Annotated in this window: 106 protein-coding genes and 1 pseudogene (1 of these 107 running past the window's edge); 44 read left to right on the top strand and 63 right to left on the bottom strand. The window is 68.4% G+C overall.

Annotation, left to right across the window (positions count from 1 at the left end; genetic code table 11):
• From IT779_RS26205 to IT779_RS26150, 12 genes are all read right to left on the bottom strand, one after another.
• Window positions 1-697: the 5' portion of an enoyl-CoA hydratase/isomerase family protein gene (locus tag IT779_RS26205; protein ID WP_196152088.1), read on the bottom strand. 101 nt of this gene lie to the left of the window's left edge; 697 of the gene's 798 nt are visible here — the first part of the coding sequence; it begins with the start codon at window positions 695-697; its stop codon lies beyond the left edge, outside the window.
• Between the two features lie 50 nt (window positions 698-747).
• The gene (locus IT779_RS26200) at window positions 748-1,119 is read right to left on the bottom strand and encodes an ArsR/SmtB family transcription factor (RefSeq protein ID WP_196152087.1); all 372 of its coding nucleotides are present in this window, start codon (window positions 1,117-1,119) and stop codon (window positions 748-750) included.
• Between the two features lie 193 nt (window positions 1,120-1,312).
• Window positions 1,313-2,524, bottom strand: coding sequence for an acetyl-CoA C-acetyltransferase (locus IT779_RS26195; protein WP_196152086.1), 1,212 nt, complete (start codon window positions 2,522-2,524; stop codon window positions 1,313-1,315).
• A gap of 170 nt (window positions 2,525-2,694) precedes the next feature.
• Window positions 2,695-3,324 carry a TetR/AcrR family transcriptional regulator gene (locus tag IT779_RS26190; RefSeq protein WP_196152085.1) on the bottom strand — a complete coding sequence of 210 codons (630 nt, stop codon included), beginning with the start codon at window positions 3,322-3,324 and terminating at the stop codon, window positions 2,695-2,697.
• A gap of 64 nt (window positions 3,325-3,388) precedes the next feature.
• The gene (gene fabG, locus IT779_RS26185) at window positions 3,389-4,147 is read right to left on the bottom strand and encodes a 3-oxoacyl-ACP reductase FabG (RefSeq protein ID WP_196152084.1); all 759 of its coding nucleotides are present in this window, start codon (window positions 4,145-4,147) and stop codon (window positions 3,389-3,391) included.
• Between the two features lie 16 nt (window positions 4,148-4,163).
• On the bottom strand, window positions 4,164-5,327 hold the full coding sequence (locus IT779_RS26180; protein ID WP_196152083.1) for an acyl-CoA dehydrogenase family protein: 1,164 nt from the start codon (window positions 5,325-5,327) through the stop codon (window positions 4,164-4,166).
• 78 nt (window positions 5,328-5,405) lie between these two features.
• Window positions 5,406-6,605, bottom strand: a complete 1,200-nt coding sequence (locus IT779_RS26175; RefSeq protein WP_196152082.1) for an acyl-CoA dehydrogenase family protein — start codon at window positions 6,603-6,605, stop codon at window positions 5,406-5,408.
• Window positions 6,606-6,634: 29 nt separating this feature from the next.
• On the bottom strand, window positions 6,635-7,870 hold the full coding sequence (locus IT779_RS26170; protein ID WP_232542105.1) for a CaiB/BaiF CoA transferase family protein: 1,236 nt from the start codon (window positions 7,868-7,870) through the stop codon (window positions 6,635-6,637).
• 66 nt (window positions 7,871-7,936) lie between these two features.
• Window positions 7,937-8,953, bottom strand: coding sequence for an LLM class F420-dependent oxidoreductase (locus IT779_RS26165; RefSeq protein WP_196152230.1), 1,017 nt, complete (start codon window positions 8,951-8,953; stop codon window positions 7,937-7,939).
• A 105-nt stretch (window positions 8,954-9,058) separates the two neighbouring features.
• Window positions 9,059-11,170, bottom strand: a complete 2,112-nt coding sequence (locus tag IT779_RS26160) for an acyl-CoA dehydrogenase family protein (protein ID WP_196152081.1) — start codon at window positions 11,168-11,170, stop codon at window positions 9,059-9,061.
• A gap of 38 nt (window positions 11,171-11,208) precedes the next feature.
• Entirely contained in the window at window positions 11,209-12,354 is a 1,146-nt protein-coding gene (locus IT779_RS26155; RefSeq protein ID WP_196152080.1) for a thiolase family protein, read from the bottom strand.
• The gene (locus tag IT779_RS26150) at window positions 12,347-12,793 is read right to left on the bottom strand and encodes a Zn-ribbon domain-containing OB-fold protein (RefSeq protein ID WP_196152079.1); all 447 of its coding nucleotides are present in this window, start codon (window positions 12,791-12,793) and stop codon (window positions 12,347-12,349) included. The genes IT779_RS26155 and IT779_RS26150 overlap by 8 nt, the downstream gene beginning before the upstream one ends.
• Window positions 12,794-12,956: 163 nt before the next feature.
• Between IT779_RS26150 and IT779_RS26145 the strand changes: the two genes are divergently transcribed.
• The 8 genes from IT779_RS26145 to IT779_RS26110 all read left to right on the top strand — a co-directional run bounded on the left by IT779_RS26145 (window position 12,957) and on the right by IT779_RS26110 (window position 21,689).
• Window positions 12,957-14,120 carry an acyl-CoA dehydrogenase family protein gene (locus IT779_RS26145; protein WP_196152078.1) on the top strand — a complete coding sequence of 388 codons (1,164 nt, stop codon included), beginning with the start codon at window positions 12,957-12,959 and terminating at the stop codon, window positions 14,118-14,120.
• On the top strand, window positions 14,110-15,075 hold the full coding sequence (locus tag IT779_RS26140) for an acyl-CoA dehydrogenase family protein (protein ID WP_196152077.1): 966 nt from the start codon (window positions 14,110-14,112) through the stop codon (window positions 15,073-15,075). The genes IT779_RS26145 and IT779_RS26140 overlap by 11 nt, the downstream gene beginning before the upstream one ends.
• 437 nt (window positions 15,076-15,512) lie before the next feature.
• Window positions 15,513-16,397 (top strand): acyl-CoA thioesterase, encoded by an 885-nt coding sequence (locus IT779_RS26135; RefSeq protein ID WP_196152076.1) that lies wholly within the window; start codon window positions 15,513-15,515, stop codon window positions 16,395-16,397.
• Window positions 16,398-16,509: 112 nt separating this feature from the next.
• A complete protein-coding gene (locus IT779_RS26130; protein WP_196152075.1) occupies window positions 16,510-17,190 on the top strand; it encodes a DUF427 domain-containing protein in 681 nt (226 codons plus the stop codon).
• An 81-nt stretch (window positions 17,191-17,271) separates the two neighbouring features.
• Complete coding sequence (locus IT779_RS26125) at window positions 17,272-18,084, top strand: enoyl-CoA hydratase-related protein (protein WP_196152074.1); 813 nt, start codon at window positions 17,272-17,274, stop codon at window positions 18,082-18,084.
• Window positions 18,085-18,445: 361 nt separating this feature from the next.
• The gene (locus tag IT779_RS38890; RefSeq protein ID WP_196152073.1) at window positions 18,446-19,540 is read left to right on the top strand and encodes a helix-turn-helix domain-containing protein; all 1,095 of its coding nucleotides are present in this window, start codon (window positions 18,446-18,448) and stop codon (window positions 19,538-19,540) included.
• Window positions 19,541-19,807: 267 nt separating this feature from the next.
• Window positions 19,808-21,466, top strand: coding sequence for a flavin-containing monooxygenase (locus IT779_RS26115; protein ID WP_196152072.1), 1,659 nt, complete (start codon window positions 19,808-19,810; stop codon window positions 21,464-21,466).
• A gap of 13 nt (window positions 21,467-21,479) precedes the next feature.
• Window positions 21,480-21,689, top strand: a complete 210-nt coding sequence (locus IT779_RS26110) for a hypothetical protein (RefSeq protein WP_196152071.1) — start codon at window positions 21,480-21,482, stop codon at window positions 21,687-21,689.
• Between the two features lie 33 nt (window positions 21,690-21,722).
• Here the strand turns inward: IT779_RS26110 and IT779_RS26105 are convergent, their stop codons facing one another.
• The 8 genes and pseudogenes from IT779_RS26105 to IT779_RS26075 form a co-directional block, all read right to left on the bottom strand.
• Window positions 21,723-24,539, bottom strand: coding sequence for an FAD-binding and (Fe-S)-binding domain-containing protein (locus tag IT779_RS26105; RefSeq protein ID WP_196152229.1), 2,817 nt, complete (start codon window positions 24,537-24,539; stop codon window positions 21,723-21,725).
• A 107-nt stretch (window positions 24,540-24,646) separates the two neighbouring features.
• Entirely contained in the window at window positions 24,647-25,918 is a 1,272-nt protein-coding gene (locus tag IT779_RS26100) for an NAD(P)/FAD-dependent oxidoreductase (RefSeq protein ID WP_196152070.1), read from the bottom strand.
• Window positions 25,915-26,895 (bottom strand): phosphotriesterase family protein, encoded by a 981-nt coding sequence (locus IT779_RS26095; RefSeq protein WP_196152069.1) that lies wholly within the window; start codon window positions 26,893-26,895, stop codon window positions 25,915-25,917. Before IT779_RS26095 ends, IT779_RS26100 begins: the two co-directional genes overlap by 4 nt.
• Before the next feature lie 201 nt (window positions 26,896-27,096).
• Window positions 27,097-27,239: pseudogene (locus IT779_RS38055) on the bottom strand (cytochrome P450); the annotation flags it as partial.
• Between the two features lie 207 nt (window positions 27,240-27,446).
• The gene (locus IT779_RS26090; protein WP_232542104.1) at window positions 27,447-28,676 is read right to left on the bottom strand and encodes a CaiB/BaiF CoA transferase family protein; all 1,230 of its coding nucleotides are present in this window, start codon (window positions 28,674-28,676) and stop codon (window positions 27,447-27,449) included.
• 188 nt (window positions 28,677-28,864) lie between these two features.
• Complete coding sequence (locus IT779_RS26085; protein ID WP_196152068.1) at window positions 28,865-29,629, bottom strand: TetR/AcrR family transcriptional regulator; 765 nt, start codon at window positions 29,627-29,629, stop codon at window positions 28,865-28,867.
• Window positions 29,630-29,796: 167 nt separating this feature from the next.
• Window positions 29,797-31,467, bottom strand: coding sequence for a thiolase C-terminal domain-containing protein (locus IT779_RS26080; protein ID WP_196152227.1), 1,671 nt, complete (start codon window positions 31,465-31,467; stop codon window positions 29,797-29,799).
• Window positions 31,468-31,496: 29 nt separating this feature from the next.
• A complete protein-coding gene (locus IT779_RS26075) occupies window positions 31,497-32,966 on the bottom strand; it encodes a class I adenylate-forming enzyme family protein (RefSeq protein ID WP_332838968.1) in 1,470 nt (489 codons plus the stop codon).
• Window positions 32,967-33,194: 228 nt separating this feature from the next.
• On the opposite strand from IT779_RS26075, the gene IT779_RS26070 reads away from it, so the two are divergent.
• Window positions 33,195-34,361, top strand: coding sequence for a thiolase family protein (locus IT779_RS26070; RefSeq protein WP_196152067.1), 1,167 nt, complete (start codon window positions 33,195-33,197; stop codon window positions 34,359-34,361).
• Window positions 34,362-34,406: 45 nt separating this feature from the next.
• Window positions 34,407-35,174 (top strand): SDR family NAD(P)-dependent oxidoreductase, encoded by a 768-nt coding sequence (locus tag IT779_RS26065; RefSeq protein ID WP_196152066.1) that lies wholly within the window; start codon window positions 34,407-34,409, stop codon window positions 35,172-35,174.
• Between the two features lie 280 nt (window positions 35,175-35,454).
• Here IT779_RS26065 and IT779_RS26060 read toward each other — a convergent pair whose 3' ends face one another.
• Window positions 35,455-36,264, bottom strand: a complete 810-nt coding sequence (locus IT779_RS26060; RefSeq protein WP_196152065.1) for a phytanoyl-CoA dioxygenase family protein — start codon at window positions 36,262-36,264, stop codon at window positions 35,455-35,457.
• A 496-nt stretch (window positions 36,265-36,760) separates the two neighbouring features.
• Between IT779_RS26060 and IT779_RS26055 the strand changes: the two genes are divergently transcribed.
• The 5 genes from IT779_RS26055 to IT779_RS26035 all read left to right on the top strand — a co-directional run bounded on the left by IT779_RS26055 (window position 36,761) and on the right by IT779_RS26035 (window position 42,809).
• Window positions 36,761-37,498, top strand: coding sequence for a TetR/AcrR family transcriptional regulator (locus tag IT779_RS26055; protein ID WP_332838967.1), 738 nt, complete (start codon window positions 36,761-36,763; stop codon window positions 37,496-37,498).
• 276 nt (window positions 37,499-37,774) lie between these two features.
• Window positions 37,775-38,563, top strand: a complete 789-nt coding sequence (locus IT779_RS26050; RefSeq protein ID WP_196152063.1) for a coniferyl-alcohol dehydrogenase — start codon at window positions 37,775-37,777, stop codon at window positions 38,561-38,563.
• A 31-nt stretch (window positions 38,564-38,594) separates the two neighbouring features.
• Window positions 38,595-40,322 (top strand): thiamine pyrophosphate-binding protein, encoded by a 1,728-nt coding sequence (locus IT779_RS26045; protein WP_196152062.1) that lies wholly within the window; start codon window positions 38,595-38,597, stop codon window positions 40,320-40,322.
• 52 nt (window positions 40,323-40,374) lie between these two features.
• Entirely contained in the window at window positions 40,375-40,803 is a 429-nt protein-coding gene (locus IT779_RS26040) for a nuclear transport factor 2 family protein (RefSeq protein WP_196152061.1), read from the top strand.
• 53 nt (window positions 40,804-40,856) lie between these two features.
• Window positions 40,857-42,809 carry an MFS transporter gene (locus IT779_RS26035; protein WP_196152060.1) on the top strand — a complete coding sequence of 651 codons (1,953 nt, stop codon included), beginning with the start codon at window positions 40,857-40,859 and terminating at the stop codon, window positions 42,807-42,809.
• 99 nt (window positions 42,810-42,908) lie between these two features.
• On the opposite strand, the gene IT779_RS26030 is transcribed toward IT779_RS26035, so the two are convergent.
• A complete protein-coding gene (locus tag IT779_RS26030) occupies window positions 42,909-43,703 on the bottom strand; it encodes a thioesterase family protein (protein ID WP_196152059.1) in 795 nt (264 codons plus the stop codon).
• Between the two features lie 229 nt (window positions 43,704-43,932).
• A complete protein-coding gene (locus IT779_RS26025; protein WP_196152058.1) occupies window positions 43,933-44,694 on the bottom strand; it encodes a TetR family transcriptional regulator in 762 nt (253 codons plus the stop codon).
• Between the two features lie 85 nt (window positions 44,695-44,779).
• Here IT779_RS26025 and IT779_RS26020 point away from each other — a divergent pair, with 85 nt between their 5' ends.
• Window positions 44,780-45,967, top strand: coding sequence for an FAD-dependent monooxygenase (locus tag IT779_RS26020; protein ID WP_196152057.1), 1,188 nt, complete (start codon window positions 44,780-44,782; stop codon window positions 45,965-45,967).
• 185 nt (window positions 45,968-46,152) lie between these two features.
• On the opposite strand, the gene IT779_RS26015 is transcribed toward IT779_RS26020, so the two are convergent.
• From IT779_RS26015 to IT779_RS25965, 11 genes are all read right to left on the bottom strand, one after another.
• Entirely contained in the window at window positions 46,153-47,322 is a 1,170-nt protein-coding gene (locus tag IT779_RS26015; protein WP_196152056.1) for an acyl-CoA dehydrogenase family protein, read from the bottom strand.
• Window positions 47,319-48,821: an aldehyde dehydrogenase gene (locus IT779_RS26010; RefSeq protein ID WP_196152055.1), complete on the bottom strand. Its 1,503-nt coding sequence runs from the start codon at window positions 48,819-48,821 to the stop codon at window positions 47,319-47,321. The genes IT779_RS26015 and IT779_RS26010 overlap by 4 nt, the downstream gene beginning before the upstream one ends.
• 29 nt (window positions 48,822-48,850) lie before the next feature.
• Window positions 48,851-49,171 (bottom strand): hypothetical protein, encoded by a 321-nt coding sequence (locus IT779_RS26005; RefSeq protein ID WP_196152054.1) that lies wholly within the window; start codon window positions 49,169-49,171, stop codon window positions 48,851-48,853.
• Between the two features lie 50 nt (window positions 49,172-49,221).
• Window positions 49,222-50,469 carry a metal-dependent hydrolase family protein gene (locus IT779_RS26000; protein WP_332838966.1) on the bottom strand — a complete coding sequence of 416 codons (1,248 nt, stop codon included), beginning with the start codon at window positions 50,467-50,469 and terminating at the stop codon, window positions 49,222-49,224.
• Window positions 50,466-50,801: a hypothetical protein gene (locus IT779_RS25995; RefSeq protein WP_196152053.1), complete on the bottom strand. Its 336-nt coding sequence runs from the start codon at window positions 50,799-50,801 to the stop codon at window positions 50,466-50,468. Before IT779_RS25995 ends, IT779_RS26000 begins: the two co-directional genes overlap by 4 nt.
• Entirely contained in the window at window positions 50,798-52,072 is a 1,275-nt protein-coding gene (locus tag IT779_RS25990) for an aromatic ring-hydroxylating oxygenase subunit alpha (protein ID WP_196152052.1), read from the bottom strand. Before IT779_RS25990 ends, IT779_RS25995 begins: the two co-directional genes overlap by 4 nt.
• A 30-nt stretch (window positions 52,073-52,102) precedes the next feature.
• Entirely contained in the window at window positions 52,103-52,942 is an 840-nt protein-coding gene (locus IT779_RS25985; protein WP_196152051.1) for a TauD/TfdA dioxygenase family protein, read from the bottom strand.
• 108 nt (window positions 52,943-53,050) lie between these two features.
• Window positions 53,051-53,386: a hypothetical protein gene (locus IT779_RS25980; RefSeq protein ID WP_196152050.1), complete on the bottom strand. Its 336-nt coding sequence runs from the start codon at window positions 53,384-53,386 to the stop codon at window positions 53,051-53,053.
• Window positions 53,383-54,672, bottom strand: coding sequence for an aromatic ring-hydroxylating oxygenase subunit alpha (locus tag IT779_RS25975; RefSeq protein ID WP_332838965.1), 1,290 nt, complete (start codon window positions 54,670-54,672; stop codon window positions 53,383-53,385). The genes IT779_RS25980 and IT779_RS25975 overlap by 4 nt, the downstream gene beginning before the upstream one ends.
• Window positions 54,669-55,280 (bottom strand): carboxymuconolactone decarboxylase family protein, encoded by a 612-nt coding sequence (locus IT779_RS25970; RefSeq protein ID WP_196152049.1) that lies wholly within the window; start codon window positions 55,278-55,280, stop codon window positions 54,669-54,671. Before IT779_RS25970 ends, IT779_RS25975 begins: the two co-directional genes overlap by 4 nt.
• On the bottom strand, window positions 55,277-56,050 hold the full coding sequence (locus IT779_RS25965; RefSeq protein WP_196152048.1) for an SDR family NAD(P)-dependent oxidoreductase: 774 nt from the start codon (window positions 56,048-56,050) through the stop codon (window positions 55,277-55,279). Before IT779_RS25965 ends, IT779_RS25970 begins: the two co-directional genes overlap by 4 nt.
• 382 nt (window positions 56,051-56,432) lie before the next feature.
• Here IT779_RS25965 and IT779_RS25960 point away from each other — a divergent pair, with 382 nt between their 5' ends.
• Entirely contained in the window at window positions 56,433-57,035 is a 603-nt protein-coding gene (locus IT779_RS25960; RefSeq protein WP_196152047.1) for a TetR/AcrR family transcriptional regulator, read from the top strand.
• Window positions 57,036-57,072: 37 nt separating this feature from the next.
• Here IT779_RS25960 and IT779_RS25955 read toward each other — a convergent pair whose 3' ends face one another.
• Complete coding sequence (locus tag IT779_RS25955) at window positions 57,073-57,675, bottom strand: TetR/AcrR family transcriptional regulator (protein WP_196152046.1); 603 nt, start codon at window positions 57,673-57,675, stop codon at window positions 57,073-57,075.
• Window positions 57,676-57,881: 206 nt separating this feature from the next.
• Between IT779_RS25955 and IT779_RS25950 the strand changes: the two genes are divergently transcribed.
• The 11 genes from IT779_RS25950 (at window position 57,882) to IT779_RS25900 (ending at window position 70,293) form a co-directional block, all read left to right on the top strand.
• The gene (locus tag IT779_RS25950; RefSeq protein ID WP_196152045.1) at window positions 57,882-59,051 is read left to right on the top strand and encodes a spirocyclase AveC family protein; all 1,170 of its coding nucleotides are present in this window, start codon (window positions 57,882-57,884) and stop codon (window positions 59,049-59,051) included.
• 1 nt (window position 59,052) lies between these two features.
• Window positions 59,053-59,871 (top strand): CbbQ/NirQ/NorQ/GpvN family protein, encoded by an 819-nt coding sequence (locus IT779_RS25945; RefSeq protein ID WP_196152044.1) that lies wholly within the window; start codon window positions 59,053-59,055, stop codon window positions 59,869-59,871.
• Window positions 59,868-61,568 (top strand): nitric oxide reductase activation protein NorD, encoded by a 1,701-nt coding sequence (locus tag IT779_RS25940; RefSeq protein WP_196152043.1) that lies wholly within the window; start codon window positions 59,868-59,870, stop codon window positions 61,566-61,568. Before IT779_RS25945 ends, IT779_RS25940 begins: the two co-directional genes overlap by 4 nt.
• 145 nt (window positions 61,569-61,713) lie before the next feature.
• Window positions 61,714-62,577, top strand: coding sequence for an MlaE family ABC transporter permease (locus tag IT779_RS25935; RefSeq protein WP_196152042.1), 864 nt, complete (start codon window positions 61,714-61,716; stop codon window positions 62,575-62,577).
• Window positions 62,577-63,431, top strand: coding sequence for an ABC transporter permease (locus tag IT779_RS25930; protein WP_196152041.1), 855 nt, complete (start codon window positions 62,577-62,579; stop codon window positions 63,429-63,431). Before IT779_RS25935 ends, IT779_RS25930 begins: the two co-directional genes overlap by 1 nt.
• Window positions 63,432-63,435: 4 nt before the next feature.
• The gene (locus IT779_RS25925; RefSeq protein WP_196152040.1) at window positions 63,436-64,716 is read left to right on the top strand and encodes an MlaD family protein; all 1,281 of its coding nucleotides are present in this window, start codon (window positions 63,436-63,438) and stop codon (window positions 64,714-64,716) included.
• Window positions 64,713-65,750, top strand: a complete 1,038-nt coding sequence (locus tag IT779_RS25920; protein WP_196152039.1) for an MCE family protein — start codon at window positions 64,713-64,715, stop codon at window positions 65,748-65,750. The genes IT779_RS25925 and IT779_RS25920 overlap by 4 nt, the downstream gene beginning before the upstream one ends.
• 7 nt (window positions 65,751-65,757) lie before the next feature.
• Window positions 65,758-66,813 carry an MCE family protein gene (locus IT779_RS25915; RefSeq protein WP_196152038.1) on the top strand — a complete coding sequence of 352 codons (1,056 nt, stop codon included), beginning with the start codon at window positions 65,758-65,760 and terminating at the stop codon, window positions 66,811-66,813.
• On the top strand, window positions 66,810-67,916 hold the full coding sequence (locus IT779_RS25910; RefSeq protein ID WP_196152037.1) for an MCE family protein: 1,107 nt from the start codon (window positions 66,810-66,812) through the stop codon (window positions 67,914-67,916). The genes IT779_RS25915 and IT779_RS25910 overlap by 4 nt, the downstream gene beginning before the upstream one ends.
• On the top strand, window positions 67,913-69,016 hold the full coding sequence (locus tag IT779_RS25905) for an MlaD family protein (protein WP_196152036.1): 1,104 nt from the start codon (window positions 67,913-67,915) through the stop codon (window positions 69,014-69,016). Before IT779_RS25910 ends, IT779_RS25905 begins: the two co-directional genes overlap by 4 nt.
• Complete coding sequence (locus IT779_RS25900) at window positions 68,941-70,293, top strand: MlaD family protein (RefSeq protein ID WP_408637796.1); 1,353 nt, start codon at window positions 68,941-68,943, stop codon at window positions 70,291-70,293. The genes IT779_RS25905 and IT779_RS25900 overlap by 76 nt, the downstream gene beginning before the upstream one ends.
• 104 nt (window positions 70,294-70,397) lie before the next feature.
• Here IT779_RS25900 and ddaH read toward each other — a convergent pair whose 3' ends face one another.
• Window positions 70,398-71,243, bottom strand: coding sequence for a dimethylargininase (gene ddaH / locus IT779_RS25895; RefSeq protein ID WP_408637795.1), 846 nt, complete (start codon window positions 71,241-71,243; stop codon window positions 70,398-70,400).
• A 137-nt stretch (window positions 71,244-71,380) separates the two neighbouring features.
• On the opposite strand from ddaH, the gene IT779_RS25890 reads away from it, so the two are divergent.
• From IT779_RS25890 to IT779_RS25875, 4 genes are read left to right on the top strand one after another with little or no spacing between them, the layout of a single operon-like run.
• On the top strand, window positions 71,381-71,818 hold the full coding sequence (locus tag IT779_RS25890) for an Lrp/AsnC family transcriptional regulator (RefSeq protein ID WP_196152033.1): 438 nt from the start codon (window positions 71,381-71,383) through the stop codon (window positions 71,816-71,818).
• A gap of 53 nt (window positions 71,819-71,871) precedes the next feature.
• Window positions 71,872-72,507, top strand: a complete 636-nt coding sequence (locus tag IT779_RS25885; RefSeq protein WP_196152032.1) for a precorrin-8X methylmutase — start codon at window positions 71,872-71,874, stop codon at window positions 72,505-72,507.
• The gene (locus IT779_RS25880) at window positions 72,504-74,225 is read left to right on the top strand and encodes a precorrin-3B C(17)-methyltransferase (protein WP_196152031.1); all 1,722 of its coding nucleotides are present in this window, start codon (window positions 72,504-72,506) and stop codon (window positions 74,223-74,225) included. The genes IT779_RS25885 and IT779_RS25880 overlap by 4 nt, the downstream gene beginning before the upstream one ends.
• A 42-nt stretch (window positions 74,226-74,267) precedes the next feature.
• On the top strand, window positions 74,268-74,843 hold the full coding sequence (locus tag IT779_RS25875; protein ID WP_196152030.1) for a PadR family transcriptional regulator: 576 nt from the start codon (window positions 74,268-74,270) through the stop codon (window positions 74,841-74,843).
• On the opposite strand, the gene IT779_RS25870 is transcribed toward IT779_RS25875, so the two are convergent.
• The 4 genes from IT779_RS25870 to IT779_RS25855 form a co-directional block, all read right to left on the bottom strand.
• Window positions 74,786-75,571 carry a cobalt-precorrin-6A reductase gene (locus IT779_RS25870; protein WP_196152223.1) on the bottom strand — a complete coding sequence of 262 codons (786 nt, stop codon included), beginning with the start codon at window positions 75,569-75,571 and terminating at the stop codon, window positions 74,786-74,788. The genes IT779_RS25875 and IT779_RS25870 overlap by 58 nt on opposite strands.
• Entirely contained in the window at window positions 75,568-76,158 is a 591-nt protein-coding gene (locus IT779_RS25865; RefSeq protein WP_196152029.1) for a hypothetical protein, read from the bottom strand. Before IT779_RS25865 ends, IT779_RS25870 begins: the two co-directional genes overlap by 4 nt.
• A 101-nt stretch (window positions 76,159-76,259) precedes the next feature.
• Entirely contained in the window at window positions 76,260-77,501 is a 1,242-nt protein-coding gene (gene cbiE / locus IT779_RS25860) for a precorrin-6y C5,15-methyltransferase (decarboxylating) subunit CbiE (protein ID WP_196152028.1), read from the bottom strand.
• 85 nt (window positions 77,502-77,586) lie between these two features.
• Entirely contained in the window at window positions 77,587-78,351 is a 765-nt protein-coding gene (locus tag IT779_RS25855) for an SDR family NAD(P)-dependent oxidoreductase (protein WP_196152027.1), read from the bottom strand.
• Between the two features lie 83 nt (window positions 78,352-78,434).
• On the opposite strand from IT779_RS25855, the gene IT779_RS25850 reads away from it, so the two are divergent.
• Complete coding sequence (locus IT779_RS25850) at window positions 78,435-78,833, top strand: PPOX class F420-dependent oxidoreductase (protein ID WP_196152026.1); 399 nt, start codon at window positions 78,435-78,437, stop codon at window positions 78,831-78,833.
• A 464-nt stretch (window positions 78,834-79,297) separates the two neighbouring features.
• Here the strand turns inward: IT779_RS25850 and IT779_RS25845 are convergent, their stop codons facing one another.
• Window positions 79,298-80,425 carry a M24 family metallopeptidase gene (locus tag IT779_RS25845; protein ID WP_196152025.1) on the bottom strand — a complete coding sequence of 376 codons (1,128 nt, stop codon included), beginning with the start codon at window positions 80,423-80,425 and terminating at the stop codon, window positions 79,298-79,300.
• A gap of 360 nt (window positions 80,426-80,785) precedes the next feature.
• Between IT779_RS25845 and IT779_RS25840 the strand changes: the two genes are divergently transcribed.
• Window positions 80,786-81,748: a 5'-3' exonuclease gene (locus IT779_RS25840; RefSeq protein WP_196152024.1), complete on the top strand. Its 963-nt coding sequence runs from the start codon at window positions 80,786-80,788 to the stop codon at window positions 81,746-81,748.
• Between the two features lie 195 nt (window positions 81,749-81,943).
• On the opposite strand, the gene IT779_RS25835 is transcribed toward IT779_RS25840, so the two are convergent.
• The 13 genes from IT779_RS25835 to dop all read right to left on the bottom strand — a co-directional run bounded on the left by IT779_RS25835 (window position 81,944) and on the right by dop (window position 95,961).
• The gene (locus IT779_RS25835; protein WP_196152023.1) at window positions 81,944-82,651 is read right to left on the bottom strand and encodes a DUF4333 domain-containing protein; all 708 of its coding nucleotides are present in this window, start codon (window positions 82,649-82,651) and stop codon (window positions 81,944-81,946) included.
• Between the two features lie 194 nt (window positions 82,652-82,845).
• Window positions 82,846-85,548 carry a DEAD/DEAH box helicase gene (locus IT779_RS25830; RefSeq protein ID WP_196152022.1) on the bottom strand — a complete coding sequence of 901 codons (2,703 nt, stop codon included), beginning with the start codon at window positions 85,546-85,548 and terminating at the stop codon, window positions 82,846-82,848.
• Window positions 85,549-85,551: 3 nt separating this feature from the next.
• Window positions 85,552-86,502, bottom strand: a complete 951-nt coding sequence (gene tatC, locus IT779_RS25825; protein ID WP_196152021.1) for a twin-arginine translocase subunit TatC — start codon at window positions 86,500-86,502, stop codon at window positions 85,552-85,554.
• Between the two features lie 149 nt (window positions 86,503-86,651).
• Complete coding sequence (gene tatA / locus IT779_RS25820) at window positions 86,652-86,909, bottom strand: Sec-independent protein translocase subunit TatA (RefSeq protein WP_196152020.1); 258 nt, start codon at window positions 86,907-86,909, stop codon at window positions 86,652-86,654.
• An 86-nt stretch (window positions 86,910-86,995) separates the two neighbouring features.
• Window positions 86,996-88,006: a 2-dehydropantoate 2-reductase gene (locus IT779_RS25815; protein WP_196152019.1), complete on the bottom strand. Its 1,011-nt coding sequence runs from the start codon at window positions 88,004-88,006 to the stop codon at window positions 86,996-86,998.
• The gene (locus IT779_RS38045; RefSeq protein ID WP_332838964.1) at window positions 88,003-89,169 is read right to left on the bottom strand and encodes a helix-turn-helix transcriptional regulator; all 1,167 of its coding nucleotides are present in this window, start codon (window positions 89,167-89,169) and stop codon (window positions 88,003-88,005) included. The genes IT779_RS25815 and IT779_RS38045 overlap by 4 nt, the downstream gene beginning before the upstream one ends.
• A gap of 43 nt (window positions 89,170-89,212) precedes the next feature.
• Window positions 89,213-90,208 (bottom strand): helix-turn-helix transcriptional regulator, encoded by a 996-nt coding sequence (locus IT779_RS25800; protein WP_196152018.1) that lies wholly within the window; start codon window positions 90,206-90,208, stop codon window positions 89,213-89,215.
• A gap of 81 nt (window positions 90,209-90,289) precedes the next feature.
• Window positions 90,290-90,664 (bottom strand): nuclear transport factor 2 family protein, encoded by a 375-nt coding sequence (locus IT779_RS25795; RefSeq protein WP_196152017.1) that lies wholly within the window; start codon window positions 90,662-90,664, stop codon window positions 90,290-90,292.
• Window positions 90,665-90,774: 110 nt separating this feature from the next.
• A complete protein-coding gene (pafA, locus tag IT779_RS25790) occupies window positions 90,775-92,133 on the bottom strand; it encodes a Pup--protein ligase (protein WP_196152016.1) in 1,359 nt (452 codons plus the stop codon).
• 242 nt (window positions 92,134-92,375) lie between these two features.
• Window positions 92,376-93,146, bottom strand: a complete 771-nt coding sequence (gene prcA / locus IT779_RS25785) for a proteasome subunit alpha (protein ID WP_196152015.1) — start codon at window positions 93,144-93,146, stop codon at window positions 92,376-92,378.
• Window positions 93,143-93,991 (bottom strand): proteasome subunit beta, encoded by an 849-nt coding sequence (gene prcB / locus IT779_RS25780; protein ID WP_196152014.1) that lies wholly within the window; start codon window positions 93,989-93,991, stop codon window positions 93,143-93,145. The genes prcA and prcB overlap by 4 nt, the downstream gene beginning before the upstream one ends.
• A 14-nt stretch (window positions 93,992-94,005) precedes the next feature.
• On the bottom strand, window positions 94,006-94,200 hold the full coding sequence (locus IT779_RS25775; RefSeq protein WP_196152013.1) for a ubiquitin-like protein Pup: 195 nt from the start codon (window positions 94,198-94,200) through the stop codon (window positions 94,006-94,008).
• 261 nt (window positions 94,201-94,461) lie between these two features.
• Entirely contained in the window at window positions 94,462-95,961 is a 1,500-nt protein-coding gene (dop, locus tag IT779_RS25770) for a depupylase/deamidase Dop (protein ID WP_196152012.1), read from the bottom strand.
• A gap of 93 nt (window positions 95,962-96,054) precedes the next feature.
• Between dop and IT779_RS25765 the strand changes: the two genes are divergently transcribed.
• The 7 genes from IT779_RS25765 to IT779_RS25735 all read left to right on the top strand — a co-directional run bounded on the left by IT779_RS25765 (window position 96,055) and on the right by IT779_RS25735 (window position 102,466).
• A complete protein-coding gene (locus IT779_RS25765; RefSeq protein WP_196152011.1) occupies window positions 96,055-97,275 on the top strand; it encodes a DUF418 domain-containing protein in 1,221 nt (406 codons plus the stop codon).
• A gap of 146 nt (window positions 97,276-97,421) precedes the next feature.
• Window positions 97,422-98,120: a hypothetical protein gene (locus IT779_RS25760; protein ID WP_196152010.1), complete on the top strand. Its 699-nt coding sequence runs from the start codon at window positions 97,422-97,424 to the stop codon at window positions 98,118-98,120.
• 365 nt (window positions 98,121-98,485) lie between these two features.
• Window positions 98,486-99,631 (top strand): PucR family transcriptional regulator, encoded by a 1,146-nt coding sequence (locus IT779_RS25755; RefSeq protein WP_196152009.1) that lies wholly within the window; start codon window positions 98,486-98,488, stop codon window positions 99,629-99,631.
• A gap of 140 nt (window positions 99,632-99,771) precedes the next feature.
• Window positions 99,772-100,608, top strand: a complete 837-nt coding sequence (locus IT779_RS25750) for a helix-turn-helix transcriptional regulator (RefSeq protein ID WP_196152008.1) — start codon at window positions 99,772-99,774, stop codon at window positions 100,606-100,608.
• 29 nt (window positions 100,609-100,637) lie between these two features.
• Window positions 100,638-100,934: a DUF6412 domain-containing protein gene (locus tag IT779_RS25745; RefSeq protein WP_196152007.1), complete on the top strand. Its 297-nt coding sequence runs from the start codon at window positions 100,638-100,640 to the stop codon at window positions 100,932-100,934.
• A gap of 86 nt (window positions 100,935-101,020) precedes the next feature.
• Complete coding sequence (gene yidC / locus IT779_RS25740) at window positions 101,021-101,917, top strand: membrane protein insertase YidC (RefSeq protein ID WP_196152006.1); 897 nt, start codon at window positions 101,021-101,023, stop codon at window positions 101,915-101,917.
• A gap of 18 nt (window positions 101,918-101,935) precedes the next feature.
• Complete coding sequence (locus IT779_RS25735; protein ID WP_196152005.1) at window positions 101,936-102,466, top strand: NUDIX hydrolase; 531 nt, start codon at window positions 101,936-101,938, stop codon at window positions 102,464-102,466.
• A 236-nt stretch (window positions 102,467-102,702) separates the two neighbouring features.
• Here IT779_RS25735 and IT779_RS25730 read toward each other — a convergent pair whose 3' ends face one another.
• The 7 genes from IT779_RS25730 to IT779_RS25700 all read right to left on the bottom strand — a co-directional run bounded on the left by IT779_RS25730 (window position 102,703) and on the right by IT779_RS25700 (window position 110,065).
• Window positions 102,703-103,383, bottom strand: coding sequence for a TIGR00266 family protein (locus tag IT779_RS25730; protein WP_196152004.1), 681 nt, complete (start codon window positions 103,381-103,383; stop codon window positions 102,703-102,705).
• 64 nt (window positions 103,384-103,447) lie between these two features.
• Complete coding sequence (locus IT779_RS25725; RefSeq protein WP_196152003.1) at window positions 103,448-103,813, bottom strand: arsenate reductase family protein; 366 nt, start codon at window positions 103,811-103,813, stop codon at window positions 103,448-103,450.
• A gap of 9 nt (window positions 103,814-103,822) precedes the next feature.
• Window positions 103,823-105,388, bottom strand: coding sequence for an ArnT family glycosyltransferase (locus IT779_RS25720; protein WP_196152002.1), 1,566 nt, complete (start codon window positions 105,386-105,388; stop codon window positions 103,823-103,825).
• Complete coding sequence (locus IT779_RS25715; RefSeq protein WP_196152001.1) at window positions 105,375-106,739, bottom strand: aspartate aminotransferase family protein; 1,365 nt, start codon at window positions 106,737-106,739, stop codon at window positions 105,375-105,377. Before IT779_RS25715 ends, IT779_RS25720 begins: the two co-directional genes overlap by 14 nt.
• A gap of 9 nt (window positions 106,740-106,748) precedes the next feature.
• A complete protein-coding gene (locus IT779_RS25710; RefSeq protein ID WP_196152000.1) occupies window positions 106,749-107,786 on the bottom strand; it encodes a TIGR03842 family LLM class F420-dependent oxidoreductase in 1,038 nt (345 codons plus the stop codon).
• Window positions 107,787-107,813: 27 nt separating this feature from the next.
• Window positions 107,814-109,229 carry a dihydropyrimidinase gene (hydA, locus tag IT779_RS25705; protein ID WP_196151999.1) on the bottom strand — a complete coding sequence of 472 codons (1,416 nt, stop codon included), beginning with the start codon at window positions 109,227-109,229 and terminating at the stop codon, window positions 107,814-107,816.
• A complete protein-coding gene (locus IT779_RS25700) occupies window positions 109,226-110,065 on the bottom strand; it encodes a nitrilase-related carbon-nitrogen hydrolase (RefSeq protein WP_196151998.1) in 840 nt (279 codons plus the stop codon). Before IT779_RS25700 ends, hydA begins: the two co-directional genes overlap by 4 nt.
• 273 nt (window positions 110,066-110,338) lie before the next feature.
• On the opposite strand from IT779_RS25700, the gene IT779_RS25695 reads away from it, so the two are divergent.
• Complete coding sequence (locus IT779_RS25695; RefSeq protein ID WP_332838962.1) at window positions 110,339-111,073, top strand: peptidylprolyl isomerase; 735 nt, start codon at window positions 110,339-110,341, stop codon at window positions 111,071-111,073.
• 233 nt (window positions 111,074-111,306) lie between these two features.
• Here IT779_RS25695 and IT779_RS25690 read toward each other — a convergent pair whose 3' ends face one another.
• Window positions 111,307-112,440, bottom strand: coding sequence for an NAD(P)/FAD-dependent oxidoreductase (locus IT779_RS25690; RefSeq protein WP_196151997.1), 1,134 nt, complete (start codon window positions 112,438-112,440; stop codon window positions 111,307-111,309).
• A 135-nt stretch (window positions 112,441-112,575) separates the two neighbouring features.
• Window positions 112,576-113,121, bottom strand: coding sequence for a DUF3592 domain-containing protein (locus IT779_RS25685; RefSeq protein ID WP_196151996.1), 546 nt, complete (start codon window positions 113,119-113,121; stop codon window positions 112,576-112,578).
• A 358-nt stretch (window positions 113,122-113,479) separates the two neighbouring features.
• Here IT779_RS25685 and IT779_RS25680 point away from each other — a divergent pair, with 358 nt between their 5' ends.
• Both IT779_RS25680 and IT779_RS25675 read left to right on the top strand, forming a co-directional pair.
• Entirely contained in the window at window positions 113,480-114,694 is a 1,215-nt protein-coding gene (locus IT779_RS25680; protein ID WP_196151995.1) for a GAF domain-containing protein, read from the top strand.
• A 109-nt stretch (window positions 114,695-114,803) separates the two neighbouring features.
• A partial coding sequence (locus IT779_RS25675; protein ID WP_196151994.1) for an aldehyde dehydrogenase family protein occupies window positions 114,804-115,343 on the top strand: 540 nt, incomplete at its 3' end.

Here is a 115,343-nt window from a genome sequence, read left to right as displayed (position 1 = left end):
ACTGCAATGCCTGCTCGAGACCCGTGAACGACTGTGCCAAGCCCGCTTTGGTCAAGCGCAGCGCGATCGGCCCCGCCTCGGCGATCTCGGTGGCCACCGCGAGCGCGCGGTCGAGCACGTTCGTGGCGACCTCGGTGACCAGCCCCCAGGTCAGTGCCTGGTCCGCAGGCACCTCACGGCCGGTGTAGAGCATGTCGCGCGCGCGGGTCACGCCGATCGCCTCCGGCAGCAGCCACGTTGCCCCCATGCCGCTGTGGGTGCCCCGGTGCGCGAACGGCGTGCTGAATCGCGCGGACGGACCGGCGAACCGGACATCACAGGCCAACGCCAGACAGACGCCTGCCCCGATGACGGGGCCGTTGACCGCGGCCAGGACCGGTATCGACAGTGCTCGCGGGCGTAGCCAGCTCCGGTAGAAAGGCAGCATCCGCGCGCGCAGGCGGTCGATCGTGGCGTCCTCGGACGGGCCGCCGTCCAGCCACGACATGTCGGCGCCGGAACAGAAGCACTCCCCCGCTCCGGTCACCACGAGGACACGGGCCTCGGCATCGGCCGCGACATCGTCGAGCGCTCCGTCCCAAGCCGCGGTGAGCTCCTCGGTCATCGCGTTGCGCACGCGGGGACGGTTCAGCGTCAGCAGGCGCACTCCCGCCGCCGGACGCGTCAGCAGCACGGGGCCGGACGAACTGGCCGACATGGGAACCCCTTCCGATCCGAGTCGCACCGCGACTCCGCTCAGCCGCATTCCTACCAGGTCAGAAGCCGGCTCACGGACTCGATCTCCGCGCGATCCGCCGCTTCGGCGCCGTCGGGATCGGCGTCCGTCGCCACCATCCGCATTCCGGGCAGCAGGGCGGCCAGATCCTCCAGCAGGTCGGCCAGCGTGTCGGGGCGCAACGCGTACGAGTGGTGGCGTCCCCGCTTGCGCACTTCGATCAGACCCGCCTGCGCGAGGATCTTGAGGTGATAGGAGATGGTCGGCTTCGCCACCGGCAGGCGGTCTTCGAGCACGGCGGCGGCGACCTCGACGCCACCGACCATCTGCCGGACGATATCCCATCGGATCGGGTCACCCAACGCCTTGAAGGCGTCGGCGATCACGATCGCGTCGCGCGCCATTCCACATCCTCCTCCGCTACGCCGCCACTTCCCGCCGCGGGCATCCCGGCGCGGCGAAGCGGACGCATCCCCGACGCCCGCTCGACTCGGACGACGGCGGCAACGATGGATCGCAGTCGAATGTACAGCCCACCCACGCGATATTTCGATATTTTCGCAAATATTAGTACCAGGCGGCGCGTGTCCGCCCCCTTCAGCCGATCCGCTCGAAGATGGCGGACAAGCCCTGGCCTCCCCCGATACACATCGTCTCGAGCGCGTAGCGTTGCTCTCGGCGGTCCAGCTCGCGCAGCGCCGTCGCCAGTATCCGCACTCCGGTCGCGCCGACCGGATGGCCGAGTGAGATGCCCGAGCCGTTCACGTTGAGGCGGTCGAAATCGCCGTCCCCGAATTTCCACGCCGCGGTGCACGCGAGGACCTGCGCGGCGAACGCCTCGTTGAGTTCGATCAGGTCCATGTCCGCCAGTTCCAGATCCGCGCGGGCGAGAGCGGCGGCGGTCGCGGGGACCGGGCCGATGCCCATGCGCGCGGGCTCGACACCGGCGGCGGCCCAGGTCACCAGGCGGGCCAGCGGACGAAGCCCGAGCTCGTCGGCCTTCTCGCGGGTGGTGACGACGCAGGCCGCTGCCCCGTCGTTCTGACCGCTGGAATTGCCCGCGGTGACGGTGGAGAGCGGGTCGGCCTTCGAGCGCACCGGCTTCAGGGCGGACAACGATTCCGGGGATACGTCCGGTCGGGGATGCTCATCGTGGTCGAGCACCACCTCGCCCTCGCGGGTACTCACCGTGATCGGCACGATCTCCTCGGCGAACCGGCCGTCCCGCTGGGCGGCCACCGCACGCCGATGCGAGAGCAGCGCGAGTTCGTCCTGCGCCGCTCGGGTCACCGAGTACTCCGCGCGCAGGTTCTCCGCCGTCTCCAGCATTCCTCCCGGCACCGGGTAGTGCTTGCCGCCCGCGGTGACCCGGCCCCGGCCGATGCGATCGGCGAGTTGAGCGGACTCCCCCCGCAAACCGAAGCGCAGGCCGAGGGCGTAGTGCTCGGCCTGGCTCATGCTTTCCGCACCGCCCGCGACGACCAGATCGCACACGCCGGTCTGAACACGCATCGCGGCATCGATCACCGCCTGCAGGCCCGAACCGCACCGGCGGTCGAGTTGCAGACCGGGGACCGTCACCGGCAGACCCGCGTCCAGCGCCGCCACCCGCCCGATACCGGGCGCCTCGCCGTTCGGATAGCACTGCCCGAACAGCACATCGTCGACATCGGCGCCGTCTATTCCGGTGCGCCGCACCAGTTCTCGCAGTACGGCGCTGGCCAGATCGGCTGCGGGCACATCCTTGAACATGCCTCCGTATCGACCCACCGGACTACGGAGGGGCTCACAGATCACCGCGTCACGCATTGTTCGTCTCTTTCGGTAGCCACCGTGGGGTCAGGACTCGGAGGGCGAGTCGCGCCTCAGGCACGGCGCGACATCGCGGCGAGATCGGCACGGAAGGCGGGCTCGCCGAAGGACTCCTAGCACCGTTCGTCAGCCTGCCAGAAATTATTGGTCGACGTCAATAATGAAAATCAGCCGTCGCTCCGCGCATTGCCCGTGTCCAACCCGAGCGAATTGGCCCAGAGCAGGGTCAGCTGCTCCACCGCGCGGTCGAAGTCGTAGGACCAGCCGCCGATGAACATCGTCTCGGCGAATCGGGCGACCATGCCACCGAGGGCCATCGCCGCGTAACGCTTGTCGATGCGCGGGTCCGCGAGACCGTCGGCTTGTAACCGAGCGATCGCCGACTCGAGGCGGATGCCGAGGTAGTCGTCTCGTTTCGTCCGGACCGCACGCACGTCCTGGTCGTAGCGGCTGACCTCTTCGATGACCCGCATGATCTTGGCTTCGCGCCGGTAGGCCAGCAGATAGGAGCGGTTCGCGGCGCGGATCCGAGCCATCGCGTCGCCCTTGCGGTCGCTGTCGTGCGCGATGTCGTCCATGGACACCAAGCGCACCTCGACCTCTTCGGCGATCTCCCGGAACAGAGCTTCCTTGGATTCGAAATAGTGGTAGAACGACCCGTGCGAGACCTCCGCCCGACTTGCGATGTCGGTGATCCTCGCCTGTAGGAATCCATCGCGCTCGAATACCGCTTTACCCGCCTCGAGCAGGCGAGCGCGGGTACGGCGCCCCTTCGGGGAACGCGGACCGGAATCCATCGAAACCTTCTCCTCTCCGGAGCGAGCCGACCGGCTCGGCTCGGACGCGAGACACACCTGCGAATCACATGAAACGGCCGCCGGTGACCTCGAGCACGGTCCCCGTCATATACGAGGACAGGTCCGAGGCCAGAAACAGTGCGACGGAAGCGATTTCGGAGGGCTCCCCGGCTCGCTGCATGGGGATGCCCGCGAGCTTCTCGGCGAAGATCCGCTCCGGCATCGCCTCGGTCATCGCCGTGCGGATCAGTCCGGGCTGGATCGCGTTGACCCGAACGCCGTGGTGCGCCATCTCCTTGGCCGCCGCCTTGGTCATCCCGACGATGCCCGCCTTGGCGGCGGAGTAGTTGGTCTGGCCCGCCATGCCGACCTTGCCCGAGATGGAGGACACGTTGACGATCGCGCCCGCCTCGGCCTCGCGCATGATCGCCGCCGCTTTGCGGGTACCGTTCCAGGTTCCCTTCAGGTGCACGGCGATCACCTGGTCGAACTGGTCCTCGGTCATCGTGCGCATCGTCGCGTCGCGCGTGATCCCCGCGTTGTTCACGACCACATCGAGCGTCCCGAATGCGTCGATCGCGGCCGACAGCAGCGCGTCGACATCACCGGACTGTGTGACGTCGCAGCGGACCCCGACCGCTGCGGCCTGGCCGCCGAGTTTCTCCGCGGCCACGGCGGCGAGGTCGGCATCCAGGTCGCCGATGACCACGCGGGCGCCCTCGCTGACGAACAATTCGGCTATCGCATAGCCGATGCCCTGCGCCGCGCCGGTGATCACGGCGGTCTTGTCCGCCAGAAGTGGTCGGGTCACATCGAACTCCATTCGAGAAGAGGTACGGTCACTGGGATTTCTGCTCGGTACGCACGAGTCCGCCGCCGATGATCAGCCTTTGGATTTCGCTGGTGCCTTCGTAGAGGCGGAGCAGGCGGACCTCGCGGTAGATCCGCTCTACCGGCACATCACGCATATAGCCGGTGCCGCCGTGCACCTGCACCGCGAGATCGGCGACCTTGCCGACCATTTCGGTGCAGAAGAGTTTCGCGACCGACGGTGCGATGCGGCGGTCGGCGCCGCTGACATACTGCGCGGCGGCATCGCGAACCAGGGCGCGTCCGGCCATGACGCCGGTCTGCTGATCGGCGATCATCGCCTGCACCAACTGGAAGTCGCCGATCGCGGTCCCGCCCTGCCGAGCCGATGCCGCATAGGCCACCGTCTCGTCGAGTGCGCGTTGCGCCGAGCCGACGGCGAGCGCGGCGATGTGTACGCGCCCGCGTGCCAAGGAAGTCATCGCCGCGCGGTACCCGACATCCTCGCTGCCGCCGACGAGGGCTGAGGCGGGCACGCGCACGCCGGTGAACGTGACGTCCGCGGTCAAGGCGCCTTCCTGTCCCATCTTCTTGTCTTTCGGGCCGACGTACAGCCCCTCGCTGTCGGCGGGTACCAGGAAGACCGCGATACCCGGCCCGGAATCGTCGGCGGGCCTGGTACGGGCGAACACGACGAACAGGTCGGCCGACGGCGCGTTGGTGATGAAGCGTTTCTGGCCGTCGATCACCCAGTCGTCCCCGTCGCGCACCGCCTTGGTGCGCAGTCCCGCCGGGTTGGATCCCGCGCCGGGCTCGGTGAGCGCGAAGGAGGCCACCACAGCACCGGAGGCGATCGCCGCGAGCCAACGTTGCTTCTGTTCCTCGGTGCCGTAATTGACCAGCACTTGGCCGGCGATGCCGTTGTTGGTGCCGAACATCGACCGCAACGCCAAAGAGGTGTAACCGAATTCCATGGCGAGTTCGACGTCTTGGACCAGATCGAGGCCGAGACCGCCCCATTCCTGTGGTATCGCGTAGCCGAACAGGCCCATCTCCGCGGTCTGCTTGCGGATATCGGCGGGCACGGCGTCGCTGTCGAGGATTTCCTGTTCGCGCGGAACCACTCTGGTCCTGACGAACCGACGGACCTGCGCGAGGATCGGCGCGAAGTCTTCGGGGCTCACTTCCGACATGTGATGTCGTCACTTTCTTTGTACGGAGGACGGTCCGGGGCCGGTGTCACGACCGTGGACAGGACTGACTCGCGCACCTCAGCCGGGCAGCGCGTAGTCCTCGAGCAGGCGCCGACCGATGATCATGCGCTGAATATCCGCGGTGCCCTCGCCGATCAACAGCATCGGTGCTTCGCGGTAGAGGCGCTCGATCTCGAATTCCTTGGCGAATCCGTATCCGCCGTGGATACGGAACGATTCCTCGACCACATCGCGGCAGTATTCGGACGCGAGGTACTTCGCCATGCCCGCCTCGAGGTCGTTGCGACTGCCCGCGTCCTTGACACGGGCGGCGCGCACCACCATCTGGTGTGCGGCTTCGACTTTCGTTCCCATCTCCGCGAGTCGGAACAGGATGGCTTGATGGTCGGCGATCTTCTTGCCGAACGTGCGGCGCTGCTGGGCGTAGGAGATGCCGAGTTCGAACGCGCGGGTGGCGACGCCGACCGCGCGGGCCGCGACATTCACGCGCCCGACTTCGACGCCGTCCATCATCTGATAGAAGCCGCGCCCCGGCGTGCCACCGAGGATCTGCCCGGCGTCGATTCGGTGGTCGTCGAACAAGAGCTCGGTGGTGTCGACGCCCTTGTAGCCCATTTTCTCGATCTTGCCGGGAACGGTGACGCCCTGCGCGGTCTGCCCGAAACCCGATTCCTTCTCGACCAGGAAGGTGGTCAGGTTGCGGTGCGGTTTGTCGTGGCCTTCGGGCGTGCGCACGAGCAGCGCGACCAGATTGGCCGAGCCGCCGTTGGTCACCCACATCTTCTGCCCGGTGATGCTGTATCCGCCGTCCTCGCGCGGGGTCGCGCTGGTCTTGATCGCGCTCACGTCCGAGCCGAGCGCCGGTTCCGACATCGAGAACGCGCCGCGCACCTCACCGGTCGCCATCCGGGGCAGGTAATTGCGCTTCTGCTCCTCGGTGCCGTGCTGCGACAGCAGATAGGCGACGATGAAATGGGTGTTGATGATGCCGCTCACGCTCATCCAGCCACGCGAGATCTCTTCCACGGCAAGCGCATAGGTCAGCAGCGACTCCCCCAGCCCGCCGAATTCCTCCGGAATCGTCAGTCCGAAGATCCCGAGTTTCTTCATCTGCTCGACGATCTCGGTCGGGTATTCGTCGGCGTGCTCGAGTTCGGTGGCGACCGGCAGGATCTGCTCGTCCACGAAAGTCCGCACAGCCGCGAGGATGTCGCGCTGGGTCTCGGTCAGCCCCGCTGTCGCGCAGAGTTTCGGCATATTTCCTCCAGTATCGGCTGTGGGATGCGCTAGGCGTCCGCGGCGGATGCGGCCGAGCCCGATTCGCTCAGTCCGAGTTCGGCGCGGATCGCCGCGGTGTGCTCGCCGAGTCCGGGCACCGGGTTCAACAGATCGGGCCATCCGGCGCCGATGAAGGCCGGGAGCAGTGAGCGCACCGGTCCCACCGGCGAATCCACCTCGCGCCACCGGCCGCGTTCGACGAGCTGCGGATGGTCGACCACCTCGCGCACCCGGTGGAACTCCGCGTTGCCGATACCGGCCGCGTCGGCGCGGGCACAGATCTCCGCGAGGTCGAGGGTTCGTGTCCAGGCGCCGATGTGCGCGTCCAGGGTCGGGCGGTGTTCGCACCGCTGCGGGTTGGACGCGTAGCGCAGATCGGCCGCGAGGTCGGGACGGCCGAGCAGGATCTTCGAGAGTCGTTGCCATTCCGCGTCATTGGTGGTTCCGAGGACCACCGTGCGGCCGTCACGGGTCGGATAGGCGCCGTAGGGCGAGACGACCGGTGAGCTCAGACCGTTCGGCGGCCGCTCGGCGCCGGTGTAGGCGGCGTGCAGCAGACCGAAGCCGAGCAGGTCGGCGACGGAGTCGAACAGGCTCGTCCGGATCGCGACGCCTCTGCCCGAACCGTGCCTACCGTTGAGGGCGGCGAGGACCGCGACCGCCGCCTGCAGGCCCGCGCCGACATCGGCGATCGGGATACCCGGTTTCGCAGGCGCGTCGGCGGTTCCGGTCATGGCGCAGGAACCGGCCTCCGCTTGGACGAGCAGATCGTAGGCACGCCGGTCATCGAGGGGTCCGCCGGTGCCGTAGCCGGAGATGTCGACCGCGACCACCGAGGGTCGTCGCCGCACCACGGTCGCCGCGTCGATGCCGAGTCCGCTCGCCACACCCGGCGCCAGATTCTGCACCACGACGTCGGCCCGATCCAGGAGCGCCTCGAGTACCGCGTCGGACCCCGGCGCCTTGAAGTCGACCACCATCGACTCCTTGTTGCGATTCAGCCACACGAAGTGCGTGGCCATTCCGTTGACCTCGGTGTCGTAGTCACGGGCGAAATCGCCGGTGTGAGGCCGCTCGACCTTGATGACCCGCGCGCCGAGGTCGGCGAGCAGGCGCGTGCAGTACGGCGCCGCGACGGCCTGTTCGAACGAGACGACGACCAGACCTGCCAGCGGGGCCGCGCCGCCGGGCGCACCGTCCTCCGCGTTCGCGGGCATACCGAACCTCCAGGTGTCGACCACCATCGTGGCAAATTATAAACTTGACGTCAATATCGAAAACTATCGTTCGAACAGTCCGTTGGACACCGGCTAACAGTTGTCGAGGACTTCACGGAACAGACGCAGGTCCCGGATCGGATCGTCACCGACGGGCTGCACCTGCACGACCGTCACCCCGCGCTCGCGGTAGGCGGCCAGCCGGTCCTTCAGATAGCTCGTGTCCCCGATCAGCGAAGTGCCCTCGAGCAGCGCGGCGGGCAGCTTCGCCGCCGCTTCCGCGCGGCGCCCCGCCAGATACAGGTCCTGCACCTGCTCGGCCTCGGCCTCGAAGCCGTACTTGCGGACGACGGTGTTGTAGAAGTTCTTTCCGCGCGCGCCCATACCGCCCACGTACATCGTCAGATGATCCCGATCGAGTTCGCGCTTGTGGGTGACATCGTCGCCGATGGCCATCGGCCCGCCCGCCATGATCTCGAGCGGTCCGAGTTCGGCGGGACGTTCCTCGGTCCCCCGCGCCAACGCCTCCCCCCACACCACGTCCGCGCGTTCGGGGATGTACAGGAACGGCACCCAGCCGTCGGCCAGTTGCGCGGTCAGCCGGGTGTTGGCCGGGCCGAGCGCCGCCACATAGACCGGAATCCGGGAACGCAGCGGCTTGTCGACGATCTTGAGCGGCTTGCCGAGACCGGTGCCGCCCGTCAGGGGAATGCGGTAGTGCGCGCCCTCGTGCTCGAGCCGTTCCCGGCGCCAGACCTTACGACAGATCTCGATCACGTCGCGGGTCCGGCCGAGCGGGGCGTCGTAGGTCACGCCGTGCCAACCCTCCACGACCTGCGGTCCACTCACCCCGAGACCGAGGGCGAACCGCCCTTTGGACACCCGATCGATACCCGCCGCGGTCATGGCCGTGAGCGCGGGAGTCCGGGAGTAGATCGGCAGCACCTGGGCCATCAACTGCACGCGATCGGTCACCGACGCGAGATAGCCGAGCCAACTGACGGCATCCACGCCGTATGCCTCGGGCACCGCGAGTACATCGACGCCCGCGTCCTCGTACGCGCGAGCCAGCGCGGCGTCTCGGTCGACGTCGGCGCTCGGCGCGAGCATGACGGCCAATCGGAGTGCGGACACGATAGTTCACCTCGGTACTGAGTCGGAGCCGACGGCATCGCGCCGTTCGGCGTGGTCGAAAAGAGGCTGCGCGGAAGGAGATCAGCGACCGCTCGGCAGCCGCAACCGGCGTTTGGCGATGATGTTGCGCATCACTTCCGAACTGCCGCCCGAGATCGTCAGCGCCCGCGACCACAACCACGCGTCCTGCAACCGCCGCGCCGCCGCGACGGCCGACTCGGGCACCGGCTGATGCGCGGTCGCCAGTTCGACGCCGAAGCGGGCGATGCTGTTGTAGGTCTCGCTGTAGAGGATCTTCGCGATCGGCGCCTCCGCCTCCCCTTCCGCACCGCTGAGCGCCCGAGCCACGTGGGCGTCGAGGAAACACTTGGCGGCGGCGAACCGGGAGACCAGATCGGTGATGCCCGCGGCCACGTCCGCCCGCTCGAGCAGGGGCGCCGCGTCCACCGTGACCTGCTCGGCGAGGGTGACGACATCGGCCAGCAGCAGTTCGAGGAGCACGACATTGGCCCCCACGGTGAAACGCTCCAGGTTCAGGCCCGACATCGCCACGGCCCAGCCGCGGCCCACCGCACCGACGACCTGCTCGGGAGCCAGGACCACGCCGTCGAGGAACACATCGTTGAACTCATCCGCGCCGCCGATGGTCGGCTTGGGACGGACCTCGAGACCGGGCGAATCCATCGGCACGATGAACGCGGTGATCCCGTCGTGTCGTTTCGTCTCGTTCGACGTCCGCAGCAGCGCGAGGCCGTACTGCGCCCAATGCCCGTCGGTCGTCCAGGTCTTCTGACCCGCGAGCACCCAGCTGCCGTCCTCGCGCCGGGTGGCGCGCGCCGTGATCCCCGCCAGGTCGCTGCCCGCGCCGGGCTCGCTGAACAGCTGGCACCAGATGTCGCGGGCTTCGCGGATGGCAGGCAGGTGGCGCCGCTTCTGCTCCTCGGTGCCGAACTCGAGCAGCACGTGTGTCGCCAGGCCGACCTGGTCGATGGGCCTCGGTGCGCGCGCCCTGATCAGTTCCTCGGTCAGGATCAGATCCTGCCGTGGTTCCCAGTCGGCTCGCCCGCCCCGTTCCGGTGGCCACGAGGCGCCGAGCAGGCCATCGGCGTACAGCGTGCGGTACCAATCCCGCAGCGCGCGTTCCTGTTCGGCTGACTCCGGCGCGCGATGGCCCTCGCGTGCCTCGTACGGACGGTGTTCCGCGATGACCTGCCGCACGCGGCGACGGAAAGCCGCCGAGTCCGCGTCGGCGTCGGCGGGCGCGGTCAGGGCGCCGAGCAGCGCCGCGGCGTCGGTGTCGACCGGATGCAGCGAAGCGTTGACGAGCACCCGGCGCATCGCGTGGTGCAGCCGCCATTCCCAGGTGAATCCGATGCCGCCCGCGAGCTGGATGCAGTCGTCGAGCGCGGCCACGCTACGCCGCGCGAGATACGCGTGGACCAGTTCCACCAGTTTCTCGGCGTGCGGCCGCCGCGCCGCCAGCGCCGCCGCCGCACTGTCGATCAGCGCGTTCGCGGCCTCGACGAGCACAGCGAGGTCGGCCAGCCGGTGCGCGATGACCTGGAAACCGGCGAGCGGCTGACCGAACGCGTCGCGCCCGACCAGATATTCGGTGAGAAGTTCCACGCTGCCCGCGAGGGCGCCCGCGCTGTCGGCGCACAGCAGCAGCACGAGAGCCGCGCGCAGGCCGGAATCGCTTGTGGCCTCGGGTGACCCGACTTCCACGAGGATCAGATCGCGCGTGGTGTCGAGACCGTCCGACACCTCGGCCGTACCGAGACCCGAGGCATCGGGCACGACGGCGAGTCCGGAGCCGCTCGACACGAGCAGCACGTCGGGTTCGGCGCTCCCGACCGCCACCCTTTGCCCGCCCGACGCGTTGGCGCCTGCGAGCGCGACCGTGCTGCGCCCGGCGAGCAGGCCGCCGATCGCCGCGCTGTCGTCGGACGCGGCGGCCGCCACGGTCGCCGCGATCCATGGCGCGCGGCTCAACGCGCGTCCGCATTCGCGCGCGATCGACGAGGCTTCGACGACACGCCAGCCGTCGCCGCCGTTCGCCTCGGACGTCAGCAGGCCGAGCAGGCCGAGCTCCCCGAATTCCGCGAGTCCGTCGGTCGATTCGAAGACCTTTCGCGCCGTGGTCTCCAGGAGTCGGAGTTCATCGCGATCAAGGGCGTTCGCGGTATCGCTCATGGGTTTTCGTGGTCCTTCTGTCTGACTGGTCGCGAGGGCTATCGGCTCAGGATCGAGACGGCGGCCACTCCCGGCGCGCCGTAGAGCTGGGCCAGACCCACCGATGGCGTGCCGTCGACCTGCCGGTCACCGGCCCGGCCGCGCATCTGGGTCACCAACTCGTATACCTGCCGCAGACCGGACGCGCCGACCGGCTCGCCGTTGGCGATCAAGCCGCCGTCGGTGTTGACCGGAAGTTCACCGTGGAGGTCGGTGACCCCGCGGGCGATGAGATCGTTCTGCTCGCCGTCCGCGCACAGCCCGACCTCGGCCATGTGGATGACCTCCGCGCCCGCGTCGGTGTCCTGCAACTGCGCGATCCGCACGTCCTCTGGACCGATGCCCGCGATCTCGAACGCCGCGCGCGCCGCGTCGACGGTCGGCGCGGGAATATTGTCGGTGGAGGTCGCGGGCGTGTGGACCTCGTAGGCGCCGTAGCGTCGGGTCCTGGTCACCACGCTGCGCAGGTAGATCGGGTTGTCGGTGTACTTGTGCGCGACCGAGGCATCGCAGACGACCGCGGCCGCCGCGCCCTCGTCGGGACTACAGAACATGTACTGGGTCAGCGGGTGGTTGATCATGCGCGATCCGAGGATCTCCTCGACGCTGAGCGGCTTGCGCCGGTGCGCGTTCGGGTTGAGGACCCCGTTCCGGTAGTTCTTGGCCGCGACCGCCGCGAGGGTTTCCGGCGTGATCGCGTGATCGTGCATGTAGCGGTTGATCTTCATGCCGAAGAATTTGGTGGTCAGGAACAGACCCAATTCGCCGTACCAGGCCGGGCAGCCGTAGTCGGTGGGGTCCGAGGTGAACGCGCCGCCCTCGTGCTTGTCCAGTCCGACAACCAGCCCGAGCCGCTGCTCACCCAGTTTGATCGTCTGGCTCGCGACCGCGAGCGCGCTGCCCGCGGTGGCGCAGCCGTTGTACACGTTCGTGAACGGCACGCCGGTGACGCCGAGTTGCGCGACGACGGCGTCTGGTTGGTCGACCTCGAAACTGCCGCCCACCGCGAACTCGACGTCCGGCCACGAGACGCCCGCGTCGGCCAGCGCCATGCGGGCCGCGTAAGCGCCCATCTCCAGGGCGGGCTTGCCGGGAAAGCGGCCGAAAGGATGCAGGCCGACACCGATGATCGCCACGTCAGACATCAGCACTCTCCGAGGTCGCGGCGGGCTCGAACGCGAACGCGGCGATCGTGTCACCCGCGTCGTCGGTGTGGAACGGGATCACCGTCAAGCGCAACGGCATCCCGAACTCGAGCTCCGCTTCGGTGACACCGGTGAGCAAGCTCTCGATCCTGATCTCGCCGCCGATCTCGACCAGGCCCACGTACCAGAGATCACCGCCCGCGCCGAGCAGGTTCCCGGTGAACGGCGCCTTGGGGCGGAAGCCTTGCGAAGTCCACGACCACAGCACGCCTTCGCGCTCGAGCAGTTCCCGGCGAATCTCGGTGCCGCCGCACCTCGGGCAGCCCGCGCGTAGCGGGAAGGCCATCGCCGCGCAGTCCGAGCAGCGCCCCGCGATGAGCGAGGGTTGTTCGGCGGGCCATGTGAACAAGTCCTCCGCGACTGGTTTCCAGCTCTGCATGAGCACCCTTTCTCACCGATACATGTCCGTCGCGGCGAACCGCGATCTTCGTTCGTTGCGGCCGGGAAGCGGCCGTGCTCGCACGCCTTGTGCAAGCTTCGCCCAAGATTCTACACTGACGTCAAAATCAAAGTAAGTGGCAGCGTCACCGACTGGAGGATTCTTGGGTACCGACGGGCACGGCGCGCACGCGCACGAATCGAACCTCCGAGACTTCGTCGAACGGTTCCGCGGTTGGATAGCCGACAATCGCACCGAACTGGACCCGCTGCTGCCCGCACGCGCGGACTACGACGCACGGGTGGCGACCGCGAGACAGCTCCGTCGGTTGCTCTTCGACGCGGAATGGGGCCGCTGGGGGTGGCCGGAGGAACTCGGCGGCGCGGGCGGCACCATCGCGCACCGCGCGGCCGTGCACGATGAACTCTTCCGGGTGGGCTGGGGCGGCCCGGTCGTCTTCGAGCACCTGGAGATCGTGGCCCCGACCCTGGTGCGCTACGCCGATCCGGAATTCGCCCGCACGGTGCTCCCCCGCTTCCTCGACGGAAGCCAGTCGTGGGCTCAAGGCTTCTCCGAACCCGAGGCGGGTTCGGATCTCGCCGCACTGCGCACCCGCGCCGAATTCGACGGTACGGATTGGGTGGTCGACGGCGCCAAGATCTGGACGAGCTGGGCCAAGTACGCGCGCTGGTGCTTGGCGCTGGTCCGCACCGGGACCGCGCAGCAGCGCCACCGCGGCCTGACGATGATCGCCATCGACCTCGAGTCGCCGGGGGTCACGATGCGCCCGATCCGCCAGGCCAACGGCACCGACGAACTGGCCGAGGTGACCTTCGACGCCGTGCGCGTTCCGGCGAACCGGATCATCGGCGAAGTCGGCGGCGGGTGGCGCGCGGCGATGTATCTGCTGGCGCGGGAGCGCGGCACGCTGTCCTGGGTCAGGCACTGCGGGTTCCGCGAGAACTTGCGGTCGGCCTCGAAGTCCATGAGCGAGAACACCGATCGTCAGGTGGGCGAGGCGGCGCTGCACCTGCTCGGGGTGCGGTCCGCCGCGATCAACCTCATGGCCCGCGAGGCCGAAGGCCGCGAGCTCGGCCCGGACGCGGCTCTCAACAAACTGCTCACCACCCGCACGGAGCAAACTCTGTACAACGCGCTCCGTGACATCGACAGCTCGCGCGTCGCGTTGCCCGACGGCTCCGACGACGCCGGAGTACTCCAGCAGGAGTACCTGTTCTCGCGGATCGTCACGATCTACGGAGGATCCCAACAGATGCAATTGATGACCATCGCCCGCCACATCCTCGGACTCGGCAATGCTGGATAACCTCCGCCCCTCGGAATACACCGACCTGCGCGCAGCCGCGCTGCCGATCTTCGGCCGCCTCGACGGCGAGGCCGCCGTCGAGGCGTTCGGACTCACCGAACTGCTCGAGCCGCACTGCGACCTCGAGGACCCACGGCCGGTTCTGGCCTTCCTCGAGGCCCAGGGTTACCACGGCGGCCGTACCGATGTGCTCGGTCGATTCGCGCTGACCGGCCCCCGTCCGGACTGGAGCCCGCTACCCGAGCGACGCCGCGTCGTCGCGGGCTACCCCGTGGACGCGAAGCGGTGCGTCGTGGCGGGTCTTGCGGAGTCCACCGATGTCGTCGTCGACGTTCCCGGCATCGGAGCGTTACTGCTGCCCGATCCTTTCGAGGCGGGCCTGCCCGCGGATCCGGCCGACCCGTATCTGACCCAGCTCGAGTTCACCGCCGAGTCCGCCGTGCCGCTCGTCTCGACACCGCAGGCCACGGAATTCTCCGACGATGTGATCGCCAGGACGCGTCTCGGCATCGCGGCGGAGATCCTCGGCGTGTGCGACCGACTGCTCGACGACGTGATCGCCTACGTGCGCACCCGGCACCAGTTCGGTCAGTCCATCGGCAGCTTCCAGGCGATCCAGCACATCCTGGCCTGGGCGGCCGCCGACCGCTATCAACTCGCCTGCCTGCTCGATCACGCCGTGATGAAAGCCGTTGCCGGGCACAATGACCCGGCAACGGCGCGCGCGGTGAAGGCGATGGCGGGGCGCGTCGGCCACGCGGTCGTCCAAGCGGTCACCCAGGCGACCGGCGCGATCAGTTTCACCTGGGAGTACTCGGTGAACGAGCGGCACCGGCGCATCCTGACCCTCGACGCGATCGCGGGGTCGTCGGCGGATCTGGTCGCCGCGATCGGGCGTGAGATCCGCTCCGGCGACACCTACCCGGAACTGCTCGAACTGGCGGATCTGGTTTGAGGTCCCCGGAACAGTCGTTCGCACGGCAGCCGGGGCAGAAAGCGCAGGTCGTCGACGGTCGAGTCGATCAGTTCGGCGACGCACCAGCAGCTCGTCGCGCAGTCCGCGATCAGGTTACGAGCCGCCTCGGCCGTCGCGGCGAAGTCGAAAACCGTGCCGGCCAACGATATTCGTAGATGTACGTCGATCTCGGCGGGTAACGCCATCTCCGACCACCTTCGCACACTACTGGCGCCGAGCAACCCGCGAAAGGCCGAGCGGCGACGCACCGGTCGGACACACACGGAGATTGTCGTGACCGCCGCCGGAAACGTCACCAAATTCTACACCGACGTCGAAATTAAGTATAGGATCGGCGGCAACTGCCGGATTATGATCCGGTACCTACAACCGTATCTATTACTACAACTGTGCGGGACGAACGGGAGAGCGGGAACATGGCAACCGAGCCGGAGACGACACAGTGGTCGGTGACCGAGATGCTGAAACTTTTCGACGTGTCCACGGGGTCCGATACGCACCTGTATGTCGGTGAGACCGGTCTCGTGGACGACGACGATCGCCAGGTGGTCGAGGGAACCCAGGTACTCGCGCAGGCGATCGTCGCGGCGGCCAAGCGCTTCGAGGGCAAGTCGATCCGCTCGGCGCACGCGGTGTTCGTCCGCGCGGTGCTGGTCGGCGCACCGGTGGAATTCGAACTCGATGTCGTCCACGAGGGCCGGTCGGTGGCGACCGCGGTGATCGCGGCGAAGCAGAACGGCAAACGATGCGTGACGGTGACGGTCCTGGCCGACGTACCGTCCGAGGACGTGATCCGCCATCACGCCGCGCGTCCCGCGGTGGGCTCCCCCGCCGACGCGAACCCCGCGACGATGCCCATGACCGGTCGTGAACTGCGGCTCGTCGGCGTGGCCGATGTCGACAGCCCCGACGAGGTCGGACCGCCGGAATTGCACGCGTGGCTGCACTACGATCCCGTACCGACCCGCGACGATCTGGCCAAGGCGCTGCTCGCGCACTTCACCGGGCATCTCGGCATCTCGACGACCATGCGCGCGCACGCGGGCATCGGCACCGCACAGGCCCATCACACCGTCTCCACCGCGCCCATGACCGTGACCGTCAGCTTCCACGAACCCGTGTCGTGGGACGGATGGCTGCTCTACACCCACGAGAGCACCCAGGTCGGAGCCGGCATGTCCTATGTCCGCGGGACCGTGCACACCGAGGGCGGCGAACTGATCGCCTCCTTCACCCAGGAGGGGCTCATCCGGCCGCTGCGGCGCACGGACGTCGCGATCGAAACCCGTTCCCGCCTCTGAGGCGACGAGACCGCGGAGGACCGATCACCATGTCGTTGCCCGCAGCAGGCGTCCGCCCCGACCGAGAGCAGGCCCGCCCGCGCGCGGCGGTCGAGCACCCCCGGATTTCGCGATGACCCTGTTCGCCGCGCGAGGCCCGCTCGGCCCCGACCCCGCGGGCCGCTTCTCCGCCCCCCTTCCCGACGATCTGGTGTACGTCGAGCCGCACCCCCGTCGGGTACAGGCGTTCATCGGCGCGACGGCGGTGATCGACACCGAGCAAGCGCTTCTCGTGCACCGTCGAGGCAAACCGCTGACCTACGCGTTTCCCGCCGTGCTCGTCGTCGGACTGGCCGCCGAACCGCTTCCCGAGGCGCCCGGCTATGCGGTGGTGGCCTGGGACGGGGTCGACACCTGGCTCGAGGAGGGCCGTCGACTTGTCCACTATCCGCCCAACCCCTACCACCGGGTCGACTGCCGTCCGACGACGCGACGCCTGCGGGTCGAGGTCGCGGGCCGACTCCTCGTCGACACCAGCGAGACGGTAATCCTCTTCGAGACCGCCATCGAGCCCCGGCTCTACGTCGCGCCGCATCTGGTACGTACCGAACTGCTGCGACGCACGGAGACCACCGGGTACTGCAACTACAAGGGCGTGGCGACCTACTGGGCCGCGGTCGTCGACGGCGCCACCGTGGCAGACGTGGCGTGGAGCTACGACAGCCCGTACCCGGAAAGCTCCCCGATCGGCGGATATCTCAGCTTCGATGCCACGAGGGTGCGGATGCAGGCCGAGCTACCCGTCTCGGGGTGAAGGGGTCGGCGGGTACTCGGCGCGCGGCAATCACGCCTGCTACCCGCCAGAATCTCGACCGCTGGCGAAAATGGAGGCACAATGACGAAAACCACTGGGGACACGGCACTTTCGGAACCACTGCTCAGGTCGCTGGATTCGGGCGTACTCACTCTCACCTTGCACCGCCCCGCCGCGCGCAACGCTTTGTCGCTGGAGATGCTCGACGCGCTGGCGGCAGCCCTCGACGAGGCCGCCGAGGACGACAGTGTCCGCGTGGTGCTGCTCACCGGAGCCGGGCGCGGTTTCTGCGCGGGCGGCGACGTCGAAACGCTGGCACGCGGGGAAAGCATCTTCGGCCCGATGTCGGATCGCCCGGCGCGGGTCGCGCGCCAGATCGAGGTCCAACGCGCCACCGCCGTACGCCTGTGGGAATACCCCAAGCCGACGGTCGCGGCGCTCAACGGCCACGCCGTCGGGGCGGGCATGGCGCTGGCCTTGGCCTGCGACCTGCGTTATGCCGTCGAGTCCGCCGAGTTGCGTCCCGGATTCTCCGCGGTCGGCCTGGCCGGGGACTTCGGCGCGACCTGGTTGTTGAGCACGCTCATCGGACGTGCGCGCGCCGTGGAGGCGCTGTTGTACGCCGAGCCGATCACCGCGCGGCGAGCCGTCGAACTCGGTGTGGTGAACGCCGTGTTCGGCGCGGACGAGTTCAGCGCCCGCGTAGCGGACCGGGTCCGTGCGCTGGCCAAGCGCTCGGCCCCCGCGGTAGCGGCGATCAAGCGCAACGTCGTGGTCGCGGGCCACTCGGATCTCGCGACCGCGGCCGACGCGGAGGTGTATCGGCACGTCGAACTGCTCGAGACCCCCGAACATCGCGCCGCGTTGGAGCAGATCCGTTCGCGCGGCGCTTGACCCGGAATCGCGCAAACGATGTGCGAGCGAGGCCCGCGGCTTGCTACCCGCGGCGATGCGGCAACAGCGATTGCGAGGCAGTGCTGATCGAACAGGGTTCCGATCGCCCCCCGGATCCCGTCCGGCCCGTACGCGACGCCGGTCCGGATGCCAACCCGTTGCTCACCCTCGGCCGGGCATTCGAACGCGGCCTCGATGATCTGCCTGCGACTACCGCGCCGATGCGTCGGCTCGCCACCGGAAACAGTAACCTGAGTCTCATGTGAGCGCTTGTCGTGCATCGCCGTCGTTCGATCGCCCCCGGTACCGAATCGAGAGATCAGACCATCCGCCCGCTTCCGTGATCATTCGAGGTGAACACGTGCCGACCGATCCGCCGCCTTCCGCCACCATCGACGATTTCGACCGTGCGCTGGACGCGCTGGACGAACTGGTGGCGACCGGCACGGATCTGCCCACCCTCATCGAGAACTCCGCCGAGATCTTCGGATGCCGCGTCGGCGCCGTGACCGCCCAGGGCGTATCGCTCAGCGCATCCCCCGTGCCGGAGAGCGACCGGGCGCACCCGGGGTCGACTCAGCGTCGCACCGGGCCCGACGGCGAAACGGTGTGGATCGCGCCCGCCTCCGACACCGCCTTTCCGACCGCCCTCGCGGACGTGGCGCGACGAGAATGCCTGCTGCGCCGACTCGTCATCGCGGTGATGGCTACGACACCACACTCCACCCCTGATCACACGCGCGCCGCCGACCTGCGATCGACCGTCGACCCGCGACTGTCCGATGACGATCGACGCTCCGCACACCGCAGACTTCGACTCACCGGGGCGACGGTGACGCCCGTCGCGCTCGCAGGACCCGACGACGGCATCGAATCGATCATCGATCAACTGCGCACACGGTCGACATCGCTGCACCACCTGCTGCTCGATCGCGTCCACATGGTGCTCGCGCAGGACCTGGAGACGCTGAAGAACCTCGACATCCCCGCCGGTTGTCGCTGCGCCTACAGCGCACCCCGCCCCGTCGAGCAAGCGCCCGCCGCCTGGCGGAAGGCGCGCGGTGCGTTGCGCTTCACCTTGCCGAGCACGCACGCGAACGGCCCCTACCTGGCCGAGGAGGCGGTCGTCCTCAATGCCAAGGCCGTCGGTCCCTACGCCGTACTCGCCGAGCAGTTGACCGCCGACCAGATCGCGCAGGTCGACGACGTGCAACGACTCGACAAGTTGTATCAGGAGAACGGACCCGAGATGCTGCACATCCTGCTCGCGGTGGCGGCAACCGAGTCCTTGCGGCAAGCCGCGCGCACCGTGCACATGCACCACAATTCCGTGACCCACCGGGTTCAGCGCGCGGAGCGGGCGCTCGGATTCAGTTGCACCAAGCCGTACGGCCGCACGCGCTTGATGTTCGTTCTGACGCTGCATCGCATCCTCGATTCCTGGCGTCACTTCTGAGCAGGCGAGAACTCGCCCGCACTATCTTCAGGGATACGGGGAAGCAGCCCGGCCGAGTCCCTCGACGGGGGCGTGCACAGCGACGCTAGCCAATCGGCGCGGGATTCGCGCTGATTGACCGATGACGCGGATCGCGAACTCTCGCAACATGAACAGAGCAGAGTGACAGCTCGGCTCCGTGCCATCCAGTTCCGCGAGCCTCCGTACGCCGGTTCGGTTACTACGCCGACACCCGCGAGACGGCCCGCGACGAGAAGGAGTACTTCCATGTCAGACATCCAGCGGTGTGACGCCGTCGTCATCGGCGCGGGTTTCGCGGGCATGTACGCCTTGCACCGGCTACGCGACGACCTCGGGTTGCGGGTGCGGGTCTTCGAGCGTGGCACCGATGTCGGCGGCACCTGGTACTGGAATCGCTATCCCGGCGCCCGGTGTGACGTCGAGTCGATGTACTACTCCTATTCGTTCTCCGCCGAACTCGAGCAGGAATGGGAATGGAGCGAGCTGTATCCCGCGCAACCGGAGATCCTGGCCTACGCCAACCACGTGGCCGACCGTTTCGATCTGCGCGCGGACATCGCCTTCGAAACCTCGGTCGAGTCCGCGGAATTCGACGAGGGAGCACTGGAGTGGATCGTCAGGACCGACCGCGGCGAAACCGTGGCGGCCCGCTTCCTGATCACCGCGGTGGGATGCCTGTCGGCCTCGCGGATCCCCCCGTTCCCCGGTCTGGACAGCTTCGCGGGCGAGATCTACCACACCGGCGAATGGCCGCACGAAGGCGTCGACTTCAGCGGTAAGAGGGTAGCGGTCGTCGGCACCGGCTCGTCTGGCCTGCAAGTGATCCCGAAGATCGCCGAACAAGCCGAGCATCTCACCGTCTTCCAGCGGACACCCGCCTTCTCCCTGCCCGCGCGCAACCGGCCGCTCGGCGCGCAGGAGGTCGCCGAGTTCAAGGCCGACTACCCGGCACGGCGCGCGGCGGCACGAATGGCCCCCTCGGGCGTGCCGGGCATTCCGCCGGTCGGCAGCGCGTTGTCGGTCACCGACGAACAACGCGAGCAGTTGCTCACCGAGCGGTGGAATCGCGGTGGCACCTCGTTCATGAGAGTGTTCAACGACACCGTGGTGAACCTCGACGCCAACGAATTCTCCGCCGAGTTCGTGCGCGAACGCATTCGCGACATCGTCGATGATCCGGCCACCGCGGACAAGCTCATCCCGCGCGGCTATCCGATCGGCGCGAAACGCATCTGCCTCGACACCGACTACTGGGTTACCTTCAACCGCGACAACGTGGACCTGGTGAGCGTCCGCGATACCCCGATCGAGGAGATCACCGCCGCAGGCCTACGCGTCGGTGACACCGAATACGCGGTCGACGTGATCGTCTTCGCCACCGGCTACGACGCCATGACCGGCCCGCTCAACGCGATCGATATCCGCGGCGCCGACGGCGTCGCGCTGCGCGAGACGTGGGCTGCCGGACCGCGCACCTACCTCGGCATCGCGACGGCGGGCTTCCCGAACCTGTTCATGCTCACCGCGCCGGGCAGCCCTTCGGTGCTGGTCAACGTGATCATCTCGATCGAACAGCACGTGGACTGGGTCGCCGACACCCTCACCCATATGCGGGAGAACGGCTACTCGCGCATCGAAGCGGTACTCGACGCGCAGGACCGATGGGTCGAGCACGTCAACGAAGCGGCCTCGCGAACCCTTTTCCTACAAGGCAATTCGTGGTACCTCGGAGCCAACGTCCCCGGTAAGCCGCGAGTATTCATGCCCTACGTCGGTGGCGCGGGCCCCTACCGCAAGATCTGTGACGAGGTCGCGGCCGACGGCTACCGCGGATTCACCCTCTCCGCCGCGAATCCCGAGTCCGCGACATCGGGGCGGGCCGTCGACGTTCCAGCCGGCAATTAGACAGGAGTCAACGATGATTTCCGACACCCCGGCCGGTCTGCGGCTGCTCGATCCCGAGATCGCACCTGTCCTCACCGCCTATCCCCCGTTCGGGTTGAGTGCGCAGACCCTCGCGGCCGTGCGCGAACGCTTACACGCGTCCAAGACATCCGCGCCCGACGGCGCGCAACTGCTCAGCGGCCGGCCGCACCGCGTGCGTCCCTCGCTGTCCGCGCACCGGTAATGAACGCGACCTTGGTGTCCAGTCGTCCCATGGTCATCGTTCGCTTCCGGTTGATTCGACGCCTGCTCGCGAGGCGGCATCGGGGAGCCGCCGAGCCAGCAGCTGCGCCAGATGCACCCCGTCTCGGTCCGCGAGATCCGCGGCCTGTGTCCGGCAGGAGAATCCGTCGGCGAGCAACACGTCCTGCGCACCGGCAGCTTCCAGTGCGGGCAGCAGCTGATTGGCCGCCACCGCGGTCGACACCTCGTAGTGGCCGATCTCGACCCCGAAGTTGCCCGCCAACCCGCAGCAGCCGCCCAGCCGCACCAGTTCCGCGCCCGCGTCGGCGAGCAACCGTTCATCGGCCTGCCAGCCCATCACCGCGTGATGATGGCAGTGCGGCTGGGCGATCACGCGAACATCGCGCAGCGACGGCGCTTGCCAGGATTCGTCACGTGTCAGCAGTTCCGCCAGTGTGACGGTGGCCGCGGCCAGCTTCCTGCTGTCGTCGGTGTCGATCAGTTCCACCAGGTCGCCGCGCAGCACACCGGTACACGACGGCTCGATCCCGACGATCGGAGTGCCCTCGGCCAACGCGGGTCCGAGCTGGTCCAGCGTGCGGCCGAGAATCCGACGCGCGGCGTCGAGTTGCCCCGTGGTGATCCAGGTCAGCGCGCAGCATGTCGCGCGTTCGGTGATCCGAGGGCGGTATCCCGCGGCCTCGAGCACTCGGACCATGTCCATGGCGACCTGTGGCGCGAAATGGTCGGTGAAGCTGTCGACGAACAAGACGACCGGACGACCTTCGGTCCGGCGCTGTCCGGCGTTGGCGACGAACCACTTCCGGAACGTCTGGTCGGCGAACGCGGGCAGCGACCGCCGGGAATCGACACCTGCCAGCCACAGCGCCGGACGGCGCAGCGCGCGAACGCCCATCATCCGGTTCACCAGGCGCGGCGCCGACGCGGCGAGCCGAGACCAGCGCGGCAGCCATCCGAGCGCGTAGTGGGACCGGGGACGCATCCGCCCGCGATAGGACTGATGCAGCACCTCGGACTTGTAGGCGGCCATATCGATCCCGGTCGGGCAGTCCGAGGCACATCCCTTGCAGGACAGGCACAGATCGAGCGCGTCGTGCACCGCCTCGGAACGCCAGCCGTCCGCGAGTTCGCCGTCGAGCATTTCCTGCAGGACCCTGGCGCGCCCGCGCGTGGAATCCTTCTCGTCGCGGGTCGCCAGATACGACGGGCACATGACCCCGCCCGACGCGGTCGAATCCGCTCGACACTTGCCGACCCCGGTGCACCTGTGCACGGCCGCGCCGAAGTCGCCATTGTCGCCGTGGTAGGCCAGGGCGAGCCGCTCCCGCACGGGGCGGGCGCCTGCGACCCGGATGCCCGCGTCCATCGGATCGGGATCGACCATGACCCCTGGATTCAGGAGCCCGTCCGGATCGAAGGCCGCCTTCACCGCACCGAACAGGCCGATGGCGGCGGGCGAGTACATCCGAGGCAGCAGTTCGCCGCGCGCGCGGCCGTCGCCGTGCTCACCGGACAGCGAACCGCCGAAGCCGACCACGAGATCGGCTGCCGCGACGAGGAATTCGCGGAAACGCCGGGTGCCGTCGGTGGCGGTGAGCGGGAAGTCCAGTCGGACGTGGACGCACCCGTCGCCGAGGTGGCCGTAAGGCATCGCGGTCAGGCCGTGCGCGCGCACCAACTCGTCGAAGGAGCGCAGGTAATCGCCGATGCGCGCGGGCGGCACGGCGGCGTCCTCCCAGCCCGCGTACGCGGGCAGACCCGAGGGGGCGCGGCCCGCGAGCCCAGCGCCGTCCTCCCGGATCCGCCACAGCGAAGCGGCAAGGCGCGTGTCATGCACCACCGCGGCATCGATCGCCGCGCAGGCGGCCACCAGTCCCGCGGCCCGTTCACGAACGGATTCCTCGGTGTCGCCGGACAATTCGACGAACAGCCAGGCCCGCCCGTTCGGCAGCGGCGGCACCGATCCGGGTCCGCGCCTGCTGGTGACGACCTCGACGATCCTGGCATCGATACCTTCGCAGGCGGTCGGGCCGAAGGTCAGAATGGTCGGCACCGCGTCACCGGCGGCCCCGAAATCCGCGTAGCCGAGCACGACGAGCAGGCGGTGTGCGGGATCGGCGACCAAGCGCACGGTCGCTTCGGTCACGATCGCCAGCGTTCCCTCGCTGCCGACCAACAACCCACCGACATCGAATCCCCGTTCCGGGAGCAGGTTGTCGACCGCGTACCCCGACACCTGTCGTCCGAAGGTCGCGAACTCGGTGCGCGCCACCGCAAGATGCGCGCCGATCACACGGCGCAGTTCGTCGGTGACCCGCGCGGCGCCGGTGACCCCGGGAGGACCGAGCAGGCGGGTGCTCGCGGCGAAGCGCTCCCCGCGCATGGTGAGCGCGTCGAGCTCCTCGACATTGTCCACGGTGCGGCCGTACCCGAGAGTTCTGGAGCCGCAGGCATTGTTGCCGATCATGCCGCCGATGGTGCACCGGGTGTGGGTCGAGGGGTCGGGACCGAAACGCAACCGGACTTCCTGCGCGGCGGCCTGCAGGGTCGCGTGCACGGTGCCGGGTTGCACTCGGGCGCGACGTGCTTCGGCGTCGAGATCGAGAACCCGGTTCATGTGCCTGCTGAAATCGATGACGACGCCCGCACCGACGGCGTTGCCCGCCACCGAGGTACCCGCACCGCGTGCGGTGACCGGCATTTCGAGCTCGCGGCACACCTCCACGGTGGCCGCGACCTCCTCGGTGTCGCGCGGGCGCACGATCGCCCGCGGCGCCACCCGATACAACGACGCGTCACTGCTGTAGGCCGCACGATGTGCCGAGGACATCAGTACGTCACGCACGCCCGCACGGCCCAGTTCACCCGCGAGATCGCGCGATCGGTCCGGTGCGCGGGTGGCCGCGGCGTGCGCGATGCCCTCGGCGAGTTCCGGCGTCAGCACTGACGCACCCTCCGGATGCCCGTATCGACGACGGTGGTCACCCCCGCCGCCGCCATGGCGTCGGCCCACAACACGGGTTCGACCAACATGCGCCGGTATCGGGTGACCAACTTGGCCTGGTTGAAGCCGACCGCCGCGACGAGATGCGGGCCACGCCGGTAGAGGGCGACGAAACGCTGCTCGTCGGCGGAGCCGTGCGCGATCACCGCCTCCTCGAATCCGAAGGTCGAGCCGACCACCTGGAGTTTGTTCTGGTACTGGTCCGACCACACCCACGGCACCGTGGAGTACGGCTCGGGTGTCCCGTGCCCGTGCTCGGCCAGCAGCCGCAGCGCGGCATGACGCCCCTGCCGAATCGCGTTGTCCCAGTGCTCGACGCGGCGAACCTCGCCGAACCGAGCATTCGGCCAGCGCGCCACATCACCCGCGGCGACGACTCTGGGTCCGGCCAGCAGCGTGGCATCGCATTCGACACCGTCACCGACGGTGATACCGCTGCCGTTCAGCCACTCCACGCGCGGCGTGACACCGAGGCCGAGGACCACCACGTCCGCCGCGATCCTGGTCCCGTCGGCGAATTCGACGGTCTCCACCCGAACTGTGCCGTGCAACGCCGCCACCGCGACCCCGGTACGCACCTCGACGCCACGACGGCGGTGTTCCGCGATGACAGCTTCGCCGACCTCGGCGCCGAGAACCCGCTCGAACGGCGCATCCCGAATTTCCAGGAGCGTCACCCGCAGACCGCGTTCCACGCAGGCGGCGGCCACTTCGGCGCCGATGAACCCGCCGCCGACGATCACCACGTGGTCGGGACCCCGGTCCAGGTCGGCGCGCAGGCCGACCGCGTCGTCGAGCGAGCGCAGCACGTGCACACCCGCCAGGTGCGCTCCCGTGAGCGTCCGCGGCGCGGCGCCCGTCGCGATCACGACGCCGCCGGGAAACTCGTGAACCGTGCCGTCGGCCGAGCGAAGCCGTGGCGTCGACCGATCCTCGGTGTCCAGGCCGACGACCTCGGTGTCGACCTTCCACGAAACCCGCTGGTCTGCACCGAGGTCGAGCGCACATCGCTCGACCTCCCAGGTACCCCTCAGCACCTCTTTGGACAGCGGCGGACGGTCGTAGGGCAGGTGTGGTTCGGCGCCGAAGACGGTGACACCGGTGACCGCGTCGGATTCGACGAAGGTCTGGACCGCTGTGAGACCTGCCAGCGACGCGCCGACGACCGCGATCTCCCCGACAGTCCCCCCGCTGTTCGCGGTCATCGACGGATGCCGGCGAACAGCGCCCCCGGCGCCGACACCGTCATGGTGTCGATATCCGCCTCGGCGACACCGCGCTCACGCAGCGCGGGCACGATGACATCGGAGATGTGGGTGGGCACCCAGGTCGGGAACCGCTTGGCGGCCATCCCCGGCGGACCCCAATCGGAGTACAGGACCGCGTCGTGCGACAGCCCGATCCGGTCGGCGTAGCCCTGCTTGCACAGCGTGGCTACCGTGTCCAGGCGCTCCTGCATGGTCGAAGTACCTGGCATGTACAGCCCGAAGCGGTCGAAACCCGCCATGGAGCCCGCGTCCATGAGGCTTCGCAGGTAGTCGAGGTCGGTGGAATCACCGCTGTGGGCGACGACCACCTTGCTCAGATCCGCGCCTTGCTCGGCGAGGATCTTCTGGATACGCGGGCCCAATTGATCGGCCGGATGCGTATGCACGGTGATCGGGGCGCCGGTCTGGGCCGAGGCGCAGGCCGCGGCGCGCAGGATCCGCTCGTTGTTGTCGGTGATGCCGGGCAGATCGGTGGCGACCTTGATCGACTGCGCCTTGACACCCGAGTCACCCACCCCGATGGTGATGTCGCGCACGAACATTCGCGTCAGGATGTCGTCCTCGACCGTCTTGGGGACGCGGTAGGACAGGTGGTACGGAAGGTAGTCGAAGGCGTAGATGCCCGAGGACACGATGATGTTGATGTCGACGCGATCGTTGACCTCTTTGACGAAGTCCATGTCACGGCCGTGGAAGAAGGCGGTGCAGTCCAGAATCGTGGTGATGCCACGATCCCGAACCTCCTGCAACGCGGCGGCCACCGTGTTCACGACCTCCTCGCGCGGCATACTCCACGCCAGCTCAGGGTAGAACTTCTGGAACTCCGCGGAGATCATGATGAGGTGCTCGTGGATGAGCGTCGGCCCCAATTGATCGAGCGGGACCGATCCGAGGACCGTGTCGACGGTGGACATCTACTTCCTTTCGTCCCGGGCCGCCGATTCTGATCGCGGCCCGCGGAATTCGTACCGTGTGCTCAGGACTCCAGTCGCAACGCCCGTTCGGGGCACACACGAATCGCGGATCCGATCCGGCGTGCTCGTCCAGTTTGTGACCGTCGCGGGCTCGATCGCCAATACCTGCGGCCATGCCATTCGGTTATCGGAATCGCACGGGTAGTGAACGGTGCCCGCCTCGTCGCACACGAAATCGGGCAGCCGGTCCAGCACGTGCGTGAGCATCCGGTTGAACAGATTCCGCGCGACAGTCGAGCCGATGCAGCGGTGCAACCGAGCCCGAAACTCGTATGCCGGTTGCCGGTTGCCGGTACGGTTCCGAGCACATCCATCTCGGGCACCCTCTCGCCATCTCTGACGAGCGTGTTCAGGGCATCGATGAGCCCCGGGACGCGGCTGCTCGCGAATTCTGCTCCGGCGGGTCCATCTCGATGAAACCGCTTCGATTGCCTCAGTGGTCGGAACGACAGGGATCGGCGCCGAGCGCGGCGCCCCGGCGCGGCTCGATGTCAGGTGACCGCGCCCGCGACCTTCAGGTCGATGATCTTCTCGACACCGAGACCGAGTTCCTCGAGGATCTCGTCGGTGTGTTCGGCGAACTGCGGCGCGCGTCCCGGTGCCGCGGGCGTCTCGTCGAACTGCACGGGCGAGGTGATGAGCTCGCGGCTGCGTCCCTCGACATCGACCACCGTCGCGACGTATCCGTTGGCGCGCAACATGGCGTCGTTTCCGATCTCGAGCGCATTCTGCACCGCACCCCACTGACCTTCGAGGGTCTCGAATCGTTTCGTCCAGAAGGCCAGGCTCTCGCGGACGATGGCCGCGGCGACCGCCTCCGCCGCGCTCTCCCAGTTCGCCATCAGCGCTTCCGCGTCGGCGAAGCGCGCGTCGGCGATCAGGTCCGCACGGTCGATGTGCTTGCAGAAGTCGGCCCAATACCGGCCCGGCTGCAGCATGCAGAGGTTGAGGTAGCGGCCATCGGCGGTGCGGTAGAGGCCGACCAGCGGATTGCCCGGCGTACCAGGACCGTTCGCGGGGTCGACGCCCTGCGCGATGGCGCCGCCGTTGAGCGCGATATCGATCGACAGCGCGTTCGCCCAGGCGCCGCTCGCCAACAGCGAAACGTCCACGACGGACGGCTCACCGGTCTGGGCGCGCGCGAACAGGGCGGCGGCGATGCCGCCCGCGATGTTCATGCCGCCGATGGTGTCACCCCAGGCGGGACCGGGCTGTCCGACGACGCCGCCCAGACTCGGCGGGGTCGCTCCGACGGCATTTCCGCCCCGGCACCAGAAGGTCGGCGAATCGTAGCCGCCCTTGTCGGCCTCGGGGCCGCGCTCACCGAGCGCTGTTCCGCGCACATAGATGATGTTCGGGTTGACGGCCCTGATGTCCTCGAGATCGATGCCGAGTTTCTTGCGTGCACCGGGCAGGAAGTTGGTCACGAACACGTCGCAGGTGCGGACGATGTCGTAGAGCACTTCGCGGGCCTCGGAATTCTCCAGCGCCAGCCCGATGCCGCGCTTGCCCCGGTTGGGGTGCTCCATGATCGGCGCGAATCCGCCGTTGGACTCCACACCGTTGAGATTGCGCAGCCCGCGTTGGGCATCACCGCGAACCGCGTGTTCCACCTTGATCACATCGGCGCCCCAGTCTGCGAGCACCGCGCCCGATACGGGCACGTACGTGAACTGGGCGACCTCGACCACTCGCACGCCGCTCATCGGCCTCGACGGCATCCCGAACTCCCTTACTCACAACTGCATGATATTGATCAGATACTGAGATCTGCGTCACCAGACAGTATCTTCATTTGTTCTATCACACAAGCAAAACAAAAAAATGAACGATCATTCACCAGTGGGTGCTCGACGACCACGCGGCCCCGTCGCGAGGGTGGCCCATTCGCCGCTACGGCACGGAAGAATCAATCCCCGTCGATATGCCGAGGACGCACGCTGAAAGTGTCGAAGACGAAGTCGAGGAACTCCTGCGCTTCGGTCGGCCACCCGTCCTCGTCGGTCGTCTCGGCCACGGTGGTGACCAGGATGAACGCGGTGACGACCGCGAAATACAAGCGGCCCAACGCGATCGGCGAACCTGGCCGCAGCGTGCCGTCGGATTGCCCCGTCTCGATGACTTCACAGATGTAACTCAGCACCCGCCGCTGATACAGCAGCCATGCCTCGGGGATGTCCGTGCCGCGTGATCTGGCCATTCGCGAGATCTCGGCCGACACCGCGCCCCAGGCGGGGTGTTCCAGCGCGTGCTCTATCTGGAGTCTGGCGAGGCCGACCAACCGCTCGTCGGCGGGAACACCGTCGGGTATCAGCTTCTGGATCGACTCGATCGCGATACTGCGACGCATCAGCACCTGCTCGTACAGGGCATCCTTGCTGTCGAAGAACGAATAGATCGATCCGACCGAGAACTCACACTGCGACGCGACGTCCTTCAATCCGGTGTCGTGGTATCCGCGTTCGGCGAAGAGTTGCTCCGCGGTGTCGAGGATCTGCTCGCGCGAGGTCTCGATACGCTGCCTGCGGCGTATCTCACGGGGACTCGGAGCGGCGGGCGCCGCCCGGCCGGTTCCCTTCCGCGCCGCCGCGCCGCTCGACACGTTCGCGCCCTCGTCGTGTCCGGTGACCGCGCGATGCTCGCCGACACCGGCTTTCGCGTTCGGTCTCACCATGGCAGTCTCCTCTCCCACCGACGCATCTCCCCGCACGATCCGCCGAATCATCGGGAACCGGTTCGAACGGCCGTCCGATTCAATGAACACAGCATAGGTTCTACCGATCTGGTCCTCGTCGTCGTGGGAGACAGCCCGCGGGCGCGCCGTCCTCGGCCGTCGAGCGATCAGCCGTCGGATCGCAACAGCAGCACACCGCCGGGCGTCAGCCCACCGCTGCTGACGACGCCGACCCTGGCGCCGCGCACCTGCCGCTCCCCCGCCTCGCCCCGCAACTGCGTGACCATCTCCTGGATCAGCCCCATCCCGTGGGTTCGGCCGTGGGAGAGCTGTCCGCCGTGGGTGTTCAACGGGAGTATCCCGTCCCGCGCGATGTTCCGGCCGCCGTCGAGGAAATCCTTCGCCTCGCCGAAACCACAGAATCCGAGGGCCTCGATCCAGGACACGCAATTGAAGGTGAAGCCGTCGTACAGCGCCGCGACATCGACATCGGAGGGCCGTAGGTCGGTGCGAGTCCACAGATGCGCGGCCGGGCCGAGCACCTGCGGCTCATGCGTGGAAGTGCTCTGATCCCAGTCGATCTTCTCCATCAGTTGGGTGCCGACCGCTTCGACACGAACCGGGGGCTTGGCCAGATCCGCCGCGGTATCCGCCGCCGAGACCACCACCGCGATCGAGGCGTCGCACGGCACGTCGCAGTCGTAGAGGCCGAACGGTGTCGTGATCGTCCGCGCCGACAGGTAGTCGGCCATCGTCATGGGGTCGCGATACACCGCGGTGGGGTTCAACGCCGCGTTGGCGCGCTGGTTGAGCGCGATCCAGCCGAGCGTCTCCCGAGTGGTGCCGTACTTGCGGAAGTGACGATGCGCGGTCTGCGCGAGGGTGTGCGCCGCCGATACCGCGCCGAAGGGCATCGACCACCCCATCAGGCCCGCGACTCGTCCCCCGCCGGGAACCGGCAGCCTGCCCTGACGCATCAGCTCCTCGTGCGTGGACTGCCACACCGTCCGGAAGCAGAGCACATGCCGGGCCAGCCCCGTCGCGACCGCCAGCATCGCCGCGATCACCGAACCTCCGGGGCCGAAGGTCTCGCCGCCGCCGTTGTACCAGGTCGGACGAATGCGCAGGGCCGACTCGAGCGCGGTCACGCCACCCTCGCTGTGGCCGGACTCCACGCCCCCGCCCGGGTATGTGGACAGTCCGTCGATGTCGTCGAAGGTCAGGCCCGCGTCGGCGATCGCCCGTTCGCACGCCCGGATGGTGAGCGCGAGCGGATCGCGCATCAACCGGCGACCGATCTCGGACGCGCCGACTCCGCTGATGACCGCCTTGTCCTCGAACTTGTCGGTGGTGACCATCGGACGGACGAGCCGCGCGTATTCGGCGGGGGCGATCTCGTCGTCGGGCAGGTCGCGGACACCGGTCTCCGACGCGCTCGGCCGGAACAGCGGCAGCCAGACCTCTTGGTGTGCTTCGAAGAGGACTTCGACGGGCATCCCGAGTTCGACGGCCGCCGGATCACACTGCACCAGCAGCGTGGTGAGCCGCACCCGTGGATCCTCGTCCAGGGCGACCTCGGCGACGATGTAGGGCGGCGGCAGTCCTGGCAGCGCGAACCGCTCGTTGACGGTGTAGCCGAACAGGATGCCCTTCCCCGACACGATCCGATGCTCGGTGTCCGCCGAGCGGCACGCCGGACAGATCGGCTTCGGCGGGTGGATCAGCGCCGCGCAGGACCGGCACGCCTGGACCCGCAGCTGCCCGTCTTCGCCCGAGGTCCAATAGAATTCGGTTTCCGGAAGCACCAAGGGCAGCACCCGGTCGGAAGGATTGTTCATCGCGCGTTCCGGTGCGTCGTTGTCCGCGGTCACAGCAGTCTCCGTATCAGTTTTCCGGTGTCGGTTCGCGGCAACTCCGCGCGGAAGACGATCTCGTCGGGAGTCTTGGACGTACGCAACCGCTCGCGCACCCAGTCTTTCACCTCCGCCTCGAGCAGTCGTTCGCCCGCCCGCACCACCACGTGCGCGACGATGCGGTGTCCCCATTCGTCGTCGGCAGCGCCGACCACGCCCGCGTCGAGGACCGCGGGGTGGGCGATGATGGTCTCCTCGATCTCGGCGGGTGCGATGTTCTCGCCGCCTCGAATGATGGTGTCGTCCATACGGCCTTCGACGAACAGATAGCCGCCGTCGTCCAGATACGCTTGGTCCCGCGTATGGAACCAACCGTCGGCCGACGAGATACCGGGCTTGCCGTAGTACTCGCCCGAGACCTGCGGTCCCTTGACGCAGAGTTCCCCGCGCACCCGCGTCGGGCACTCGTCGCCGTTCTCGTCGAGCACCGCGATGGTCACGCCGGGCACCGGCCTGCCGACCGACCCGAGTCGGGCGCGGATCGCGGCGTCCTCGGATTCGATGGCGGCCCTGTGGTCGTCCGGGCCGAGCAGCGCGATGGTCGACGCCGTTTCGGTCAGACCGTAGGCGTTGACGAATCCGGTGCCGGGGAACATCGCCAGCGCCCGGGTGATGATGCTCATCGGCATCCGAGCGCCGCCGTAGGAGATGGCGACCAGTGGCGGCGCCTTCTGGCCGCGCTCGTCCAGGTAGTCGCAGATACGCGCGAGCATGGTCGGAACCACCATCGCGTGCGTGACCCCTTCGGCATCGGCCATGTCCAGCCAAGCCTCGGCGTCGAACCGGTCGAGGTAGACCAGCCTGCGCCCGGCGTACACGTTCGAGAGCAGGTTCGCCACGGCGGCCACGTGGTAAGGCGGCACGCTCACCAATCCTGCCTGCGCCTGCGCACCGGAACCGAATTCGACGGTCTCGAGTATGTAGGAGACGAGATGGCGATGGCGTAGTACGGCGGCCTTCGGCTCGGAGGTGGTACCGCTGGTGTACAGCAGCACGGCGACCCGTTCCGGATCTACCGGCCCTTCCTCGAGCGGCGTGGTAGCCGCCGCCAGTTCGAGCCACCGCGCCGCCGACAGGACACGCCCGCCGGTGCGGATGCGCTCGGGGGTGTCGGTGACCACGAGGGGATTGTCGAAGCGGTCGATCAGCGCACCGAGTTTGTCGTCGGCCAATCGGTAGTTCAGGGGAACGAAGGGGACTCCGGCCCGCGCCGCCGCGAAGAGCGTGACCGGGAACGCGACCCCGTTCACACCGACGAACAGAATCGCGTCACTGCCCGCCTCGGCGGCCACCCTGGCGCCGCCCGCCGACATCCGGGCGACATCGCGGTAGGTCGCGCGACGTATCCGGGCGGAGCTCTCCACCACCGCGTCCTCGTCAGGCCACGCCGACGCGGCCATGGTCAACAGCATTTCGAGATTCACTTCGACGACTTTCGTTGGTTCAGCAGGGACCGAGGTGGCGCCGGGTCCGCCGCGCCGTGGGTTCGAGGCCGTCCGCCATGCCGGGTCACCCGTTCCCCCTCGATTCGGAAATTTGAACAACCATTCAAGCAGATGAGTTCTACATTGAACAGATTGTATTGTTCATCATACTGAACTACTGTTCAAGTGGACTTCTCAGCCGGTAGGCATGCAGCGAATAGAGGAACAATGAGCGACGCCGTCATCGTCAGCGCAGTTCGCACTCCCATCGCCACAGCGCGGAAGGGGACGCTGAAAGACACCCCCGCCGAGGAACTCGCGAGCCACATCCTCGCCGAGGCGATTCGCCGCTCCGGCATCCCCGGCGAGGAGGTGGACGACGTCATCTTCGCCGAATCCCTTTACGGTGGTGGCGATCTCGCCCGCCACGCCGCAGTCGCGCTCGGCCTGACGCGAGTTCCCGGCCAGGCGGTGAACCGCCATTGCGCGGGCAGCCTGACCGCGGTCGCCAACGCCGCGGGCTCGATCCGGTCCGGCATGGACCGGGTCGTGGTCGCGGGCGGTGTCCATTCGTTCTCGACCGGTCCGACGCTGACGTGGCGGGTGCCCGGCACCGAGGAAACAATCAAGCGGATCCCGCCGAGCTTTCCCTACACGGCCGAGGCGACCGACGACACCAGCATCTCGGTGGGCTGGAATGTCGCGGTCAAGTACGGGTTGACTCGTGAACAGATGGACGCCTGGGCGGTCCGCTCCCACAGTCGCGCCGTCGCCGCGATCGACGCGGGCGTCTTCGATGACGAGATCGCTCCGCTGAAGATCGGTACGCCCGACGGCGAGATCATCGAGTTCGCCGTCGACGAACACCCGCGGCGTGACACCACCGCCGCGAAGGTGGCCGGATTGAAGCCCTTGCACCCCGAGATCGACGGTTTCTCGATCACGGCCGCCAATTCCAGCGGAATCAACGACGCGTCCGCCGCGCTCACCCTGACTTCGGCGGAGCACGCCCGCGAGCGCGGGCTGTCCGTTCTCGGGACCATCCGGTCCTGGGCCTCGGTCGGCGTCGATCCGAAGTACACGGGCGAGGGCGGTTTCGCCGTCATCGCCCCCGTCCTGAGCCGCGCCGGAATCTCGCAGGCCGACGTGACGTTGTGGGAGATCAACGAAGCGTTCGCCTCGGTTCCCGTCGCCGCGTGCCAGGAACTCGGCATCGACGAGGACATCGTCAACATCTACGGCAGCGGGTGCAGCCTCGGCCATCCGATCGCGGCCAGCGGCGCGCGCATGCTGACCACCCTCACCCACGAACTACGCCGTCGAGGCGGCGGCATCGGCGTGGCCGCCATGTGCGCGGGCGGCGGCCAAGGCGGCGCGGTCGTCATCGAGGTGTGAACTCTAGCAACGGATTCCGAACACCGATTTACCGAAAGAGCAGCAATGGAACTGAAGAACACCTCGGCACTGGTGTGCGGCGGGGCAGGCGGATTCGGCGAGGCGACGGTGCGCAGGCTCGTCGCGGCGGGCGCGCACGTGGTGATCGCCGACCTCGCCGAGGAGAAGGGCAAGGCACTCGAGGCCGAACTCGGCGACCGCGCCCGGTTCCTGTCCACCGATGTGACCAGTGAGGACAGCGTCGGGCAGGCTGTCGCCGCCGCCGCCGACGCCGCGCCGCTGCGATCGTGCGTCATCGTCCACGGCGGACCCGCGGCCGCGCGGCGCATCGTCGATCGCAAGGGCGAGCCGTATTCGCTCGACACCTTCCGGCGCACGGTCGATGTGTTCCTCTCCGGGACCTACAACGTGCTCAGCAAGGCCGCGGCGGCCATGAGCGTCAGCGAACCCACTCGCGACAACCAGCGCGGCGTCATCATCTCGACGGCCAGTATCGCCGGTTTCGAGGGCCAGGTCGGCCAGAGCGACTACTCGGCGGCCAAAGGCGGCGTCATCGGGCTGACGCTGACCGCCGCGCGCGACCTCGCCCCGGTGGGTGTCCGCATCATGTGCATCGCCCCCGGAACCTTCTACACGCCCGCGTACGGAATGGCGGAGGAAGAGGCCCAGAACCGGTGGGGTCCGACGGTGCCCAATCCGAAGCGCATGGGCCACGCCGACGAGTACGCCGCCCTCGCCGCGCACATCATCGACAACGACTACCTGAACGGCACGGTGATCCGTATCGACGGCGCCCTGCGCTTCAACATCTGAGTCCGCCCCTCCACAGGAACGAGCTCCCGAATGTCTGCGTCCACCACAGGAACTCGCCGAAGCCATCCGATCGGCGCCACGATTCTGCGTGTGGGCATCGGTGCGACGATGATCGCCCACGGCGTCGAGCACGGCCGCAGCCTCGACGGCACCGCGGGCTGGTTCGGATCGATCGGTTCCGGCGCCCGCGCCCGCAGGCGGGGGCGAGTTCGGTGGTCGAGGTCGGGGCGGGGACCGCGAGGGCGACGAGCGTGGCTGAGGAAATCGGCGGTCTATCGACTCACCGGCCGCCGAGTTCCGTCAGTTCCGCGCCGATGCGGGTATTGCCGCTCGCGCTGATTCCGAACAGGCCCTTGGTGCTGTCCGACATCGCCTCGATGGTCTTCGGCGGCAGGGTCAGCGACCAATTCATCTGCTGCCGGAGGAAATCGGCCGAGTAGTAGGCGAAAAGCATCGCGCGCTGCTCGTCGACGGTGACATTGGAGCCCGACGTGTGCCACACCCGACCGTCCATGGCGATCAGCGAGCCCGCGGGCGCCGAGTACGCGCGCATCCGCTGTTCGGCGTCGGCGGGCACATCCGCCCTGCGACTGAAATGATGACTGTCCGGCAGATACCTCGTCGCGCCGTTCTCCTCCCGCACAGCATCGAGACACCAGATGATGTTGATCGCCCACGGCGTCGTCCACGGCTCGGGAACGACGAGCGCCTGATCGGAATGCACGCGCATCGAGCCCGAACCGGGCAATGCGATATTCGCGGTGAAATTCGACACCAACGGCGGTGTGTCGAGTACGCTGCGCACCAGCGACATGGCGAGCGGATGCACGAGCAGGTCGATGAAATAGCGGTCGACCGCGGGCAGATTGAACACGCGCACATTTCGATCGTTGGGATCCAGATGCGCACCGCTCACCCCGGCCGCCGCCTGCGCTTCGGCCGCGCTCCACAGCAACTTCCTACCCTGTTCGACCTGTCGGGCGCTGAGCACGCCGGGCAGGACACACCAACCCTGTTCGCGCAGTTGCGTTTTCGATTCGGCCAGCTCATCCTGCGCGGGGGCAGGCCCGCCGACTGCTGTCTGTGCCATGACTGCTCTCCTCCGAAGTCGGCACGCGGCAACGACATCCGTGACTTCCGCACACATCGCCGATTCGCGGGGTCACAGGCGGCCACCCGATACCGGTCGATGACCGACGCCGCGGCTTTCCAGTCGCGTGCTACTCGCCAATCCTGGGTAGCGAACCACGGAAGCGCCAATGCTTTCGGCCATTCCGATCGGTTATCAACCCTGACGAATTCCGCGGGACCTCGTGCGCCTCGTGCGCCGCGCGATCCTTTTGTGCCCGGCACTGTCGACGATTCGGCAGGCGCTCGGATTTCGGTGTGATCATCGACCGCCCCGGATGCGCGCCGCCTACTCACGGAGGGCGCGGCGAGAACGCGCTACGGTGTCCGATACGGCCGACACAGCGGCGCCCGAGGTCGAGAAAGGTCGCGAACGTCACGTCCGCTCGCACAGCACGCGGCACGGCCCCGCATCCGATCCGCCGGACCGCGATCCAGTAGCAACCGAAAGGGTTTCAGTGGCCAGCGACAGCGTCGGGACCGACGTACCGAAGCGCCCGCGCCGCAGGCGAGGCTCGATCAACGCCGAGGATATTCTCGACGCGGCCTTCGAGCTCGCGGGCCGGACATCGCTGGAAAGCCTGACGATGCCCGCGCTCGCCGCGCACCTCGCGGTCGGAGTCACCAGCCTGTACTGGTATTTCCGCAGCAAGGAACACCTGCTCGACGCGATGACCGACCGCGCGCTCGAGCGGTACAGCATCGGGGTCCCCTTCGTGTCCGCGGCAGGCTGGGACCGCTCGTTGCGCGCGCACGCGCGAACCATGCGGCGCCTGTTCCGCGAGGATCCGGTCCTGTGCGACCTGGTCATCATGCGCACCACCACCTATGGCGCGAACGCGAACCAGGTGGTGATGGAGCGGTTCGAGGCGACCGTGGCAACCTTGATCGAGGTGGGGTTCCGCCCGAAGGACGCGCTGGACATCTATTTTTCCCTCGCCATGTACACCCGCGGCCTGGCGATGCTGGAACGCAGGCAGGACCTGGACCGCGCGGCGGGAATCCGAGCACCCGAGTCGGTCGACTGGGACCGGCTACCTACATTGAACAAGCTGATGAGACAACGCAACCGGATCGGCTTCGTCGAAGAGAACACCTTCGAGTACGGCCTGGACAGCTTCATCGCACATGCCAGAACGATCCTGGAGAAGACACAGCGGGCGGCGGACGCACGCCGCGAGCGCAGGAAGAAGTAGCCGAGCGTCCGAGCGATCCTCCGCAGTGCTTCCACTGCGAAATCGACAGGGAAGGCGCTGATTTCGTTCTCCTGATAGAGGACCTCGCACCCGCCGGAAAATGGTCACAACCCGAAGCTGTCGCTCGAATTCGGCCGCGGCGGTGAACCGCGCAATAGGCACAGCGGTGAACCGCGCAATAACTGACGGCTATACCGACGGTTATTGGACCGGCAGTGGCATGAGTCACCACAGTGAGTGGGCAGCGAAACGCCCGAAAGCGGAGAGTCGACCATGATGCCCTACAACTATGCCGGTAGCCGAGTCGTCGTCACGGGCAGTTCTTCCGGGATCGGCGCTGCCACCGCGCGCGCTCTCGCCGCGGCGGGAGCGCGGGTACACGGACTCGCGCGCCGCGACAGCACCGCCGGTCTGGCGTCCTTCACCACGCTCGACCTCACCGATCCGGCCTCGATCGAGATGGCGGCGGCCACCATCGAGGGTCCGGTGCACGCCCTGTTCAACTGCGCGGGAGCCAATCCGCTCGTCGGCGCGCTCGACATCCTGGCCGTCAACTTCCTCGGCACCCGCCTGCTGACCGAGCGCATCGTCCCGCTCATGACGCCGGGCAGCGCGATCGTCAACGTGTCCTCCGACAGCGGATACGCCTGGCGCAGACGCCAGTCGCTCGCCACCGCATTGGTCGGGACGAGTTCCTTCGAGGAGGGGCTCGAGTGGTACAAGGCCAACACAGCGGATGCGGGACATCCCTACAGCTTCGCCAAGGAAGCCCTCAACATCTGGACCATGTGGCAATCGAGGGTGCTCATCCGCGATGGCATCAGGATCAATGCCCTGAGCCCGGGCGCGGTGGAGACCCCCATGCTGGCCGAGATCGAGAAGGTGTTCCCCGCCGAGATGATCGACGCGGTCACCGACCCGATCGGGCGCCGTTCCACCCCCGACGAGCAGGTCGGTCCGTTGCTGTTCCTCAACAGCGACGCGGCCTCCTATGTCAACGGGATCGACCTCCAGGTCGACGGGGGATTCTGGGCGACTCAGACGCTGGCCGGAAATCTGCACTGACGCAAAACTATGCACTCCGAGGAGTCGACACGTGAAAACCAATGGTGGCGCTGTCCTGGCGCACGCTCTGCGCGCCCAGGGCGTATCGGATGCTTTCGTACTGCACGGCGGGCACCTCGACGCATTCCTGGTGGCTTGCGCCGAGGAATCCATTCGATTGACCGACACCCGCCACGAAGCGACCGCGGGTCACGCGGCCGCGGCCTACGCGCGGGCGACCGCGGATGTCGGGGTCTGCGCGATCACCGCAGGTCCCGGATTCACCAACGCGCTCACCGCCATCGCCGACGCGCATCTCGACGCCGCGCCGGTCCTGTTCATCACCAGTTCCCCGCCACTGCGCGAGGTCGAGACGAACGTCCTGCAAGGCGGCCTCGACCAGATCGCCATGGCGCTGCCGGTGACCAAATGGGCTCATCGAGTCACCCACGTCGAACGCATCCCGGACCTGGTGGACAAGGCCATTCGCATCGCGCTGAGCGGGCGGCCCGGCCCGGTGCTGCTCGAGGTGCCGATCGATATCGTCTTCGCGCCGTTGGAGCACGAACTGACGTATCCGACCCGTACCGCGCCGCGGGCCAAGCCCGCCCTCGACCCCGGTACCGCCGACCGGATTCTGCGACTGCTCGCCGAGGCCGAACGGCCCGCGATCATCGTTGGCGGCGGGATGCTCTTCTCCCCCGACAGCGGTCGGGAGCTGGCCGCGTTCGCCGAGGCGACCGGTATACCGGTGGTCTACAGCAGCAAGGCCAACGGCGTACTGCCGGTCGAGCATCCGTACAACCTGGGCAATGTGGGCGCCATCGCGGCCGCCGCGGCGGGCGCGAAACAGCCCGCCGATGTCGTGCTCCAGGTCGGCGCACGCGCGGGCATGGCGCTGGGCGGCCGGAGCGGGGCCATCGTCTCCCACGAGGCCACCTTGATCCACATCGATATCGACGGCGCCGAACTCGGCAGGATCGATACCCCGGTCATCTCGGCGATCGCCGACGCGGGCGAGTCCTTCGCGGCGCTCAACCGCGGACTCGCGGACCGCCCGGTCTCGGCTCCGACCGGTTGGGTCGAACTGCTGCGCAAGCTCCGGGCTCGGACGGCGGGCCGGTTCGGCGATGTCGCGCCCCACACCGACAGCGGATATATCCATCCGCACCACGCGGCGGCCGCCGTCGCGGCCGCGTTGGATCCGGATACCGCGATTTCCTACGACGGCGGCGAGACACCCGCCTGGTTCGTGCCGCTGTGCACGGCGCCCGGTCCCGGCCTGGCCACCGGCAACGGCTATCTCGGCACACTCGGCGTCGGTCAGGGCTTCGCGATCGGCTTGGCGATCGCGCGGCCGGGTCGCCCGGTGGCCACCGTCATCGGCGACGGCGCGGTCGGCTTCCACCTGTCCGAATTCGACACCATGGCTCGACACAACCTGCCCATCACCACCATCGTCTTCAACAACGGCGCGTGGGGCATCTCACGGCACGGACAGGAACTGGTCTTCGGCGAGCAGAACCTGGCGGTGGTCGATCTGGAACGCACCGCCTACCACGAGGCCGCGCGCGCCCTCGGGTGTGAAGGCGTCGAGGTCGACCGCATCGAGGATCTCGCCCCCGCCATTCGGAAGGCGCAGGAGAGCGGGCGGCCGACCTGCGTCAACGTGATGATCGATCGCGATCTGATCCATCCGAACATCGTCGCCATGGTCGGCTACTCCGACCGCGAGGACGAGATCGCGATCCCGTACTACGAGAACATTCCGGTGCGCTGAGCGCTCCGCCCCACCGGCACATAGTACGCATCCGTACGCAGCGAGGGAGACAATGACCGAGACATCCGCGACCACGAACGTGATCGACCGCCTGTTCGGCGCACTCGAGCGCGGTGACGTCGCCGCCGCACAGGCGTGCCTCACCGAGGACGCCGTGATCTGGCACGGCTTCGACCGCATTCGCCACGACCGCGAATCGGTCGGCAAGGACTGGGAGCAACTGGTCGCGAACTTCGCCCAACGCCGGTTCGTCGATGTGCACCGCAGGCCGACGCCGGACGGATTCGTCCAGCAGCACGTCATGAGCGTGCGGACCGCGACCGGCATACTGCTGGCCTGGCCCCTGTGCGTCGTCGTGACCGTCCGCGGCGACCGCATCGCCCGGATCGACGAATACATCGACCGTGCAGGGCATTTCACACCCGACGACCTCGAATCTGCCTCCTCGCGTTCGGCGCCGACCGGATCGATGACCTCGTAGAAAATATCCAGCGCCGCCGCGACGTCGCGGCAGCCATTCGTCGAAGGACGACGTTGTCAACTTCAACTTCTGCCGCCGCGATCCCCGCGGCCGGTGACTCACAGCGGGCAAGCCGCCCGTGGGCACGACAGCTACAGCACTACCCGAGGACACCGGCCAGGTTCGCGAACCTGGCGATAGTCCTGCTGATCACCATCGTCCTGTACTACCTGACCTACGTACAGGGTTCGGTCGCGGCCCAGATCATGCGCAAATTCGACTTCACCTTCACGCAGTACGTCTACGTGGGCGTCGTCGGCGCGCTCGTCGGCGCGCTCTCCGCCTACGGCGCGGGTATCGCCGATCGTTGGGGCCGGTGCAACGTCGTGCTGGTCTCGATGCTCGTCACGGTATTGCTCATCGCGTTCGGCATGCCCAACGCGGGCGGCAAAGTCATGTATTTCGTGCTGTTCGCGCTCGTCAGCGTCGCCGAAGGCGTTGCGCTGGTGGCGAGTCCGGCCCTGGTGCGAGACTTCTCGCCGCAGCTCGGGCGCGCGCAGGCCATGGGATTCTGGTCACTGGGACCGGTGCTCGGCAGCATCGTTGTCACCCAGGTCTCCAGTCGGACGCTCGACGATCACCCGGATTGGCGCTTCCAGTTCTACATCGCAGGCGCCGTCGGTCTGGTCGTGTGGGTCATCGCCGCGATCGGCTTGCGCGAGCTGTCGCCGCAGCTGCGCGACCAACTGATCGTCAGCGAACGGGACCGGGCGCTCATCGAGGCCAAGGCCGCGGGCATCGACCCCGACGAAGCGCTGGAAGGGCAGTGGCGGCGCGTCCTGCGTTTCGACATCATCGGTTCGTCGCTGGCCATCGGTCTGTATCTGCTGTTCTACACCATGGCGGCGGGCTTCCTCGTCGTCTATCTGGTCACCGTCTTCAACCGGACCGAGGCGCAGGCCAACGCGATCATGAACTGGTACTGGATACCCGCGGCGATCACGCTGATCATCACCGGATTCGGCTCCGATCTGTCGCGGGTCAGGAAGCCGTTCATCGTCGTCGGCACAGTGATCAGCATCATCGGGCTGATCCTGTTCATCGGCGCGACCACCGACAAGAGCACCTCGGTCGACTCGTTGCAGCTGTTCCTGGCCATCGCGGGCATCGGCCACGGACTGGTCAACACCGCCTGGATGGCGGCCTTCACCGAATCCGTGGAGAAGCACAATCCGGCTTCGACGGCGGCGGGTCTGGCCATCTGGGGATCCACCGCCCGGCTCATTTTCACCATCGCGCTGGCGATCTTCCCGTTCGCGGTCTCGGCGACCACCACACTGGTCGAGGACGGACCCGCGCTCCAGGAGATCACCACCAAGTACGCGAAGGAACTGGCCGCGCTGCAGACCGCGGATCAGGCCGCGCTCGCCACCTTGCGGACCGATCCGACCAACGCGCAGGCCCAGGTCGCCGTGCTGGCCTCACTCAGCGGAAAGTCTCCGGAGGACGTGGGCCGGGTCATGGCACTGAGCGCGCAGTACCCGCAGGAGCTGGCCACGGTAGGCGCCGTCGATCCGAACCTGCTGACGGCCATGGCCGCGAACCCCGCGGATCAACAGGCGGCCGTGCAGGCCATCCAGCAGATCGCACAGAAGTTCGGCATCGCGCCGACCGAGGCGATCGCCCGACTGCAGGCGGTCGGCACGATCCCGCCTACCGATCTGGCCTTCCTGCAGACCAACGGCCCCGGTGTCCAGCAGTCGTCGACCACGTTGCAGGCGATCGCGAGCATCCCGGCCACGGACCTACAGTTCATGCAGGACAAAGGCGCCGCGGCCCAACAGGCCACCGAAGACAATCCGAAGCAGTGGCAGAAGTGGTGGATCGTGTGCCTGATCGGACAGATCCTGTTCTTGCCCAGCGTATTTCTGCTGACCGGCCGATGGAATCCGCGTCGCGCCGAGCAGGACGAGATCGCACACGAGCAGCAGGTCCGCGCCGAGATGGCGACGCTGACCGGTAGGTAGACCGCACTCGGCGGCCAGGGGTGCCGGTTCCGACGAGCACGACGGGACCGGCAAACCTTCTCGCGTCCCGCGGGGACACCGAGATCTTCCACCGGATGATCAGGAGCGCCGACGTAACAACACCGACTGTTGGATGCCCGCGACAGGTCCATGCTGATCGAACAAGGTCCCGATCGTCGCTCCGATGCCGTCCGGGCCGTAGGCGGCGTCCGCGCGGATCCCGATCCAGTCTCCTTCCGGCATCCGATGCACGTGGACCGTGAGATCGGTGTTGAGGAAGGTCCACTTCCTGATGTCGGCTTTCGCCCCTACACCATTGGCGTTGTCGGCCACCACGAACAGCCGCTCGAGGGGCGACGGCGCTTCACCTTGTACGAGATCGACCGCGGAACGAATCCACGACTCCCCCGCTCCGGGTGTCGAGCCGGGTTCGACTATCCAACGCCAATCCAGGGTACCGACATAGCCGTCGGTGAAGTGACTCAGATCGTTGCGGTCGGCGACGTTCTCCAAGGGAGTCAAAGGTTCGCCGAAGTTCCGTTGGATCTCGACCGTGTCGGATCGCTCCATGCGCCACGCATGTGCCCGCGCGACCGGCCGCATATCGTCCGCCGACGACATCACGGCCGAAAGATATTCGATCCGCGTTCCGCGTCGTTCCTTCTTCGAGACGACCCGGACCGGGCCGACCGGCACCGGCCCCAGCAGCTCGACGACGATCCGGCTCAACCGTGCGTCCGCGCGGGGTTCGCACCGCTCGAGCGCCCGCACCAGCAGTGCGCTCGGCGGCCCACCGTGCTGCATGTCCCCCCAGGTTCCTCTGGTCAGATCGGCAGAAGAAAAGACTTCCCCCTCCGCGCTCGTATCGATCAACTCGTAGTACGCATCACCCATGTCGCGCCCTCTTCCGAATGAGACCGGTCGCGAATCAGTGATTCCGCGTCCTTGCCGAAACGATGAGACCAGTCTGCGTCGCCGCCGACCGCGAGCTCCAATGCCTGCGGTCATCCTGATCGGTTATGGCAATGGTTCTTGGACACCTCGACCATCGACGCCACATAGTGATCCCACGAACCAGACCGCGACCAGCCGGGGCATCGCCATGCAACACTCGCTGAACGCTCTACCGATCCGTCTCATTATTATATTTATGAGACGAGGCTGCGGGCGATCGTCTCAGATGTCGGTACACCGTCGCGCGGGAGACACCGAGCCGGGCGGCGATCTCCTCGACGCCGCGGCCCTCGGTATCCCGCATCCGCTCGGCCGACTCCACCATTCGCGCGTCCATCACCCCCGGCCGACCCCGCCCTGACGCACGCGCGGACCGCTCGGCGTCGACCGGGGCCAGCGTCGAGTCCAGCAGCGGGCGCACACCTTCGAGTATCGCGGCGCGCAGCTGGTCGACCGGCCGGTCGGCGAACAGCACCACCGGATCGCTGAGCGCGGCGTAGATCTGGGCGGCACGCACCTCGTCGACGAGATCCGCGGCGGGGCCGACCAGTGCCCGCTGGGCCGAGAGCGCGATGTCGCGCAGGCGGCGGTAGGTGTCGTCGGCCGCGGAAAGGGCCTGATCGTGCATCTGGATGCGTAACAACGCGCTGTGCTCGAGCCAGGTGTCGAGCAGGCCGTGCACCACCGCCCACCGCCGCGCCTGCGGGTCGGTCACCGCGTGTGCCGCGGCGAGCACCGCCTCGGTCTGTTCCAGCAGCGGTTCCACCAGCGCGGCCAGGATTTCCGCTTTGCTCGGGAAGTGATAGAGCACAGCGGTTTTCGTCAATCCGACACCTTCGGCGAGCTCGCGCACCGAGACCGCGTGGAAGCCGCGCTCGGCGAACAGCTCGAGCGAGAGGCGCAGGATGCGGGCACGCGGGTCGCCGGTCACGGATCCGATCCTAACCTTGACTGACCATTGGTCAGAGTCATAACCTGGAGACTGACCGATGGTCAGGACACGAGAGGGAGTCCCGGTGCGAAACGAACGAATTCTGATCTCCGGAGCGGGTATCGCGGGCCAGACCGCGGCCTATTGGCTGGCCCGATACGGATTTCGGCCGACCGTGGTCGAACAGGCCGCGCGGATGCGCGAGGGCGGTCAAGGGGTCGACATCCGGGGTCGGGCGATGGAGGTCGCCGAACGCATGTCGATCGCGACCGAGGTCCGCGCGGCGGCCGCCGACGTGGCGGGTATGCGTTTCGTGCGCGGCGACGGCAAGGAGGTCGGCCGCGTCGAGATCCCGCGCACCGACACTTCGGGTATCGAGATCATGCGCGGCGACCTGGTCACCCTCCTGCACGAGATATGCTCCGACACCGTCGAATACGTCTTCGGCGACACGGTCACCGCACTGCGACAGGAAACCGACGGCGTCCGTGTGGAATTCGAGCACGCACCGCCGCGGAACTTCGACTTGGTGATCGGCGCCGACGGTCTGCACTCCACGATCCGCCGCCTCGCCTTCGGCCCCGAATCCGGCTTCACCCGTCACCTCGGCCACTGTTTCGCCTTCGGCGACGCCGATTCCGCGCTCGGCCCCGACCGGTGGGTCACCCTGTTCAACACCCCCGGCCGCGTCGCGGGCGTCTACCGTTCCGGCACCCACCCGGGCGCGAAGGCCTACTTCCTGTTCCGCGCTCCGCCCGACGCCATCGACCCACGCGACCGCGACAGCGCCACCGCCCTGCTCACCGCCGAATTCGGCCGCGAAACCGCCTGGCACGTCCCGCGATTGCTGAGCGGCGTCCTCGCCGACCCGGACTCCTACATCGACACCCTTGCCCAGATCCGCATGCCGTCCTGGTCCACCGGCCGGATCGCACTGCTCGGCGACGCCGCCCACTGCGCATCCCCGGTCAGCGGCGCCGGAGCCGAACTCGCACTCACCGGCGCCTACCTCCTCGCGGGCGAACTCGCCGCCGCCGAAGGCGACCACACCGCCGCCTTCGCACGCTACCGAGCGGCCCACCACCCGCTCGTGCGCCGCCGCGGCCGAATCGGCCCGAATCTGCGCCTCATGGCGCCCCGCACCCGACTCGGCCTCGGCATCCGCGACGCGATCACCCGATCACGCGCCCTGGAATCCCTGGCGGGACTCGAGCGAGTCATGGCGCCACCGACCGTCGCGACGCTGCCCGACTACGAGAGCGCCGCCCACTGACGTATTCGGGTGACCACACCATCGGATCGCGGTCCCAGCGTTCTCAGCGATGCCGCTGGTCGGAGGCCGAGCAATCCGTGTCGCATGCCGCGAGACGTTGCCCGAGCGGCATCCGAGCCTCGGAGTCTGTGAAATCCCCGCGGCAGAACCACGGCGGGACGGTCGCCGAAACCGTGCGGCCGCTGTCAGGGGCGTGGTAGGCCGAGTACGTGTTGGGCGATGATGTTGCGTTGGATTTCGGAGGTACCGCCGGCGACGGTGTGGGCGAAGGTGCGTAGGTAGCGTTCGAACCATCCGGGTGCGGTGGGTTCGGGGTTGAGTGGGCTGAACAGTGATGTGACGGTGGGGTGTTCGAGGCCGCCGGTGTCGGTGAGCGCGTCCTCGGTGGCGCGTTGGACGGCTTCGGATCCGAAGAGTTTGAGGACCGATATCGCGGCGGTGTCGGCGTCGCCGCGGGCGGCACGGGCGAGTGCGGCCGATCCCATGAGGCGTAGGGCGTGTGCGTCCATGACCAGTCTGGCGTAGCGGTCGGCGTCGAGTTCGGTTCCGGGGGTGAAGTCGGTGAGGAGGTGGTCGAGGCGGTCGGCGTAGCCGAGCCACAGCAGGTTTCGTTCGTGGCCGAGTGAGCCGTTGGCGACTTTCCAGCCCCGGTGCAGCTCCCCGACCAGGTTCTCGGCGGGGACTTCGACTTCGGTGAAGGTGACTTCGTTGAAGTCCACGTCGTCGGCGGCGCAGATGGTGGCGATGGGGCGGCGTTCGATTCCCGGGGTGTCGGTGGGGATGAGTAGCGCGGAGATGCCGCGGTGTTTGGCGGCGGCGGGGTCGGTGCGCACGAAGGTGAGGATGACGTCGGCGTCGTGGGCGCCGGAGGTCCAGAGTTTGCGTCCGTCGACGACGAAGCGTTCCCCGTCGAAGCGGGCGCGGGTGCGCAGGGCGGCGAGGTCGGATCCGGCCTCGGGTTCGCTCATGCCGAGTGCGGCGGTGATATCGCCGCGCAGGATCGGGACGGCCCAGCGTTCGTGTTGTTCGGGGGTGCCGAAGGTGATGAGCGAGGCGGCGATGATGCCGAGGCCCTGGGGGTTGAAGTTCTGGTAGATGCGTCGTGCGGCGAGTTCGCGGCGGTGCACGTATTGCTCGAGCACTCCGGCGTCGCGCCCGCCGAAGCGGGGCGGGTGGCCGGGCAGCAACCAGCCGTTGTCGAATTGGACCCGTTGCCAGCGCCGCGCCCATTCGGGGATGTGGGCGGTGGAGTTGGGGCGTTCGTCGGCTTCGGCCTCGGCGGGTAGGTGTTGGTCGAGGAAGGCGATGAACTCCGCGCGGAATGCTTCGACATCGTCGTCGAATGTCAGCTTCACGACCGGTTTCCTTCCGGGTCGGCGGCGGCCGGAACTCGATGTGGCGCGGCGGGTGCCTGGCGGATCGAGATGGATTTGGTGTCGAGGTATCCGGCGAGGCCCTCGTGGCCGAATTCGCGGCCGATGCCACTGCGTTTGACGCCGCCGAAGGGTGCGACGGGGTCCATGGTGTAGGGCTGGTTGATTCCGAGGGTGCCCGATCGGATGTGTCGGGCGATGGCCAGTCCGCGGTCGATGTCGGGTGTCCAGACCGAGCCGGACAGGCCGTATTCGGTGGCGTCGGCGATCCGAACGGCGTGGTCGTCGTCGGTGTAGGTGTGCACGGTCAGCACGGGGCCGAAGACCTCTTCGCGCGCGATGGGCATCGAGTCCTCGACGTCGGCGAAGACGGTCGGGCGAATGTACCAGCCGCGTTCCACGGTCTCCGGCAGTTCGGCGCCGCCGAGGACGAGCCGTGCGCCATGGTCGCGTGCTTGGGTGATGTATCCGCGCACGCGTTGCTGCTGGCGTTGCGAGACCATCGGTCCGACCCTGGTTGCGGGGTCGAAAGGGTCACCGACGGTGAGTTTTTCGATTCTTGCCACGAGAGCGTCGAGGAATTCGTCGTGGCGGTGGCGTGGGAGGAGTACGCGGGTCTGGGCCACGCATGCTTGGCCGCTGTTCATGAGTCCGGCGACCAACATGCCTTCGGCGACATCGTCGGGGTCGGCGTCGTCGAGGACCACGGCGGCGGATTTGCCGCCGAGTTCCAGGCTCACCCGGCGCAGCGCGCCGCCGCAGACCTGCGCGACCTGGCGTCCGGCGGCGGTCGACCCGGTGAACGACACCTTGTCCACGCCGGGATGGGCGACCAGATGCTGCCCGGTGTCGCGGTCGCCGGGAAGAATGCTCACGACTCCGGGCGGCAGGTCGAGCTGTTCGAGCAACTCCGCCATGAACAGCGCGTCCAACGGGGTTTCCGGGGACGGTTTGACCACGATCGCGCAGCCTGCGAGCAGGGCCGGGATCAGTTTCGCGACGATCAGGAACGTCGGCATGTTCCACGGGATCACCGCGGCGACGACGCCGACCGGTTCGTGCTCGACCGCGACGTCGCCACCGAGGAAACCGGCCCGGGTCTCGCGCCACGGAAAGCGCTCGGCGATGTCGGCGAAGGCCCGCATCATGACACCGGGCAGCTTCACGTGCGCGGAACGGGCGAAGGTGATGGGGGCGCCCATCTCGGTGGTGATCGTCGTGGCGAGTTCGTCCTCGCGGGCGGTGTAGAGCTCGGCCAGGCGGCGGATCAGCGCGATCCGCTCGGCCGGCGGGGTGTGCGGCCACGGCCCGTGGTCGAAGGCCGCGCGGGCGGCGGCCACCGCGCGATCGATGTCGGCGGGCGCGGCGGCCGGGACGCGGGTCACGAGCTGTTCGGTGTGCGGGGAGATCACCGAGAGGGTGTCGGTGGTCGCCGGGGTGACCCACCGTCCGCCGATATACAGGTGCTCCGTCTTTGTCATCGGTTGCCTCGTCCCGTCGCTGGGGGCCGTCAGGCCGTGTGGGCGGAGATGTCGCGGTAGAACCGGACGGTGGGCGGCGGATCGGTGCGCAGTCCGACCGGGGCGCTGAATCCGCCCGCCTTGGTGATCTCGGCCAGTCGCGCCTGTACGTGGGCGATGTCGTCGGCTTCGATCTCGTAGACGGCGACGAACACGCCCTCGCCGGTGACGGGCGCGAAGCGGCGCGCCGCGACCAGACCTTCGATGCCGAGCATCTCCTTCATGTGGATCTCGTCGTACCAGCGGTGGTAGGCGTCGGCGTCCTCGGCCGAACGCGGCTCCGACTCGACCAGCAATATTCCTTTGACCATGCGTTCATCTCCTGAAAGATGGTGCGTTCGAGTAATTTTCGGATGGGCGCTCACGGTTGCTTGTGGATCCGGCCGTCCTTCATCACGAAACGAACGTCTTGGACGGTGGTGATGTCGGCGGTGGGGTCGCCGGGCACGGCGATGATGTCGGCGAGCAGCCCTGGGGCTAGGCGGCCGCGATCGTCCACGCCGATGAGCTCGGCGCTGGTGATCGTCGCGGCGCGCAGGGCCTGGGCCGGTGTCATGCCGCGGTCGACCAGCGCCCAGAGTTCCTTGGCGTTGTCGCCGTGCGGGACGGCGGGAGCGTCGGTGCCGCAGGCGATCCGCACTCCGGCTTTGATCGCCTTGCGCAGGGTTTCGCGCGCTTTCGGGAAGACCTCGGCGGCCTTCTTCTGAAGTGCCGGTGCGGCTTTGGAGACGTCGAGGCCCTCGGACAGGTAGCTGGTCGGTACCAGGAAGGTACCGTGGTCGACCATCATGGCGATGGTGTCGTCGGTGGCCAGCGAACCGTGCTCGATGCAGTCCACCCCGGCGCGGATGCAGGCCCGGATCCCGGCGTCACCGTGGGCGTGGGCGGCGACCGGCACGCCCGCGCGGTGTGCTTCGTCGACGATCGCGGCGAGTTCCTCGTCGGAGTACTGCTGGGCGCCCGCGACGGTGCCGTGGGACATGACCCCGCCCGAGGCCGAGATCTTGATGACACCGGCCCCGTATTTGATCTGATAGCGCACACATTCGCGCACCTGCGGCACCCCGTTGGCGCGGCCCTCCTCCACGCTGAGCGGCATGATGTGCGGGGCCAGACGCTGGAACATGGTCGGATCCAGATGCCCGCCGGTCGGGGTGATGGCGTGTCCGGCGCCGATGATGCGCGGACCTTCGACCCAGCCGTTGTCGATCGCGCGTCCGAGATCGACATCGAGCAGATAGCCCCCGGTCTTCACCATGAGCCCGAGGTTGCGGACGGTGGTGAATCCGGCGTGCAGGGTGGTGCGGGCGTTCACCGTGCCGCGCAGTGTGCGGTAGACCGGGTCGTCCTGGACGCCGTGCATCGGATTCGGCAGTCCGGTGGGGGTGTCGGGTCCGCCGATGAGCAGGTTGATCTCCATATCCATCAACCCCGGCAGCAGGGTCAGCTCGCCCAGGTCGACGACCCGCACGTCCTGCGGTACCTGCGGCGGGTCGATCGCGGCGATCTGGTTGCCCTCGATCAGGATCGCGGCGGGGGTGTTGCGGCGGCCCGTCTCGACGTCGATCCACCCGGCCGCACGCAACAGCACGCGCTCCGCCGCACTCACAGCGCGGGCTCGATGACGCAGGTCAACGACGCGGTGCCGGTATCGGGGATACGCGGCTGGCTCCACACCTCGACCGGGAACGACACCTGGATCATCGAATAGAGCAGATACATGAGGTTGCGGGCATCCTCGGGCAAATCCTCGACGGCGAATTTGTCGCAGTAGGCGATGGCGTCCTCGGCGCGCGGCACGATCGCGTCGTAGAAACGCTGCATCTCTTCGAGCGTGCTGTTCAGACGGGTGTCGTAGCGTTCGGTCTCCGTCGCCAGACACCATGTCCCCGCGAACGGTTCCAGATCGGCGAATTCGCCGGGCAACAGGGTCGCACTCATGACCGGGCCGCCTCCGAACGCTCGCGCTGATAGTCCCCGACCCAGTCGGCGGCCACCTTGTGCAGATGCCGAAGCAGGATTTCCTGATCATTGAGCGGGAAAGTGGTGACGGCGCGGGATTCGAGCATCAACTGGGTCGCCTCCAGGGTCGAGGAATCCTGCAACCCGTATTCCTTGAAGGTGACCGCCGCCATCTCGTGCGCCACCCGATCGCGCGGTGTACGCGCGGGCGGGAAATACAGGTTGCCTTCGAAGATGTGACTGTTGTGCGAGGTCGGCCAGTAATGATAGGTCAGATACCAACCACCCGACCAGATCAGAATCACGAAATTCGGCCACAACTGGAACGAATCGAGTCCCCACGGGTCACAGCCCGCCGGATTGAGTCCCTTGGGCATCGGCCCCAGATCAGGAACGTCCCACGGGCCGAACAGACCGCTGCGGGTGATGTCCTCCATCGGTTTGCGCATGGTCGGATCGAGTTCCCAAGTCACCACACCCGAAGTGCTGACAAGCCGGTGCGGACCCTCCAGACGGTAGTGCGGCGCCTCGAATCCGGCCTGCTGCGCGGCGATCGAGAAATTGTCCGGCGTCTGCTTTCCGTGCAGGATCGGCGCGTGATAGAACTCCTGGAAGGCGTCCATGTACAACTTCCAGTTCGCGCCGACCTCGGAGCGGTAACTGTAGCGTTCGGTGAGCTCGCCGAACGGATAACCGTCCAGATCGGTGATCATGGGACCGAGGAATTCGGTGAGCGACTGTCGCGGTTCGCGATCCAGATTGACGAAAATGAATCCCGACCACACCTCACACGCGACGCTCACCAATCCGAGGCTCGCCTTGTCCAGATCGAAGAATTCCTCCTCCTGCTGCACGAAGGTCAAGCCGCCGTCGAGCCCGTAACGCCAGCCGTGATACTTGCAGGTGAACTGTCGACAGGTTCCCGAGGTTTCCGCGCGCGGGAATTCGTCCCACACCAGTTTGTTACCTCGGTGGCGGCAGATGTTGTGGAACGCGCGGACCGAGCCGTCGCGGTCACGCACCACGATGACCGAGGTGTGCGCGGCGTGGATCTCCTTGGTGAAGTAGCTGCCGGTGCGCGGTAGTTGTTCGATCCGGCCGACGTTGAGCCAGGCGCGTTTGAAGATCGCCTCGCGTTCGAGTTCGAAGAATTCCGGGGTGATGGAATCCTCGTAGGACATCGGCGCGGTGCCGAGGTCGGGATAGTGCTGGGTCCAGCTGCCCTCGGCGGGCTTGGGCCAACGCGGCATGGGTGACTCCTGAACGGGCTGGGTGATGGGCTAGGCGATGGGCTCGTCGCCCAGGACGGTGGTGCGCAACATCTCTCGCGGCGAATCGGCCGGATAGGGTGCGGCGCGGTGGATCACGCCGCGGTTGTCCCAGATCACCGTGTCGCCGACCGACCATTCGTGCCGGTACACCCGTTCGGGTTCGGTGGACCGGTGCAGCAGGTCGTCCAGCAACGCACGACTGTCCCCGGCGTCCATGCCGACGACGTGATCGGTCGACGCGCCGAGCACCAGCGAACGGCGACCGGACTTGTGGGTCCAGATCAGCGGATGCTCCTTGCTCGGCCGTCGCCGCCATACCGCGAGTTGTTCCGGGGTCGGCTCCGCGGTGACCAGGCGCTGGGACGCCTCGAGCGAATGCACCACACGCAACGACGCCAGGCGTTCGCGCTCGCCGGCGCCGAGCTGGTCGAAAGCGGCGTAGGTGCTGGCGAATTCGGTTTCCCCGCCGCTGATCGCGACCGCCTTGGCGGTGAGCATCGTCGCCTTCTGCGGATAGGCGTCGTCCTCGGGGGTGCAGCCGTCGATATGCCAGTCGAAGGTCGCCCGAAGGTAACTCGCGGAGGAGTTCTTGCTGGTATCCAAGCTGACCCGGTAGATGCCCGCGACCGGGTGATGGCCCGGCGAATAGTCCACCTCCCCCAACTCTCGGCAGAACGCGACCTGGGTCTCCGGATCCAGATGCAGATCACGGAAGACGAGAACGCCGTGTTCCTCGAGAGCGTCGAAAATCGTTTGGGGAAGGGTTTTGTCGGCGAGCAGCTCCTCGACACGCAGTCCGCGCACCTCCGCGCCGACGGTATCGCTGAGTTCGTCGATCGTGATCGTCATCGTGACGTCCTTTCCGCCGCGGGCTCCGAACGAGCCAGGCTGTCGGGAATGGTCGAAGAGGGCTCGGCCGCCACCCACCCACGGCGGCGGCCGAGATTCAGGACCCGGTCATGGCCAGGGTTCGGCAACGCGCTCGAGTTCGGCGTCCGCACTGTCGACAGGCTTGGCCTGCTGGAAGATTTCGATCGCCATCGACACCATCACCAGCGAATACACCAACCGAAGCAGGTTGATCGCGTCCTCGGGCAGATCGTCGAGCGGAAACTTGTCGCAATAGGTGATCGCGTCCTCGACACGGGGAAAACACGCGTCGTAGAACAGGCGCATATCCGCCAACGGGGTATTCATACGCTTGGTCCAGCGTTCGGTTTCGGTGGCCAGACACCAGCTTTCGGCGAAGCGTTCCAGATCCTCGAAGGCCGGGGGCAATACGGTCGACGTCATCGCCCACCCGCCTGCTCGCCGCGGTACTCGTCGACCCAGTCGGCCACCGCTTTGTGGAAATGGCGCACCAGGATCTCCTGATCGTTGACGGGGAAGTGGGTCATGCCCGCGGTGCGGTACGCCGACTCCAGCGCCGTCTGGGTGCCGGTGAGCATGCCCGCGTCCTGCAACGCGAATTCCTTGAAAACCACCGCCGCCGTCTCGTGTTCGACGCGCTCGCGCGCGGTGCGGGCGGGCTGGAAACACAACATGCCCTCGAACCGGTGGCTGTTGTAGGAGGTCGGCCAGTAGCGGTAGAGCAAGTACCAGCCGCGATAGATCAGGATCTCGATATTGGGGAAGATCTGGAAATTGTCGATACCCCACGGCTCTACGCGACCGGGGTTGAGCCCGGGAGGAGGCATCCCGATGTCGGGTGATTCCCACGGCCCGACCAGTCCGCTGTGAGTGACCCGTTCGATCGGATACATGAATTCGGCGGGTAATGTCCACCGCCGGGCGCCGCCGGTGGACACCATCCGATGCGGTCCGTCGATCTGGAAATGCGCGCATTCGAAACCTTTACCGGGGGTGCGCACCCCGCTGGGCACCTGCTGAGAATGCAACCCAGGTACGTGGTAGTACTCCTGGAACGCGTCCGCGAACAGTTTCCAGTTGCTCTGGTTGTCGGCCCGGAACTCGTACCACTCGGTCATCTTCTCGAACGGATAGCCTTCGAGGTCGGTGATCATCGGGCCGAGGAATTCGCGCAAGGTCTGGCGGGGTTCCACATCGAGATTCACGAAGATGAAGCCCGCCCACACCTCGCAGTGCACCCGCGCCAGACCCAGATCCTTCTTGTCCAGGTCGAAGAATTCGCCCTCCTGCTGCACGAATTCCAGCGCGCCGTCGAGTCCGTAGCGCCAACCGTGGTATTTGCAGGTGAACTGACGGCAGGTGCCCGAGTCCTCCGCGCGCGGGAACTCGTTCCACACCAGCTTGTTCCCGCGGTGGCGACACACGTTGTGGAAGGCGTTGACGTTCCCGTCGCGGTCGCGCACCACGACGATCGAGGCGCGCACGACGTCGAGTTCCTTGGTGAAGTAGCTGCCGGTGCGCGGAAGTTGTTCCACACGACCGATATTCAGCCAGGCGCGCGCGAAGATCGCCTTGCGCTCGAGTTCGAAGAACTCCGGCGACACCGAGTCCTCGAACGACATCATCCCGGTGCCGAGCTCGGGGTAGTGCTCGGTCCAAGTGCCCTCAGCGGGCCGCGGCCATTGACGCTGTTTCGCCGGTGCGCTCACGGTCGTTCCTCCGTTTCCGGTTGTGACGGTGTCTCGGGATGATCGGGATCGGGTTGCAGGTCGACGCTGTTGAAGACCAAGGCCAGGCACAGATACGACCCGACGACGAACAGCAGCTCGAGCAGTTGGCGGTTGTCGAGGTGGCGTGCCAGCACGGACCAGGTCGAGTCGTCGACCCGGTGGTCGGTCAGCAGTTGATCGGTCGCGGCCAGCAAGGACTTCTCCAGCGGAGACCAGGTCGCGGCGGCGGCGCCGCAGCGCACGGCATCGATGCGTTCCTCGGACATACCGAGTCGGGTCGCGGCGCGGACGTGCTGGTGCCACTCGTAGGCCGACCCGCAGCGCCGAGCGACCCGCAGAATCACCAGTTCGCGGTGGTGCGGGTCCAGCGTGGGACGGTCGAGCAGCAGTCCGTTGTAGCCGAGCCACGCCGAGGCCAGTTCGCCGTGGTGCGCCAGCATGCCGAGCACATTGGGCACCGGCGGCGCGTCGGGAGCGCCGGACAGGTACCGGTCGGCCGCGCGCAGATGACCGCGCATCATCTCGCGGGTGCGCTCGTCCCACTCCTCGACCGGCAGCGGAGCCAGCCGCGGGCTCGCCCGCGTCATATGACCGACCCGCCGTTCACGCCGAGTACCTGACCGGTGATGTATCCGGCGTCCTCCGATGCCAGGAACAGGCAGGCCGCGGCGATGTCCGCGCCGGTGCCGAGATGCCCGACCGGGATGGCGCGGGCCATGACGGAGTTGTCGGGAAGGTGACCTTCGGCTTGGGATCGCCGGGACATGGGGGTGTCGATACCCGAAGGCGGAATGGTGTTCACGGTGATACCGGCGGCCGCGTACTCGCGCGCCAACCCCTTCGTCATCGCGACCACCGCGCCTTTGGCCGCCGTGTAGTGCACCATACCGGGCGATCCGCGTTGGGCGCTCGAGGACGAGATGGTGACGACGCGGCCCCAGCCCGCCGCGATCATGTCCGGGATCGCGGCCTGCACGCAGTGGAACACGCCGTTCAAGTTGACGTCGATCAACCGGTTCCACGCCTGCGGCGAGATCTCGGTGAAAGGCGCGAAACCGACCAAACCCGCACTGGTGACCAGAATTTCGATCGCACCGAATTCCGCGCGGACCTTGTTCACGGCCTCGTCGACCGCCCCGCGATCGGTGACGTCGGTCGCGCAGGCGATCGCCGTGCCACCTCGGGCGCCGATGCCATCGGCGACGCGCTCGGCGCCCGCACCGTCGATATCGAGCACGGCGACGCGATATCCGTGCGCCGCGAATGCCTCGCAGATCGACTGTCCCATCCCCGAGGCGCCGCCGGTCACCACGACGACGCGATCGGGTCCCGCGTCGGGCGCGGCGCTCGGATTCATCGTGTCGCCTTCCGACGGCGGACCGGGTGGATCGGTGTGCGCGGAACTCGCCTCATCGGGGCGACGGAACGGGGAGGTTGCACGGGCGACACTCACATTCTTCGCGGCCTGCGGCGGAGTCGACAGTCATGATCGGAGCGCCGATAAGCGCAGCTCCGGGGCCTTAATCGAGTGATTGATTAATCGAGTGCCTAAGATATACGTGACGCATGTCGCAGCTGTCAAGGGCGTACGAGGGAGCACCTCGCGCATCGGAACGGGCTATGTTGTGCGCCGCGAGCACCGGCACAATCGCGGCAAGCGGTCATCGCGGTATCGAGGCTGCCGCGTCGAAGCAACCCACGCGCACCGGAAGCGGTGTGCGCACAGCGAGAGGCAACAGATGAGTTCCGCCCGCGAACCAGACCGTGAGAACTCTCCCACGCGTACGGCACTGCTCGATGCCGCCGAGCAGATCATGCTCGCCGAAGGCTACGCGGCGGTCAGCACGCGACGCCTCGCCGCGCGAGCCGAGGCCAACTCCGCGCTCGTCTACTACTACTTCGGCAATATGGACAACCTGTTCATCGAGTTGTTCCGCCGCGGCGCGGAGCGCAGCTACCGACGCCAGGCCGAGGCGCTGGGATCCGCCCAGCCGCTCTGGGCGCTGTGGGAGGCCATCCACGACCAGTCCCACACCGCGTTGACGATGGAATTCGTCGCGCTGGCCAACCACCGCAAGGATATTCGCGTCGAGATCGCGGAATCCTCCCGTCGATTCCGCGCCTTACAACTCGACGCCGTCACCCGGATACTCGACGCCTACGGCCCCCGCGCGCACGCCTACACCCCGGCCGCGCTGGTCCTGCTCATGTCCGCGATATCTCGTTTCCTGCGCATGGAGGAGGCTTTCGATCTCGATACCGCGCACGAAGACGCGGTCGCTCTGGTCGAAGACGCCCTGCGGGAAATCGAAGGCGACCGCGAATCATCGCCGGAGTCGTAGTGGTCGCGCGCGCTCGATGAGATTCGAGCCTTTGCCGTCAGGGCAGTTCGATCACGGACATATACATTTCGAGAGTCGGCCGGTACAGGTCCACATCATCGAGACGAGTACCGAGCACTACTGAATCGGTGGTGGCGATGAGCACGCGCGCGAAGGTCGACGGGGGGATGGAAATGGTCGCCCCGATACGCTCCAGACCTTCGGTGATGAAACCGGTGAGCGCCGCGACGACCTCCGCCCGCTTGGCCGCGACACGCTCGCGGGCATCGGGGTTGCGGTTGAGGTACAACGTGAACTCGAATCCGAGCGCCGCATGCTCGGCGCCGCGGTCGGCGCCGAGCTGACGCCACCGCTGCGCGACCTGATCCAGAACATCGGCCCCCACCTCGCTCGCCGCCGACAGCACCTCGGCGAAGGTATCGAAATAGCGCCGCCAGTACCAGTCGCTCACGGCGAGGAACAGATCCTCCTTCGTGGCGAAATGCTTGTAGATGGCGCCCTTCGTGTAGCCGGCCGCGTGCGCGATGTCATCGAGCGTCGCTGCCGTGAAGCCTTTTTCGGCGAACACTTCCTCCGCGGCGTCCAGCAGGAGCGATCGGGTGCGCTCCATCCGTCGCTCCACCGTCCATCGCTCGACCATATCCGCCAGCCTATAACAGGATCTTCGATACCCCTTGGATGGTCAGATACTCAGTGGTATCTTAAACGAGCAGGGCCCGAGCAGAAGGGGAGCCGTCGGCTCCCCCGTCGAAGCGAATCCCCGACGCGAGCCCGTTGCCGCACCGCATCCCGTTTCCCCGCCGATGCCGTGCCTGCTGTACCGCGACGATCCGAAGGGACAGTGTCGTGACCGAACTGTCGAGCAGGAAATCTCCCACCGTCACCGAGTCGATCGGCGGCTCCGCCGCACTGGGGGCGCAGGTGAAATCGCCCAGCAAACCCGTGCTGGTCTGGGCCGTCATCGGCGCCGTGATCCTGGCGTTCCAGGCATACGTCTGGATCCGCTGGGCGACCGGACCGCATTTCGAGCGGGTGCCGACCGGGCCGAGTGATCCGCCGACGTGGATGAAGACGATCCTGATCACCTGGACCACGGTGATCCTGGCCGGATGGCCGATCGGCGTCTATTTCTTCATCGTCAGACCGTGGCGACGCGAGCGGCGGATCACCACCGACGGCATGTTGTTGGTCGCGTGCGGTCTGCTGTTCTTCCAGGATCCGCTCCTCAACTACTTCAACACGTGGAGCACCTACAACACCTGGATGTTCAATCGCGGTTCGTGGGTGGCCGAAATCCCCGGCTGGCGTTCGTATTCGGAGCCGGGCGCGATGATGGCCGAACCGCTGCTGATGAACGCGGCGGGCTATTCCTACGGCGTGCTGCTGTGCACGATCCTCGGTTGCTGGATCATGCGGCTGGCCAAGCGGAAGTGGCCGAACATCAACAACTACGGGTTGATCGGCGTGCTGATCGTGTGGACGTTCTTCTTCGATCTGGTCATCGAGGGCTTGTTCCTGATGCCGATGGGTCTGTTCACCTATCCCGGTGCGATCCAGTCACTTTCGATCAACGCGGGCACCTACTACCAGTGGCCGATCTACGAAGGGCTGATGTGGGGCGGGGTGCAGGCTGGACTGTGCGCGCTGCGCTACTTCACCGACGACCGAGGCCGGACTTTCGTGGAACGCGGGTCCGAGCACATCAAGGGCGGTTTCGTGAAGCAGCAGACCACGCGCTTCCTTGCCATCTTCGCCGCGTGCAGCGTGTTCTTCTTCGTCTTCTACAACCTGCCCGCGCAGTGGTTCGCGATGAACGCAGATCCCTGGCCCGAGGACATCCAGAAGCGCTCCTACTTCGACATGGGCATCTGCGGGGAAGGCACCGGAAGACTGTGCCCGCATCCCGTGCTTCCGATCCCGGGCAAGGACACCGGATACGTCGACCCCGACGGGAAGTTCGTACTGCCCGAGGGCGAGGAACTCCCGAAGATCGTGCCGTTCGAGCGAGGAAACTGACATGTCGAGCAATTCCGCCGCCGCACTTCTCCCCTCGGTCGCGGCGCCGTTCTATCGAGCGGTCGGCGACGAGGTCGAGGTCTTCCTGGCCGCCGCCCGCCGCAGCGCGCCGATCCTGCTGAAGGGGCCGACCGGATGCGGCAAGACCCGATTCGTCGAGGCCATGGCCCACGAGCTCGGGCGCGAGCTGATCACAGCGGCGGGTCACGAGGACATGACCTCGGCGGATCTGGTCGGTCGGTTCCTACTGAAAGGCGGTGAGACGGTCTGGGTCGACGGACCCTTGACCCGTGCCGTGCGCGAAGGCGCCATCTGCTACCTCGACGAGGTGGTCGAGGCGCGCCAGGACACCACGGTGGTCATCCATCCCCTCGCTGATCACCGCCGCGAGCTACCCATCGACCGGCTCGCCACCACCCTGCGCGCGGCGCCGGGATTCCAGCTGGTGATCTCCTACAACCCCGGCTACCAGAGCGTGCTGAAGAGCTTGAAGGAATCGACCCGACAGCGTTTCGTGGCCATCGAACTCGACTTCCCGCCGGTCGAGACCGAAATCGAGATCGTCGCGCACGAGGCAGGCATCGATACCGCGACCGCGAGCGCACTGGTCGGGCTCGGCCGTGCGATCCGGAACCTGGACGGCTCGCCGCTGCGCGAAGTCGCCTCGACCAGGCTACTGATCCTGGCGGGCGGCTTGGTCGCCGAGGGGCTGAGTCCGCGCGCCGCCGCGCGGTCGGCGATCGTGCGGACACTGTCCGACGACGCCGATGTGGTGCGCGCCCTCGATGAACTCGTCGACGCCGTCCTGCCACGGCCATGAACAACTCGATGATCGACGGCGTGGACCGGTTCGCGCTGCTGGCCACCCATCTCGCGGGCAGGTCCATCCAGGTGGCGCGTGCGCCGGTCGGTCGGCCCGCGCATACGAACGGTCGGGTCGTCTTCGTCTCGGCCCGCCTGCCCCTGGCCGAGCAACGGCGCGAGGTGCTGGTTCAGAGCGCACTCATCGGCGGGGGCAGTCTGGACCAGCGGTTGGTGAAGTCACTGCGGGGGCGTCCGGGCTTGGCGCGGCGATACCTGGCGCTGGAAGGCAGGCGGGTGCTGGCCGAGTTGGCCCCCGTGCTTCCCGCGGCGGCCGAGATCTGCCTCGACCGGCGGGCGAGAACCGAAACCGCCGAGAAATCACTGGAATTGGCGGCAAGTCGGTTGGAGGTCGATGAGCCGCCTGCCTGGTTCGGCGTCATCGAACCCGGTCGGCTGCTCGGTTCCGCAGCCCGACAGGCAGGCGCCCCCACCGACAAGGAACTGCGTCTGGAGTTCGATCTCGTCGAACCACCCACCGACGCGGAAGACGACGAGGAGGACGGCGGGGCATCCGGGCAGAGCAAGATCCTGAAACTGTTCGAGAACCCATTGTTCAGCGCGCGGACCATGTCGGACCAGTTACGCAAGATACTCGGCAATTCCCGCTCGCCCGGAGACGGCTCCGCCGGTGCGCGAACGCAGGCGCGGGCGGTGCGGCGTGCGCGCACGGTCGGTGCGAACGCGCGACCGCTGCCAACCCGAATCCGGTTCACCGACGACGGCAAACCCGGCGCCGCCACCGGAATCGGCGGCGCTCTGCACCCGGAGTGGGATGTCAACGGCAACAGGTACCGGCCCGACTGGTGTCGGGTCATCGACTTTCCGCTCACCGTCGCCGCCGACATCTCCGACGCGGGCGTTCCGCACGACGATGTGCTGCGACGGCGGCTCTCCCGTGTCGGTCTCGGGCCCAAGGTGCTGCGTCGCCGTCCCGACGGTGACGAGCTGGACATCGAGGCGCTCATCGACCTGGTGGTAGACCTGCGTTCGGGCTTCGCACCGCCGGAGCAGGTGTACCTGGAACGCCGAAAACTCGCTCGCAACCTGAGCGTCCTTGTCCTGATCGATGCTTCGGGCTCGGCCACCGACACCGACCGAGCGGGTTCGGCGGTCCACGATCATCAACGGCGCGCGGCGGCGACCCTGGCTCTCACGCTGGAGGAACTCGGCGACCGAGTCGCGGTCTACGCCTTCCGGTCGCAGGGCCGCCATGCGGTCCACCTGCCCGCGATCAAGACCTTCGACCAGCGTTTCGGCGCCATCGGGCGGGCCCGCCTCAATCAACTCCAACCCTCGAACTACACCCGTTTGGGCGCGGGTATCCGTGGCGCGGGGGAAATCCTGAAAGCGCGAGCGGGAACGGAGAACCGGCTGCTGCTGGTCTTGTCGGACGGATTCCCCTACGACGACGGCTACGAAGGCCGCTACGCCGAAGCGGACGCGCACAAAGCGCTCGCGGAGCTTCGCACCGACGGCGTTGCCTGCCTGTGCCTTTCGATCGGAACCAGCACCACCACCGACGCACTGGAACGAGTCTTCGGCTCCGCGAGCCATGCCCGCGCCGCGACCCTGGCCGAACTCAGCCCCCGAATGGATGAACTGTTCCTGTCCGCACTACGAGAACTCGCCGCCCCCGCACCTGCCTCACGGTAGGACGTCCCCGCGACACCGCACATCCCGTCGGTCTTCGTTGTCGAAGAATCACGCGTTGGCATACGTGCGCGCGAACGGACATCGCTACCAACGTCTTTCACGCAATCCCCTGAGCCGTCGACCCCCTGGAAAGAGGAGGCTCGCAGTGACACTCGACGACCCGGTCACTCGCCCGGCTACCCCGACCCCCGGCACCGAAATCAAGGAGTGGACAAAGGGTTACGCACAACGGCACCCCGTCGCATCGCTACGGACCGTAGGGCGGCAGGTGCTCCTGGGGCGCGACGCCGCGCGCCATCTCGTCACCGATACGGCCAAGGGGCGCTTTCCCTTCGACGAATTCGTCGCCCAGGCGGCGTTCATGGTCAAGACCTCGCTGCTGCCGACCGTGGCGGTCGCGCTGCCCATCAGCGCGACGCTGTCCATCCAATTCGGCCTGTTGGCCGGGCAGGTCGGCGCTTCCGCGCTGGCCGGGGCGGCGAGCGGATTGGCCGTGATCCGCCAGTCGGCGCCGCTGGTGACGGCCATTCTGCTGGCGGCGGCGGTGGGTTCGGCGTTGTGCGCTGATCTGGGATCACGCAAGATCCGCGAGGAGATCGACGCGATGGAGGTCATGGGGGTCTCGGTATTGCGACGTCTGGTGGTGCCGCGGCTGGCCGCGGGGATCGTCGTGGCCATGGCGCTGACGGGGGTGAGCTGCTTCGTCGGATTCCTCGCGGGCTATCTGTTCAACGTCTACGCGCAGGACGGAACGCCGGGCAGCTATCTGGCGACCTTCTCCTCCTTCGCGACCGCGGGCGATCTGTATCTGGCCATGGTCAAAGCGGCGGTGTTCGGGGTGATCGTCACCGTCATCGCGTGCGAGAAGGGCCTGAACACCCGCGGCGGGCCGGGGGGAGTGGCGAATTCGGTCAACGCCACGGTGGTGGCCTCGATCATCGTGCTGATGGTGGTCGACCTGGGATTCACGCAGTTGTACACGATCCTGTTCCCGAGGACCACACTGTGATGGCCACCGTCTATCGCCCGACCGTCGTGCGGACCGCGGCCGCGGTGGCGGGTCCGCCGTGGCACGGCATCATCCGGCTCGGGCACATGATGACCTTCTTCGTGCGGACCGCGGTCTCGATCCCGATCGCACTGCGACACTACAGCCGCGAATCGTTGCGGATCCTGTCGGATGTCACCTGGGGCAACGGATCTCTCATCGTCGGCGGGGGCACGGCGGGGGTGATGATCATCCTCGGCGCCGCCGCGGGCGGCATCGTCGGGATCGAGGGCTTCGACGCGCTGAAGCTACTCGGCATGGAGCCCGCGACCGGGATGATCGCGGCGACCGCCGCGACCCGCGAGCTGGCGCCGATCATGGCTTCGATCGCCTTCGCCGCGCAAGCGGGATGCCGGTTCACCGCGCAACTGGGAGCCATGCGGATCTCCGAGGAGATCGACGCGCTCTATGCCATCGCGATCCGACCGATCCCGTATCTGGTCTCGACCCGACTCCTCGCCTCGGTCGTCGCGGTGATCCCTTTGTTCCTGGCCGGATTGGCCGCGGACTACATCGCGGTGGAGGTGTTCGTCGGCGTGATCGGCGGACAGTCCTTCGGGACCTACGAGCACTATTTCGCGCTCGTGCTCAGCGGCACCGACATCCTCTACTCACTCTGCAAGGCAATCATTTTCGTGATCGTCACGACCACCATCCAGTGCTACTACGGCTACTACGCGCGTGGCGGCCCGCAGGGCGTCGGCGTCGCGGCGGGACGGGCGATGCGCGCGAGCATCACGGTGATGATCTCGGTGAATCTGCTGATGACGTTGGCGCTGTGGGGTTTCGACGCGGGCTCGAGGATAAGCGGGTGAGGCGATGTCGATAGCGTTCGAAGCCGAGGATCGGAATCTGACCGATGTCGGTCTGTTCCTACGCGGTCTGGCGGTGCTTGCGGTGGTCACCGCTACCGTGGCGGCGATGATCGCCCGGTCCGAAGGAGCCTTCACCCCGACCGTCGAGGTGACCGCGATGCTGGTCGATGTCGGTGATGGGCTGCCGAAGCGATCCGATGTGAAGTATCGCGGTGTGCTGGTGGGTAGCGTGGCCGAGGTGGCAGCGGCCACCGCGGGACAACCCAATACGGTGCGTATCGACCTGGTGCCCGAGCACGCCGCCGGTATCCCGGCGACCGTGACCGCGCGGGTGGTCCCGAGCAACGTCTTCGCCGTCCCCTCGGTGCAACTGATCGACAACGGACCCGGTCCGGCACTGGCCGCGGGCGCGTCGATACCCGAAGACCACAGTCGAGCCAGTGTCCAGCTCCAGACCTCCCTGACGGCATTGAGCCGCATCGTCGCCGCGGTGGGACGTCCCGGCGCCGATCCGACGGTCGGAGTTCTCGAAACGGTGGAGCGAGCGACCAGTGGCCGGGGTGCGGATGCCCTGCGCGCCGCGAGTCAACTGGACCGGATCGTGCGCGCCTACAATGACGAAGCCCGTTCCGGCGCGGAGTTCTCCCTGCTCTCGTCGCTGGCCGAGGCAGTGACCGGATTACAGCAGTCCGCACCCGATCTGCTCGCGGCGCTGCACAGTGCGATCGGGCCGATGCGCACGGTGGCCGAACAGCGGTCGCATCTGAGCGAACTCCTGACCGGCGGCACCGCGACCACCGGCACTGTCGGCACGGCGATGACCAACCGCACCGATACCATCGTCGACCTCAACAGCAGACTGGGTCCCGTCCTGGCGGTGCTGGCCGCAGGCAGCGACGACTTCGTGCAGATGACCACCTCCCAGACCCGCGTCGCCCACGTGTTCACCAGCGAATTCTGGAATGCCGAGAACCAGAGCGGCACAGCGAAGGTCATCGCCGAACTCACACCGCACAAGCAGTACACCCGCACCGACTGCCCCCGCTACGGAGACCTCGCGGGCGCCAGTTGCGACAACGGTCCCGCGGCGGGTCCACCGGTGATCGGCGCTCTCGACCCGTCTCCCGGCACCGACGAGCAACGCAGGCGATTCGCCGAGGCACTCGGCATTCCGCCCGAAATCGCCGGCGTGGCACAGTTGCTCGGCCTGTCACCGCAGGCGCCGCCCGGCACGGACCCGCCCGGCATCGGCACGCCGACCCCCCAGCCGGGAGGACCGCGATGAAACATCGCCGCGACCTCGCCGGACTGACCGCGTTCCTCTCGGTCGCCGCCCTGCTCACCTGGATGGTCCACGCGACGCTGCAACGCGACGTCACCGGCGACACCGACACCTATGCCGCGGTCTTCACCGACGTCTCGGGACTGCGCGCCGGTGACGACGTCCGGGTCGCCGGGGTGCGGGTGGGCCGGGTGGACGCCATCGACATCGACGGGCCGCACGCGAAAGTCACCTTCCGGCTACGTCACGATCAGACCGTCTACGGCGACACCCTCGCCTCGGTCACCTACCAGAACCTGATCGGCCAGCGATATCTCGACCTGAGCCTGTCCGACTTCGGCGACCCGGCGCCCCTCCCGCCCGGAGCACGGATCCCACTGGAACACACCCGGCCCTCCTTCGACATCTCCGCACTGCTCAACGGATTCCAACCCCTCTTCAGCACCCTGGACCCGCAGGATGTCGACAACCTGACCGCCGCGCTGATCCGGGCACTGCAAGGCGACGACGGCGCGGTCGCCGCACTGATCACCGAGACCGCGACGCTCGCCCAGACCTTCGCGGGCCCCGACCAGATCCTCGGCGCACTCATCGACAATCTGTCGGCGGTCATGACCGCACTGGACGGACAGAGCGCCGCCATGCGGACCACGATCGCCCAGACCCGCAAGATCTTCGACGGACTCGAGTCCCGTCGCGACACCCTGCTCGAGCAGACCGGTCGGATCGCCACCGTCCTGTCCGACGCCGCGGCCGTGGTCGAGGGCGCATCGCCCGCCCTGAACGACTTGGTGCGCCGCGAACCCGGCTTCGCCCGCCATTTCGTCGACGGCCGGGAACGTTTCGCCTACCTCGGATTCAATATCCCGCTGCTGCTGCAAGCCATGGTCCGTGCCACCGACAGCGGCGCGTGGGTCAAGGCCTACGTCTGCGATATCGGGTTCAGTGTCGTGCCAGGGATCGATCCGGTGATCTCACAAATCCTCGGGGCCGCGTCACCGACCGGCACACCTCAGAACTCCGCGATCTGTCGCTAGGACCCTGATGAAAAGACTACGCACACTACTCAGAAGCGAGTCCGCGCGTCGTGCGGGTGCGGCGGACGCCTCGCTACGAATCGGACTGACAGCGGTGGTCCTGCTACTGGTGGCACTGGTCGCGACGGTCGGGATCAACTCGCTGCACCTGGGAGCCCGAACCTATCGGGCCGACTTCGCCCAAGCCGCCGGAATCGACGCGGGCGACGCGGTCACCTGGGCGGGCATTCCGGTCGGCACGGTGACCGGCACGCGGCTGGCGGGCGACCATGTCGAGGTCATCATGAAGATCGACAACGACGATGCCGCGCTCGGCGCCGACACCGAAGCCGCGATCAAGCTCACCACGCTCCTCGGCTCGCGCTACGTCGAACTGCGCTCCACCGGCGCGGGAGTCCTGCCCGACAATCGAATTCCGTTGGCACACACCACTGTTCCCTACGATCTCGAAACCGCTCTGCAAGACGCCACCACCACCTTCGACCAGCTCGACGCCGACCGGATCGCCGAGTCGATGACCGCGCTCTCACACGGACTCGACGGCGCGCCGACCCTGATACCCGGCATCCTGCGCGATGTCCGATCTCTGTCGAGCGTCATCGCCCAACGCCGCGATCAGATCGGGGACCTGCTGACCAGCACCGGTCACCTCGCCACCGTCATCGAGACCCAGCGGTCCGATCTCGCCGCGATGGTCGGTCGCGGTCGCACCCTGCTCCAGCAGATCAACGCTCGCCAGGACGCCGTACGTCGCCTTCTCGACGCGACGACCACCCTGGTCGGCAGGCTCGAACCGATCGCGGTAGGCGAGCACGCCGAGATCGAACAGCTACTGACCGACCTGCACGATATGACATCGATGATCGCCGCTCACGACGATCTGCTGCGCAACACCCTGCAAATCCTGCCGGTCCCGTGGCGATTGTTCGCCAATGCCACCGGCAGCGGCGCCGAGCTCAACGCCGACATCCCCGACGGAGCGTTCTTCGACACCTGGATGTGCGCACTGAGCGCGGTCGCCGTCAGCGCGGGCAAAGCCCCTTACCTCGAGGACTGCCGATGAGCCTCACCCCGCATACCCTCAAACTCGCCGTCCTGGTCTCGAGCGCCGCGTGCCTGGTCGGATGCGCGGGTGGCTCCGGTTCCGACACCACCACCGTCACAGCACATTTCGCCAACACCAACGGTCTCTACGAAGGCAACGCCGTCTCCGTGCTCGGCATGCGCGTGGGCCGGATCGACCGCATCACCGCCCGCGGCGCCGACGTCGAAGTGCGGATGAGCATCGACGACAGCATCCGGTTGCCCGCCGATGTCCGGGCGGTGACCATCTCGGACTCGATACTCACCGACCGCCACATCGAGCTCACACCGGTCTACCGCGACGGGCCGACACTGGCCGACGGCGCCGTCCTGGACGCGACCCGCACGAAGACACCGGTCGAATTCGACGCTCTGCTCTCGATGACGCGGAAACTGGCCACCTCCCTCGGCGGGGACGGCAACGGTTCGGGTCCGGTCGCCGACCTGATCGGACTGAGCGCCGCTGCGACCGAAGGCAACGGCCAGGAGATGCGCACCGCCCTCGACGAACTCTCCCGCGCACTGCGGCAGGGCCCCGACAACGGCGCGGCCGCCCGCGCGGCCATCACCGATATCGTCACCAACCTCGACTCGCTCACCGAAGCCGCCGCCCGCAACGACGCCACGCTGCGTGAATTCGGCCGCGCCATAGCCCAACTCGGCGACTTCCTCGCCGATCGGCGACTGGGCGGCGGCGACACCGGCGCCACGCTCAACCGGATCATCGCCCAGGTCGCCGATCTGCTTGTCCGCCACAAGGACACCATCTCCGGCCTCGTCGGCAACGCGAACACCCTGACCGGCACACTGGCTGCCTACGACTACAACCTCGCCGAATTCCTCGACGTGTTCCCCTTGGTCACCGACAACGCCTACAACGCCATCGACCACAATGTGGGCGCGCTGCGCGCCTCGGTGGACCTCAACAGGGTTCTGCTCGACGGTCAGATGGTCAAGGAGATCTGTAATCTGTTGCAGCTGAGCAACCTCGGCTGCGCCACCGGCTCCATGCGAGATATGGGCCCGGATTTCGGTATCACCGCCATCCTGACCGGACTGGCAGCGCGGAAGCAGGGCCGATGACACTTCGCTCCCGCACCATCCTCACCGCGGCCGCGACCCTCGCGCTGTCGGTCACCGGCTGCGCCGCCGGGCTCGACCGACTTCCGTTACCCGCGCCCGGCCTGAGCGGCGACACCTACACACTCACCGCGACCTTCACCAACGCCCTCAACCTGCCGACCGCGGCGAAGGTGAAACTGAACGGCGCCGACGTCGGCCAGGTCGAATCCATGTCGGCCCGCGACTACACCGCCGTGGTGACCCTGCGCATCACCGCCGCCGTGCGCCTTCCCCTCGGCACGGGCGCACAACTGCGATCGGCGACACCCTTGGGAGATGTCTTCGTCGCACTGCGACCACCCCCGGATCCGGCGGCGGATACCCCGACGCTCGCCGACGGCGCCACCATCCCGCTGGAGTCGACATCGGCGGCCGCCACCATCGAGGAAATGCTCACCCGCGCATCACTTCTGGTCAACGGCGGAACCATCGAACACCTCACCACCGTCCTCTCCGCCCTCGGCGAACACGTCGGCGGCCGCGGCGAACGACTCGCCACCCTCCTGGCGGAGACCCGCACGTTGCTGAGCACACTCTCGGCCCGATCCGCCCGGATCAACGACGTCCTGGCCGCCTCATCCGAACTCGGCGCCACCCTCGCCGCCCAGCGCGGCGTCCTCACCGACGCCATCACCGCCGCCGGCCCGGCCATGGAGGTTCTGGCCGACAACACCGACTCCTTCGCCACCCTCGTCGACCGCTTGCACATCATCACCACCCAGCTCGCGCGGTTCCCCAGCATCGCGGGGACCAACGATACGAGCATGGCGGCCAACGCCGACCGGCTCGCGGCAGGCTTGAACGCCGCCGCGCTCAATCCCGAAGCCGACCTCGGCGAACTGAACACCATGCTCTCGGTCGTCCTGAAAATGATCAGCGGCCCCAACGGACACATCGATGCCGATGTGGCCCAAGTGGCCGTCGGCGCCGTCCCCGACCCCGGATTTCCCGGCACGTCGGGCGCTCGATTGCCCGATACGACCGATTGGACGGCATTCGTCGGCTCGTTGCAGCACATGCTCGATCGCCTCGGCCAACGGTGGGGAGGTGTGCCGCGATGACAGACGCACGTGGCCGCCGCGCGGCGGATATCCCGGCCTACTTGCTGGTCGGCGCCGTACGCCGGGCGCACCGGTGGCGCACGGCGAGCTCGCTGGCCGGGCTGCTCGCGATTCTGCTGGCAGGCAGTGGATACCTGCTGGTCGGCGCCCTCGATATCGACCCGCTCGATGATCCCTACCGGGTTCGCGTGGAATTGCGCGCCTCAGGCGGGCTGCTCCCCGGCCAGGACGTCACGGTACGCGGGGTTCGCGTCGGCCGCGTCGAGTCGGTCCGGGTCGCCGGAGACAAGGTGGTCGCCGTCGCCGCCATCGAGGAACACGTCCGTATCCCCGCCACCGGACGGGTACGCGCCGCCGGGCTTTCCGCGGCAGGCGAGCAATACCTGGATTTCGTGCCCGACACCGATGACGGCCCCTATCTGACCGATGGCGCGGTGGTCGACGCCGACCGCACATCCACGCCGGTGCCACTGTCGGACATGCTCGAGAGCCTGAGCGCGACCCTCGCCCAGATCGATCCCGAACGGCTCGCCGCGATCTCCCGAGAACTCGGCGTCAGCGCGAGCGGTCCGGACAAACTGGCCACCATCATCGACGGCGGGACCTTCCTGATCTCCACCCTCGACACCGTGCTGCCGCAGACGGTGAACCTGCTCCGCAACAGCGGAGTCGTCCTGAACACCCTCGACGACGGGAACGCCGCACTGCGCTCCGCCTCGGCCGATTTCTCGACCACCCTCGCAGGCGTGTCCTCGATGACCGGCGGCTACGAACGACTGCTCGACCGAACCCCGCCGATGCTGTCGGCCCTCGATGTCGTCCTCGCCCAGAACTCGCCGACCATGGTCCAGCTACTCGGCAATCTGGTCACCGTCTCCCGAGTAGCCCATTCCCGCATACCGGCGCTGAACGAGTTCTTCTTCCCCCGGCAACGCGACGGCTCCGCCCTCGACGCGGTGGCCTCGGCATTCCACGACGGTGGCGTGTGGGCACTGGCGAGCATCTATCCTCGCTACGCCTGCGACTACGACCTGCCGCGACGCCCCGGGTCCGTCCCCGACTACCCCCTGCCGTACCTGAACGCGGACTGCACCGATCCCGACCCCACCCTCATACCGCGTGGCGCCCGCAACGCCCCACGCCCACCCGATGACCCCGTCGTCCGTCCGCCCGCGGGCGATCCATTCGAAACCGCCGACCCGGCTCCCGTCGGACCCCTGTCGATCCCGAGCCCCTATGGCGGCCCCTCCGCACCGTTGACTCCGCCGCGTCGATGAGCGTCTCGGCGCGGGCGGACACCGACCGATACCCGATTTCGCCGCTGAACGGTTCATCGAGTCGGTCGGTCGAAGCCGTGGATGTCACAGCACGGGTGAGGTCTTCAGTGCAGTTCGAGGGTGCAGCACTTGACGCCGCCGCCCGCTTTGAGCAGTTCCGACAGGTCGATGCCGACCGGGTTGTAACCGCGCTCGCGCAGGGCATCGGCCAGGCCGTGAGCGCGGGCGGCGAGGAAGACGTTGTGGCCGTCGGAGACGCCGTTGAGGCCGAGGACGAGGGCATCGGCCTCGCGGGCGAGGATCGCGTCGGGGTAGAGGGCGGCGAGCACGTCGAGGCTTTCGGCGTCGAAGGCGGCCGGGTAGTAGGCGACGGTGTGCTCGTCGAGGGCCATCAGGGCGGTGTCTAGGTGGTAGAAGCGCGGGTCGACGAGGCCGAGGGTCACCACGGGGCGGCCGAAGAAGGATTCGACCTCACGGTGCGCGGCGGGGGAACTGCGGAATCCGGTGGCGGCCAGGATGCGGTCGCCGACCCGCAGGAAATCGCCCTCGCCCTCGTTGATTTCGCCCGCCGCGACCAGGTGGGCGAAACCGCGCTCGGCGAACCAGGCGTGGTAGGCCGGGCCTTCGGCGGCGCGTTCGGGGTGGGTGAAGCGGGCCGACATGGCCCGTGCGCCGATCACCACGCCGCTGTTGGCGGCGAACACCATATCGGGCAGGCCGGGCACGCCGGGGACCACCTCGACGCTGTGCCCGTGGCTTTCGAAGCAGCGGCGCAACGTGTCCCACTGGGCCAGCGCCAGCGCGCGGTCCACCGGCGCGCCGGGATCCATCCACGGATTGATCGAATAGGCGACCTCGAAGTGGTCAGGTCGGCACATGACGTAACGGCGGGATGTGGAGCGCCGGGCCGGAGTGGGTTCCGGTGCCCGAAGGGTGGCTACTGAGGTCAATGTGATCTCCCGGAGTAGGCGCGAATCCTTGCACTGCCACGACCGTAAATGACCTAGCATTGCGCCTGGAATACCGAATCGTTGTGTCATGTGTGCTCAAATCAGCGAATCGTTGTGTCAGAAGCGGAGAAAGTGATATGGACCATATCGATCGGCAGATTCTGGGCCACCTGCTGAAATCCGCGCGCGCCTCCTTCCAGGAGATCGGCGCGTCGGTCGGGCTGTCCGCGCCCGCGGTGAAGCGCCGCGTCGACCGGATGGTCGCCAGCGGGCAGATCACCGGCTTCACGGCGCAGGTGAACCCGTCCGCGCTCGGCTGGAAGACCGAGGCGTACGTGGAGGTCTACTACCGCGACAACATCAGCCCGGCCGAACTCAAACGGAGCCTGGAACCGATACCGCAGGTTGTCGGCGTGTGGACGATCGCGGGCGAAGCCGACGCACTCGTGCACGTGATGGCCACCGACATGGCCGATATCGAGTCGACGGTGGAGCGGATACGGGAGAACGCGCGCGTCGGGCGGACGCGCAGTTCCATTGTCATGTCGCGCATCCTGGAACGCCCGCGCACCTGAGCCGCCGCACCCTGGGCGTCGCGCGGCGCGGATGGGCTCTTAATGTGGTGCGCATGTCCGACGTGCGTGCCAGCTACCTCACCGACGGCGCCGAGATCTACCGGCGCTCGTTCGCGACGATCCGGGCCGAGGCCGATCTCGACCGGTTCCCCGAGGACCTCTCGCGGGTGGTGGTGCGGATGATCCACGGCTGCGGGCAGGTCGACCTGGCCGAGGACATCGCCTTCTCCCCCGGCGTGGTGGCCGCCGCGCGCGCCGCGTTGCGCGCGGGCGCGCCGATCCTGTGCGACGCGAACATGGTCGCCGCCGGTGTCACCCGCAAACGCCTGCCCGCCGACAATGCGGTGATCTGCACACTGGCCGATCCCCGCGTGCCGGATCTGGCCGCCGCGGCGGGCACCACCCGCTCGGCGGCGGCGCTGGAACTGTGGCGCGACCGACTCGACGGCGCGGTTGTCGCCATCGGCAATGCGCCGACCGCGCTGTTCCACCTGCTCGACCTGCTCGACGCGGGTGCGCCGCGGCCCGCGGCGATCCTCGGCATACCGGTCGGCTTCGTCGGGGCGGTCGAATCCAAGGACGCGCTCGTGGCATACGGCGGCGTCGAATATCTGACCGTGCGCGGGCGCAGAGGCGGCAGCGCCATCACCGCCTCGGCGCTCAACGCGATCGCGAGCGAACAGGAATGAGCGACAGCGTCTCTCCCGGCAAACTGTGGGGCGTCGGCCTCGGTCCCGGTGATCCCGAACTCGTGACCGTCAAGGCCGCCAAGGTGATCGAGACCGCCGACGTGATCGCCTTCCACTCCGCGCGGCACGGGCGCAGCATCTCGCGCGGGATCGCCGCGCCGTACATGCGCGCGGATCAGGTCGAAGAACACCTCGTCTATCCGGTGACCACCGAGACCACCGACCATCCCGGCGGCTATCAGGGCGCCATCGAGGAGTTCTACGAGGAGTCGGCCCTGCGACTGGCAGCGCACCTGTCGGCGGGGCGTTCGGTGGCGCTGCTCGCGGCGGGCGACCCGCTGTTCTACAGCTCCTACATGCACATGCACCGCAGGCTCGCCGACCGTTTCGAGGCCGAGATCATCCCCGGCATCACCTCGGTCAGCGCCGCCTCCGCCGCGCTCGGCACCCCGCTGGTCGAAGGCGAACAGGTGCTGACGGTGCTGCCCGGCACCCTGCCCGCCGAGGAACTCGCCCGCCGCCTGCGCGACACCGAGGCCGCCGCGATCATGAAACTCGGCCGCACCTATCCCGCCGTGCGCCGGGCGCTCACCGAATCGGGCCGCCTCGACGACGCGTACTACATCGAACGCGCCAGCACCGGCCGCCAGCGCGTCGCGCGCGCCGCCGAGGTGAACGACGCCGACGTCCCGTACTTCTCGATCACCCTGGTACCCGGTCCGACACCGACAACTCCCCTGCCCGCGATCGCTCGACCCGCTGACTCGAAGACCGCGACGAGCCAGGCGCGGTCCGCGCCCGAGCACGAGAATCCGAGCGAGTCGGCCGTACGGGAGGCCGCACGCGCGAACTCGACGCGATCCGGCTTCGCGGGCTCGACGCGATCCGAGGCGACGGATTCGGCGCGATCGGACGGTCTGGTCTCGGCGCGTTCCGACGATGCGACAGACGGTTCCGATCCGCATACCGGCGCACGCGGCGAAGTCGTCGTAGTCGGGCTCGGCCCCGGTGCGACGGAGTGGACCACGCCCGAAGTGCGGGACGCGCTCGCCGAAGCCACCGATCTGGTCGGATACACCACCTATATCGATCGGGTGCCGGTGCGGGCGGGGCAGCGGCGCCATGCCAGTGACAATCGGGTGGAGTCCGAAAGAGCCGCCATGGCATTGGATCTGGCCGAACGCGGGGCACGGGTCGCGGTGGTGTCCTCGGGGGATCCCGGGGTCTTCGCGATGGCGGCGGCGGTGCTCGAGGAGGCAGCGCTACCGCGATGGCACGGTGTCGCGGTGCGGGTGTTGCCGGGGTTGACCGCGGCGAACGCGGTGGCCTCGCGGGTGGGCGCGCCGTTGGGTCACGACTACGCGACGATCTCGCTGTCGGACCGGCTCAAGCCGTGGGAGGTCGTCGCGGCGCGGTTGGCGGCGGTGGCGGCGGCCGATATGGCGATCGCGATCTACAACCCGGCGTCCTCGCAGCGCACCTGGCAGGTCGCGGCCATGCGCGAGGTGCTGCTCGAGCATCGCAAGCCGGACACGCCGGTGGTGATCGGCCGCGATGTCGGCGGTCCGACCGAATCGGTGCGGGTGGTGACGCTGGCGGCGCTCGAACCGTCCGAGGTGGATATGCGCACCCTGCTCATCGTCGGCGCGTCAACGACGGCCCACGTCGAGACCGAGGACGGTCCGCGCGTCTACACTTCACGCCGATACACGCGGTAGGGGGTGCGGGCGTTTCGCGTGGCGATCCGCTAACATTCCACTATGGAACGTGAGGATGCAGCACGCGGAACCCTGGCGACCGACCGTCGCAAGCCGTTGAACTCCACGGCCGCCTCCCTGCTCGGGTTCCTCCACGAAGGAGCCATGTCGGGCTGGGATCTGGTGACCCTGTCGCAGAATCGCATCGGCGACTTCTGGACCATCACCCAGAGCCAGGTCTACCGCGAGCTCGCCGCCATGGACGCGGCCGGACTCGTGGAGAAAGGCCAGGCCGGTGCGCGCGACCGCACCCCCTACGGCATCACCGAGGCCGGGCGCGAAGCCTTCGCCGAATGGATCGCCCGCGACCCCGGCGGCGAAACCATCCGCGTCCCCCTGCTGCTGACCCTGTCCTTCGGCGACCACCTCGACCCGGAACACCTCGACCGCATCATCAGCGCCAACCGCGACATCCACCAGCGCCGCCTCGATCGCTACCTCGAGGAGAAGGAGAAGTGCGGCAACGATGAACACGGCGGGATACCGCCGCATCAGTACGCGACCCTGGAATTCGGAATCGATTACGAACGAGCGGTTCTCGACTGGTTCGACAAACTGCCGGGCCTGCTGTCACGCTGATCGCGCAACCAGTCGACGGCGGCTTCGACGGCGCGCACCGCTCGCACCCCCGGCGCCAGCGCGGGCCGATCGATCATGAGCACCGGCACACCCGCGACCCGCGCCGCGAGCAGCTTCGCCTCGGTCTGATCGCCGCCGCTGTCCTTGGTCACCAGCAGGTCGATTCGACGCCGAGAGAACAACACCATCTCCTCGTCGACGCTGAAAGGACCTCGCGCGCACAGCAGTTCGTGCCGAGGCGGCAGCGGTCCCGCGGGCGGGTCGATCGAGCGGATCAGGAACCACGGGTGCGACAGCTCCGCGAACGCCGCGACGCCCTGACGGCCGATGGTGAGGAAGACCCGCTCGCCGAGGTCGGGAATCGCGCGGGCGGCGGCGGTCGGATCGGGCACGCGGATCCAGCGGTCACCGGGTACTTCGGTCCAGCCGGGGCGCCGCACCCGCAGCAGCGGCACGCCGAGCGCGCTGGTGGCCGCAGCGGCGTTGGCGCCGATCCGCGCCGCGAACGGATGGGTGGCGTCGACCACCACGTCGACGGCGGTGTCGGCCAGATAGCTCACGAGTCCATCGACGCCGCCGAAGCCGCCGATCCTGACCTGCCCCTCGGGCAGCAACGGATCGCGAACACGACCGGCGAGCGAGGAGACGATCTCGAATCCTCGCTCGCCGGATGTCAGTCGGGCCAGCTCCCGCGCTTCACGGGTGCCGCCGAGGATCAGAATTCTCAGGGCTGGCCGCTGAAGTAGGCGACGCCCGCGTTGATCAGGTTCGGGCCGCCCGCGATGAGCAGGCCGACCAGGGCGCCGATCGGCAGGCCGACACCGAAGAAGAAGAACCCGATGATCGCGCCGATCACCGCGCCGAGCGAGGCGCGCTGCAGCTCGGCGAAGAACCACTCCTGCGAACCGATCGCCTGGGCCTTGGCGGCCACGGCGTCGGCGGTGGGGGTGACCTCAGGGGTGAGGGTCAGCTGCTGAGCGGACGGGTCGATGGCCGCGCCGATGGAGATCAGCTTGTCACCCACCTGCGCCTTGAGCGGGATGGCGGTGACGACCTGGCCCTCGGCGTTCTTGACCACGACGTTCTTGCTGTCGGAGTCGAGGCTGAACGCGCCGCCGGTGATCGAGGCGACAATGGACTTGTCGAGCGACTGCACCGCGTAGTTCACGCCCTGGTCGGCGCCCTGAACCGCGGGAGCGGCCTGGCTCTGCACGGCGGGGGCCGGAGCGGCGGGCGCCGCGCCCGAGGTGCCTGCCGCGATACCGGTGGCGGCGACCGCCATCAACGCGGTGGCGGCGAACTTCTTGTACTTCATCAATCTCCCCAATAGAAACCACGGATCCCAGGTATGGATCTCGGGGAGACCCTACCGCGCCGTCGAGTCGGAATCACCCCTCCTCGAGGCCGTTCCGGCACTCACGGACCGGTTTTCGTCACCGTCCACTGAGCCACCGGGAGGTGCGGGCGCCACGCGGTGAAGTTGCCCAGTTCTTCTCCCCGATAGATCTGGAACCTGCGGAGTTCACCTCCGCGCGCCCGCGCCGCCGCGACCAGCAGCGACTCCGATTCCGCCGTCACCGCGTTCGCCACCAGGCGACCGCCATGACGCAAATGCGACCACAATGTCTCGAGGAGGCCATCGGCGGTGAGTCCGCCGCCGACGAATATCGCGTCCGGCGCACCGAATTCGTCCGGCACGCCGTCCAGATCCTGCGGCACGGCGCCGCGCACCAGCACCCGCGCGGCCCCAAGCGCCGCCGCGTTGTCGGTGATCTGGCGCCGCCTCGACTCGACACGCTCGAAACTCACCGCCCGGCACGCCGGATGGGTGCGGCACCATTCGATGGCTATCGTGCCCGAACCACCGCCGACGTCCCACAGCGCCTCCCCCGGCGCGGGCGCGAGCGCCGACAGCGTCAACGCCCTGACCTCAGCCTTGGTGAGCTGGCCGTCGCCGGAATAGGCCGCGTCGGGCAGGCCGGGCACCCGCGTGAGTCGCGGTCGCCCCGGTTCGGCCGCGCATTCCACGGCAACGATGGTGAGCGGATCACCCGGCGGGCGATCCCAACTCGCCGCGACACCGGACACCACGCGCTCGGCCGGGCCGCCGAGTTGCTCCAGCACGGTGATCGCGGACCCGCCGAAACCGTTGTCGCGCAGCAGTTCCGCGACCGCGGCCGGTCCCTTCGCGTCCGGGGTGAGCACCAGCAATCTGCGCCGGTCGGACAGTTCGGGCAGGATCGCGGTGAGCGGGCGCCCGACCGCGCTCACCACCGGCGTCTCGGCCGAGGACCATCCCAGCCGCGCGCAGGCCAGCGACGCCGACGACGGTTGCGGCAACACTCGCAGCGCCTGCGCGCCGAACAGCCCGACCAAGGTCACGCCGATGCCGTAGAACATCGGATCGCCGCTGGCCACGACCGTGACCCGCCTGCCTGCGACCTCCCCGAACAGCGCGGGCAGCGCGGGCACCAGCGGCGACGGCCAGCGCCTGCGCACACCGCCGACGCCCTCCGGAATCAGCTCGAGCTGCCGTGCCGACCCGAAAACAACCGCACCGTCGGCGATCGCATCCCGCCCGGCGCGCCCCAAACCTTCCCAGCCGTCCGCGCCGATACCGACCACCGCGATCGGCGGCCCCGCCCACGACGCCTTCACCGCGTCGGTCCGAACCCGCGCGCCGAAGTCGGTGACACCACGCCGAACGCCGCACGCACGAGTGGGTGCGGACCGTTCGCGCCCGTCATCGGGGCAGCCGCCGCCAGACGAAATGGGGGGCGAAACGCGAAGCCGCGCAGAGGAGTTGCAGTGCTCGGGGCACCCAGACCACGACTGAACGGCGGTGCAGGCCGCGCACCGTCGCGTCGGCCACCTGCGCGGGTGTGGAGGAGAACGGTGCGGGGCTCATGCCCTCGGTCATCTTGCCGATGACGAATCCCGGACGCAGTAGCATCAGGTGGACGCCGCTGCCGTGCAGGGCGGCGGCGAGTCCGGTGGCGAAACCGTCCAGCCCGGCCTTGGCCGAACCGTAGACGTAGTTCGCGCGCCGCACCCGGGCGCCCGCCACCGAGCTGAACACCACCAACTGCCCCGAACCGCGAGCGCGCATCAGGTTCGCCAGCGTGGTGAGCACGCTGATCTGGGCCACGTAGTCGGTGTGCACGACTTCCAGCGCGTGCGCCGGGTCCTGCTCGGCGCGCGCCTGATCGCCGAGCTTGCCGAACGCGAGCACCGCGACGCCGATGCCGCCGTATTCGGCGTCGATCTTCTCGAGCAGCGCCGCATGACTCGTAACGTCGTCGCCGTCGAACTCGACGGTGTGCACGGCCTCGGCGCCCGCCGCCGTGAGCACGGCGACCTGCTCGTCCAGCGAACCGCCCGCGCGCGCGGCGAGCACGACCACCCGGCCCGGCGCGAGCCGACGCGCGACCTCGACGCCGATCTCGCTGCGCCCGCCCAGAATCAGCACGGGCCCCTCGGCGATGCCGCGCCCACCTCGCAATCCCATGCGCCAAGTGTGGCATTGCCGCCGCCGCGGGTCCCGCACAGGTCGAGCGAACTCCGGGCGGGCGCGCCGACTACGGTCGACGAATGCCGACCGGAACCGAGCAACTCAGCGCCGCCGCCCTCGAATTCGTCACCGAACGCCACCTCGCGACCCTCACCACCCTGCGCGCGAACGGCACACCGCACGTGGTCGCGGTGGGATTCACCTGGGACCCCGAGGCGGGCATCGCGCGCGTCATCACCAACGACGGCTCGGTGAAGGTCCGCAATGTCCGCCGCTCCGGCTACGCGGCGGTGAGCCAGGTAGACGGCGTGCGCTGGCTCACCCTGGAAGGGCCCGCCACCGTGCTCGACGATCCGGACAGCGTCGCCGAGGCGGTCGAACGCTACGCGGGCCGCTACCGAGTACCCCGGGTGAACCCGACCAGGGTCGTCATCGCCATCCACGTCGCCCGCATCCTGTCCAGCTCCACCCTGCGCTGAACACGCCACCACGACGACGCGAAGGCCCGAAAGCGCTCGTCGACCCGACCGACGGCGCCGAGGCGGTCGAACGCCACGCGGGCAGCTACCGGTACCAAGCGTGAACCCGACCAGGGTCGTCGTCGCCATCCACGTCGTCGCCATCCACGTCGCCCCCATCCTGTCCAGCTCCACCTTGCGCTGAACTGCGCCCTCCGCGAGGACGTCACGGCCCGGCAACACTCGTCCCCCCGGCAGGCGGCGCCGAGCGGGCCAAAGCCAAGCGGACCGCTACCGGGCGCCAAGGGGGCGACCGGCCAGGTGGTCGTCGCGATCCGCGTCGCTCACATCCGGTCCGGGTCCACCCGCCGCGCAACCGCGCCGCCGTGACGACGCCACAACCGAAATGACAGCGCAATCGCGCGCACCGCGTCGCCGAGGCGGTCGAACGCTACGCGGGCAGCTGCCGGTGCCGAGCGCGAGCCTCAGAGCACCGTCAGGCCGTGGGGGCGGGCGTTCACGGATTCGCAGCCGTCGTCGGTGACGATCACGATGTCCTCGATGCGTGCGCCCCAGGCGCCGCGGAAGTAGATGCCGGGTTCGATGCTGAAGGCCATGCCGGGGCGAAGCACCAGGTCGTTGCCCGCCACGATGTAGGGCTCCTCGTGGACCGACAGTCCGATGCCGTGGCCGGTGCGGTGCACGAAGGCATCGCCGAATCCGGCCTCGCGCAACAGGTCTCGCGCCGCGGCGTCGACGGATTCGGCGGTGACGCCGGGGCGGGCTGCGGCGACCGCAGCGGCTTGCGCCTGCTCGAGGACCGCGCAGCGTTCGGCTGTCTCGGGGGCGGGGTCGCCGAGGACGTAGGTGCGGGTGGAGTCGGAGAAGTAGCCGGGGTCGACCGGGCCGCCGATGTCGACGACGACCACGTCGCCCGCTTCGATCACCCGGTCGGAGACCATGTGATGCGGGTCGGCGCCGTGCGGGCCGCTGCCGACGATGACGAATTCGGCGCCGGTGTGCCCCTCCGCCACGATGGCGTCGGTGATGTCGGCGGCGACCTGCGCCTCGGTGCGTCCGGCGCGCAGGAATTCGCCCATACGGGCGTGCACGCGGTCGATGGCCGCGCCCGCGCGACGCAATGCGTCGATCTCGGCGGCGTCCTTGATCATGCGCAGATCACGCAATACCGGAGTGGCCGAGACCGGGAGTCCGCTGAACGAGGTCGCCAGCGGGATCAGGTGCAGCGCGGGCATCGCATCGGCGACCGCGATCCGCGAGCCCGCGTGCAGGGTCGACTTCACCACCTGGTACGGGTCGACGCCGTCCACCCAGTCCAGCACCGAAAGACCGAGTTCACCGGCCGCCGAACCCGCAAGCGCGGCCAGTTCCAGTTTCGGGATCACCACCGACGGGGTCGCACCGTCGGCCGGGATCACCAGACAGGTGAGGCGTTCGAAGGACTGCGCCGACGAGCCGATCAGATAACGCAGATCAGGCCCGGGAGTGATGAGCAGGGCATCCAGATGCGCCGCTCGCATCAGTTCGACCGCCCGCTCCAACCGCTCCCCGTACACATCCGCCGCGAATCTGGATTCCGTGTGCGAACTCATACCCGACGACGTTACCTGTGTTCATTTTGCGGCGCCTGCGGCTGTGCTTAATTTGCGGCGCCTGCGGCGCCGCGGGTTCGCGGCCTGTATGTCTCGCGTCCCAGCGGTCGAGACTCGCGCCTACGGCACATTGTCTCGACCGCTGGGACGCGAGACGCCGCGAACCGTCGGTCGTCTGGCTCCCTCCCGGCGTGGCTGGGTGGGCGCGGATGTTGCGGGTTCGATTGAGCCGGGCGGGTACGCGGGCGCGGTTGTTGCGGGCGTCGCATTGTCTCGACCGCTGGGATGCAACGCTGCGAACCGGTGCTCGTCGAACTTGCCCCGCGCGTGGGTGGGTGGAGTGGCGGGTAACCTCGGCGCGTGACCTCAGCGACTCCTGGATCGCCCCTGCTGCTGCTCGACGGCGCCAGTCTGTGGTTCCGCGCCTTCCACGCCATCCCGGACAAGATCACCGCGCCGGACGGGCGCGCGGTGAACGCGCTGCGCGGCTTCACCGACATGGTCGCCGCGCTCGTCGCCAAGCACCGCCCCGGCAGGCTCGTGGTGTGCCTCGACCTGGACTGGCGGCCGCGCTTCCGCGTCGATCTGGTGCCCAGTTACAAGGCGCACCGCCTCGCCGATGTCGCCGACAATGTCGAGGAGGTACCCGACAAGCTCACGCCCCAGGTCGAGATGATCCTCGAGGTCCTCGCCGCGGCGGGCATCGCGACCGGTGGCGCGGAGGGGCTCGAGGCCGACGACGTACTCGGCACCCTCGCCCACCGCGAACGCGTCGACCCGGTGATCGTGGTGAGCGGCGACCGCGACCTGCTGCAACTGGTCCGCGACGAGCCCGCGCCCACCGTGCGCGTCCTGTACGCGGGGCGCGGGCTGGCCAAGGCCGAACTGTTCGGTCCCGCCGAGGTCGCCGCGAAATACGGTGTGCCGCCGGACAACGCGGGCCCGGGCTACGCCGACCTCGCCACCCTGCGCGGCGACGCCTCCGACGGACTGCCCGGTGTCGCGGGCATCGGCGAGAAATCCGCGTCCACCCTGATCACGCGATTCGGTTCGCTGGAAGCGCTCGTCGCCGCCGTCGACGATCCCGACTCCGAACTCGCGGCGAATATGCGCGCCAAACTCCGCGCCGCCGAGGACTACCTGAAGGCCGCCGCGCCCGTCGTGCGGGTTGTGCGCGACGCCGAGGTCGAACTGTCCCGCGCCGACACCCTGCCCGCGACACCGGCGGATCCCGCCGAGCTGCACGCCCTCGCCACCGCCTACAACGCCGAGAGCCCGGTCAAACGGCTGATCACCGCCCTGAGCAACGCCGCGACCCCGTAACAGCCGCCACCGGACAGCACGCACGATCGCTCGATCCGCGACCGTTCGAACCACCGCACACACGACCGCCGAGCAGCGCGCGAACGCCGCACACAGCAACACCGTCGCAGAGCAGCATGCGACCGCCGCAAACACGACCGCCGGGTAGCGCGCGAACGCGACTACCCGGCGGAAGTACCTACCTCGGTGCTCCGATCAGCTCGGACGACCGACCTCGTAGGTTCCGTTCTCGTTGGTGATCTTGATGTTGACCTTCTTCTGCTCACCGCTGACCTTGAGCGTGCATTCGAAGGTGGCATTGATCTTGACCTCCTGGCCCGACGGGCAGGAGACGTCGGCGACGTCCTGGATTCCGTAGGAATCGGTGAGAACCTTCTTGACGCCGTTCTGCACCGCGGCCTGGTCCAGCTTGTCCTTGGAGGTCAACACCACGACCAGGGCGATGATCGCGCCGATCACCAGGACGGCGAGCACGCCGAGCCCGATGAACAGGCCCTTGCCCTTGCCGCCGCTCGACGGCGGGGCGGGCGGTTGGCCCTGGCCCCACTGCGGCTGGGGCTGCTGACCCCATTGCGGCTGGGACTGCTGCGGCTGGCCGCCCCACTGCGGTTGCGGCTGCTGGCCCCACTGCGGCTGGGACTGACCCCACTGCTGCTGCGGCTGTCCGCCGGTCTGCGGCTGGTTCCACTGCTGCTGCGGCTGGTCACCGGTCTGCGGCTGCCCCCACTGCTGCTGGGGCTGGCCGCCCCACTGCTGGGTCGGTTGCGCCTGCGCCGGATTGCTCTGCTGCCCGCCCCAGTGCTGGGTAGGAGCCGCCCCGCCGGGCGTCTGCTGTCCGCCCCACTGCTGAGTCGGATCATTGCGTCCATCCCCGGAGTCGTTCGGTCCATACGGGCCGCTCATCTGCTTGCCTCCACTCGCATCGTTATTCCCACGGTAGCCCCCCGACGGCGACTCGCCGCACTCCCACCCGGCCCGCCTCAGCGGGCCCCGGCCCCGTCGGAGCGGCGGGCCTGTGCCCGGTGCTCCGACGTGCGCCGCGTGCGACTCCTCCGCCACGGTCGGTACGCGAAGAAATCAAATCACAAGTGAATCGTCTACGCGGCGTCCACCGCAACGACACCCCGCCGTATCGCGCGAACCGCCTTGGCCGCCGTGGCGGCGACCTCGACGTCGTCGGCGGTGGTGTTGATCTGGTCGAGCAGGTCGATCACCTGGCGACACCACCGCACGAAATCGCCCGCCGACAGCGGCGCACCCTGGTCACCGCTGGCCAGCAACGATTCGGCCAACCCGTCGCCGCGCGCCCACTTGTACACGCCCGCCACGAACCCGAGGTCCGGTTCGCGGGTCGGCGTGAGCTTGTGCCTCGCCTCGTCGGTGCGCAGCTGACTCCACACCCCGATGGTCGCCGCGACCGCGCGCCGGATCGGTTCGGTCGGACCGCTCGCTCCGAGATAGCCGCCCTCCTGCCGGGATTCGTAGACCAGCGTGGAGACCACCCCGGCCAGTTCGGCCGGACCGAGTCCGCGCCACAGGCCCTGGCGCAGGCATTCGGCGACCAGCAGATCGGTTTCGGCGTAGATGCGCGCGAGCCGCCGACCGTCGGCGGTGACCTCGCCGTCGGCGACGAAACCGCGCTCCTGGAGCAGGCCGAGAATGCGGTCGAAGGTGCGCGCCAGCGAATTCGTGGTGGCGGCGACCTTCTGGCGCATGGCCTCGGTCTCACGCAGCAGTCTGCTGTAGCGCTCGCCGATGCGGCTCATCTGCTCGCGATCGGGCCGACCGTGCGCGGGATGCGACCGCAGGCTGCGGCGCAGCGTCGCCAGCTCGCGGTCGTCGGCGGCGCCGGAACGCCTGCCGCCGCGCTGCCTTCCCGGCGGGGAGATGCCGGTGTCGCGCAGCGCGGACGCCAGGTCGCGCCGGGTTCGCGCGGTGCGGTGATCGACGCGGCGCGGCAGGCGCATATGCCCGAGCGTTTCGGCGGGCACCGGGAAATCGGCCACCGACACCCGGCCCGCCCACTTGTCCTCGGTCAGCACCAGCGGGCGCGGATCGCCCGGCGTCGCATCGGGTTCGAGGATCACCGCGAGCCCCGCCCGCCGCCCGGACGGGATCGCCACCACGTCGCCGCGGCGCAGCGCCGTCAACGCCGTGACCGCCGCACCGCGCCGATCCGACCGGGTCTGCTGCTCGAGCTGCCGTTCCCGCTGCTTGATCCGCTCGCGCAGCGAGATGTATTCCAGGAAGCCGCCTTCCGCGTCGCCGAGCTGACCGCGCAACTTGCGCAGCTGCGCATCGTTGCGCTCGATGCCGCGCACCAGGCCGACCACCGAACGATCCGCCTGGAACTGCGCGAAGGACCGCTCGAGCAGCGCCCGCGACTCGCCCGCGCCCATCCGGTCGACGAGGTTGATCGACATGTTGTAGCCGGGCTTGAAGGAACTGCGCAGCGGATAGGTGCGGGTGGAGGCGAGTCCGGCGACCGCGCTGGTATCGACCTCCGGCTGCCACAGCACCACCGCGTGCCCCTCGACATCGATACCGCGCCGCCCCGCGCGCCCGGTGAGCTGGGTGTACTCCCCCGGCGTCAGTTCGGCGTGCGACTCGCCGTTGAACTTGACCAGCCGCTCCAACACCACCGTGCGCGCGGGCATGTTGATGCCGAGCGCCAAGGTCTCGGTGGCGAATACCGCGCGCACCAGGCCGCGCACGAACAGTTCCTCCACGGTGTGCCGGAAGGCGGGCAGCATCCCGGCGTGGTGAGCGGCGAGCCCGCGGTGCAGCGCGGCGCGCCAATCCCAGTAGCCGAGCACCTCGAGATCACCCTTGGGCAGGTCGCCGGTGTGCTTCTCGATCACGGCGTCGACCTCGTCGTAGTCCTCGGGCCTGCTCAGGTCGAGGCGCGAGCGCAGGCACTGGGCCAGCGCGCCGTCGCAGCCCGCGCGACTGAAGATGAACGTGATGGCGGGCAGCAGCCCTTCCTGGTCGAGCTGGGCCAGCACCTCGGGACGCGGCAGCGGCCTGAAGTCGCGGCGCGGGCCGCCGCGCCCACGCGAACCGCCGCTCCACCCGTTCATCCGGTCGGCGGCCTCGCGCTGCTTGATGTAGCGCACGAGATCCTCGTCGACGAGGACCTTCTGCTCGCTGGAATCGCTGTCGAACAGGTCGAACATGCGCCGACCGACCATCACGTGCTGCCACAGCGGCACCGGCCGCGTCTCGTCGACCACGACGGCGGTGTCGCCGCGCACGGTCTCCATCCAGGCGCCGAACTCCTCGGCGTTGCTGACCGTGGCCGACAGGCTGACCAGCCGGACCTCGGCGGGCAGATGCAGGATGACCTCCTCCCACACCGCGCCGCGGAAGCGGTCGGCCAGGTAGTGCACCTCGTCCATGACCACGTAGGACAGCCCGCGCAGCGCGTCGGAAGAGGCGTAGAGCATATTGCGCAGCACCTCGGTGGTCATCACCACCACGGACGCGTCGGGGTTGATCGACTGGTCGCCGGTGAGCAGGCCGACATTCGCGCGGCCGTGCCGTTCGGTGAGATCGGCGAACTTCTGGTTCGACAGCGCCTTGATGGGCGTGGTGTAGAAGCACTTCCCGCCCGCCGCCAATGCCAGGTGCACCGCGAATTCGCCGACCACGGTCTTACCCGCACCCGTCGGCGCACACACCAACACCCCGTGCCCGTCCTCGAGCGCGGCGCACGCGGCACGCTGAAAAGGATCGAGAGTGAAGTTCAGTGCCGCGGAGAATTCCGCCAACTCGCCTGTTCGCGACCGCTCGGTTGTCACTCCTCAGAGCGTATCGGAGTAGTCCGACACGGGTCGCCCGGTTTTCCCGCCCGCCGCATCGGCCCCGGCCGCCTCGGGCCGGATCGATTCCGGCGCCTCGATATCGGAGGCCTCGTCGTCCTCCAGCGCGGACCGCGCCTCGCGCTTGGCCCGCCTGCCATCGTTGATTCGAGCGAACTGGACAGCGAATTCGAACAGCACGGTGAGTGCGCAGGCCAGCGCCAGCATGGAGAACGGGTCCTGCGGGGTGACCACGGCCGCGAAGACGAACAGTCCGAAGATGAGGCCGCGCCGCCACGCCTTGAGGCGCGCGTAGGTGAGGATGCCGACCAGGTTGAGCCCGATGATGATCAGCGGCGTCTCGAAGCTCACGCCGAAGATGATGAGCAACTGGATGATGAAGCCGAAGTACTGCGAGCCGCTCAGCGCGGTGATCTGGACGTTGTCGCCGATGGTGAGCAGGAACGACAGCGCGTGCGCGACCACGACGTAGGCCAGTACCGCGCCGAGCGCGAACAACACCGAACCCGAGGTGACGAATCCGACGGCGTAGCGGCGTTCCTTGGCGTAGAGGCCGGGGGTGATGAACGCCCACAGCTGGTACAGCCAGATCGGGCCCGCCAGCACCACGCCCGCGGTGAAACCGACCTTCAGGCGCAGCATGAACTGTTCGAACGGCGCGGTGGCGAGCAGACGGCAGGCGCCGTCGCTGGTCAGCGCGGCGCGCGCCTCCGGCGGCAGCGAACAGTAGGGACCGGTGAGCAGATCGCCGAGACTCTCCAGCCCGAAGACCGAATGCGAATACCAGAGGAACCCGAGCACGGTGGTGACCAGGATCGCGGCCAGCGACTTCAGCAGCCTGCTGCGCAACTCCTGGAGATGTTCGACCAACGACATCGTGCCGTCGGGATTCGTCCTGCGCTTGCTGCGCCGCGGATCGAAGGGGATTCGCATGGGTTTGATTGGCCCTCGAGATCGAGCGGCGTCGAGCGGCGCGTGCGCCACGTACCGCGACCGGTGCGGCGGTCCGACGCGCGTCCGGTGACTACGCCGAACAGCACTGAACGGGGTGAGCGGCACTCACCCCGGTGGAATCGAGACGATCAGAGCGACTTGGGCTCGGCCTGCGGCTGCGTCTGCGCGGTGGTGGTCTGCCCCGACGGCAACTGCTGCGGCGCGGGGGGTGCGGCCGGGGCAGCGGAAGAGGTCTCTTCCTTCTGCATCTGGTTGACCTCGCTCTTGAAGATCCGCAGCGAGCGACCGAGACCACGCGCGGCATCCGGCAGGCGCTTGGCACCGAAGAGCACCACGAACAGCAACGCGATGATCAGCAGGTGCGTCCAGCTGAACGTGCCTGACATCTATACCTCCCAAGACAGTGGTATTTCCGATGTTACCGGACAGGCCGTGACCGAATAGGGCGCATCAGGCCGCGTTCGCCCCGCGTTCAGGTGTGCGCGGACCGCAACTGTTCCAGAAGTTCCGGTCCGGTCCAGGTCCTGCGGTCGCCATGCTCGGCCGCGACGATCATCTCGATCAGCCGCCGATTCACCGGGGTTGGCAGCCCGACCATCGCGCCGAGTTCCACGATTTCACCGCACAGCCACGAGATCTCGGTCTTGCGGCCGAGCGCGAGATCGTCGGCCATGGACGAGCGCGCCACCGGGTCGATGGCGAGCACCCGGCCCGCGACCCGACGGAACACGGCGTCGGGCACGGTGAGCAGGCGAGTCATCAGCTCGGGCGGCAGCGGGGTGAGGCGGGCGGGACGAATTCGCGCCCTGTTCATCACCGCGAGGGCCTCGGACTGGGTCATGGCGAGACAGCGCCGATAGTCGCGGTCGGCCAGTTCCGCGCGCAGCGGGCGGCCCGACAGCGCGTTGATCGGATTGTTCAGGTTCAGCAGCAGTTTCGCCCATTGCACGGGCAGCAGGTCGGCGTAGCGGCGCAGCGCGAGACCGGCCCGTTCGAACAGCGGCGCCACCGCCGTCAGCGCCGGGTCGTCCTGCACCGCGATACCGCCGTCGGTCCCCCGGTGGAAGCGCCCGCCGGGGTGATGAACGACATTGAACATGACCATGCCCGCCAGTACCGCGCAGGTCGGCAGCACGTCCCGGATCACGGCGTCGTTGCCGATGCCGTTCTGCAGGCTGATCACCGTGGTAGCGGGCCGGATCCGCCCGACGAGGTCGCGCACGATCTCGGCGGTGGCCGCCGACTTCACGGTGACCAGCACCAGGTCGGCGGTCTCCACGTCCTCGACGGTGGTGGCGGTGCGGAACCGGTCCGCGCGCAACGTCACCTCGTCGCCGTCGAGATCGGTCAGCCGCAACCCGGAGGCGGTGATCTCGTCGAGCACCCTCGGCCTGCCGACGAAGGTGACGCGGGCGCCCGCCGCCGCGAGCCTGCCGCCGACGAATACGCCGATATTGCCCGCACCGAGCACGACGACGTTCATGGGATGTCGAACCCGGCCTCCGCGTAGGCGGCGAGGGCCGCGTCCGAACGTCGCAGCACCGCGGCCACCAGCTCCGGCGGTCCGAGCACGGTCACGCCGGAACCGAATCCGAGCAGCAGGCGCGCCATCCAGTCCAGGGTCGCGAAGCGCATCGTGGCCTCCAGGCTGCCGTCGGCGTGCACGGCGCGGCGGTTCATCGGATACTGGTCGAGCACCCAGCCGTAGTCGGCGCGAATCCGCAAGTGCGCCAACGGAACCGCCGGGTCGTCCTGGAACAGGTCGAGACCGGCCGTCGCGGCGGTCGCGTGACTCGGCGGGCGGGCGGGCTCGTCGAGTTCGGCGGCCGCCTCGATCCGGTCGAAACGGAACAGGCGCGCGCCTTCGGCCGCACGACACCAGCCGTGCAAATAGCTGTTGTTGTCCACCATGACGATGCGGATCGGATCCACGACCCGTTCGGAGACCACGTCGCGGCTGGCCGAATAATAGACCAGCCGCAGCGCGTGCTGCTTGGCCAGCGCGGACCGCACCGTCGCCACCGCGGAGGCCTCGACCGGCGCCAACTGACCGTCGCCCGAGGGCGTCGGCGCGGATCCCCCCGCTGAATCAGACGCGAACTCACCCCCAGAAACACGCGCGGACTCGCCCCCGGAGCCACGCGCGGGCTCGCCCGCAGAGACACGCGCGGACTCGCCCGCAGAGACACGCGCGGACTCGCCCGCAGAGACACGCGCGGGCTCGCCCGCAGAGACACGCGCGGGCTCGCCCGCAGAGACACGCGCAGGCTCGCCCGCGATGGCCGATTCGATCTTGGCGATGGCGGCGTCGGCGGCGGTCGGGTCGACCATGCCCGGCATCTCCACGATGGAGCGCAATGCCACCAGCAGCGCCGTCGCCTCGGTGGAGGTCAGCCGCAGCGGCCGGTCGATGCCCGCCGAGAAGGTGACCTCGATGCTCTCCTCGGAGAACGACAGATCGATCAGGTCACCCGGCCCGTAACCGGGCAGCCCACACATCCACAGCTGATTCAGATCGCTCATCAGCTGTTTGGCGCTCACCCCGAGATCGGCGGCGGCCTCGGCGGCGCTGATCCCCGGATGGGCGATGAAGTACGGGATCATGTTCAGCAGCCGCGACAGTCGCACGGACAGTCTGCTGGTCACCAGAACACCTCGTCTTCCCGCTCCCGGTGCTCGCCGCGCGCGTTCACAGCGCGACCTCGGTGTGCGCACGCACCGAACGCAAGCGCGCGATCACATCGGCACGCAGCTCCTCGGGCTCGAGCACGAGGGCGTCGGCGCCGAGTCCGGTGATCAGGCGCGCCACCCAGTCCCAGGAGCGCACCGGCACCTCGAGCACCGTGCCGACGCGGGCGCCGACACCGCGCTGCCCCGCGACCTTGCCCAGCCTGCGCAGTTCCCGCCCGCGCCCCTCGGCCACCCACACCGTCGCCGTCCCGCTGACCGGCGCGGTGCTGGTGACCCGGTCCACGATGGTCCGTAGGTCGACGCCCTCCGGTTTGCGCACCGCGTTGACCGGGCCGTAGGCGGTGATGTCGTCGCCGATGCGCGAAAGACGGAAACTGCGCGTGGCGTCGCGACCGCGATCGTGGCCGACCAGATACCAGCGCCCGTGCCTGGTCACCACGCCCCACGGCTCGACATCGCGCATGAGGTAGGGCGCGTTGACCGCGCCCCGATGTTCGAAACGCACCGCCTGACCGGCGTCGATGGCCGCGAGCAGCTTCCCGAGCACGGGTTCGGACCCTCGGGTGCGCGCGGGGACGGCGGGCACCGAGGCCACCGCCGCGTCGGTCTCCACGTGCACGCCCGCCGCCCGCAGCTTCAGCAGGGCGCCCTCGGCGGCCGCGGCCAGTTCCGGGGACTCCCACATCTGGACCGCCACCGCGACCGCCGCCGCCTCTTCGTCGGTCAGGTCGATATCGGGCAGTTCGTAGGCGTCGCGGTTGATCCGGTACCCCTCGACCGTCGAGTACCGGCTGACCTGGCCAACCTCGAGCGGAATGCCCAGATCGCGCAGTTCGTTCTTGTCGCGCTCGAACATGCGACTGAACGCCTCGTCGCTCGCGGATTCCTCGTAGCCCGCGACACTGTCCCGAATCCGCTCCGCGGTCAGAAACTGACGGGTCGACAGCAGCGCGATGACCAGATTCATCAGCCGCTCGACCTTGGATATCGCCACCCGATAGAGGGTAATCGGCGTCGCGCGCTCCGTGCGCGGCGGCGCGCGATTCCGCTCGGCGCGGCGGCGCCGCTGCCGCGCTCAGCGCAGCGGCGTCTGCTGATAGCAGGTCAGCCGCCAGCCCTGCGGTGTGCGCAGGTAGGTGCTCGCCATCGCGCCGCGGAACGCGGGTTCGGCGACCTCGCGGTAGGCGGTGCCGACGTAGACGAGCACGTATCCGTCGGCGCCGACCCGCACCAGGCGCGGATCGTCGATGTCGAAGGCGTGCCAGGGCGGCGAGTGCCGCAGCGCCGTCACCACCTCGGCACGGTCGAGGACGGTGCCGTCGGCCAAGACCATCACCGCGTCGTCGGTCATCAGCGCGCCGTAGAAATCCGCCGCCTCCGACGAGCACAGGGCGTCCCAGCCGCGACGCTCGACCTCGAGCAGTTCGTTCAGGAGTTCCGTGTCGGTCATGGGTCCACGCTAGTCGCGGCCGGGTGCGCGGCGAGGCACACACACGAACGAGCCGCCCGCCGATTCGGCGCGCGGCTCGGATTCGTGAACGCCTACGTCGAGGCGATCGGCTACATCGAGGCGATCAGTCGATCGACACGTTCGTCCACCGAGCGGAACGGGTCCTTGCACAGCACGGTGCGCTGCGCCTGGTCGTTCAGCTTGAGGTGTACCCAGTCGACCGTGAAGTCCCGGCCCGCCTCCTGGGCGGCGGTGATGAAATCGCCGCGCAGTTTGGCCCGCGTGGTCTGCGGCGGGGTGTCCACCGCCGCGTCGACGGCCTCGTCCTCGGTGATCCGCTTGGCCAGACCCTTGCGCTGCAGCAGGTCGAAGACGCCGCGACCGCGCTTGATGTCGTGATAGGCCAGATCCAGCTGGGCGATCTTGGGATCGGACAGCTCCATGTTGTAGCGGTCCTGGTAGCGCTGGAACAGCTTGCGCTTGATCACCCAGTCGATCTCGGTGTCGACCTTGGCGAAGTCCTGCGCCTCGACCGCGTCGAGGGTGCGGCCCCACAGGTCGACGACCTGGTCGATCTGTGGATCGCGATCCCGGTTGCGCAGATGCTCGACCGCGCGCGCGTAGTACTCGCGCTGGATGTCGAGCGCGCTGGCCTGCCGACCGCCCGCCAGTCGCACCGGACGCCGCCCGGTGAGATCGTGGCTGACCTCGCGGATGGCGCGGATCGGGTTGTCCAGCGCGAAGTCGCGGAACGACACGCCCGCCTCGATCATCTCCAGGACCAAGGCGGCGGTGCCGACCTTGAGCATGGTCGTCGGCTCGGCCATATTCGAGTCGCCGACGATGACGTGCAGGCGCCGGTACTTCTCGGCGTCGGCGTGCGGCTCGTCGCGGGTGTTGATGATCGGGCGCGAACGCGTGGTCGCCGAGGACACGCCCTCCCAGATGTGCTCGGCGCGCTGCGACAGGCAGAAAGTGGCCGCTTTCGGCGTCTGTAGCACCTTGCCCGCACCGCAGATCAACTGCCGGGTGACCAGGAACGGCAGCAGCACGTCCGAGATCCGGGAGAACTCGCCCGCGCGCACCACGCAGAAGTTCTCGTGGCAGCCGTAGGAGTTGCCCGCGGAATCGGTGTTGTTCTTGAACAGGTAGATATCGCCGCCGATACCTTCCTCGGCCAGTCGCTGTTCGGCGTCGATCAGCAACTCCTCGAGCACCCGCTCGCCCGCGCGATCGTGGGTGACCAGCTGATGCAGGTTGTCGCACTCGGCCGTCGCGTACTCGGGATGCGAGCCGACGTCGAGGTACAGCCGAGCACCGTTGCGGAGGAACACGTTAGAGCTACGGCCCCAGGACACGACCCGGCGGAAAAGGTACCGGGCAACCTCGTCGGGGGACAGCCGACGGTGACCGTGGAAGGTGCATGTCACACCGAACTCGGTCTCGATCCCCATGATTCGTCGCTGCACATCATCGACATTACAGCCATGAGCGGCTCTCGCGTGGGGCTGCGGACAACACCGACGCATACGTTCTCACAACGATTCGGTGTGATTTGTCCGTTTCCACGGGGACGCGACAGCCGATTCACCAGGTGCGCGGCGGCGGATTCCCGCGCGCGCAACCCACCGGCGACCCCCGGAAAATATGCGGCGAGCCCGCGTCGGGAGCGGCAATTGCACCGTGCTCCCGACGCGGGCCCGAAGGGTTTCTACTCCGACTCGGAGGTCTCTTCCTCATCCGGGGCCGACTCGGCCGCGGCGCCCGCCGAGTCCCCGTTCAGCAGCCGCTCCAACTGGGCGTTCGACACCCGCCGGAACGCCCGGCGCGGCCGCGACCGCTCCAGGGTCGCGACCTCGAGCGAGGTGACCCCGAGCGTCCGCTTCTCCTTGTCCGCGGTGTCCGGAATACCTGCCTGCAACGCCTGCACCGCGATACCGAGCGCCGCGGCCAGCTCGAGGCCGGGCGCGTAGGACGCCTTCAACGCCGTCGTGATGGGTTCGGTGGTACCGCCCATCACCACGAATTCCCGCTCGTCCACGATCGACCCGTCGAAGGTGATCCGGTAGAGCACCGACGGCGCGGCCTGCTCCGGATAGCCGATCTCGGCGATGCACAACTCCACCTCGAACGGCTTGAGCTGGTCGGTGAAGGTCGAGCCGAGGGCCTGGGCATAGGCGTTGGCCAACGCGCGACCCGACACGTCGCGCCGGTCGTACTGGTAACCGCGCAGATCGGCCTGGAGAATACCGCCGCGACGCAGACTCTCGAACTCGTTGTACTTGCCGACGGCCGCGAAACCCACGCGGTCGTAGAGCTCACTCACCTTGTGCAGCGTCGCGGAGGGATTCTCCGCGACGAACAGCACACCTTTGTCGTACACCAGCACGATGACGCTGCGACCACGAGCGATACCCTTGCGCGCGAGCTCGGTCTTGTCGCGCATGATCTGCTCGGCCGACGCGTAGTACGGCAGCGTCATGCGGGTGAACTCCCTTCTTCGGCGGCCTGCCGGTCCGCGACGATCGCGCGGGCGATCTCCTCGAGCCGCGCCTCCGTCACCTCCTCGGCGCCCTCCTCGGTGATCAGGACCGCCGTCGGGTAGATGCCGCGCACCAGATCGGGCCCGCCGGTGGCGGTGTCGTCGTCGGCGGCGTCGAACAGCGCCTCGACGGCGACGCGCAACGCGCGGTCAGCGTCGATTCCCTTGGCGTACAACTTCTTCAGCGAGGTCTTGGCGAACATCGAACCCGAGCCGACCGCCGTGTAACCGAATCGCTCCTCGCTGCGGCCGCCGACCACGTCGTAGGAGACGATGCGGCCCGCGCGATCGGGATCGACGGTGTGCTCGTCGTAGCCGACGAGAATCGGGACCACCGCCAACCCCTGCAGCGCCGCGGGCAGGTTATCGCGCACCATCTTCGACAGCTTGTTGGCCTTACCGTCGAAAGTGAGCGAGACGCCCTCGATCTTCTCGTAGTGCTCCAGCTCCACCGCGAACAACCGCACCATTTCCACAGCCATGCCCGCGGTGCCCGCGATGCCCGCCGCCGAGTAGGTATCGGTGATGTACACCTTGTCCATATCCCTGCTGGCCAACAGGTTCCCCATGGTGGCCCGCCGGTCGCCCGCGATCAGCACGCCGCCGCGGAAACTCACCGCGACGATGGTGGTGCCGTGCGGGGCGACCTCCTTCGCGGCGGTGCCACCGGAAGCTCCGGTGGCACCGTCTATCGCGGCGAACCTGTTGGCGGGCAACAGCTCAGGTGCGTGTGCGCGCAGGTGTTCGGTGAAGGACGAGAGTGCGTGCCCCGGACGGAGCAGCATCGGATCACCTGCGGTCACTGGCCACCCTTCTGCACGTACGCGCGGACGAAGTCCTCGGCGTTCTCCTCGAGCACGTCATCGATCTCGTCGAGCAGGTCGTCGGTGTCCTCGGCCAGTTTCTCGCGACGTTCCTGACCGGCGGCGTCGACACCGTCCGTGCCCTCGTCCTCGTCGCCGCCCCCGGCGCGCTTGGTCTGCTCTTGTGCCATGGCAGCCGACCTCCTCTGTTCGATGGGGCGGCGCCATCGGGCCCTACGCGGGTGCGCAGGCTTTCGCCTCCGGGTCCGCCTCGCGCCGCCGTGTCCTCATCATGACCGGAGCCCAAGTATGAGCACGACTCCGATCATGAGCAATGTAGGTGCTCGTATATCAACCCTACCCAGCGCGACCGACACGATGGCGGATCTGTGTCGAAATCGCCCTGCGGGCCGCGTCACCGCGGCGCGCGCGAGTCACCGGGCGGGCGTTGGTCACTGGGTGAGCTGCTCAACGAGTTCGGCAGCGGTGTCCACCCCGTCGAGCAGCTTGCCGACATGGGATTTCGTGCCGCGGCGCGGCTCCAGGGTCGGAATGCGGACCAGCGAGTCGCCGCCGAGGTCGAAGATCACCGAATCCCAGCTCGCGGCCGCGATATCGGCGCCGAAACGGCGCAGACACTCGCCGCGGAAGTAGGCGCGGGTGTCGGTGGGCGGCGCCGTCATGGCCTCGAGCACCTGCTGCTCGGTGATCAGGCGCTTCATCGAGCCGCGCGCGACCAGGCGGTTGTAGAGGCCCTTGTCCAGGCGCACATCCGAGTACTGCAGGTCCATCAGGTGCAGTTTCGGCGCGGCCCAGCCGAGGCCCTCGCGGTTGCGCATGCCCTCGAGCAGGCGCAGTTTCGCGGTCCAGTCCAGCAGGTTCGCGGTTTCCATCGGATCGCGCTCGAGCAGGTCGAGCACCATCGCCCAGTTCTCCAGGATGTCGCGGGCGCGCGGATCGTCGTTGCCTTCGCGGTCCATGAACTTGGCGACGCGCTCGTGGTAGAGACGCTGGATCGCCAGGCCGGTGAGTTCGCGGCCGTCGGCGAGCGCGACCGCGGTGCGCAGCGTCGGATCGTGGCTGATCTGGTGCACGGCGGTGACCGGGCGGGCCAGTTGCAGATCCGAGAGATCCTCGCCCGCCTCGATCAGGTCCAGGACCAGGGCCGTGGCGCCGACCTTGAGGTAGGTCGACATCTCGGCGAGATTGGCATCGCCGATGATGACGTGCAGCCTGCGGTACTTGTCCGCGTCGGCGTGCGGTTCGTCGCGGGTGTTGATGATGCCGCGCTTGAGTGTTGTCTCGAGGCCCACCTCGACCTCGATGTAGTCCGAGCGCTGGGACAGCTGGAAGCCCGCGGTGTCGCCGGACTGCCCGATGCCGACGCGTCCCGATCCGGTGATGACCTGGCGGGAGACGAAGAACGGGGTGAGCCCGACGATGATCTGGTTGAACGGCGTGTCGCGGCTCATCAGATAGTTCTCGTGGGTGCCGTAGGAGGCGCCCTTGCCGTCCACGTTGTTCTTGTACAGCTGCAACCGCGGCGCCCCTGGCACGCTCGAGGCGTGCCGCGCGGCGGCCTCCATCACCCGCTCGCCCGCCTTGTCCCAGATGACCGCGTCCATGGGGTCGGTGACCTCGGGGGCGGAGTATTCGGGATGGGCGTGGTCGACATAGAGCCGCGCGCCGTTGGTGAGGATCATGTTGGCGGCGCCGACCTCGTCCGCGTCGATCACCGGCGCGGGGCCGTTCATCCGGCTCAGGTCGAATCCGCGCGCGTCACGCAGCGGCGATTCCACCTCGTAGTCCCAGCGTGTGCGCTTCGCGCGCGGCACGCCCTCGGCCGCGGCGTACGCGAGCACCGCCTGGGTGGAGGTGAGGATCGGGTTGGCCGACGGCTCGGTGGGGGTCGATATGCCGTATTCGACCTCGATTCCGATGATGCGCTGCATGATGTCGAGACTAGGCGACCGATGCCGATGTCATACCGACGGTGGTACTTCCGTAGGATTTCGGGCGCGCCCCGACCGGGCGATATTCGGTGCATGACCGAATCGATCACGACCACGCCGCGGCGCGGCGGCACACCGGCGCGCCCGCCACGCCTGCTCGCCCTCGACGTGCTGCGCGGCATCGCGATCCTCGGCACCCTCGGCACCAATATCTGGATCCTGACCGATCCGCACGGCCTGCCCGGTTACCTCACGAGCCTCGGCGCTCCGGCGACCGATGCCGCGATGTGGACCGAGCGGGTGCTCCAGCAACTCGCGCAGGGCAAATTCCTCGGCCTGCTGACCGTGATGTTCGGCATCGGCCTTGCCATTCAGCAGTCCTCGGCGGCGCGCGCCGGGCGCGGTTGGCCGGGCACGTATCCGATCCGCGCGGCGCTACTGCTGCTCGACGGCGTGCTGAACTTCCTGCTCATCGCCGAATTCGACGTGCTGACGGGCTACGCGGTGACCGGCCTGATCGTCGCTTACGTACTCGCGCGCTCCGATGGTGTCCGGCGGCGGGTACTCGTGATCGCGGCGAGCGTGCACCTGGCGATGCTCACCCTCGTCGCGGTCGCCCTCGTCGCCGCGTCCTCGTCGTCCGAGCCCGAACGCGCCGAGCTCGACCCGAATCCCTATGCGGACGGCTCCTTCTGGGATCTGGTGGTGTTCCGCTGGGAGAACGCGGGGCTGTTCCGTGCCGAGACGCTGTTCGTGCTGCCCATGTCGATCGCGCTGTTCCTGCTCGGCGCTCGGCTGTTCCGCGCCGGCGTGTTCGAGGAGCGGGGCGCGCGGCTGCGGCGGCGACTGCTGGTGCTCGGCTTCGGCGTCGCCGCGCCGGTCGACCTGGCGGTGGGCATCCTCGGCGGCGGCGACCTGATCCTGTTCACCCGCTACGGCAGCGCGCCGTTCGTCGCGCTCGGCATCCTCGCCCTGGTCGCCGGATTCTACCTGCGGCGCCCGCGCGTCGGCTGGGTGGGCGCGCGCCTGGGTGAGGTCGGGCGAATGGCGCTGAGCTGCTACATCCTTCAGAATCTCGTCGCCTCCGCGCTCTGCTACGGCTGGGGTCTCGGCTCGGCGGCCCGTGTAGGTCCCGAGGCCAGGGTGCCGTTCACCGTCGGGGTCTACCTGGTCGTGGTGTGCGTCGTCGTCGGCTTCGCGCACCTGTGGTCGCGCCGATTCGAGCGCGGGCCGGTGGAGTGGCTGTGGCAGCGCGGCCACGGCGTGCTCGCCCGCGCGACGCGGAATTCGCCGCGTGATGAGAAACACGAGTAGCCCGCTACTCGTGTCCGCCGTGTGGGCGGGCGGAGATGCTGGCCTCGCGCCGTCGTCGCGGCGCGAATCCAGCACGTGGGTGCGGGGGGGATCGGGCGCGAATCGCGAATCGGTCCGCGACGCACCGGAATTACGGAGTGTCACCGATGAAAGCCGCGGTTCGCGAGATCTGGCTGCCCTTCAATGTCGCACTGGAAGGCCGGGTGCCGTGGATGTACCTCGACGCCCGCGGCCGCGTGAGCACCGCGGTCGGCGTTCCGCTCGACGAGACGGTGCGTGAACTCGGCGTCCCCACCGCGCGGCACCGGGCGAATTCGCTGGCCGCGTCCCGGCGACTACCGTGGCGCCACGGCGTGCGCGGCCCGTTCGCCTCCGACCCGGATATCGACGCCGCCTGGGAGACCGTCAAGCAGCACCGCGATCTCGCGCGCCGGGGACGGCGGCGCTTCCAGCGACTCACCGATCTGCGGCTCACCGAAGGCGCCATCGACAGGATGGTGTTCGACCGACTGGACCGCACCGAGACCCTGGTGCGCGGCCGCATGGTCCGCGCGGAGTCGGGGGCGGTCGCGCTGCCCTTCGACGATTTCGAAACCTGGCCCGCCGACGCCCAACTCGCGCTGCTCAGCATGTGCTGGGTGGCGGGCCCGGCCTTCGACCTGCCCCGCTTCCACGCGGCCGCCGCGCGCCGCGACTGGCTCGCCTGCGCGGTCGAATGCCGCGTCGAACCCGATATGGGCGCGGTGGCGCGCCGCAACGAGCGCAACCGGCAACTGTTCCGCTACGCCTACCTGGTCGAACGCGACGCACTCGACCCCGAACGGCTCGCCTACGACCCGCGCTGAAAATCCGGCGCACGAAACTCCGCTTCCCGCAACACCGAACCAGCCGTGCACCAGCACCAGCAGGAACTCCGGCTTCCCGCAACACCAGACCAGCCCGTGTGTCTGCACCAGCAGTCCGCACTTCCCGCGACACCGGACCAGCCGTGTGCCTACGCCGACGAAGTGGCCGCATTCGCAGGCGTCGGCGCTCAGCGACCTCGCAGGCCGAAGACCGGTGGGCTGTCGTCCTGCCGCCTACGTGGTACGGGCGGCACTACGGTGGCCCCTTCGGTACCGATACGATCGCCGGATCGTGACTCGGACCTACTCGGAGAGGTCCGGGACGGAGGACAGCCATGATGCCATCGCGGACACCGGAGTCGCCGATGGAGCGAGTCGAGCCGGACGCGCCGCACCTGGAAGCCGTCGGGGGCGACACCCGGCATGCCGTGCCGAGGCCGCGCGGATCCGCGCCGAAGGAGCGCGCCCGCGAGACCGAGTTGAACGCCGCGCTGTTCTTCGACTACCTGCGGCGCGGCGTCGAACCGAGCGAGCAGGACAGCCGGGAACTCGTGAACTCCGTCCGCGCGCGGCTGCGCGACGGCGTACCGACCGCCGAAGTGCTGCACCGGTACCGGCTCGACACCGCCGCGCTGTGGGAGCGGGTGTGCGAGACGGCACCGACGGCGGAACCGGCGGCGCTGCTCGACGCGTCGCAGGCGCTGTGGAAGTTCGCCACGCTCATCCTCGCGCGGATCGCCGTCGAAGCCGCCCGGCACGGACTCGATCCGCGACGGTCGCTGTCCGAACGCCGCCGCGAGATCATCGACGCGCTGCTGAGCGGGCAGCACCCGGTCCCGGCGCTCGATGATCCGGCGGTGCCGATCACCGACGCGTACCTGGTCGCGGTCACCCGCACCGACGAAGGCGCCGACGCGGCCGCGACGGCGCTGCGACGGCGGATCGAGGCCGGGCCGGGTGTTTTCGCGCGGACCGACGAGCGCGGCTGGACGGCGCTGCTACCCATGGACGACGCGGACGGCGCGAGCGCCGTAGCCGCACTGCGGGCGCGGCTGCCGTCCCCGCCCACCCTGCCGTCCGCAGCCACGTACTGGGTCGGAGTCGGTGTGGCGACCGCGCGCACCGAGATCCCGGCGGCCTTCGCCGAGGCTAAGGTGCTCGCCGAACTCGGTCGCTGCCTGGCACGCGACGACATCCTGTGCCCGCGCGCGGATCTGCACTTCGAGTACACGGTCGCGGTCGGCGACGCGGCGCGGGCCGGTCTGGCCGCGGTCCTCGCCCCGCTGCGAACCCAGCCCATGCTGACCGAGACCCTGGAGGTGTTCGTGCGCAACGGTTTCAACCAGCTCGCCACCGCCCGGGCCCTCGACGTGCACCGCAATACCGTCACCTATCGGCTCTCGCGGGTGCACGAACTCACCGGCGCCGACCCGCACCGGCCCGCCGACGCGATGACCCTCACCGCCGCCCTGCTCGCCCGTCGTCTGGAAACCGCGTCCTTCGCACCGTGAGCCTTCGCACCGTGATCGCCTCGCGACCGGCGGGCGAATTCCTGGACCAGGTGGCCGAAACCCGCACCGCGACTCCTCGCGCCGGATAGTCTCGGCGGTGGATCCGAACCGGGATTCGCGTCACCTGCCGGGAGCGTCCGATGGAGAAGGCTCTGGTCACCGAGGGAGTGTCCGCGACACCCCGCATTCCGGGCGAATCGCGCCCGCCCGACGAGACATGTTGCGCGACAGCCATGCTGCGGCCCGGCATCCTCGCCTTCGGCGGCACGATCGGCGAGACCGCGCTGCACGCCCACCACGCCGTCCAGGTGCTCGCCGCGACCACCCCCCTGACCGTGATGGACGCCAGCGGCGTGCACCACCGCGGCACGCTGGTCATCGTGCCCGCCGACGCGCCGCACCGCATCGACGCGGGCGCCGCCCACGGCGCGGCGCTCTACCTCGATCCGGAGACGGTGGCAGGCGCGGCCGCGGACCGGCGCGCCCACACCGACGGCTGGACCGGCGGCCACCGTCCCCCCGCCGTCGACCTGCGCCGTCCCGCCCTCGCCGACCAGGTCGGCGCGATCGTCGCCGAGTTGCGCGGCGACCGGGAGTCCACGCGCACCGTCGCCCGCCACACGGCGGTCACCGAGGCACTGCGCATGCTGCCAACGCTGGTGCCCGACCGCACCGTGCGCGGCGCCGACGTGGCCCGGCGCGTCGGACTCTCCCCGACCCGGCTGTCGCATCTGTTCGCCGCCCAGGTCGGCATTCCGCTGCGGCCCTACATATTGTGGCTGCGGCTGCGCATGGCCATCGTCCGTGTGCGCTGCGGCGACGAACTGACCGAGGCCGCCCACGCCGCCGGATTCGACGACGGCGCCCACTTCACCCGCACCTGCCGCCGCACCTTCGGACTGGTCCCCGCGGCGCTGGACGCGACCCGCGACTGGGATCTGGGCGACAGCGCCTGGGCGTGCGACGCGAGCGCGTAGTTCCGCCGCACGGCACGTATGCTCGAACCGTGTTCTCGCGCGCGTGGCTGACCGTCTCCTCGGTCCTCGCCGTCCTCGCGCCTTTCCTGCTGCTCGGCGCCGCACCCGCCGGTGATTCCGGCGCGCTGATCCTGCTCGGCGCGGTCGCCACCGTCGCCGTCGTCGCGCTCGGAACTCCAAGAGCCGTCCCGGTTCCCGTCCCCGTCGCGGCACCCGGACCGCCCGCTTCCGCGCGCCGCCGCCGACGCGGCGCCTACCTGCGCCAGAGCAACCCGGATTCTCCTGGCCGTCCCCGACCGAGAGCACCGGGCGCGGTCGCGCGCTGACGACTGTCCCTTTCGTGGGAGTCGTCGGCCGTCGCCGACCGTATCCGCACGTGCCACAGGCACGTTCACCAGTCAGGTGCTCCCCCATGCTCGATATCGTCTATTACCCCGTGTCCGCCGTACTCCGGTTGTGGCACACCGTCTTCGCGGCCGCCTTCGGACCCGCCTCCGGCGTGGCCTGGGTGCTCGCCGTGATCTGCCTCATCGCGACCTTCCGCGCGGCCCTGATCCCGTCCTTCCTGAAGCAGGCGCGCAACCAGGCCGCCATGCGCCGCCTGCGACCGCGCGTCGCCGCCATCCAGCGCGCCAACGCGAACGACCGCGCCGAGCAGAGCGAGCAGATCCGCGCGCTGCACGCCGAACACGGCGTCGGCCTCTTCGTCGGCTGCCTCCCCGCGCTGGTGCAGGGCGTGGTCTTCCTCGGCCTGTTCCACGTGCTGCGCTCCTTCGACCGCACCACGGCGGTCGGCCACCTGCCGTTCCAGGCGATCGCGACGCCGATGACCCCCGAACAGAACGCCGCCACCCCCAACTACGTCTTCGACGCCGCCGACGTGCGGTCCTTCCTCGACGCCGACCTGTTCGGCGCGCCGCTGTCGGCGACACTCGCGGGCCACGCCGGTGTCGCGGTCGCCGCGGTGTCGATCACGCTCATGGTCGTCGCGGCGGTCGCCACACATCTCACCGCGCGCATCGCGGTCGCCCGCCAAGACCCCGACATGCCGCAGGCGCGACTGCTGAACACGCTCACGCTGTGGGTGTTCCCGGCGGGCGCGCTACTCGGCGGAGCGGTGCTGCCGATCGCGATCCTGGTGTACTGGGTGGCGAACAACGCCTGGACGGCGGCGCAGCAGTATCTCGTGCACCGGCGGGTGGCGGCGGAGTCCGCCGTGGCCGAGCGCGCGACGGTCGAGCGTCGGGCGAGCGCGCCGAAGCCGGGCGCGAAACCCGTGCGGACCAAGTCGCGCCGCGCCGACGGCTGAGGCCGCTACCCTCGACCGGTGTTCGCGCAGCAGAGTTCGGAGCAGATCGCCGTCTACGACCGGTCGGGCCGGGTCACCGGCGCCGCCGACCGCGCGCGGGTCTATCGGGACGGGCTGTGGCACGCGAGTGCGGGCGTGCTGGTCCGCTCCCGCGACGGCGAGCGGGTCTACGTGCACCGGCGCACCGACACCAAGATGGTGTTCGCGGGCATGCACGACTGCCTGGCGGGCGGTGTGGTCGGTCCCGGTGAGAGTCCGCAGGAGACCGCCGTGCGCGAACTGGCCGAAGAACTCGGCATCACGGTGTCGCAGGACGCGGCGCCGCTGCCGATGGCGAGCGCGTCCTGGGACGGCGAGTGGGCGGGCGCGCCGATGCGCTGCCACCTGTTCGCCTACGAACTGCGCTACGACGGGCCGATCCGGCACCAACCCGAGGAGATCGCCGACGGCTGGTGGTGGACCGACGCCGAATTGCGAGCGCGACTCGACGACCCGGAGTGGCCGTTCGTCCCCGATACCCGAGTACTGGTCGACGATCTGCTCGCGTGACGCCGGAAACCCGGATCGACCCGAAAGAAAACGGCCCGCCGGATATTTCGGCGGGCCGTGTTTTCCATCGCGCTACTACGCCGCGCTTCCCGCGCTCGCGGCGGAAAGGGTCTGAAGGAAATTGGCGAGTACGGCCAGCAGTTCCATGAAGAATTCCTCTGGGTCGGGATCGATGCGAGCCAACAGCATCGACCACGTTTGTGTCGCGCGGATTAACGGACGGTGACTTCCACCCGTCAGCCCGAGGAGACCATCGAGCCTGCCCAGGCGGCGAACGCCCCCGGATTCCGGGTCTGCAACAGCACTCGGCCCGGCCCGACGAAATCGAAGACGAAGCCTTCGCCGGATTTCAGCGATTGGATCGATCGACCGGACACCGCGCGCCGGATGGTGAAATTCATCGACAGGTCGTAGGCGACCACGTGCCCGGTGTCGATGGTGATCGGTTCGCCGGGTTGGAGATCGATCACGTCGATCGCCCCGAAAACTCCCACCACGATTTCCCCGGACCCGTGCGCGCGTAATCCGAAACCGCCCTCGCCGCCGAACAGATTCGAGAATCCGCCCCACTTGCTTTCCACCTGCACGCCATGCGAATTCGCGATCCAGCCGCCGCGGCTGATGAAATACGGGCGGTCCTCGCTGATCTGAAGATTCAGCATGTCGCCGGGCAGCGCGGGCGCGACGTCGACCCACCCGCCCTGCGGCGGCGCGGTGAACGTGGAGACGAAGAACGATTCGCCCGCGAGGACCGAACGCTTCAGGCCCGCGAGAATGCCGCCCTCGGCCTTCGCCTGCAAGCCGACTCCGGCCGAATGGGCCACCATGGCGCCGCTCTCGACCCGCATCGGCTCGCCGCCCGCCAGGAAGCACCGCGCGATCGTCGAGGCGGGGTTGTGGCGCAACTGTACCTTCATGCGGGCGACCCTACCGGGTGTCGGAGTCCACCGGCGGTGCGCCGAATGCCGCCGTGACCGGCGCTCAGCCGAGCGTGCGCAGCGATTCCTCGGTGCGGGCCAGCACCGCGGCGCCGTCGGCGGTGAGCACGATGGGGCGTTGGATGAGTTTCGGATTCGCCGCGAGCGCCTCGATCCAACGTTCCCGGTCGGCGGGACCGCGACCCCAGTCGGTCATGCCGAGATCCTTCGCGATCTGTTCGCCGGTGCGGGTGATGTCCCACGGTTCGGCGTCGAGGCGGGCCAGTACCGCGCGCAGTTCGTCGGCGGTTGGCGGGTCGTCGAGGTAGCGGCGCACGGTGTAGTCGACTCCGGCCGCGTCCAGGTGGGCGGCGGCGTTGCGGCTCTTGGTGCACCGCGGGTTGTGCCAGATTTCGGTCTGCCCGGTCATCGTCCAAGCCTAGAGGTGCATGAGATCGGTCCAGACCTCCGACCACGGATGCCGTCGCCCGGTGCACACCCAGACGGTGACCCCTTGCGTATTGCCCGGATAGCCGAGTCGGGTGTCGACGGCGCCCGCCGGGCGGATCTCGTCGAAGTTCCAGCGCAGGAAGCCCTCGTTCACGCCGACGGCGATCACCGCGCTCGCCGAATCCGCTGGGGCGCCGAAGTATCCGAAGCCGCGGCTGGCGCTGTGCACGGGCGGCAGCCGGTCGCGGCCGAGCTGGTCGAGCGCGCTCGCCTGCCAGTAGGTGTCGGTGAGCAGCACCGCGCGTTCCTGTTCCGCCGGTGGCATTCCGGCGTAGACCTCGTCGACCGCCGCGGTGAGTTCGGGCCAGCCGAATTCGCCGTAGACGCCGATATTGATCGCGGCCTCGGCGTCGTCACGCGGCGGCGCGATCCGCTCGGGCGAGCGCCACGGTGTGTCGTAGAGCACCAGACCGGTGGCGGCCGTCGCGAAAAGGGCCGCCGACACCACCGCGCCACGCCGCATGGTCGGTCGCAGCTTTCGTGCGAACTCCACGAGCCCGACGGCGCCCGCCGCCAGCACGACGGCGTACATGCCTGCCATGTAGTAGACACGGCCGCCGAGCGCCAGGAAGATCAGCGTGAGCGCGACGGCAGCGACACCGAGGAACCGGTAGGGCCGCAGCGAGGCATGACGCAACAGCGCCCACCCGCCGTAGAGCAGCACCACCGCGCCGAGACAGCCCGCGAGCAGGATGCCAAGCGGCACGAACATCACCCGTCCGCCGAGAATGCCCTGTTCCCCGCTGATGACCTCGCCCATGCGCAGTTGCGGCCAGCCGTGCCCGGACTGCCAGACCAGTTGCGGCACGGTCGCCGCGACCACGATCGCCCCGCCGAGCCACAGCAGCGGGCGGCGCGCCAGCGCGCGCGGACCGACCAGCAGCGCCGCGCTCACCACACAGATCCAGAAGAACGGGATCAGCCACTTGACCTGCATGTCGATCGCGGTCACCAGCGCCGCCGCGAACAGCAGCAGGTCGCGCCGGGTACGCACCCAGCACACCACGAGCCACGTGATCACCACCCACAGCGCGGTGTCGACGGCGTTGGTGGTCAGCATCTTGCCCTGCAGCAGCAGGAACGGCGAGGTCGCGTAGGCGAGCGCGGCGCCGGTCTGGGCCGCACGGCCGCCGCCGAATTCGCGCGCGATCACGGCGGTCAGCACGATCGCCAGCACGGTCAGCAGCACCGAGGGCCACCGCAGGACGAAGTAGGAGCCGGGGGCGAGGATGTCCATGAACCGGGCGAGCAGCGGCAGCGCCGGACCCTGATCGGCGTAGCCGAAGGCCGGGCGGCGGCCCGCGGCGAGGAAATAGAGTTCGTCGCCGAAATAGCCGTACCGGCCCGCCGAGAACAGCAGCACGCCCGCCGCGACGGCGGCGACGGACCACACACCGGTGCGCGCGAACGGCGGGCGCGGATCGGTCTCCTGTCGATCCTCGAGCGCGGGCGGTACGAACTCCCGGTCCGTCTGTAGCTCGCTAAGTCCCGACATGGCGATCGGCCACCTCCAGCACCTCATCCACGATGTCGAGTCCGAGCCGGATCTCCTCGGCGGTGGTGGTGAGCGGCGGCGCGATCTGGAATCGGTTGCCCGCGTTGAACGGCCACAGTCCGCGCGCCTTGGCCGCGGCGGTCACCTCGTTCATGGGTTCGGCGAGCGCACCGGTGGCCGCGAACGGGATCAGCGGTTCCCGGGTGTGCGGGTCACGCACGAGTTCCAGCGCCCAGAAGTAGCCGAGTCCGCGCACCTCACCGACGCTGGGATGGCGGGCAGCCAACTCCTCCAGCCCCTTGCCGAGGACCTGCGCGCCGACCGACCGCACGTGCTCGAGGATGCCGTCGCGTTCGAACACCCCGATCGAGGCCACGCCCGCCGCGCAGGCCAGCGGATGGCCCGCGTAGGTGAGTCCGCCCGGATACGGGGTGTCGTCGTAGCGGCGAGCGATGCGTTCGGCGATGAGCACGCCGCCGAGCGGGACATAGCCGGAGTTCACGCCCTTGGCGAAGGTGAGGATGTCGGGCGCGACCTCGAAGGCGTCGACCGCGAACCACTCACCGACCCGGCCGAAGCCGACCATCACCTCGTCGGCGATGTAGACGATGCCGAATTCGTCACACAGCGCGCGCACCCCGGCGAGATAGCCGGGCGGCGGGACGAGCACGCCGTTGGTGCCGACCACCGTCTCCATGATGAGCCCGGCGATATGCGCGGGGCCCTCGGCCTCGATGACCTGCCGCAGGTGGGTCAGGGCGGCGGCGGTCTCCTCCTCCGGTGTCCGCGCCCCCCACGGCGAGCGGTACAGGTACGGACCGAAGAACCGCACCACATCCACATTGGTCGGTTCGGCGCCCCACCGGCGCGGCTCACCGGTCAACCCGATCGCGACGCCGGTGCCGCCGTGATACGAGCGGTAGGCGGCCAGCATCTTGGTGCGGCCGGTGTAGCTGCGCGCCAACCGCACCGCGTGTTCGACGGCCTCCGCGCCGCCGGTGGTGAACAGCACCCGGTTCAGGTCGCCGGGCGCGCGCTCAACGACGAGTCGCGCCAATTCGCTGCGCGCCCGGTTGCCGACGGTCGGGGAGATCGTGGCCAGCTCCCGGGCCTGCGCGACCACGGCCTCGATCATGTCCGGATGCTGGTGGCCGATATTGACATTCACCAGTTGCGAGGAGAAGTCCAGATACCGTGCACCGGTCTCGTCCCAGAACCAGGACCCCGACGCGCCGGTGATCAGCACCGGATTCGGCCCGCCCTGGGCGCTCCACGGGTAGAAGACATGATCCTCAGCGGTCACCTGTACATCCCTCGTCACTCGGGGTCGCCCGGATCGGGCGCGATTCACGCGTGCCGGTCATCCGACGGTCTCGGTCGCGGTGGCGACCCGCGACAGCCGGGGCAGCACCGATTCACCGTATGCCTCGAGGGTGGATCCCTTCGCGTCGTGTTGCAGATACACCGCGAACTGGTCGACGCCGAGCCCTTCGAGTTCGCGCAGCCGCAGCAGGTGCTGGTCCGGATCGCCGAGCAGGCAGAACCGGTCGATGACGGCGTCGGGGACGAATTCGGCGTGGGTGTTGCCCGCGCGGCCGTGCTCGTTGTAGTCGTAGCCGTCGCGTCCGGCGATGTAGTCGGTGAGGGCGGCCGGTATCCCGCCGCCGGTGCCGTAGCGCGCCACGATGTCGGCCACGTGATTGCCGACCATGCCGCCGAACCAGCGGCACTGCTCGCGCGCGTGCGCCAGCCCCGCCGTCGACCCGTCGGTGACGTAGGCGGGCGCGGCCACGCAGATCGTCACCGCGTCCGGGTCGCGGCCCGCGAGTTCGGCGGCCGCACGCACCCGCGCGATGGTCCACGCGGTGATGTCGGGATCGGCCAGTTGCAGGATGAACCCGTCGGCAATCTGGCCGGTGAGATCCAGTGCGCGCGGGCCGTATCCGGCCACCCACACCTCGAGCCGCGAATCGCGCGCCCACGGGAAACGCACCACGGTGTCGCCGATCCTGGCGCTGCGCCCGTTGCCGAGTTCGCGGATCACCCCGACCGATTCGCGCAGGGTGGCCAACGTGGTCGGTTTGCCGCCGGTCGCGCGGACGGCCGAATCACCGCGCCCGATACCGCAGATCGTGCGGTTGCCGAACATGTCGTTGAGGGTCGCGAAGGTCGAGGCGGTGACCGTCCAGTCCCTGGTCGCCGGGTTGGTCACCATCGGGCCGACCACGACTTTGCGGGTAGCCGACAATATCCGACTGTGGATCACATAGGGCTCCTGCCACAGCAGGTGCGAATCGAAGGTCCACACATGCGAGAAGCCGTGCGTCTCGGCCAGTCTCGCCAACTCGATCACCCGAGACGCGGGCGGCGTGCATTGCAACACCACACCGATATCCATGCGGCACACTCCATTCCGATCGCGCGGTCAGAGCAGGTTCTGCGACAGTTCACGTTTCAGGAAGCGGCCGTCGCCCGCGCGGCCGAGATAGCGTCCGTCGTCCACGATCACGCGACCGCGCGCGAGCACGGTGTCCACGTGGCCGTCCACCTCGAAACCCTCGTAGGCCGAATAGTCCATGTTCATGTGGTGGGTCCGGCCGATCCCGATGGAGGTGTGGCCCTTCGGGTCGTAGATCACGATATCGGCGTCGGCGCCGGGCGAGATCACGCCCTTGCGCGGATACAGCCCGAACATGCGCGCGGGCGCGGTGCAGCACACCTCGACCCAGCGCTGCGGGGAGATCAACCCGTTCACCACGCCCTGGAACATCAGGTCCATCCGGTGTTCGACACCGCCGATGCCGTTCGGGATCTTGCTGAAATCACCACGGCCACGGTCCTTCTGGTCCTTCATGCAGAACGGGCAGTGGTCGGTGCTCACGGCGGTGACATCGCCGGTGCGCAGGTAGCGCCACAGCGCGTCCTGATGCCCTTCGGCCCGTGCCCGCAGCGGCGTCGAGCACACCCACTTGGCGCCGTCGAAACCCGGTGCGCCCAAATGCTCTTCGAGCGAGAGGTACAGGTACTGCGGGCAGGTCTCGCCGAAGACGTTGCGTCCCCGACCGCGCGCCTCGGCGATCTGCGCCAGCGCCTGGGCCGCCGACACGTGCACCACGTACAGCGGCGCACCGGTCACCTCCGCCAGCATGATCGCCCGGTGGGTGGCCTCTTCCTCCAGTTGCCACGGGCGCGTCACACCGTGGAAGTACGGAGCGGTGTCGCCGCGCGCGAGCGCCTGTTCGACCAGCACGTCGATGGCTATGCCGTTCTCGGCGTGCATCATCACCAGCGCGCCGAGTTCGGCGGCCGATTGCATGGCCCGCAGGATCTGGCCGTCGGTGGAGTAGAAGACGCCGGGATAGGCCATGAACAGTTTGAAACTGGTGACGCCCTCGGCCACCAGTTCGCTCATCCCCTTCAGCGATTCGGCGTCGACCGAGCCCATGATCTGGTGGAAGCCGTAGTCGATCGCGCACCGCCCGTCGGCCTTGCGATGCCATTCGGCCATGGTGTCCTGAAGGCGTTCGCCCGCACTCTGGACCGCGAAATCGACGATCGTGGTGGTACCGCCCCAGGCCGCGGCGCGGGTGCCGGTCTCGAAGGTGTCGGATGCCTCGGTGCCGCCGAACGGCATCTGCATGTGCGTATGCCCGTCCACACCGCCGGGCACGACGTAGCGGCCGGTGGCGTCGATGACGGTGCCGACGCCCGCGGCGAGGTCGGCGCCGAGCGCGCCCGGATCGAGCAGCGCGGCGATGCGCTCGCCGTCGACCAGGACGTCGAGCAGTTGCGCACCGGTGGTGGAGACGACGGTGCCGCCGCGGATCAGGGTGCGGCTCATGGCGCCACCAGCGGTCCGTAGGCGTCGGGTCTGCGATCGCGGTAGAAGGCCCAGCGGTCGCGCACGACCTTGATCAGATCCATGTCCAGATCGCGCACCACGAGTTCCGGATCGGTGTCGGAGGCCGGTTCGCCGACGAATTGCCCTTCCGGGTCGACGAAATAGCTGGTGCCGTAGAAATCGTCGTCGCCGTATTCGGATTCGACGCCGACCCGGTTGATCGCGCCGATGTAGTACTCGTTGGCGACCGCGGCGGCGGGCTGCTCCAGCTTCCACAGGTAGGACGAGAGACCACGCGAGGTGGCCGACGGATTGAACACGATTTCCGCACCCGCCAGACCGAGTGCGCGCCAGCCCTCCGGAAAATGCCGGTCGTAACAGATGTAGACGCCGACCCGCCCGACCGCGGTGTCGAATACCGGCCAGCCCAGATTGCCCGGCCGGAAATAGAATTTCTCCCAGAATCCGCGCACGTGCGGAATATGGTGTTTGCGATATTTGCCGAGCCACCGCCCGTCGGCGTCGATCACCACGGCCGTGTTGTAGAGCAGCCCCGGTTGTTCCTGCTCGTAGACCGGAAGCACCATGACCATGCCGAGCTCGCGCGCCAATGCCGCGAACCGCTCGGTGGTCGGTCCTGGAACCGTTTCCGCGTAGTCGTAGTATTTCGCGTCCTGCGTCTGACAGAAATACGGCCCGTAGAACAACTCCTGGAAGCAGAGCACCTGCGCACCCTGTGCCGCCGCCCGCCGCGCACTCTCCTCGTGCGCCACGATCATCGACTCTTTATCACCCGTCCAGTTCGCCTGGACCAGCGCCGCTCGAACGGTTCCCATGATTCCCATCGTGCACCCCGAACCCCGTTCGACACGTCACATCCACGCGGAAACCTCACCCGCGCGAGAATCGGCAACCCACGTTCACCAGAAGTTAGCCGATACCTCCAGGTCGGTTTCGCCCGAGATCGGTGCCGCACCGCGACCGACGCGTCCCGATCAGATCCCGCCCACTCCGATACCGCCCGTTTCGTGACGCGGTGTGCGGGGTAGATGGCAGTATGCGGGCCGAGCATCGATCGGTGCGCGGACCCGACCAGGGAGATCCCGACTGTGAGTAGTGGAACAGGCATGCGCGTGACCGGACGCGGGACGGACGGCGCGCGGCGTCGCGGGCGCGCGATGCGCCGGGTGCTGCCCGGGCTCGGCGTGCTGGTGGCGGGTGCGGCGCTCACCCTGTTCGCGGCGGGCGGGGTGTCGGCGCAGACCTGGCACCTGCGGCAGGCGCCCGCGGGTTGCGCGGCCGCGGCGCCCGGACAGCCCAACGGCAAGCAGTGGCCGGTCGAACCCGGACTGTGGATCGACCCGGCGGCGGGCTACACCGCGACACTGGACACCAACTGCGGCGCGATCACCGTCGCGCTCGAGGTCGCCCGCGCGCCGCGCACGGTGAACTCCTTCGCCTTCCTCGCGGGCGAACAGTACTTCGACCGCACCCGCTGCCACCGCCTCACCACCGAGGGCATCTACGTCCTGCAATGCGGCGACCCAACGGCGACCGGCACCGGCGGCCCCGGCTACCGGTTCCCCGACGAGAACCTCGCGGGCGCCACCTACCCGGCGGGCACCCTCGCCATGGCCAACTCCGGCCGCGACACCAACGGCAGCCAGTTCTTCCTGGTGTACCGCGACAGCCAACTGCCCCCGAACTACACCCCGTTCGGACGCGTGGTCGGCGGCCTCGACGTGCTCACCCGCATCGCGGGCGCGGGCGTGCGCGACGGTTCCGGCGACGGGACCCCGGCAACCGACGTCGCCCTGAACACGGTCACCACCGCACGCTCCTGAACCCGTGTGGGCTCACCGTGTCACGGCGGCCCGGCCGAAGTCGTCCTCGGGCCGGTTACCGGGCGGGCTGGGAAGCCTCCCGCGACTGGCGAGCCACGGAAGCGGATCGCCCCCTGTTACCGCGAAGGTTGGGAAGCCTCACGTCGTCTCGCGTCGACGCATCCTCGAACCGCGCGTGCGGGAGAGCGAGCGGCGGCGTAGGACCGCCTGAACCGGCGCAAGCGGGGGAAACCTCATTCGCCCGTGGGCAGCGGGTCATTGTGCCGTATTCCGCGATAGATGCCGCGGTGCACGATCCAAGGGTTCAGCACGCGGTCGACCGACCAGGCGGGGAGACGGACGACCCGGCCGCCGGGGGTGAAGATCTGGAAACCGTCCGGCTGCGGGCCGAGCACCGAACCCCAGTGGTGCGAAGGCGGGCGGTAGGCGCGGGGTCGGCGGCCGTCGAACAAGGCCCGCACATTGCGGGCGACGAGGGCGTCGGCCTGGTTGCGGGCGGAGGTGCGCATCGGGTCGGTGGCGGCCACGTCGCCGACCGCGAACACCTCGGGGTGGCCCGGCACCGTGAGTTCGGGGGTGACCCGCACGAATCCGCGCTCGTCCAGCAGCTCCGCGGGCAGCCAGCCGGTATTCGGCCGCGCTCGGCCGATCGCCCAGACCACGGCGTCGGCGCGGGCCTCGGGCTGCCCGGTGGACCAGGTCACGGGTTCGGCGGTGATCTCGTCACCGAGGAATTCCTCCGGTACGACGGCACGGTGTCCCGGATGCACGCCGACACCGAGTCCGTCGAGCCTGCGCCGGATGCTCTCCCAGGTGCGCGGGTGGTGGTCGGTCAGTGCGCGCGCACCGGGGAAATACAGGTCGACGCGGGTGGCGGGCCAGGTGCGCGCGAGGTTGGCGGCCGTCGACACCGCCGCCGCTCCCCCGCCGACGACGATGACCGAGGACGCCGCGGCCATTCGCTCGTTGGCCGCGCGCACCTCCGCGCGCACCTGCGCCTCGCTCTGCAATGTCGGCTGCCGCCAGAAACCGTTCGCGACACCGGTCGAGATCACCAACGCGTCGTAGGACATGCCGAGGTCCGTACCATTGCCGTTGTCCACGAACACTTTTCGCGCGGCCAGGTCCACACCGGTGAGCGCGGCGTGCACGGTGCGGACCTTGTCGAGTCCGCGCAGCCTGTCGAACGGGACGAAGAACTCGCGCGCCCACCGGCTCGGCGTACTCAACCGCAACCCCAGCTCCCGGCCGCTGACCAGCGCGGGCTTCACCGATACACCGACGACATCGGCATAGCGGGCCAACCGGATGGCGGTCAACACTCCCATGTCACCGAGTCCGGCGATCACCACACGTCTGCGTTCCACCACGCAACCTCCTGCCATGCTGACGCCAGGCTATGCGTCCGGCACGCGCGAGGGAATGTTCGCCTCCGGTCTCGAGCGAACAACCTCCCTTTCCCGAGCAGACGACCGCGCCCGTTGTGGCGGACAACAGCTCCGTCAGCCGAACCACTTCGCGAGGACTTCCTGGAGGCTGCCGAGCGCGCCGCCGAGGGTTTCGTCGAGCCAGTCGATCGTGTCGCCCGCGGCTTGTTCACTCCACGTCAGCACGCCGTCGAAACCGAGCAGGTACGCGATGGGCAGGACGATCGCCGCAACCCCGACGACCACCAGAATCGGGAAGGCGACGAGACTCCCGATGCCCTTGGCGATACCGAGGGCGTCCACGTGCTCGGGATCGCTCGGCCTGTAGACCACGGTGATCCGCGCCCCGACGCGGGGGCGGCTCATCACCGTGTCGGCCAGGGCGATGTGCCGGTGTTCTCCGGTCGCCGCGGTGAATTCCACGGCGGGCCGGTATATGCGATGGCCTTCGGAGTCGCTTTCCTCGGCGAACGAGGTGATGGTGCCACGCGCCCGGTGCCCGCCCAACCACAGCACCGCGCGCTCGATGGTCTGCCGCAGGAGTCCGACGCCGATGCTGAACTGCGCCACCCCGAACAGGACCACCACAACGAGGCCCACATAGTCCCAGAAACCATGCACGACAACAGGATATGGATCCGAGGTGGAATCTACGGGTCACGTGACGACGATCACTGCGCGGGGATGTATCGCCGACCTGGAAGGCCGAAGCGACCCGCCGACGGCGCACAGCGACTGTGGTGAAACTCCCTCATGCGCACCCGCGCGCTCGCCGTGGAACCGTCGGGCATCGAGCTCGACGCCACGTCAGGAGCCGGACAATCCCGCCACCCGGCCCGGGGCGGACGCACCACCCGCGGCGGACAAACCCTCACCCGCCCCCGGTAGCGGACTCCGTACCGTGTCGGGAAAGGATCCCTGCCGTGTTCGTCCGATTCGGCGGCCCGCCCCGAGGCGACGAGGCATCATGGGAGGCGTCATGGCACATCGTCCCAGCTTGTCCCGTCGACGGGCCGCACTCGAAGATGCCTGGGCCCGCTGGGTGCCGGGCCGCGCCCCTGAGTACAACGACGACGAGGACGACGCGGCGCCGCGCGGTGAGGTCGCGCAGTCCTGGTTGCGGTCGCTGCGCACCGTCGATCCCGCCCGCGACCGCGCACCGAGCGCCGCCGACGCCGACGCGCGCTGGGCGGATTCACCGCTGCGCGCCCCGGTGACCGATCTCGGCGAGGAATTGCGTTCGATCGCCGAGGACGCCGACTTCGTCGCCGCCGTCACCGACGAGACCGGCACCATCCTGTGGTCGTGCGGCGGCCGGGTCATGCGCCGCCGCGCCGAACGGGTGAACTTCGCGCCGGGCGGTCGATGGGACGAACCGAGCATGGGCACCAACGCGCTGTCGCTGTCGCTGCGCACCGACCGGCCGCACCAGGTGTTCTCCGCCGAACACCTGGTCGCGGCGCTGCACGGCTGGGTCTGCTACTGCGCGCCGATCCGCGCGGCGGACGGCGGCCTGGTCGGCGTCCTCGACCTGTCGACGACCTGGGATCGCTCCCATCCGCTGGCGATGTCGACGGTGCGCACGCTGGCCGCCGCCGTGGAGTCCAAGCTGCACAACCGCATGCAGGCCGCCGGTGTGCGGCTGCGCTGTCTCGGCGCGTCCACGCTGACCCGCGACGGGCAGCCCGTCCGCCTGCGACCCCGCCACCTGGAGATCCTCACCCTGCTCGCCCTCGAGCCCGACGGTTACACCCACGAGCGGCTGCACCACGCGATCTACGGCGATCGCGTGGTCGGTTCGAGCACCCTCAAATCCGAGATGTCGTATCTGCGGCGCGCCACCGGCGGTGACATCACCGCGCGCGTCTATCAACTGGTCAGCCCGATCTCCTGCGATGCGGTGGAGTTGGCCGCCGCCCTCGCCGCGGGCGATACCGCCGCCGCGGTCCGCCTGTATCGCGGCCCGCTGCTGCCGGGCTCGGATACGCCGGGCATCGTGGAGTGGCGCGAATTCCTCTATGTTGGCGTGCGCACCGCGGTGTTGGCGCACGGCGATCCCGAACTCGCGCTGCGCTTCGGCGAATTCGCGCCAGGGGATCGCGAGGTGCACGAGCACGCGCTGCGCCTGCTGCCCGCCGACGACGGTCGGCGCGCCGTCGCCGCGGCCCGTCTGCACCACGCGCTGCGCGACTGAGCGTCCGGCGAGTCCTTCAACGTTTCATCAACCCGCAGCGGGAATAGTGATTGCCGTCACGCAGTCGTGCCGTGACGGTGTCAGGTCAGGATCGAACGAGGAGACCGCCATGATCTACGCACAGCCGGGTACCGAAGGCAGCATCGTCGAATACGCGCCCCGCTACGACAATTTCATCGGCGGCGAATGGCGCGCGCCCGTCGAGGGGCGGTATTTCGTGAATCCCTCCCCCGTCGACGGATCGAGTTTCTGCGAGGTCGCGCGCTCCTCGGCGGCCGATATCGAACTCGCCCTCGACGCCGCGCACCGCGCCGCCGATTCCTGGGGCCGCACCGCACCCACCGAACGCGCGAACATCCTCAACAAGATCGCCGACCGGATCGAGACGCATCTCGAGGCGCTCGCGGTCGCCGAGAGCTGGGAGAACGGGAAACCGGTCCGCGAGACCCTCGCCGCCGACCTGCCGCTCGCAGTCGACCACTTCCGCTATTTCGCCGGTGCGCTGCGCGGACAGGAAGGCTCGATCTCCCAGATCGACGCCGACACCATCGCCTACCACTTCCACGAACCACTCGGCGTCGTCGGCCAGATCATCCCCTGGAACTTCCCCATCCTCATGGCCACCTGGAAACTCGCCCCCGCACTCGCC

Source organism: Nocardia bovistercoris (assembly GCF_015674855.1).
In the GTDB taxonomy this organism is placed as follows: domain Bacteria; phylum Actinomycetota; class Actinomycetes; order Mycobacteriales; family Mycobacteriaceae; genus Nocardia; species Nocardia bovistercoris.
Note: the sequence above shows the minus strand (reverse complement) of the source record. Positions and strands in the feature narration are given on the sequence as shown.

Coding starts and splice junctions, on each gene's coding strand:
- IT779_RS26175 (WP_196152082.1), bottom strand. CDS start 6,605: ATGCCGAAACTCTGCGCGACAGCGGGGCTGACCGAGACCCAGCGCGAC.
- IT779_RS26085 (WP_196152068.1), bottom strand. CDS start 29,629: ATGGTGAGACCGAACGCGAAAGCCGGTGTCGGCGAGCATCGCGCGGTC.
- IT779_RS25980 (WP_196152050.1), bottom strand. CDS start 53,386: ATGACGTCGACCGTATTGCCCCCGGCCTTCGAGGATCTGGAACGCTTC.
- IT779_RS25720 (WP_196152002.1), bottom strand. CDS start 105,388: ATGTCGGGACTTAGCGAGCTACAGACGGACCGGGAGTTCGTACCGCCC.
- IT779_RS26135 (WP_196152076.1), top strand. CDS start 15,513: ATGGCAACCGAGCCGGAGACGACACAGTGGTCGGTGACCGAGATGCTG.
- tatC (WP_196152021.1), bottom strand. CDS start 86,502: ATGCGAATCCCCTTCGATCCGCGGCGCAGCAAGCGCAGGACGAATCCC.
- tatA (WP_196152020.1), bottom strand. CDS start 86,909: ATGTCAGGCACGTTCAGCTGGACGCACCTGCTGATCATCGCGTTGCTG.
- IT779_RS25795 (WP_196152017.1), bottom strand. CDS start 90,664: ATGACCGACACGGAACTCCTGAACGAACTGCTCGAGGTCGAGCGTCGC.
- IT779_RS26115 (WP_196152072.1), top strand. CDS start 19,808: ATGTCAGACATCCAGCGGTGTGACGCCGTCGTCATCGGCGCGGGTTTC.
- IT779_RS26060 (WP_196152065.1), bottom strand. CDS start 36,264: ATGGCACAGACAGCAGTCGGCGGGCCTGCCCCCGCGCAGGATGAGCTG.
- IT779_RS25940 (WP_196152043.1), top strand. CDS start 59,868: ATGAACAACTCGATGATCGACGGCGTGGACCGGTTCGCGCTGCTGGCC.
- IT779_RS26090 (WP_232542104.1), bottom strand. CDS start 28,676: ATGCCGTCGAGGCCGATGAGCGGCGTGCGAGTGGTCGAGGTCGCCCAG.
- dop (WP_196152012.1), bottom strand. CDS start 95,961: ATGCAGCGCATCATCGGAATCGAGGTCGAATACGGCATATCGACCCCC.
- IT779_RS25930 (WP_196152041.1), top strand. CDS start 62,577: ATGGCCACCGTCTATCGCCCGACCGTCGTGCGGACCGCGGCCGCGGTG.
- IT779_RS25875 (WP_196152030.1), top strand. CDS start 74,268: ATGGAACGTGAGGATGCAGCACGCGGAACCCTGGCGACCGACCGTCGC.
- IT779_RS25680 (WP_196151995.1), top strand. CDS start 113,480: ATGGCACATCGTCCCAGCTTGTCCCGTCGACGGGCCGCACTCGAAGAT.
- prcB (WP_196152014.1), bottom strand. CDS start 93,991: ATGCTGCTCCGTCCGGGGCACGCACTCTCGTCCTTCACCGAACACCTG.
- prcA (WP_196152015.1), bottom strand. CDS start 93,146: ATGACGCTGCCGTACTACGCGTCGGCCGAGCAGATCATGCGCGACAAG.
- IT779_RS26030 (WP_196152059.1), bottom strand. CDS start 43,703: ATGGGTGATGCGTACTACGAGTTGATCGATACGAGCGCGGAGGGGGAA.
- IT779_RS25965 (WP_196152048.1), bottom strand. CDS start 56,050: ATGAATCCGAGCGCCGCGCCCGACGCGGGACCCGATCGCGTCGTCGTG.
- IT779_RS25915 (WP_196152038.1), top strand. CDS start 65,758: ATGAAAAGACTACGCACACTACTCAGAAGCGAGTCCGCGCGTCGTGCG.
- IT779_RS26005 (WP_196152054.1), bottom strand. CDS start 49,171: ATGGTCAAAGGAATATTGCTGGTCGAGTCGGAGCCGCGTTCGGCCGAG.
- IT779_RS25775 (WP_196152013.1), bottom strand. CDS start 94,200: ATGGCACAAGAGCAGACCAAGCGCGCCGGGGGCGGCGACGAGGACGAG.
- IT779_RS25910 (WP_196152037.1), top strand. CDS start 66,810: ATGAGCCTCACCCCGCATACCCTCAAACTCGCCGTCCTGGTCTCGAGC.
- IT779_RS25990 (WP_196152052.1), bottom strand. CDS start 52,072: ATGCCGCGTTGGCCCAAGCCCGCCGAGGGCAGCTGGACCCAGCACTAT.
- IT779_RS25885 (WP_196152032.1), top strand. CDS start 71,872: ATGTCCGACGTGCGTGCCAGCTACCTCACCGACGGCGCCGAGATCTAC.
- IT779_RS26170 (WP_232542105.1), bottom strand. CDS start 7,870: ATGGTGGTCGACACCTGGAGGTTCGGTATGCCCGCGAACGCGGAGGAC.
- IT779_RS25985 (WP_196152051.1), bottom strand. CDS start 52,942: ATGACGATCACGATCGACGAACTCAGCGATACCGTCGGCGCGGAGGTG.
- IT779_RS26080 (WP_196152227.1), bottom strand. CDS start 31,467: ATGAACAATCCTTCCGACCGGGTGCTGCCCTTGGTGCTTCCGGAAACC.
- IT779_RS25765 (WP_196152011.1), top strand. CDS start 96,055: ATGACCGAATCGATCACGACCACGCCGCGGCGCGGCGGCACACCGGCG.
- IT779_RS26125 (WP_196152074.1), top strand. CDS start 17,272: ATGACGAAAACCACTGGGGACACGGCACTTTCGGAACCACTGCTCAGG.
- IT779_RS25710 (WP_196152000.1), bottom strand. CDS start 107,786: ATGGATATCGGTGTGGTGTTGCAATGCACGCCGCCCGCGTCTCGGGTG.
- IT779_RS25945 (WP_196152044.1), top strand. CDS start 59,053: ATGTCGAGCAATTCCGCCGCCGCACTTCTCCCCTCGGTCGCGGCGCCG.
- IT779_RS25970 (WP_196152049.1), bottom strand. CDS start 55,280: ATGACGCGGGCGAGCCCGCGGCTGGCTCCGCTGCCGGTCGAGGAGTGG.
- IT779_RS26160 (WP_196152081.1), bottom strand. CDS start 11,170: ATGAGCGATACCGCGAACGCCCTTGATCGCGATGAACTCCGACTCCTG.
- IT779_RS26200 (WP_196152087.1), bottom strand. CDS start 1,119: ATGGCGCGCGACGCGATCGTGATCGCCGACGCCTTCAAGGCGTTGGGT.
- IT779_RS26155 (WP_196152080.1), bottom strand. CDS start 12,354: ATGTCTGACGTGGCGATCATCGGTGTCGGCCTGCATCCTTTCGGCCGC.
- IT779_RS26190 (WP_196152085.1), bottom strand. CDS start 3,324: ATGGATTCCGGTCCGCGTTCCCCGAAGGGGCGCCGTACCCGCGCTCGC.
- IT779_RS26050 (WP_196152063.1), top strand. CDS start 37,775: ATGCCCTACAACTATGCCGGTAGCCGAGTCGTCGTCACGGGCAGTTCT.
- IT779_RS25725 (WP_196152003.1), bottom strand. CDS start 103,813: ATGACCGGGCAGACCGAAATCTGGCACAACCCGCGGTGCACCAAGAGC.
- IT779_RS25700 (WP_196151998.1), bottom strand. CDS start 110,065: ATGGGAACCGTTCGAGCGGCGCTGGTCCAGGCGAACTGGACGGGTGAT.
- IT779_RS25845 (WP_196152025.1), bottom strand. CDS start 80,425: ATGAGTTCGCACACGGAATCCAGATTCGCGGCGGATGTGTACGGGGAG.
- IT779_RS26165 (WP_196152230.1), bottom strand. CDS start 8,953: ATGCTCGCGCCGAGCGCCGACGTCGACCGAGACGCCGCGCTGGCTCGC.
- IT779_RS25835 (WP_196152023.1), bottom strand. CDS start 82,651: ATGAGCGGCCCGTATGGACCGAACGACTCCGGGGATGGACGCAATGAT.
- IT779_RS26130 (WP_196152075.1), top strand. CDS start 16,510: ATGACCCTGTTCGCCGCGCGAGGCCCGCTCGGCCCCGACCCCGCGGGC.
- IT779_RS25960 (WP_196152047.1), top strand. CDS start 56,433: ATGAGTTCCGCCCGCGAACCAGACCGTGAGAACTCTCCCACGCGTACG.
- IT779_RS25880 (WP_196152031.1), top strand. CDS start 72,504: ATGAGCGACAGCGTCTCTCCCGGCAAACTGTGGGGCGTCGGCCTCGGT.
- IT779_RS26195 (WP_196152086.1), bottom strand. CDS start 2,524: ATGCGTGACGCGGTGATCTGTGAGCCCCTCCGTAGTCCGGTGGGTCGA.
- IT779_RS26180 (WP_196152083.1), bottom strand. CDS start 5,327: ATGTCGGAAGTGAGCCCCGAAGACTTCGCGCCGATCCTCGCGCAGGTC.
- IT779_RS25995 (WP_196152053.1), bottom strand. CDS start 50,801: ATGAGTGCGACCCTGTTGCCCGGCGAATTCGCCGATCTGGAACCGTTC.
- IT779_RS26150 (WP_196152079.1), bottom strand. CDS start 12,793: ATGCAGAGCTGGAAACCAGTCGCGGAGGACTTGTTCACATGGCCCGCC.
- IT779_RS25755 (WP_196152009.1), top strand. CDS start 98,486: ATGGAGCGAGTCGAGCCGGACGCGCCGCACCTGGAAGCCGTCGGGGGC.
- IT779_RS26110 (WP_196152071.1), top strand. CDS start 21,480: ATGATTTCCGACACCCCGGCCGGTCTGCGGCTGCTCGATCCCGAGATC.
- yidC (WP_196152006.1), top strand. CDS start 101,021: ATGCTCGATATCGTCTATTACCCCGTGTCCGCCGTACTCCGGTTGTGG.
- IT779_RS26100 (WP_196152070.1), bottom strand. CDS start 25,918: ATGACCGCGAACAGCGGGGGGACTGTCGGGGAGATCGCGGTCGTCGGC.
- IT779_RS26095 (WP_196152069.1), bottom strand. CDS start 26,895: ATGTCCACCGTCGACACGGTCCTCGGATCGGTCCCGCTCGATCAATTG.
- IT779_RS25925 (WP_196152040.1), top strand. CDS start 63,436: ATGTCGATAGCGTTCGAAGCCGAGGATCGGAATCTGACCGATGTCGGT.
- IT779_RS25750 (WP_196152008.1), top strand. CDS start 99,772: ATGGAGAAGGCTCTGGTCACCGAGGGAGTGTCCGCGACACCCCGCATT.
- IT779_RS25730 (WP_196152004.1), bottom strand. CDS start 103,383: ATGAAGGTACAGTTGCGCCACAACCCCGCCTCGACGATCGCGCGGTGC.
- IT779_RS26010 (WP_196152055.1), bottom strand. CDS start 48,821: ATGACAAAGACGGAGCACCTGTATATCGGCGGACGGTGGGTCACCCCG.
- IT779_RS25760 (WP_196152010.1), top strand. CDS start 97,422: ATGAAAGCCGCGGTTCGCGAGATCTGGCTGCCCTTCAATGTCGCACTG.
- IT779_RS26070 (WP_196152067.1), top strand. CDS start 33,195: ATGAGCGACGCCGTCATCGTCAGCGCAGTTCGCACTCCCATCGCCACA.
- fabG (WP_196152084.1), bottom strand. CDS start 4,147: ATGGAGTTCGATGTGACCCGACCACTTCTGGCGGACAAGACCGCCGTG.
- IT779_RS26065 (WP_196152066.1), top strand. CDS start 34,407: ATGGAACTGAAGAACACCTCGGCACTGGTGTGCGGCGGGGCAGGCGGA.
- IT779_RS25920 (WP_196152039.1), top strand. CDS start 64,713: ATGAAACATCGCCGCGACCTCGCCGGACTGACCGCGTTCCTCTCGGTC.
- IT779_RS26105 (WP_196152229.1), bottom strand. CDS start 24,539: ATGTCCTCGGCACATCGTGCGGCCTACAGCAGTGACGCGTCGTTGTAT.
- IT779_RS25855 (WP_196152027.1), bottom strand. CDS start 78,351: ATGGGATTGCGAGGTGGGCGCGGCATCGCCGAGGGGCCCGTGCTGATT.
- IT779_RS25815 (WP_196152019.1), bottom strand. CDS start 88,006: ATGAACGTCGTCGTGCTCGGTGCGGGCAATATCGGCGTATTCGTCGGC.
- hydA (WP_196151999.1), bottom strand. CDS start 109,229: ATGAGCCGCACCCTGATCCGCGGCGGCACCGTCGTCTCCACCACCGGT.
- IT779_RS25955 (WP_196152046.1), bottom strand. CDS start 57,675: ATGGTCGAGCGATGGACGGTGGAGCGACGGATGGAGCGCACCCGATCG.
- IT779_RS26040 (WP_196152061.1), top strand. CDS start 40,375: ATGACCGAGACATCCGCGACCACGAACGTGATCGACCGCCTGTTCGGC.
- IT779_RS25890 (WP_196152033.1), top strand. CDS start 71,381: ATGGACCATATCGATCGGCAGATTCTGGGCCACCTGCTGAAATCCGCG.
- IT779_RS25865 (WP_196152029.1), bottom strand. CDS start 76,158: ATGAAGTACAAGAAGTTCGCCGCCACCGCGTTGATGGCGGTCGCCGCC.
- IT779_RS26140 (WP_196152077.1), top strand. CDS start 14,110: ATGCTGGATAACCTCCGCCCCTCGGAATACACCGACCTGCGCGCAGCC.
- IT779_RS25905 (WP_196152036.1), top strand. CDS start 67,913: ATGACACTTCGCTCCCGCACCATCCTCACCGCGGCCGCGACCCTCGCG.
- IT779_RS25850 (WP_196152026.1), top strand. CDS start 78,435: ATGCCGACCGGAACCGAGCAACTCAGCGCCGCCGCCCTCGAATTCGTC.